At 67.9% G+C, this 114,399-nt stretch carries 101 protein-coding genes, 2 tRNA genes and 3 pseudogenes (2 of these 106 only partly in view); 52 read left to right on the plus strand and 54 right to left on the minus strand.

Annotated features, from left to right (window positions below):
* Together FXO18_RS12840 and FXO18_RS12845 are read right to left on the minus strand one after the other, a co-directional pair.
* Positions 1-550, minus strand: the 5' portion of a protein-coding gene (locus FXO18_RS12840; protein WP_149361517.1) for a carbohydrate ABC transporter permease. 320 nt of this gene lie to the left of the window's left edge; only the first 550 of its 870 coding nucleotides appear in the window; its start codon is at positions 548-550; its stop codon lies beyond the left edge, outside the window.
* Positions 547-1,506, minus strand: coding sequence for a carbohydrate ABC transporter permease (locus tag FXO18_RS12845; protein WP_149361518.1), 960 nt, complete (start codon positions 1,504-1,506; stop codon positions 547-549). Before FXO18_RS12845 ends, FXO18_RS12840 begins: the two co-directional genes overlap by 4 nt.
* Positions 1,507-1,808: 302 nt before the next feature.
* On the opposite strand from FXO18_RS12845, the gene FXO18_RS12850 reads away from it, so the two are divergent.
* Complete coding sequence (locus tag FXO18_RS12850) at positions 1,809-2,261, plus strand: VOC family protein (RefSeq protein ID WP_149361519.1); 453 nt, start codon at positions 1,809-1,811, stop codon at positions 2,259-2,261.
* 404 nt (positions 2,262-2,665) lie between these two features.
* Here FXO18_RS12850 and FXO18_RS12855 read toward each other — a convergent pair whose 3' ends face one another.
* Positions 2,666-3,370 carry an NAD(P)-dependent oxidoreductase gene (locus FXO18_RS12855; RefSeq protein ID WP_149361520.1) on the minus strand — a complete coding sequence of 235 codons (705 nt, stop codon included), beginning with the start codon at positions 3,368-3,370 and terminating at the stop codon, positions 2,666-2,668.
* 107 nt (positions 3,371-3,477) lie between these two features.
* Between FXO18_RS12855 and FXO18_RS12860 the strand changes: the two genes are divergently transcribed.
* The gene (locus FXO18_RS12860) at positions 3,478-4,152 is read left to right on the plus strand and encodes a TetR/AcrR family transcriptional regulator (RefSeq protein WP_149361521.1); all 675 of its coding nucleotides are present in this window, start codon (positions 3,478-3,480) and stop codon (positions 4,150-4,152) included.
* Here the strand turns inward: FXO18_RS12860 and FXO18_RS12865 are convergent.
* The gene (locus tag FXO18_RS12865; protein WP_149361522.1) at positions 4,149-7,688 is read right to left on the minus strand and encodes an indolepyruvate ferredoxin oxidoreductase family protein; all 3,540 of its coding nucleotides are present in this window, start codon (positions 7,686-7,688) and stop codon (positions 4,149-4,151) included. The two genes, FXO18_RS12860 and FXO18_RS12865, sit on opposite strands and share 4 nt — an antisense overlap.
* Before the next feature lie 225 nt (positions 7,689-7,913).
* Here FXO18_RS12865 and FXO18_RS12870 point away from each other — a divergent pair, with 225 nt between their 5' ends.
* Positions 7,914-8,393: an Lrp/AsnC family transcriptional regulator gene (locus FXO18_RS12870; RefSeq protein ID WP_149361523.1), complete on the plus strand. Its 480-nt coding sequence runs from the start codon at positions 7,914-7,916 to the stop codon at positions 8,391-8,393.
* 401 nt (positions 8,394-8,794) lie between these two features.
* Here FXO18_RS12870 and FXO18_RS12875 read toward each other — a convergent pair whose 3' ends face one another.
* From FXO18_RS12875 to FXO18_RS12885, 3 genes are all read right to left on the minus strand, one after another.
* Entirely contained in the window at positions 8,795-9,460 is a 666-nt protein-coding gene (locus FXO18_RS12875; RefSeq protein WP_149361524.1) for a YcnI family protein, read from the minus strand.
* Positions 9,457-11,091 (minus strand): copper resistance CopC/CopD family protein, encoded by a 1,635-nt coding sequence (locus tag FXO18_RS12880; RefSeq protein ID WP_149361525.1) that lies wholly within the window; start codon positions 11,089-11,091, stop codon positions 9,457-9,459. The genes FXO18_RS12875 and FXO18_RS12880 overlap by 4 nt, the downstream gene beginning before the upstream one ends.
* Before the next feature lie 101 nt (positions 11,092-11,192).
* Entirely contained in the window at positions 11,193-11,741 is a 549-nt protein-coding gene (locus FXO18_RS12885; RefSeq protein ID WP_149361526.1) for a sigma-70 family RNA polymerase sigma factor, read from the minus strand.
* Between the two features lie 75 nt (positions 11,742-11,816).
* Between FXO18_RS12885 and FXO18_RS12890 the strand changes: the two genes are divergently transcribed.
* The 5 genes from FXO18_RS12890 (at position 11,817) to FXO18_RS12910 (ending at position 16,430) form a co-directional block, all read left to right on the plus strand.
* Complete coding sequence (locus tag FXO18_RS12890; RefSeq protein WP_149361527.1) at positions 11,817-12,506, plus strand: zf-HC2 domain-containing protein; 690 nt, start codon at positions 11,817-11,819, stop codon at positions 12,504-12,506.
* 24 nt (positions 12,507-12,530) lie between these two features.
* Complete coding sequence (locus tag FXO18_RS12895; protein ID WP_149361528.1) at positions 12,531-13,637, plus strand: alcohol dehydrogenase catalytic domain-containing protein; 1,107 nt, start codon at positions 12,531-12,533, stop codon at positions 13,635-13,637.
* Complete coding sequence (locus tag FXO18_RS12900; protein ID WP_149361529.1) at positions 13,634-14,062, plus strand: acyl-CoA thioesterase; 429 nt, start codon at positions 13,634-13,636, stop codon at positions 14,060-14,062. Before FXO18_RS12895 ends, FXO18_RS12900 begins: the two co-directional genes overlap by 4 nt.
* Positions 14,063-14,120: 58 nt before the next feature.
* Entirely contained in the window at positions 14,121-15,524 is a 1,404-nt protein-coding gene (locus FXO18_RS12905; RefSeq protein ID WP_149361530.1) for a hypothetical protein, read from the plus strand.
* 81 nt (positions 15,525-15,605) lie between these two features.
* A complete protein-coding gene (locus FXO18_RS12910) occupies positions 15,606-16,430 on the plus strand; it encodes an alpha/beta fold hydrolase (RefSeq protein WP_235900650.1) in 825 nt (274 codons plus the stop codon).
* Between the two features lie 5 nt (positions 16,431-16,435).
* On the opposite strand, the gene FXO18_RS12915 is transcribed toward FXO18_RS12910, so the two are convergent.
* Entirely contained in the window at positions 16,436-18,358 is a 1,923-nt protein-coding gene (locus FXO18_RS12915) for an aconitate hydratase (RefSeq protein ID WP_407936481.1), read from the minus strand.
* A 488-nt stretch (positions 18,359-18,846) separates the two neighbouring features.
* Positions 18,847-19,122, minus strand: a complete 276-nt coding sequence (locus FXO18_RS12920; protein WP_149361532.1) for a hypothetical protein — start codon at positions 19,120-19,122, stop codon at positions 18,847-18,849.
* A gap of 173 nt (positions 19,123-19,295) precedes the next feature.
* On the opposite strand from FXO18_RS12920, the gene FXO18_RS12925 reads away from it, so the two are divergent.
* The 3 genes from FXO18_RS12925 to FXO18_RS12935 all read left to right on the plus strand — a co-directional run bounded on the left by FXO18_RS12925 (position 19,296) and on the right by FXO18_RS12935 (position 22,504).
* Positions 19,296-20,966, plus strand: coding sequence for an FAD-binding dehydrogenase (locus FXO18_RS12925; protein ID WP_149361533.1), 1,671 nt, complete (start codon positions 19,296-19,298; stop codon positions 20,964-20,966).
* Entirely contained in the window at positions 20,963-21,769 is an 807-nt protein-coding gene (locus FXO18_RS12930; RefSeq protein ID WP_149361534.1) for an SDR family oxidoreductase, read from the plus strand. Before FXO18_RS12925 ends, FXO18_RS12930 begins: the two co-directional genes overlap by 4 nt.
* A gap of 195 nt (positions 21,770-21,964) precedes the next feature.
* Positions 21,965-22,504 (plus strand): serine/threonine protein kinase, encoded by a 540-nt coding sequence (locus FXO18_RS12935; protein ID WP_149361535.1) that lies wholly within the window; start codon positions 21,965-21,967, stop codon positions 22,502-22,504.
* 95 nt (positions 22,505-22,599) lie between these two features.
* Here FXO18_RS12935 and FXO18_RS12940 read toward each other — a convergent pair whose 3' ends face one another.
* Entirely contained in the window at positions 22,600-24,456 is a 1,857-nt protein-coding gene (locus tag FXO18_RS12940) for a hypothetical protein (RefSeq protein ID WP_149361536.1), read from the minus strand.
* Positions 24,457-24,719: 263 nt separating this feature from the next.
* Here FXO18_RS12940 and FXO18_RS12945 point away from each other — a divergent pair, with 263 nt between their 5' ends.
* Positions 24,720-25,538, plus strand: a complete 819-nt coding sequence (locus tag FXO18_RS12945; RefSeq protein WP_149361537.1) for a siderophore-interacting protein — start codon at positions 24,720-24,722, stop codon at positions 25,536-25,538.
* Positions 25,539-25,710: 172 nt separating this feature from the next.
* On the opposite strand, the gene FXO18_RS12950 is transcribed toward FXO18_RS12945, so the two are convergent.
* The 5 genes from FXO18_RS12950 to FXO18_RS12970 all read right to left on the minus strand — a co-directional run bounded on the left by FXO18_RS12950 (position 25,711) and on the right by FXO18_RS12970 (position 32,658).
* Positions 25,711-26,139 (minus strand): type II toxin-antitoxin system Rv0910 family toxin, encoded by a 429-nt coding sequence (locus FXO18_RS12950; RefSeq protein WP_149361538.1) that lies wholly within the window; start codon positions 26,137-26,139, stop codon positions 25,711-25,713.
* Positions 26,140-26,188: 49 nt separating this feature from the next.
* A complete protein-coding gene (locus FXO18_RS12955; protein ID WP_235900651.1) occupies positions 26,189-27,712 on the minus strand; it encodes a carboxylesterase/lipase family protein in 1,524 nt (507 codons plus the stop codon).
* A 205-nt stretch (positions 27,713-27,917) separates the two neighbouring features.
* On the minus strand, positions 27,918-29,543 hold the full coding sequence (locus FXO18_RS12960; protein WP_149361540.1) for a solute symporter family protein: 1,626 nt from the start codon (positions 29,541-29,543) through the stop codon (positions 27,918-27,920).
* Positions 29,540-29,917, minus strand: coding sequence for a DUF485 domain-containing protein (locus FXO18_RS12965; protein ID WP_235900670.1), 378 nt, complete (start codon positions 29,915-29,917; stop codon positions 29,540-29,542). Before FXO18_RS12965 ends, FXO18_RS12960 begins: the two co-directional genes overlap by 4 nt.
* Before the next feature lie 203 nt (positions 29,918-30,120).
* Positions 30,121-32,658: a molybdopterin-dependent oxidoreductase gene (locus tag FXO18_RS12970; RefSeq protein WP_149361541.1), complete on the minus strand. Its 2,538-nt coding sequence runs from the start codon at positions 32,656-32,658 to the stop codon at positions 30,121-30,123.
* Between the two features lie 148 nt (positions 32,659-32,806).
* On the opposite strand from FXO18_RS12970, the gene FXO18_RS12975 reads away from it, so the two are divergent.
* Positions 32,807-33,352 carry a TetR/AcrR family transcriptional regulator gene (locus FXO18_RS12975; RefSeq protein ID WP_149361542.1) on the plus strand — a complete coding sequence of 182 codons (546 nt, stop codon included), beginning with the start codon at positions 32,807-32,809 and terminating at the stop codon, positions 33,350-33,352.
* Positions 33,353-33,862: 510 nt separating this feature from the next.
* Here FXO18_RS12975 and FXO18_RS12980 read toward each other — a convergent pair.
* Genes FXO18_RS12980 through FXO18_RS12995 form a run of 4 tightly spaced genes read right to left on the minus strand, consistent with a single transcriptional unit; the run spans position 33,863 to position 37,984 of the window.
* Entirely contained in the window at positions 33,863-35,629 is a 1,767-nt protein-coding gene (locus tag FXO18_RS12980) for a sodium/solute symporter (protein WP_187774353.1), read from the minus strand.
* A gap of 2 nt (positions 35,630-35,631) precedes the next feature.
* Positions 35,632-35,997, minus strand: a complete 366-nt coding sequence (locus tag FXO18_RS12985) for a hypothetical protein (protein ID WP_149361543.1) — start codon at positions 35,995-35,997, stop codon at positions 35,632-35,634.
* The gene (locus FXO18_RS12990; RefSeq protein WP_407936482.1) at positions 35,994-36,800 is read right to left on the minus strand and encodes a LytR/AlgR family response regulator transcription factor; all 807 of its coding nucleotides are present in this window, start codon (positions 36,798-36,800) and stop codon (positions 35,994-35,996) included. Before FXO18_RS12990 ends, FXO18_RS12985 begins: the two co-directional genes overlap by 4 nt.
* Entirely contained in the window at positions 36,800-37,984 is a 1,185-nt protein-coding gene (locus tag FXO18_RS12995; protein WP_149361545.1) for a sensor histidine kinase, read from the minus strand. The genes FXO18_RS12990 and FXO18_RS12995 overlap by 1 nt, the downstream gene beginning before the upstream one ends.
* A gap of 124 nt (positions 37,985-38,108) precedes the next feature.
* On the opposite strand from FXO18_RS12995, the gene FXO18_RS13000 reads away from it, so the two are divergent.
* The 6 genes from FXO18_RS13000 (at position 38,109) to FXO18_RS13025 (ending at position 43,587) form a co-directional block, all read left to right on the plus strand.
* Entirely contained in the window at positions 38,109-38,972 is an 864-nt protein-coding gene (locus FXO18_RS13000) for a DUF2189 domain-containing protein (RefSeq protein ID WP_149361546.1), read from the plus strand.
* Positions 38,973-39,132: 160 nt separating this feature from the next.
* Complete coding sequence (locus FXO18_RS13005; RefSeq protein WP_149361547.1) at positions 39,133-40,026, plus strand: DUF2189 domain-containing protein; 894 nt, start codon at positions 39,133-39,135, stop codon at positions 40,024-40,026.
* Positions 40,027-40,247: 221 nt separating this feature from the next.
* Positions 40,248-40,997, plus strand: coding sequence for an amino acid ABC transporter ATP-binding protein (locus FXO18_RS13010; RefSeq protein WP_149361548.1), 750 nt, complete (start codon positions 40,248-40,250; stop codon positions 40,995-40,997).
* Positions 40,998-41,067: 70 nt separating this feature from the next.
* Positions 41,068-41,955 (plus strand): glutamate ABC transporter substrate-binding protein, encoded by an 888-nt coding sequence (locus tag FXO18_RS13015; RefSeq protein ID WP_149361549.1) that lies wholly within the window; start codon positions 41,068-41,070, stop codon positions 41,953-41,955.
* Between the two features lie 46 nt (positions 41,956-42,001).
* Positions 42,002-42,652, plus strand: coding sequence for an amino acid ABC transporter permease (locus FXO18_RS13020; protein WP_149361550.1), 651 nt, complete (start codon positions 42,002-42,004; stop codon positions 42,650-42,652).
* Positions 42,649-43,587, plus strand: coding sequence for an amino acid ABC transporter permease (locus FXO18_RS13025; RefSeq protein WP_149361551.1), 939 nt, complete (start codon positions 42,649-42,651; stop codon positions 43,585-43,587). The genes FXO18_RS13020 and FXO18_RS13025 overlap by 4 nt, the downstream gene beginning before the upstream one ends.
* A 117-nt stretch (positions 43,588-43,704) precedes the next feature.
* Here FXO18_RS13025 and FXO18_RS13030 read toward each other — a convergent pair whose 3' ends face one another.
* The 8 genes from FXO18_RS13030 to FXO18_RS13065 all read right to left on the minus strand — a co-directional run bounded on the left by FXO18_RS13030 (position 43,705) and on the right by FXO18_RS13065 (position 55,099).
* A complete protein-coding gene (locus FXO18_RS13030) occupies positions 43,705-44,961 on the minus strand; it encodes a lipase family protein (protein ID WP_149361552.1) in 1,257 nt (418 codons plus the stop codon).
* The gene (locus tag FXO18_RS13035) at positions 44,962-45,333 is read right to left on the minus strand and encodes a thiol-disulfide oxidoreductase DCC family protein (protein WP_149361553.1); all 372 of its coding nucleotides are present in this window, start codon (positions 45,331-45,333) and stop codon (positions 44,962-44,964) included.
* A 57-nt stretch (positions 45,334-45,390) separates the two neighbouring features.
* On the minus strand, positions 45,391-45,711 hold the full coding sequence (locus tag FXO18_RS13040) for an antitoxin (RefSeq protein WP_149361554.1): 321 nt from the start codon (positions 45,709-45,711) through the stop codon (positions 45,391-45,393).
* Between the two features lie 443 nt (positions 45,712-46,154).
* Positions 46,155-47,198, minus strand: coding sequence for an MBL fold metallo-hydrolase (locus FXO18_RS13045; RefSeq protein ID WP_149361745.1), 1,044 nt, complete (start codon positions 47,196-47,198; stop codon positions 46,155-46,157).
* A 258-nt stretch (positions 47,199-47,456) separates the two neighbouring features.
* On the minus strand, positions 47,457-50,657 hold the full coding sequence (locus FXO18_RS13050) for a type I restriction endonuclease subunit R (protein ID WP_149361555.1): 3,201 nt from the start codon (positions 50,655-50,657) through the stop codon (positions 47,457-47,459).
* Between the two features lie 79 nt (positions 50,658-50,736).
* Positions 50,737-51,954, minus strand: a complete 1,218-nt coding sequence (locus tag FXO18_RS13055; protein WP_149361556.1) for a restriction endonuclease subunit S — start codon at positions 51,952-51,954, stop codon at positions 50,737-50,739.
* Positions 51,954-53,579 carry a class I SAM-dependent DNA methyltransferase gene (locus tag FXO18_RS13060; RefSeq protein ID WP_407936474.1) on the minus strand — a complete coding sequence of 542 codons (1,626 nt, stop codon included), beginning with the start codon at positions 53,577-53,579 and terminating at the stop codon, positions 51,954-51,956. The genes FXO18_RS13055 and FXO18_RS13060 overlap by 1 nt, the downstream gene beginning before the upstream one ends.
* A gap of 113 nt (positions 53,580-53,692) precedes the next feature.
* A complete protein-coding gene (locus FXO18_RS13065; RefSeq protein WP_149361557.1) occupies positions 53,693-55,099 on the minus strand; it encodes an amidase in 1,407 nt (468 codons plus the stop codon).
* A 165-nt stretch (positions 55,100-55,264) separates the two neighbouring features.
* On the opposite strand from FXO18_RS13065, the gene FXO18_RS13070 reads away from it, so the two are divergent.
* The gene (locus FXO18_RS13070; RefSeq protein WP_407936475.1) at positions 55,265-56,533 is read left to right on the plus strand and encodes an IS30 family transposase; all 1,269 of its coding nucleotides are present in this window, start codon (positions 55,265-55,267) and stop codon (positions 56,531-56,533) included.
* A gap of 98 nt (positions 56,534-56,631) precedes the next feature.
* Here the strand turns inward: FXO18_RS13070 and FXO18_RS13075 are convergent, their stop codons facing one another.
* Positions 56,632-58,650, minus strand: coding sequence for a hypothetical protein (locus FXO18_RS13075; protein WP_149361559.1), 2,019 nt, complete (start codon positions 58,648-58,650; stop codon positions 56,632-56,634).
* Positions 58,651-58,815: 165 nt separating this feature from the next.
* On the opposite strand from FXO18_RS13075, the gene FXO18_RS15975 reads away from it, so the two are divergent.
* From FXO18_RS15975 to FXO18_RS13090, 4 genes are all read left to right on the plus strand, one after another.
* The gene (locus FXO18_RS15975) at positions 58,816-58,986 is read left to right on the plus strand and encodes a hypothetical protein (RefSeq protein WP_187774355.1); all 171 of its coding nucleotides are present in this window, start codon (positions 58,816-58,818) and stop codon (positions 58,984-58,986) included.
* 75 nt (positions 58,987-59,061) lie between these two features.
* Complete coding sequence (locus tag FXO18_RS13080; protein ID WP_149361560.1) at positions 59,062-60,054, plus strand: ribonuclease HI; 993 nt, start codon at positions 59,062-59,064, stop codon at positions 60,052-60,054.
* Positions 60,055-60,099: 45 nt separating this feature from the next.
* Entirely contained in the window at positions 60,100-60,765 is a 666-nt protein-coding gene (locus tag FXO18_RS13085) for a vWA domain-containing protein (RefSeq protein ID WP_149361561.1), read from the plus strand.
* 82 nt (positions 60,766-60,847) lie between these two features.
* The gene (locus FXO18_RS13090; protein WP_149361562.1) at positions 60,848-61,474 is read left to right on the plus strand and encodes a hypothetical protein; all 627 of its coding nucleotides are present in this window, start codon (positions 60,848-60,850) and stop codon (positions 61,472-61,474) included.
* Positions 61,475-61,716: 242 nt separating this feature from the next.
* On the opposite strand, the pseudogene FXO18_RS13095 reads toward FXO18_RS13090, so the two are convergent.
* The 3 genes and pseudogenes from FXO18_RS13095 to FXO18_RS13105 form a co-directional block, all read right to left on the minus strand.
* Positions 61,717-62,376 (minus strand): annotated as a pseudogene (locus FXO18_RS13095) (VanW family protein); the annotation flags it as partial.
* A 546-nt stretch (positions 62,377-62,922) separates the two neighbouring features.
* Positions 62,923-63,651, minus strand: coding sequence for an enoyl-CoA hydratase (locus FXO18_RS13100; RefSeq protein WP_149361564.1), 729 nt, complete (start codon positions 63,649-63,651; stop codon positions 62,923-62,925).
* A 150-nt stretch (positions 63,652-63,801) separates the two neighbouring features.
* On the minus strand, positions 63,802-64,662 hold the full coding sequence (locus FXO18_RS13105) for an aldo/keto reductase (RefSeq protein WP_149361565.1): 861 nt from the start codon (positions 64,660-64,662) through the stop codon (positions 63,802-63,804).
* 117 nt (positions 64,663-64,779) lie between these two features.
* Between FXO18_RS13105 and FXO18_RS13110 the strand changes: the two genes are divergently transcribed.
* The 3 genes from FXO18_RS13110 (at position 64,780) to FXO18_RS13120 (ending at position 68,564) form a co-directional block, all read left to right on the plus strand.
* A complete protein-coding gene (locus tag FXO18_RS13110; protein WP_149361566.1) occupies positions 64,780-66,282 on the plus strand; it encodes a carboxyl transferase domain-containing protein in 1,503 nt (500 codons plus the stop codon).
* A gap of 87 nt (positions 66,283-66,369) precedes the next feature.
* A complete protein-coding gene (locus FXO18_RS13115) occupies positions 66,370-67,062 on the plus strand; it encodes a response regulator transcription factor (RefSeq protein WP_149361567.1) in 693 nt (230 codons plus the stop codon).
* Positions 67,063-67,103: 41 nt separating this feature from the next.
* A complete protein-coding gene (locus FXO18_RS13120) occupies positions 67,104-68,564 on the plus strand; it encodes a sensor histidine kinase (protein WP_149361568.1) in 1,461 nt (486 codons plus the stop codon).
* Positions 68,565-68,619: 55 nt separating this feature from the next.
* Here the strand turns inward: FXO18_RS13120 and FXO18_RS13125 are convergent, their stop codons facing one another.
* The gene (locus FXO18_RS13125; RefSeq protein WP_149361569.1) at positions 68,620-70,020 is read right to left on the minus strand and encodes a cryptochrome/photolyase family protein; all 1,401 of its coding nucleotides are present in this window, start codon (positions 70,018-70,020) and stop codon (positions 68,620-68,622) included.
* Positions 70,021-70,210: 190 nt separating this feature from the next.
* On the opposite strand from FXO18_RS13125, the gene FXO18_RS13130 reads away from it, so the two are divergent.
* Positions 70,211-71,254 carry a hypothetical protein gene (locus FXO18_RS13130; protein ID WP_149361570.1) on the plus strand — a complete coding sequence of 348 codons (1,044 nt, stop codon included), beginning with the start codon at positions 70,211-70,213 and terminating at the stop codon, positions 71,252-71,254.
* 145 nt (positions 71,255-71,399) lie between these two features.
* On the opposite strand, the gene FXO18_RS13135 is transcribed toward FXO18_RS13130, so the two are convergent.
* The 3 genes from FXO18_RS13135 to pdxH form a co-directional block, all read right to left on the minus strand.
* Positions 71,400-71,759 carry an FKBP-type peptidyl-prolyl cis-trans isomerase gene (locus FXO18_RS13135; RefSeq protein WP_149361571.1) on the minus strand — a complete coding sequence of 120 codons (360 nt, stop codon included), beginning with the start codon at positions 71,757-71,759 and terminating at the stop codon, positions 71,400-71,402.
* 3 nt (positions 71,760-71,762) lie between these two features.
* The gene (locus tag FXO18_RS13140; protein ID WP_149361572.1) at positions 71,763-73,061 is read right to left on the minus strand and encodes a citrate synthase; all 1,299 of its coding nucleotides are present in this window, start codon (positions 73,059-73,061) and stop codon (positions 71,763-71,765) included.
* Between the two features lie 126 nt (positions 73,062-73,187).
* Positions 73,188-73,904, minus strand: coding sequence for a pyridoxamine 5'-phosphate oxidase (gene pdxH / locus FXO18_RS13145; RefSeq protein ID WP_187774356.1), 717 nt, complete (start codon positions 73,902-73,904; stop codon positions 73,188-73,190).
* Between the two features lie 143 nt (positions 73,905-74,047).
* Here pdxH and FXO18_RS13150 point away from each other — a divergent pair, with 143 nt between their 5' ends.
* The 3 genes from FXO18_RS13150 to sepH all read left to right on the plus strand — a co-directional run bounded on the left by FXO18_RS13150 (position 74,048) and on the right by sepH (position 77,846).
* Entirely contained in the window at positions 74,048-75,211 is a 1,164-nt protein-coding gene (locus FXO18_RS13150; protein WP_149361573.1) for a citrate synthase 2, read from the plus strand.
* A gap of 192 nt (positions 75,212-75,403) precedes the next feature.
* Positions 75,404-76,531, plus strand: a complete 1,128-nt coding sequence (gene serC / locus FXO18_RS13155; RefSeq protein WP_235900653.1) for a phosphoserine transaminase — start codon at positions 75,404-75,406, stop codon at positions 76,529-76,531.
* Between the two features lie 415 nt (positions 76,532-76,946).
* A complete protein-coding gene (gene sepH, locus FXO18_RS13160) occupies positions 76,947-77,846 on the plus strand; it encodes a septation protein SepH (RefSeq protein WP_149361574.1) in 900 nt (299 codons plus the stop codon).
* Positions 77,847-78,246: 400 nt separating this feature from the next.
* Here the strand turns inward: sepH and FXO18_RS13165 are convergent, their stop codons facing one another.
* On the minus strand, positions 78,247-78,516 hold the full coding sequence (locus FXO18_RS13165) for a DUF2537 domain-containing protein (RefSeq protein WP_149361575.1): 270 nt from the start codon (positions 78,514-78,516) through the stop codon (positions 78,247-78,249).
* Positions 78,513-79,343, minus strand: coding sequence for a TrmH family RNA methyltransferase (locus FXO18_RS13170; protein WP_149361576.1), 831 nt, complete (start codon positions 79,341-79,343; stop codon positions 78,513-78,515). The genes FXO18_RS13165 and FXO18_RS13170 overlap by 4 nt, the downstream gene beginning before the upstream one ends.
* 126 nt (positions 79,344-79,469) lie before the next feature.
* Between FXO18_RS13170 and FXO18_RS13175 the strand changes: the two genes are divergently transcribed.
* On the plus strand, positions 79,470-80,687 hold the full coding sequence (locus FXO18_RS13175) for a GNAT family N-acetyltransferase (RefSeq protein WP_187774357.1): 1,218 nt from the start codon (positions 79,470-79,472) through the stop codon (positions 80,685-80,687).
* A gap of 60 nt (positions 80,688-80,747) precedes the next feature.
* Here the strand turns inward: FXO18_RS13175 and FXO18_RS13180 are convergent.
* Positions 80,748-80,966 (minus strand): annotated as a pseudogene (locus FXO18_RS13180) (MarR family transcriptional regulator); the annotation flags it as partial.
* A gap of 136 nt (positions 80,967-81,102) precedes the next feature.
* On the opposite strand from FXO18_RS13180, the gene FXO18_RS13185 reads away from it, so the two are divergent.
* Positions 81,103-81,348, plus strand: a complete 246-nt coding sequence (locus FXO18_RS13185; RefSeq protein ID WP_149361578.1) for a DUF2530 domain-containing protein — start codon at positions 81,103-81,105, stop codon at positions 81,346-81,348.
* A 39-nt stretch (positions 81,349-81,387) separates the two neighbouring features.
* Here FXO18_RS13185 and FXO18_RS13190 read toward each other — a convergent pair whose 3' ends face one another.
* Positions 81,388-81,933 (minus strand): phosphatase PAP2 family protein, encoded by a 546-nt coding sequence (locus tag FXO18_RS13190; RefSeq protein WP_149361579.1) that lies wholly within the window; start codon positions 81,931-81,933, stop codon positions 81,388-81,390.
* A 15-nt stretch (positions 81,934-81,948) separates the two neighbouring features.
* Positions 81,949-82,755, minus strand: coding sequence for a DUF3027 domain-containing protein (locus FXO18_RS13195; protein ID WP_149361580.1), 807 nt, complete (start codon positions 82,753-82,755; stop codon positions 81,949-81,951).
* Between the two features lie 64 nt (positions 82,756-82,819).
* Between FXO18_RS13195 and FXO18_RS13200 the strand changes: the two genes are divergently transcribed.
* The 4 genes from FXO18_RS13200 to FXO18_RS13215 all read left to right on the plus strand — a co-directional run bounded on the left by FXO18_RS13200 (position 82,820) and on the right by FXO18_RS13215 (position 86,748).
* Complete coding sequence (locus FXO18_RS13200; protein WP_149361581.1) at positions 82,820-83,683, plus strand: glutaminyl-peptide cyclotransferase; 864 nt, start codon at positions 82,820-82,822, stop codon at positions 83,681-83,683.
* Between the two features lie 56 nt (positions 83,684-83,739).
* On the plus strand, positions 83,740-85,338 hold the full coding sequence (locus FXO18_RS13205) for an MFS transporter (RefSeq protein WP_235900654.1): 1,599 nt from the start codon (positions 83,740-83,742) through the stop codon (positions 85,336-85,338).
* A 40-nt stretch (positions 85,339-85,378) separates the two neighbouring features.
* Positions 85,379-85,990, plus strand: a complete 612-nt coding sequence (locus tag FXO18_RS13210; protein WP_149361582.1) for a DUF2771 family protein — start codon at positions 85,379-85,381, stop codon at positions 85,988-85,990.
* 107 nt (positions 85,991-86,097) lie between these two features.
* Positions 86,098-86,748: a lysophospholipid acyltransferase family protein gene (locus tag FXO18_RS13215; protein ID WP_235900655.1), complete on the plus strand. Its 651-nt coding sequence runs from the start codon at positions 86,098-86,100 to the stop codon at positions 86,746-86,748.
* A 119-nt stretch (positions 86,749-86,867) separates the two neighbouring features.
* Here FXO18_RS13215 and FXO18_RS13220 read toward each other — a convergent pair whose 3' ends face one another.
* Together FXO18_RS13220 and FXO18_RS13225 are read right to left on the minus strand one after the other, a co-directional pair.
* The gene (locus FXO18_RS13220; RefSeq protein WP_149361584.1) at positions 86,868-87,278 is read right to left on the minus strand and encodes a cold-shock protein; all 411 of its coding nucleotides are present in this window, start codon (positions 87,276-87,278) and stop codon (positions 86,868-86,870) included.
* A gap of 196 nt (positions 87,279-87,474) precedes the next feature.
* A complete protein-coding gene (locus FXO18_RS13225) occupies positions 87,475-88,491 on the minus strand; it encodes a magnesium and cobalt transport protein CorA (RefSeq protein ID WP_149361585.1) in 1,017 nt (338 codons plus the stop codon).
* Positions 88,492-88,648: 157 nt separating this feature from the next.
* Between FXO18_RS13225 and FXO18_RS13230 the strand changes: the two genes are divergently transcribed.
* The 5 genes from FXO18_RS13230 (at position 88,649) to FXO18_RS13250 (ending at position 91,943) form a co-directional block, all read left to right on the plus strand.
* Positions 88,649-88,915, plus strand: a complete 267-nt coding sequence (locus FXO18_RS13230) for a hypothetical protein (RefSeq protein WP_149361586.1) — start codon at positions 88,649-88,651, stop codon at positions 88,913-88,915.
* A gap of 86 nt (positions 88,916-89,001) precedes the next feature.
* Positions 89,002-89,451, plus strand: coding sequence for a YccF domain-containing protein (locus FXO18_RS13235; protein WP_149361587.1), 450 nt, complete (start codon positions 89,002-89,004; stop codon positions 89,449-89,451).
* Positions 89,452-89,536: 85 nt separating this feature from the next.
* Entirely contained in the window at positions 89,537-90,646 is a 1,110-nt protein-coding gene (gene moaA / locus FXO18_RS13240; protein ID WP_149361588.1) for a GTP 3',8-cyclase MoaA, read from the plus strand.
* Position 90,647: 1 nt separating this feature from the next.
* The gene (locus tag FXO18_RS13245) at positions 90,648-90,896 is read left to right on the plus strand and encodes a MoaD/ThiS family protein (RefSeq protein ID WP_149361589.1); all 249 of its coding nucleotides are present in this window, start codon (positions 90,648-90,650) and stop codon (positions 90,894-90,896) included.
* Between the two features lie 528 nt (positions 90,897-91,424).
* The gene (locus FXO18_RS13250; protein WP_149361590.1) at positions 91,425-91,943 is read left to right on the plus strand and encodes a transglycosylase family protein; all 519 of its coding nucleotides are present in this window, start codon (positions 91,425-91,427) and stop codon (positions 91,941-91,943) included.
* A gap of 246 nt (positions 91,944-92,189) precedes the next feature.
* Here the strand turns inward: FXO18_RS13250 and FXO18_RS13255 are convergent, their stop codons facing one another.
* The 4 genes from FXO18_RS13255 to FXO18_RS13270 form a co-directional block, all read right to left on the minus strand.
* Positions 92,190-92,618: a molybdenum cofactor biosynthesis protein MoaE gene (locus FXO18_RS13255; protein WP_235900673.1), complete on the minus strand. Its 429-nt coding sequence runs from the start codon at positions 92,616-92,618 to the stop codon at positions 92,190-92,192.
* A gap of 82 nt (positions 92,619-92,700) precedes the next feature.
* Complete coding sequence (locus tag FXO18_RS13260) at positions 92,701-93,174, minus strand: MogA/MoaB family molybdenum cofactor biosynthesis protein (RefSeq protein ID WP_187774358.1); 474 nt, start codon at positions 93,172-93,174, stop codon at positions 92,701-92,703.
* Positions 93,171-93,668: a cyclic pyranopterin monophosphate synthase MoaC gene (gene moaC / locus FXO18_RS13265; RefSeq protein WP_268884966.1), complete on the minus strand. Its 498-nt coding sequence runs from the start codon at positions 93,666-93,668 to the stop codon at positions 93,171-93,173. Before moaC ends, FXO18_RS13260 begins: the two co-directional genes overlap by 4 nt.
* A gap of 14 nt (positions 93,669-93,682) precedes the next feature.
* Positions 93,683-93,868 carry a hypothetical protein gene (locus FXO18_RS13270; protein ID WP_149361593.1) on the minus strand — a complete coding sequence of 62 codons (186 nt, stop codon included), beginning with the start codon at positions 93,866-93,868 and terminating at the stop codon, positions 93,683-93,685.
* An 81-nt stretch (positions 93,869-93,949) separates the two neighbouring features.
* Here FXO18_RS13270 and FXO18_RS13275 point away from each other — a divergent pair, with 81 nt between their 5' ends.
* The 6 genes from FXO18_RS13275 to FXO18_RS16185 all read left to right on the plus strand — a co-directional run bounded on the left by FXO18_RS13275 (position 93,950) and on the right by FXO18_RS16185 (position 100,792).
* Complete coding sequence (locus FXO18_RS13275) at positions 93,950-96,247, plus strand: helicase-associated domain-containing protein (RefSeq protein ID WP_149361594.1); 2,298 nt, start codon at positions 93,950-93,952, stop codon at positions 96,245-96,247.
* A gap of 49 nt (positions 96,248-96,296) precedes the next feature.
* Complete coding sequence (locus FXO18_RS13280) at positions 96,297-97,967, plus strand: DNA repair helicase XPB (protein WP_149361595.1); 1,671 nt, start codon at positions 96,297-96,299, stop codon at positions 97,965-97,967.
* A 28-nt stretch (positions 97,968-97,995) separates the two neighbouring features.
* Positions 97,996-98,652 (plus strand): DUF3239 domain-containing protein, encoded by a 657-nt coding sequence (locus FXO18_RS13285; protein WP_187774359.1) that lies wholly within the window; start codon positions 97,996-97,998, stop codon positions 98,650-98,652.
* A gap of 523 nt (positions 98,653-99,175) precedes the next feature.
* Positions 99,176-99,397, plus strand: a complete 222-nt coding sequence (locus FXO18_RS13290) for a hypothetical protein (RefSeq protein WP_149361597.1) — start codon at positions 99,176-99,178, stop codon at positions 99,395-99,397.
* Positions 99,398-99,628: 231 nt separating this feature from the next.
* Positions 99,629-100,642 (plus strand): alpha/beta hydrolase, encoded by a 1,014-nt coding sequence (locus tag FXO18_RS13295; protein WP_149361598.1) that lies wholly within the window; start codon positions 99,629-99,631, stop codon positions 100,640-100,642.
* 27 nt (positions 100,643-100,669) lie between these two features.
* Entirely contained in the window at positions 100,670-100,792 is a 123-nt protein-coding gene (locus FXO18_RS16185; protein ID WP_268884967.1) for a hypothetical protein, read from the plus strand.
* 160 nt (positions 100,793-100,952) lie between these two features.
* Here FXO18_RS16185 and FXO18_RS13300 read toward each other — a convergent pair whose 3' ends face one another.
* The gene (locus FXO18_RS13300) at positions 100,953-102,770 is read right to left on the minus strand and encodes a long-chain-acyl-CoA synthetase (protein WP_149361599.1); all 1,818 of its coding nucleotides are present in this window, start codon (positions 102,768-102,770) and stop codon (positions 100,953-100,955) included.
* A gap of 235 nt (positions 102,771-103,005) precedes the next feature.
* Here FXO18_RS13300 and FXO18_RS13305 point away from each other — a divergent pair, with 235 nt between their 5' ends.
* On the plus strand, positions 103,006-103,272 hold the full coding sequence (locus tag FXO18_RS13305) for a hypothetical protein (protein WP_149361600.1): 267 nt from the start codon (positions 103,006-103,008) through the stop codon (positions 103,270-103,272).
* A gap of 197 nt (positions 103,273-103,469) precedes the next feature.
* Complete coding sequence (locus FXO18_RS13310; RefSeq protein ID WP_149361601.1) at positions 103,470-104,303, plus strand: DUF559 domain-containing protein; 834 nt, start codon at positions 103,470-103,472, stop codon at positions 104,301-104,303.
* A 190-nt stretch (positions 104,304-104,493) separates the two neighbouring features.
* On the opposite strand, the gene FXO18_RS13315 is transcribed toward FXO18_RS13310, so the two are convergent.
* Both FXO18_RS13315 and FXO18_RS13320 read right to left on the minus strand, forming a co-directional pair.
* Positions 104,494-106,653 (minus strand): 3-hydroxyacyl-CoA dehydrogenase NAD-binding domain-containing protein, encoded by a 2,160-nt coding sequence (locus FXO18_RS13315; protein WP_187774360.1) that lies wholly within the window; start codon positions 106,651-106,653, stop codon positions 104,494-104,496.
* Positions 106,654-106,685: 32 nt separating this feature from the next.
* Positions 106,686-107,903 carry an acetyl-CoA C-acetyltransferase gene (locus FXO18_RS13320; protein WP_149361602.1) on the minus strand — a complete coding sequence of 406 codons (1,218 nt, stop codon included), beginning with the start codon at positions 107,901-107,903 and terminating at the stop codon, positions 106,686-106,688.
* Between the two features lie 52 nt (positions 107,904-107,955).
* Here FXO18_RS13320 and FXO18_RS13325 point away from each other — a divergent pair, with 52 nt between their 5' ends.
* Positions 107,956-109,140, plus strand: coding sequence for a pyridoxal phosphate-dependent aminotransferase (locus FXO18_RS13325; RefSeq protein ID WP_149361603.1), 1,185 nt, complete (start codon positions 107,956-107,958; stop codon positions 109,138-109,140).
* 23 nt (positions 109,141-109,163) lie between these two features.
* On the opposite strand, the gene FXO18_RS13330 is transcribed toward FXO18_RS13325, so the two are convergent.
* Positions 109,164-110,306: an acyl-CoA dehydrogenase family protein gene (locus FXO18_RS13330; protein WP_149361604.1), complete on the minus strand. Its 1,143-nt coding sequence runs from the start codon at positions 110,304-110,306 to the stop codon at positions 109,164-109,166.
* A 126-nt stretch (positions 110,307-110,432) separates the two neighbouring features.
* On the opposite strand from FXO18_RS13330, the gene FXO18_RS13335 reads away from it, so the two are divergent.
* A complete protein-coding gene (locus tag FXO18_RS13335; RefSeq protein WP_149361605.1) occupies positions 110,433-111,455 on the plus strand; it encodes an AraC family transcriptional regulator in 1,023 nt (340 codons plus the stop codon).
* An 11-nt stretch (positions 111,456-111,466) separates the two neighbouring features.
* Here the strand turns inward: FXO18_RS13335 and mftF are convergent.
* The 4 genes and pseudogenes from mftF to FXO18_RS13355 all read right to left on the minus strand — a co-directional run.
* A pseudogene (mftF, locus tag FXO18_RS16110) lies at positions 111,467-112,786 on the minus strand (mycofactocin biosynthesis glycosyltransferase MftF); the annotation flags it as partial.
* A gap of 166 nt (positions 112,787-112,952) precedes the next feature.
* On the minus strand, positions 112,953-113,855 hold the full coding sequence (locus tag FXO18_RS13345) for an oxidoreductase (protein ID WP_149361607.1): 903 nt from the start codon (positions 113,853-113,855) through the stop codon (positions 112,953-112,955).
* Between the two features lie 391 nt (positions 113,856-114,246).
* Positions 114,247-114,320 (minus strand) — tRNA-Phe (locus FXO18_RS13350).
* Between the two features lie 48 nt (positions 114,321-114,368).
* Positions 114,369-114,399: transfer RNA gene (locus FXO18_RS13355), tRNA-Asp, on the minus strand; it runs 43 nt beyond the window's last position.

Below are 114,399 nucleotides of genomic sequence, written 5' to 3' on the forward strand. Positions count from 1 at the left end.
CAGCCTCGATGATCTCCGCGGGGATCGAGAGGAAGTGGTTGCGCATCAGGAACGTTCCGAACGCCACGCCCGCCAGCGGGATAATGATGCCCTGGAACGTGTTGCGCCAGCCCAGCTCCGCGACGAGCGCATAGTTGGAGATGACGGTGATCTGGTTGGGCACCATCAGCGCCGCGATGACCGTGACGAACACCAGAGTCTTGCCCGGGAAGCGCACGAACACCAGGGCGTACGCGGTGAGGATTCCGAGAGCGAACTTGAGCGTGCCGAGGATCGTGGTGATGAGCAGGGAGTTGCGCAGGAACGTCCAGAACGGGATGAGGCTGGTCGCGTCGGCGTAGTTGTCGAGGTAGAGGCTGCCGGGCCACCACGTGACGGGCTGGGTGTAGACCTCGCCGCGCGTCTTGAACGAGGTGAGCGCGATCCACAGCAGCGGCAGCACGATGATGGCCAGCGCGACGATCATGGCGGTGTAGCCAGCGATGCGGATCCAGCGCTGGCGCCGGGCGTGGGCCGCCGCATCGTGGCCGTCGAGCACGAGCACGGTCATCGGGACTCCCCCTGGTCCATCATGCGCACCTGGACGACGGTGACGATCAGCAGCGCGAGGAACAGCAGGGTCGCGACGGTGGCCCCGTAGCCGGCCCGGAAGTTCACGAACGATTCCTGGTAGACCTGGAAGATCATCGTGGTGGTGCCATTGCCCAGCGGCCCGCCCCGCGTCATCACGTAGATGATGTCGAAGACCTGCAACGTGGAGAGCAGCACCGTGATCGACAGGAAGTACGTGGTGGGCCGAAGCTGCGGCATGAGCACCCGCCAGAAGGTGGTCCACCGGCTCGCCCCATCGATCTCCGCGGCCTCGAGGAGGTCCTGGCGCACGCCCTGCAGCGCCGCGAGGTAGATCACGAAGCTGTAGCCGAGGTACTTCCAGATGAACGTCACCGTGACCATCACCAGCGCCCACCTGGGCTCCTGGTAGAAATCGGGCGCCGGGATCGACGGAATGCCCACCTGGCCGAGCAGCACGTTGGCGCGCCGGATCAGGTCCTGGACAAGCCCGAAGCTGGGGTCGAACACGAACTGGAACGCGATGCCGATGGCCGCGCCGGAGACCACGAACGGGGCGAAGATCGCGCCACGCACGAGGTTGCGGCCCTTGAGCCGCTGGTCGAGCAGCAGGGCGAGCGCGAGACCGAGCACCATGCACCCGCCGACCGCGAAAACGGTGAACAGCACGGTGTTCTGCACGATCGTCCACGAATCGCCGCGGGTGAACCACTCGCGATAGTTGTCGAGGCCGACGAACACCAGATCCGGTGACGCGAGGTTCCAGTCGAACAGCGACAAGCGGAAGTTGTCGATCAGCGGCCGGTAGGTGAACAGCGCGAGCAGCAGCAGGTTGGGCCCGGCCAGGACGACGAAGAGCAGGTAGTCGCGCCACGGCCGTCCCCGGATTCCGCGCTGGCCGGTCGCGGGCAGCACTCGTTCGGTCGTGGAGGTCACCCGGCTGATCGTGGCCCAGCCGCCTCAACGGGGGATGAATGCCGGTGAACGCGTCCATGACCGCATGGTGAAACCGCCTCGCGACGGCAGCGCGCGATGAGTTCCTGGTCCCGGTCGGGTCAGTATTGGTGAGTGGAAGACATCGCGGTGTGTCCCTTGCCACAGCGCGCGCGATGGAATATAGTTCCACTTGTTCGAACATTTGTTCGAGTCCGGGCCACCCCGGAAACAGGCCGCTCCGGAAGCACGCGGCCCCCGCATCACGTCGAGCACCAGGCACGCATCACCGAGAGGACCCCACCATGAGCAGCAACTCCCCCACCGTCACCCCGTACCTGACCATCAAGGGCGCCGATGCCGCGATCGCCTTCTACAAGGACGTCCTCGGCGCCACCGAGGAGCTCCGCCTATCCATGCCCGACGGCTCCGTGGGCCACGCCGAGCTCGCGATCGGCAACGGCAAGATCATGCTCGCCGAGGAGAACCCGGACTGGGGCAACCTCAGCCCCGTGGCGCTCGGCGGCTCCCCCGTGACGATCGCCTTGAGCGTCGAAGACGTCGATGCCGTGGTCGAGAAGGCCGTCGCGAAGGGCTCCACCTTGCAGATGCCGATCCGCGACGAGTTCTACGGCGAGCGCGTCGGCGTGATCACCGATCCGTTCGGCCACGCCTGGCACATCTCCACCCACATCGAGGACGTCAGCGAGGCCGAGCTGCACAAGCGCATGGCCGCGATGTTCGAGAGCGCCGAGTAGCCAGCGCGGCTCCCCGCCCTCCAGCCTGCCGCTGAGCAGCACCCTCCCCCGAACAGCCTGGGGTGCCGCGCCAACCCTTGCTCCGAGCCCCAACCCGGAGCGGCGCGGCACCCCGGGCCCCTTTCCTGCCGGAAACCCCTGGCGTACCGGCACCCTTCGCGGATGACGGGCTGGTGGGCGGACGGGTGCCCAACGGCCCGGCGACAGGTTCGCGCCAGATCTGCTGGTCGCCAAAATCTGCTTCGCGCCAAATCTGCTGGTCAATGTCACGTTCCTAAGCCCGTGTCGCGGCGTGTCGCGTGACAATAGCTAGCAGATTCCACGTCCGCCTCGCGCCCGGTGGATGCGCGTCGGCGACCAACGCAAACCGGCAACCAGCTCGAACCAGCTATCGGGCCGTCGAGCTATCGGGCCGCGGCGTGGGCGAGCGCGGATTCCGTGCGGCATCCCACGATCGCCGGAGCCTCCTGGATCAGGTCGTCGTTGACCAGAGCCTCGACCATGAACAGGGCGAAGTCGATGCGCCGGGTGATGTTGCTCGCGAGGATGGGATCGCCCACATGGCGGCTCCAGGCGGGAAGGCCCTGGCTCTCGCCCTCCTCGAGGTCGCTCCCGCGCACCACTGTCCACAATGCGTCGCTGGCGAAGACGAGGTTGCAGGCTTTCACCTGGTCGCGGATGTCCGCCATGCGAACGAGGCGAATGATGACCGTCGCGGCAGCGAGCATGGCGCGGAAGGTGCGCGAGTACACGTCCTTGCCGTCGCGGGTGATGTGCCAGCCGCACGAGAACACCAGGCGCGCGCCCGGTCCAGCATGGTCGAGCACGGCCCGGGCGGTGCCACTCGCATAGTCGTGCACGCCCCACGGGACCAGCACCACGAGAACACCATCGCATCCGGCGACGGCCTTCTTGATGACGTCCCGATCATCGGTGCGTCCCGGAATGACGGTGATGCAGCCCGCGAACTCATCGAGCTTGCCGACGCTCTCGGGGCGGCACACTCCAACGACCTCGTATCCGCGCTCGAGAGCGTGGCGGATCATGTACTTCCCCAGCTTCCCCGATGCACCGACGATGCATACCTTATGGATCTCTCGTGACGACATTCGTGGCTCCTTCTCCCATGCCCAGCAACCTTTGCCTTACGTCGTAAGATACGCCTTATGGCGTAAGGTAGTCAATGGTTGATCGTCGCCACCCCGAGAGGAGCACCATGCCAGCCACCGGACAGGCAGCCCGCCGGGCCCGGCCCGGCCTCACGCGCGAGCAGATCCTCGCCACAGCAATCCGCCTCGCCGATCACTCCGGCACCACCGGCCTCACCATGCGGGCGCTGGCCAAGGAACTCGGCGTCGAGGCCATGTCGCTCTATCACCACATCGCCAACAAGGACGCGCTGCTCGACGCCATGGTCGACCACGTGTTCAGCGAGATCAGCCTCCCCTGCCCCGAGGCAGGCTGGCGCGAGGGGATGCTCCAGCGCGCCCGCTCGGCCCGCGCCACGCTCCGCGAGCACCCCTGGGCGCTCGGCCTCATGGACTCCCGCTCCACACCCGGCCCCGCCACGCTGCGCCACCACGACGCCGTGCTCGGCTGCCTGCGGCGCAACGGCTTCACCATCCCCCTCGCCGCGCGCGCGGTCTCCCTGCTCGACAGCTACATCTACGGGTTCGTCCTGCAGGAATCCGCGCTGCCGTTCGCCAATGCCGACGAGCTCGCCACCATCGCCGAGGGCATCCTCGCCGCCCCCGCCATCGCCGAGGAATACCCGCACCTCACCGAGCTGATCACCGAGCACGCGCTCAAGCCCGGCTATGCCTACGGCGACGAGTTCGACCGCGGGCTCGACCTCATCCTCGACGGCCTCGAGCGCTGGCCACGGGGCTAGCGAAGGCCTCCCAGCAGCTTCGCCAGCTCCGCGCGGTATGCCGCGACCGTCCGCATCTTGATGTCCTCGTAGCCGCGCACCATGTCCGGCAGGCCGGCGATCGCCACGGCCTCGCCCAAGTTGCTGGCATCCAGCACGGCGATCACCTCGCGGATCGCGGCGACATACTCGTCGATGAGCGCCCGCTCGGTTCGCCGAACCTCGGTGTGACCGAACGGATCCAGACGAGTGCCCCGCACCCGCTTCATCGTCGCCAGGCCCCGGAACGCAGGCGTGAACCACCGGCCCACACCGATCTTGCGGTCCATGCCCAGCGCCCGCAGCATCGGCGGATGCAGCTTGTTGACCACCGTCGCGCCCTCGCCGAACTCGGCCTCGATCGCCGCGCGCACCTGGGGATCGAGCGCGAGCCGGGCCACCTCGTACTCATCCTTGTAAGCCATCAGCTTGTGCAGCCCGCGCCCCACCGCCTCGGTCAGCGCGGTGGAACCCGCATCGACGCGCGCCTCGGCCCGCCGGGCCTCGGCAAGGATGCCGACGTAGCGGCGCGCGTACTTGTCGTCCTGGAAGGCGATGAGCTCATCGATGCGCAGGTCGATCGCATCGGAGGGCTCGGGCAAGCCGATCAGCGCGCCCAGCTGCCGCGCCCGCTCAGAGATGCGGGGCGCGGGCTGCTCGGGCTGCAATAGCTGCGCCAGCGCATCCGGGTCGGCCACGGCCTGCCGACCGCGCCGCAGCGCCTGCACATTGCGGTCGACCGCCACGCCGTTGAGCATGATCGCCTGCTCCATCGCCGACTCGCTCACCGGCAGCACCCCGGTCTGCAAGACAGCGCCGACGAGGATCATGTTCGCGAACTGCTCGTCGCCGAACAGCCGGTGCGCGAGATCCGCTGCATCGAGATAGTGCACCTCGCGGGCCACCTCGTCGATCGCGCCGTGGATCGCCTCATCGCGGGGATAGTCCTCGCTGGTGGTGGTCACCATCTTGCCCGTGGGCACATGGTGGGTGGAGATCACCGCGACGGTGCGGGCGGGATCAGCGACCCGCAGGTTGGCGGGATCGGTGGCGACGAGAGCGTCGCAGCCGAGGTAGAGATCAGCACGCCCCTCGCCCACCTTCGCCGAGACCTGCTCGGGCGCATCGGTCATCGTGATGTCCGAGACCACCGCGCCACCCTTCTGCGCGAGCCCCGTCTGGTCGAGGGTGCGCACGGCATGGCCGTCGATGACGGCAGCGATGGCGAGGACCTGGCTGACGGTGACCACGCCGGTTCCGCCGATGCCCATGATGCGCATGTCGAACTCGTCGCGGCCGGTCGCGTACCGCGGATGGGGCAGCTCATCGAGAGCAAGCGGCGGCAGGTCCTGATGCTTAGGGCGCCCGGGGGTGATCGTCATGAACGACGGGCAATCCCCCTTCAGGCAGGAATAGTCGAGGTTGCAGGAGGACTGGTTGATGCGGGTCTTGCGCCCGAACTCGGTGTCCACCGGCTGCACCGACAAGCAGTTGGACTTCTCGCCGCAATCGCCGCAGCCCTCGCAGATGCGCTCGTTGATCATCACCTTCGTCGCCGGTGTGGGCAGCGTGCCGCGCTTGCGCTTGCGGCGCTTCTGCGCGGCGCATTCCTGGTCATGGATGAGCACCGTCACCCCGGGCACGGCGGCGAGCTCGCGCTCCACGTCGAGCAGCTCGTCGCGCGGCCGCACCTGCACGCCCTTCGGCAGGCGACGACGCTGGATGCGGGATGGGTCCTCGCTGGTGATGACGATCCGGGCGACGCCCTCCTCGTGGAGGAGCCGTGCCATCTGCTCCACCGGCATCTCCCCCACCGGTTGCTGCCCGCCGGTCATGGCGACGGCGCTGTTCGCGAGGAGCTTGTAGGTGATGTTGACGCCCGCGGCGATGGCCGCCCGGATGGCGAGCGAGCCCGAATGCAGGAACGTGCCGTCTCCGATGTTCTGCACCAGGTGGCGCTCGGAGACGTAGGGGGCCATGCCGATCCACTGCGCTCCCTCGCCACCCATCTGGGTGGTGCCCATGACGTTGCCGGTCTGCTTCGGATCCATCAGCAGCACCATCGCGTGGCATCCGATCCCGCCACCGACGAGGGTGCCCTCGTTGACGCGGGTCGAGGAATTGTGCGGGCATCCCGAGCAGTAGTAGGGGCTGCGCACCGCGAGGGGCACGGCGATGCGGTGCGGGCGCGACCGGTGCTGCCAGGCCCGCACGCCCGCGATGTCCCGGCCCCCCAGCGCGCGCGCCAGGCCACGGGTGACGGTGTCGATGTCGAGCTCGCCCGTGGCGGGGAACAAGATACTGCCGTCGGCGGTGCGACGGCCCACGATGCGCGGCGCCGACCGGCGACCGTACAGCACTGAGCGGATGGCGGACTCGAGGAAGTCATGCTTCTCCTCGATGACGATGATCTCGTCGAGCCCGTCGGCGAACTCCTCGACGATGCGGGGCTCGAGCGGCCACAGCATTCCGATCTTCAGCAGCCGGATGCCGTGGCGGGCCAGCTCATCCTCGCCGAGCCCCAGTGCCCGCAGCGCGCTGCACAGATCAAGGTATGTCTTGCCCGCGGCGACGATTCCCACGGTGTCACCAGTACCGCTGCGCGTGATGCGGTTGAGCCCGTTGTTGCGGGCGTACTCGAGCGCGCGCGGCAGGCGGGTCTCGTGGAGGCTGCGCTCGAGCACAGCGAGGCTCGCGCCGAGAACGCGGCCGGTCGGTTCATGCGTGCTCGGTCCCGAGCCGCCGAGGATCGGCAAGGACTGGTGCGGGTGCACGCGCACCGTGCTGGCACCGTCGGCCACCGCGGTGACGATCTTCAATGCAGCCCAGGTGCCGGTGAAGCGGGAGAGGTACTGGGCGTGCAGCCCCATCTCGAGGACTTCCTGGCTATCGCCCGGATACAGCACGGGGATGCGCAGGTCAGCGAGCATCCGCTCGGTGGCGGAGGGAAGGGTCGAGGACTTGGCGCCCGGATCGTCGCCGACGATGGCCACCGCCCCGCCGCGCGGATCGGTGCCCATCATGTTGGCGTGGCGCAACGCATCGGCGGCGCGATCAAGCCCTGGGGCCTTGCCGTACCAGATGCTCGTGATGCCATCAACACCCTCGACGGTGGCGGCCGAGCGGGCGAGCTGCGCGCCCATGCAGGCGGTCGCCCCGAACTCCTCGTTCAGGCCCGGTTGCAGGCGCACATCGAGAGGATCGAGCAGCGCGCGCTGCCGCATCAGCTCGAGGTCATAGCCCGCGAGCGGAGAGCCCTCGTAGCCAGAGACGAACGTCGCGGTGCGCAGCCCGGCGCGGCGATCCTGGCGGGCCCGATCGAGCAGCATCCGCACGAGGCCCTGGATGCCAGTGAGGAAGACGACGCCGTCCTCGCGCTCGTAGCGCTCATCGAGGTAGAACCCGTCCGGGCTGGCCTTGCGCCCTGCACCGGGAACATCGGGGCTGGATTGCTGGGAGCTGGATCGATCGGGGGCGGACTGATCGGGGCGGGGTCGGTCGTGCTGCGGGATCGTCATGGTGGGCACCTCCTGTGGTCGCCGCACCGGGGTGTGGTGGCGGCGGCAAGCACGCATCGGGTGTGATGCAGCTCATAGTTGTCCATGTGACTACCATTCAGCGCCCGAACCACGCCACCGCGCAACCCAGCGGCGATACAGTGGACCAATGGCCCAGCGCGGCCCGCTCAGGCGCTGCCATGGCCGGCCAAGTGACCACTTCGCCCGCGCGCCCGGGAGGCACACATGAGCCCCGCCTTCGACAAGCTAGACCTCACCATCCTGCGGCTGCTGCTCGAGCAACCACGCGCCGGGGTCCGTGAGTACGCCCGGCAGCTCGGCATCGCCCGCGGCACCGCCCAGGCACGCATCGACAAGCTGCAACGCTCCGGCGTCATCGCCAGCTACGCCCCCCGCATCTCTCCCACCGCGCTCGGGTTCGGAGGGCTCGCCTACATCCACATCCACCTCGCCCAGGGCCAGCTCGACACCACCAGCCGCCTGCTCGCCGCCATCCCCGAGATCATCGCCGCGGACTCCATTGCAGGCGAGGGCGACCTCATCTGCCACGTCGTCGCCAAGGACAACCACGAGCTCGAGCGCGTCATCCAGCGCATCATCGCCACTCCCGGCGTCGTGCGCACCCGCACCGAGATCGTGCTCAGCCGCCGCATCGAGAACCGCGTGATTCCGCTGATCGAATCGCTCGCGTCCGAGCTGGGGTGAGGGTAGGGCGGTTGCCTTCTGGCTGCCGCTAGTGGAAACTTTTCCTCCTCTGAGCGGGAAAAGTTTCCACTAGCGGCGGGGACACTAGCGGCGGCGGGAACCAGTGGCGCCGAGCGCAACGAGCGGGTTCCACCAACCTCAGTTGCCACCCCAGGCTCGCAGGTGCCACGGCTAGCCAGAGCTGCCACCGAAATTTCGGTGGCAGCTGTCCACTGATGGTGGGCGCTCCAGCGCAAGGGTGGCTGCAACCGGCATCTGCCGCAGGTCCGGCGGTGGACGCTCAGCCCGTCACCTCCCTGCCAGTGGAAACTTTTCCTCCCCTGAGCGGAGAAAGTTTCCACCAGCCCGCGAACCACCAGCGCCGGGAACCACCAGCCCGCGGCCTCGGTCGCGACTGACCCCTACCGCCTCCCGCTCCGCGCCAGAGCGAACCCGGCGGCTCCGAGCGCGAGAATCGCGACGAAGAGGGCACTGACCGGCAGCACATTGCTATCGTCCGCGCCCTCGGCACCGGTGGCATCGACGTCCGCATCACTGCTATCCGAGCCCATCGCGACGGTGACATACGGGGCGGGCGAATCGAGCTCGCCCCACTGGTCGACGCTGTCGGGGATCTCGATCCAGCGGTTCTCGCCTTCCTCGCATTCCTGGATGACGGGCAGCCACAGCACGTCGGGGGCGTCTTCGGCGAGGGTGAGGCTGAGTCCGAACTCCTGGAACTGATCGTCGGGCAGCGAACTGCCGCTGAAGACGATCTCGGCGACGCGATCGGTGACCGCGCCGTGCGCGCCCTCGATCGGCTCGGGCACGTCCTCGCGGATGACCTCGGCGTTCCATCCCGCGATCTGCTCGGCGCGCGCGTTCTCGACGCCCTCGGGGATCTGGATGCGCACAGCGGTGGTGGGCGAGCTCTCGCAGCCGTGGCCGACGCGCAGCGCGGTGCGGAAGTAGCGGGAGGTGGCCTCGTCGGGGCTGGCGGTGACGTGCGCGAGCGCGGGGGTGGCGAGCGCGGGCGCGAGGAGAAGCCCGGCGAGCGCTGCGGCGGCCATGCGGGTGGTGCTGGTCATGGTGTCCTTCCGTGGATGCGTGCGGTGGTAGTGGCGGTCAGCAGCTCGAAGTCGCTGACGAGGACGCGTATCTCGATGTCCCAGTCACCGGGGATGGCGAGATCTGTTCCCGAGTAGTGGTACTCGCCGCTGCCCGGGGAATGCTCGATGGCGGGGCGCTCGATGTTCTCGATGCCCGATGCGGGGTGGCTGAGGCGCAGGGTCACCGCATCCAGCCCGGTCACCGGCTCGCCCTGCTCGTCGCGGATCAGCAGTTCGATGCTGTTGCTGCCAGCAACGGCCGGGGTGACGGTGATGGTCGCTTCGAGGGTGTCGCTCAGCTCGAGCGTCGCGGTGTGCGGGCCTGCGCCAGGCCGCGGCGGCGAGGTAGCTACCAGCACGGCGGTGAGGGCGAGCACGATGAGCAGGCCGATTGCCTCGATGCGCAGGGCGCGGGCGAGCTGTCGCGGTGCGGCGCTCGAGCGTTGCTGGATGCGCGGGACGAGGCGCCACCGGTTGTAGGCGGCCACCGCGATCACGAGGACGACACCAGCGATCTTGGCGAGGAGAATCCAGCCGTACCGGGTATCGAGGCTGCTCCAGTCGCGGATCTCGGCCCACGCCATCGCGGTTCCGGACAGTGCTAGCAGCGTCACCAGGATCGCGGCGATCGTAGAGAACCGGGCGACGGTGCGTGCCGCGGCCTCCGCAGGCATGGATCCCCGGAGCAGGATGAGGAGCCCGAGGAGACCACCGAGCCACACCGCGGCGGCTCCGACGTGCACCAGGTCGGATGCTAGGACGAGGCTTTGGGGCTGGGCCGTGACGGAGTGCCCGGCGAGCACGAAAGCTGCGGTAGCGAGCACGGCGCCGAGGATGGGGAGCAGTCCGCGGGCCGGGGCGAGCATGAGCGCGAGCCCAAGGATGCCCAGCAGGGCGGAGGAGCCGAACGAGGAACCGAGCACCGTGGCTAGCGCGCTGCCGCTCAGGCCGGGGCCCGCGACAGTGATCGCGTTCACCGGGATCGACACGACGATGGCGAGCAGACCGGCTATCGCAGTGATCCGGGTGGCCCCCAGGAGCTGCCGGGAAACGTGCCGCTGGTCGCGGGGCAGGATGAACCGTCCCAGCACGACGAGGCCCGCTGCGGCCAGGGCACCGGCATAGATGATCCAGCGGAGCACCAGCGCGAGACCGTCCCACACGCTGCTCGCCTCATCCGAGAGATCGGCCTCCGGCACTGCGGAGGCATCAGCCGGGTCGCCGACGGTGAAGGTGAAGGAACCGCGGATGGGGTGGGAGTCCCCGGAGATGACGCGCCAGGCCACCGTGTACACGCCGTCGGGGAGGCCGGGGAGCAGCGCCACGCTCGCCTGCTCGGGGCTTGCATCCTGGCGACTCCCGCCGGTGTCGACGCGCTCGGCATCGCGGTCGAGCACCCGGATCGAATCCTCGACGAGCGTGATGGGCTCGCTGAAGCGCAGGTTCACCGCGCCCGGCGAACCATCGACCTGGCTGCCATCGCTGGGCGTGGTCCCGACCAGCGAGGCGTGCGCGGCCGCGTGGGGTGGTGCAACGAGGAACGCGGGAGCAAGGAGCGCGCTGATCAGCGCGAGCAGGAGCAGCCACGAGCGTGCCCGGGCGCTGCTCATGACAGTCCCCACAACGCCCCCTCGTCCTGATGCGACCCAACCGTTTCCCCGTTAGTCGCAGCAGGGGCGCCAAGAGTTCCCGGAGATTGCCGGGCGCCGGATCATGCGTTCTTCCGTGACGCTCCCGCCGATCGCTGGCCGGGCTCGTTGGTCATCGCGATGAGGTCGCTGCGGGCGCGCGCCACGCGGGACCGGATGGTGCCGACCGCGCACTCGCACACCGTGGCGGCCTCGTCGTAGCTCATGCCGAACACCTGGGTGAGCACGAATGCCTCGCGGCGATCCGCATCGAGCGCGGCGATGAGCACGGTCATCGCGATATGCCCCGACGGGTCGCTTGCCACGCGCGGGGGGCTTTCGGTGCCGGTCTCGTGCCCGCGTCGACGGATGCGTCGGCGCAGCTCATCGTGGCAAGCGTGCCGGGCGATCGACAGCAACCAGGTGAGCACGGTCGAGGCAGCCTGGAACCGGGGCAGCGCGCCCATCATCCGCAGATACGTGTCCTGAACGAGGTCATCGGCGGAGGCCACATCGACAAGATGCGCGCAGAACCGCCACGTATCGGCCTGGGTGCCGCGGACCAGGTCATCGAGCGCGCGCCGGTCGCCATCGCGGGCAGCGAGCGCGAGGGCCAGCAGCGGATCGTGCACGCCGTCACGCTACCGGACGATCCGCGCGACGAATCCGGCGGGAACTCAGCGCCGCGCCGGGTCGACTACTAGAGCATGGTGGAGATCGACTGCTCGATGGCTCGGGAATCCCTGTCCGCCCGGATCGACGGCGAGCATGTGCCCCTCGCTGCCGATCAGGTGGACGCGCACCTCGCTGGATGCCCGGATTGCCAGGCCTGGCACGGCGCGGCGATGGACCTGCGCAGGCGTAGTCGGCTCATGGTCATGCCGGGTATGCCTGGCAGTCCTGTGGACGTCGTCGAGGCCCTTCATGCCGCTCCCCGTCCCCGACGACTCGCGGCATGGTGGCCACGCATCGCCCTGATTGTCCTTGCCCTGGTCCAGGCCGGTCTCGCGCTGTGGGCGGTATCGCATCATCACGGCCACACGTCTCATGAGGTGACCGTGCTCAAGGTCGCGCTCGCGGCTGGTTTCCTCGCGGCGGCGATCCAGCCGTTGCGTGCCCGTGGCATGGTGGCCCTCATGGGCGTGGCATCGCTGGGTCTGCTGGTGTCCGCCGGGATAGGACTGGTCGGCGCCACCACGACTGTCACCGGGGAGCTCGGCCACCTAACAGTGATCGCGGGGTGGGTAGTGCTGATGGTGCTCGCGCGCCGCCACACCCACGATGGACCGCTCCGTCCGCGCAGCGCCCGCACCGCGTTGTCCTCGGCAATCACCGCCACCCAAGGCTTCGACGAACGAGCATCCGGTGCATCGCGCGAATCCGCGCGTGCCGCATAGATCACGCGCCGTAGGGTGGCACGCATGAAGATCAGAGGTGCCGTGCTCGAGACGATCGGTGCGCCGCTACCCTATGCGGACAGCACACCGATCACCGTCAGCGACCTCGACCTCGATCCGCCCGGCGAGGGAGAGATCCTCGTCGAGATCGAGGCGGCGAGCCTGTGCCACTCGGACCTCTCCGTCGTCAACGGCAGCCGCGTGCGCCCCGTGCCGATGCTGCTCGGGCACGAGTCCGCCGGACGGATCCGCGAGCTCGGCCCCGGCGTGGATGATCTCGCCGTGGGCCAGCGGGTCATCATGACGTTCCTCCCCCGCTGCGGCTCCTGCCCGGGCTGTGCCACCGACGGGAAGCTGCCCTGCCAGCCCGGCACCGTCGCGAACAACGCGGGCACCCTGCTCGGCAACGCCATGCGGCTGCACCGTGACGGCGCGGCGGTGCACCACCACCTCGGCGTGTCCGGGTTCGCCACCCACGCCGTCGTCAACCATCGCTCCGTCGTGCCCATCGATGACGATGTGCCGCCCGAGATCGCCGCGCTCCTCGGCTGTGCTGTCCTCACCGGCGGCGGTGCCGTCATCAACGCCGGTCGGCCAGGGCCAGGCGACACCGTCCTCGTCGTCGGCCTCGGAGGCGTCGGGCTCGCCGCCGTGCTCACCGCCCTCGCGCTCGGCCACCACGTCATCGGGGTCGATGCCCTCCCCGGCAAGCTCGACATCGCCCGCCAGCTCGGCGCCCAGGCCGCCTACACCCCGGACGACGCCATCGCGGAAGGGGTGCGCGCCCCCGTCGTGATCGAGGCCGCCGGGCATCCGCGCGCATTCGAGACAGCGATCGCCCTCACCGCCGCGGGAGGAACCACCGTCACCGTCGGCCTGCCCGCCCCTGCCGCTCGCTCCCAGGTCGCACCGTTGCAGATCACCGCGGAGGCCCGCACCATCATCGGCTCCTACCTCGGCTCCGCCGTCCCCGTCCGCGACATCCCCCGCTACGTCGACATGTGGCGAGAGGGACGGCTACCACTCGAGAAGCTCATCTCCGGCACCCTGCCCCTCGACCGCATCAACGACGCCATGGACCAGCTCCACACCGGCCAAGCGCTCCGACAGATCATCAAGGTTGCCCCATGAACACCGACACCTACCCCGTGCTGTGGCCCATCGAGACCCGCTGGGCCGACAACGACCACTACGGGCACGTCAACAACGTCACCTACTACGCCTACTTCGACACCGCCGTCAACGCCTGGCTGATGCGCGAGACTGGTTGCGACATCCGCACGATCGGCGCCATCGGCATCGTCGCCGAGACCTCCTGCACCTACGTGCGCGAGCTCTCCTTCCCCGATTCCCTGCGCGTCGGGCTGTCGGTGAGCAGGCTCGGCAATCGCAGCATCACGTATGCGCTGGCGATCTTCCGCGCCGACGGCGACACCCTCGAGCTCGCCGCCACCGGACGCTTCGTCCACGTCTACATCGACGCCGTCACCCGTGCGCCCGTCGCGATCCCGGACGTGGTGCGCGCGGCCGCCGAGAAGCTCGTGGTGGCGGGCTAAGCAGTTGCGGGCAGCAGATCCTGGCTAGCTTCCTGGGATTCTGTGAGAACCTTGTGCGGTGCGAGCGATGCGTGCGTGTCCCGTTGCCCTTGCGGCAGTCATTGCTCTGGCTGGATGCACGAGCGCTCCGCAATTCAGCTACGACCCAGACCGGCTCCCCGCCGCGTCCGCACCCATCACGCCAGCAGAAGCTATCACCATAGGTGATTACCGATACGTGAATCCCTGCCAGGCATTGCCCGTGCAGGATATTGAGAGACTCTTCGGCCCGATTGAAGAAGGTGCTTTCCACGACCAGCTCGTTCTCGAACAAGCGTTTTCCAACGATCAAGCCGAAACTGTCAATAGCAACGACTATCTAGCGCAACCAACCTTTTGCCGCTACCGCGGCATTGACAGTGAACGACTATCCATCGAGATATCGATAGACCAGTTCGCAAACCCTGAGCACATCGCTGAGCTCTGGCTGCCTCGATCAATCTACCGCTCGCACGACCCACGCCCAGAAATCAACGAGTACGCAGGCTCCATCGAGAGCGCGAAGGACGAGACCCAAGAATCCGATGCCATGAAACTCATCGACGAGCTGCACAGGTCCGTTGCGCTAGTCGAATCCTCGAACGAACTCCGCAGCGAGGAAATCGATGGATCCATTGCATTCGTAGACCTTGGCGACAAGGGATTTCATGCCGCGCACCGGAATACGATCATCGAGGTGAGAGTATGGTGGGGCGAGGAAACGCTCATGAACCCAGCCGGGAATGGGTATTCACGGTCCAACACCGAGATGCTTGCTGCCATCTGGCAGATTTTTCAGATACTGTTCGAAAATATAGACAACCCGGAGCTTGACCAGTCAGTCCTGCCCACGCAGTTTCATGGAAAGTGGAACGAGCCAGTACACGGGGTACACGTGCTCGAGCCGTGCCGCATCCTCGATGGGAATGTAGCTTCTCTGGCCGTCGGAACAGGACCAGACCCTCAAAGAATCCGCGTCCGATCAGTACGGCACAACCTCCGCAATGATCCCGGCGGCAGGTTCTGGAACAAAACACCTGCACACCTCAACTTCAACAGGTGCACGCGACACGCCGCAATGATAGACCCCATTACCTTCAGCTATCCACCACCGGTCACTGCTGAAATCTACTATTTGACCGATGTGGCAGCCTCGGAGGACGATCTCCTTGATCAGATCCAGCGACACCACTACTGGTCGCCGGTAAAGGAAGATGAGTATCTGGATATCAAGGAAGATCGATTGACGAACATCACCTCGACCAACGCCGACGCACTGTATCTGCACGCCGGAGTCAACGGCACCGACGCATACTTCATGGTGGCACCATACATCGTGCGAATCGAGGGAGTAGAGGACTACCTCGGCAACGAGGACGGCGCAATCAATGATCAAATGCTAGTCGATATAGTCAATGCAATGGTGGAGAACATCAAGGAGTAGGCAGACGTGCCCGATCAGCGTTTGCCGGCCCTGCCGCCCGGGTACGCTGCGCCCGCAGGCGTCTACGAGAAGGAGTGCACGATGAGCGGACCCAACCATGAGGCCGGTGCCCGGATGAGCTTCATCCGTACCGGGAAGGGACGCCCGCTCCTGCTCGTGCATGGACTCGGATCGAGCCAGCGCAACTGGGACCCGGTGCTACCCCTGCTGGCGAGCGAGCGCGAGGTCATCGCGGTGGACCTGCCCGGGTTCGGAGACACCCCGCCCCTGCCCGGCGAGGTCACTATCGCGACCCTCACTGATGCCGTCGAGGGATTCATCGACACGCACGGACTGGGCGATGTGGATATCGTCGGCAGTTCGATGGGTGCCCGCATGGTCCTGGAGATGGCGCGGCGCGGATACGCGGGCACAGTGGTGGCCCTCGATCCTGGCGGCTTCTGGACCGATCGGGAGGTCAAGTTTTTCGGCGCATCGATCAAGGCGTCGATCGCGCTGGTGCGCCGCATCCAGCTGCTGCTTCCGGCCCTCGCCCGCAGCAAGGCCGGGCGCACCGCGCTGTTGCTGCAGTTCTCGGCCAAGCCGTGGCGCCTGGCCCCCCAGCTGGTGCTCAACGAATTGCGTGGATTCGCGGCCTCCCCCAGCCTCGACGACGCATTGCATGCCCTGGTGCACGGCCCCAAGCAGGACGGGCCGCCGCCGGGAACGCAGCACGGCGCGGTGACCATCGGGTGGGGGCGCAAGGACCGCGTCACTTTTCCGCGGCAGGCCAAGCGGGCGCAAGACCTGTTCCCCGGTGCCGAACTGCACTGGTTCGAGGATTGCGGTCATTTCCCGCACTGGGACCAGCCCGAGGAAGCAGCGCGCCTGATCCTCGACGCCACGCGGAATGCGCCGGAGGGCTAGGCGAGTCAGCCAGCGAGCTGCGGGATGATGCCGCCGGCGAGGACGGTATCTACCTGTCGCTGCGACATCCGGTGCCGCACCTCGATCTCCGTGCCCTTGGTCGTGTTGCGCATCGTGAAGCTCGGCCTGGTGGCGAGTGCCTCCCGCAGGCCGTCGATGTCGAGCACATCGCCGTCGTCGATGAGGTCATAGTCGGCTGGGTCACCGAACTCGAGGGGAACGACACCAAAGTTGGCGAGGTTCTGCCAATGGATGCGGGCGAACGATTTCGCGATCACGAGGCGCAGGCCCAGATAGCGTGGCGCGATGGCTGCGTGCTCGCGCGAGGATCCTTGGCCGTAGTTCTCGCCGCCGATGATGATGTGCGGATCGGTAGCGCGGCCCGGGTAGGTCTCGTCGATGCGGGTGAAGCTGAACTCCGCGAGCTTGGGGATGTTCGACCGGTAGGGCAGCGCTCGTGCGCCCGCTGGGGAGATGTCGTCGGTGGAGATGTTGTCGCCGACCTTGAGCATCACCGGCGCTTCGAGCTGGTCCGGGAGCGGCACGAGATCGGGCAGGGAGCTGATGTTGGGGCCCCGGACCAGCTCGGTCCTCTCGCCACCATCGGGCGGTGGGGTGAGCATGGCGCGGTTGACGGCGGATCGCTGCGGTAGCCGGATGGCGGGATAGTCGACGTTGTTCTCGCTCGCCCAGTCACGCGGATCGGTGATCCTGCCTGTCAGTGCTGAGGCCGCTGCGGTCTCCGGGCTGCACAGCCATACGGCGTCCTCCTTGGTGCCGGATCGGCCCGGGAAGTTGCGCGGGAACGTGCGCAGCGAATTGTGGCCCGTGGCGGGTGCCTGGCCGATGCCGATGCAGCCCATGCAGCCGGACTGGTGGATCCGCGCCCCGGCCTTGATGAGGTCGATCGTGCCGCCCATGTCGGTGAGGTCGGCGAGGATCTGGCGGGAGGTCGGATTGACGTCGAAGCTGACCGCCGAATCGGTCTGCCGTCCCGCGACCATCGCCGCGACGATGGCGAAATCGCGCAGTCCCGGGTTGGCGGAGGATCCGACGACGACCTGGCTGACCGGTTTCCCGGCGACCTCGCGCACTGGCACGACATTGTCGGGCGCGGAAGGCATCGCGATGAGTGGCTCGATCGTCGAGAGATCGATGTGCTCAGTGACGTCGTAGGTGGCTCCGGGGTCCGCGCGGAGCTCCTCGAAATCATCCTCCCGCTCCTCGGCGCGGAGGAACTCGCGCACCGCATCGTCAGCCGGGAACACCGAGGTGGTGGCACCGAGCTCGGCGCCCATGTTCGCGATCACGTGCCGGTCCATCGCGGAAAGATTCTCCAGGCCAGGACCGTAGTACTCGATGATCCGCCCGACACCGCCCTTGACGCTGTGCCTGCGCAGCATCTCGAGGATCACATCCTTCGCCGAGCACCACGGCGGCAGCTCCCCCGTCAGCTCCACGCCCCAGATCTCCGGCATCCTCAGGTAGACAGGCCGCCCGGCGATGGCGAGGGCTACCTCGAGCCCACCCACCCCGATGGCAAGCATCCCCAGCGAACCAGCCGCGGGCGTGTGCGAGTCCGAGCCCACCATGGTCTTGCCCGGCTTGCCGAACCGTTGCATGTGCGTGGGGTGGGACACCCCGTTGCCGGCCTTGGAGTACCAGATCCCGAATCGCTCGCACGCGCTGCGCAGGAACTCGTGATCCTCGGCGTTGCGCTCATCGGCCTGCAGCAGGTTGTGATCCACGTACTGCACGCTGACCTCGGCGCGGGTGCGGTCAAGGCCGAGCGCCTCGAGCTCCTGCATGACCAATGTCCCTGTCGCGTCCTGGGCCAGCGTCTGGTCCACTCGCAGCGCGACCTCGGCACCGGGCGTCAGATCACCTGATTCGAGATGGGACGCGATGAGCTTCGTCGCGAGATTCATCATCACTCCTTGATCGGATTGGACCTTCCGTCCGGCCCGAGGCACATGTGGCGCGCGCCACACCCGCTCCTTCCAGTGTGGTGCAAGGTCCCGATCACTTCCACCCCTGCCGCGTGGCCGACTGGATGGGATGATGCTTGCCGCGCGGGTGGAGGAGCGCGAATCGTGCGCCCCCTGCTGGTTGGCTTCGCCTTCGCCGATCGTGAAGATCTGGCTAAGGTGGATGTGGCTGGATCTTCACGATCGAGCGAGTAGCGAACAGTTTTTGCACAGCCTGAAGCGAACCGCACGCGCGGGCCTCAATTATCTATGGACATTGCAGTTCGAAATATTGTCGAGCGTAGCGAAAATCGGCGCGAAAGGCCGGACTATCCTCTTCGCAGCAATGCTAGATCGGCACCATTAAATTGGGTTCATGCACCTGTAGCGCGTGCGCCCGCGACTGCGATTTCACTCGGAGCCGCGGGCACCGCTTCGATGATCTTTGCTCAGAAGATGTTTCCAATGGCCCCAATGCCCTGGCCAAGCAGCCCGAACGTTCCCGTGAGCGCGGTTTCGCCGAGGTCGAAGGCAGGCCCCGCCCAGCCGTAGCCGTAGTACGGGTAGTAATAGTTCGGGGTATAGACATCAAGCAGCGAGATCAGTTCCATGCTGCCTATCGACAAGGTGGATGAGAGATCCTGCGCGCTGGCCACGGACGGGGCCCCAGCAATTATCAATGCGCTAGCAGCCGCCGCTACGGTCGCGCGGGTCATGGATTTCATGCCATCTCCTTTTGTTGATCCCAACCCCTGCAATAAAGGCTAGTGATTCACATCACAGTTGTATGTCCCGTTTATGCTCTACATAGGTATTGGGGGCACGCGGCCCCGCTCTGGCCGCGGATAGTCCCGCGCGCCAACGCCCGCGCGGCAGCAGGATGCGGTTTAGTGGAGGCATGGCGTCGCTGCGATCTCCGGATGTGGTCATTGTTGGTGCTGGGCTGGCTGGCCTGGTGGCGGCCCATGAGCTGTCGCGGGCGGGCAAGCGGGTCGTGATCGTCGACCAGGAGAACCGCAGCAACCTGGGCGGGCAGGCGTTCTGGTCGCTGGGCGGGCTGTTCCTGGTGGATTCCCCGGAGCAGCGCCGCATGCGTATCAAGGACTCGGTGGAGCTGGCGTGGCAGGACTGGCGGGGGTCGGCGGGCTTCGACCGGCCGGACGAGGATTCGTGGGCCGAGCGGTGGGCGCGCGCGTACGTGGAGTTCGCGGCGACGACGAAGCGCCAGTACCTGCATGATCTGGGGCTGCGGTTCACGCCACTGGTGGGGTGGGCGGAGCGCGGCGGGGGGCTTGCTGGCGGGCATGGCAACTCGGTGCCGCGCTTCCATCTGGCCTGGGGCACGGGGCCAGCGGTCATGGGCATCTTCGCGGATCGTGTCCTCGATGCCGAGAAGCGGGGGCTGGTGGAGCTGCGGTTCCGGCATCGGGTCGATGAGCTGATCGTCGAGAACGGCGCGGTGGTGGGGATTCGCGGCGCGGTGCTGGAGCCTTCGGATGCAGAGCGCGGGGTGGCGTCGTCGCGGACGGTAATCGATGACTTCGAGGTGCGGGCCCCGGCGGTGATCGTCGCGGCGGGCGGGATCGGCCACAATCATGAGGTGATCCGCCGCAACTGGCCCACCGAGCGGCTCGGGCCGTGCCCGGAGTCGATGATCTCGGGGGTTCCGGCCTATGTGGATGGACGCATGCTGGGCATCTCGGAGGCCGCGGGCGGACGGATCGTCAACCGGGATCGCATGTGGCACTACACCGAGGGCATCAACAACTGGGATCCGATCTGGCCGGATCATGCGATCCGCATCATCCCGGGGCCGTCGTCGATGTGGTTCGACGCGGCGGGCAACCGGTTGCCCGCGCCGAACTTCCCGGGCTTCGATACCAACGCGACGATGAAGGCGATCCTGGCCACGGGCCATGACTACTCGTGGTTCGTGCTGACGCAGACGATCATCGAGAAGGAGTTCGCGCTCTCGGGCTCGGAGCAGAACCCGGACATCACCGGCAAGGACCTGAAGCTGACGCTCACGAGCCGCATCAGCAAGGGCGCGCCCGGCCCGGTGGAGGCGTTCAAGCAGCACGGGGTCGACTTCGTGGTCGCCGATTCGCTTCCCGAGCTGGTGGACGGGATGAACCGCATCGCTCGCGGCCCCGCCATCGAGCTGGCCCGTCTCGAGGAGCAGATAGTGGCGCGCGACCGCGAGGTGACCAACAAGTTCTCGAAGGACGCGCAGATCATGGCGATCCACAATGCGCGCCGCTACCTCGGCGACAAGCTGGCGCGCGCGGTGCCGCCGCATCGCATCCTGGATCCGGAGCATGGCCCGTTGATCGCGGTTCGGTTGAACATCCTCACCCGCAAGACGCTTGGTGGCTTGCAGACCAACCTTGATTCGCAGGTGCTGCGCGCGGATGGCACGCCTATGCCGGGGCTGTACGCGGCGGGCGAGGTCGCCGGCTTCGGCGGTGGCGGCGTGCACGGCTACAACGCGCTGGAGGGCACGTTCCTCGGTGGATGCATCTTCTCCGGCCGCGCGGCCGGGCTCGCTCTCGGAAAGGAACTCGCATGACGGCAGGCAGGACAGCACTGGTCACCGGCGCGTCCTCGGGGATCGGCCTGGCCACCGCGGCGGCGCTGGCGAAGCGGGGCTATCGGGTGATCGGCACGAGCCGCGATCCCGCGTCGATCCCGGACTCGCTGAGGGTTCCGGGTGTGGAGTACCTGCCGCTCGATCTCACCGACGAGCAATCGTTGACAGCGCTCGCGGAACGCGCTGGCGCGGTGGATGTGCTGGTCAACAATGCCGGGGAGAGCCAGTCCGGTCCGCTCGAGGAACTCCCCCGCGACGCCCTGGAGCGGCTGTTCCAGGTCAACGTGCTCGGCGCTGTGCGGCTGACCCAGTTGCTGCTGCCAGGGATGCGGGAGCGCCGCTTCGGCCGGGTGGTGATGGTCGGCTCGATGCTGGCGAGCTTCCCGCTGGCATACCGCTCGTCCTATGTGGCATCGAAGGCCGCGATCAAGGGGTTTGCGGAGGCAGCGCGGCTCGAGCTCGCTCCGTTCGGCGTGGGCATCACCACCGTGGAGCCCGGCTCGATCAACACGGGAATCAGCGAGCGGCGCACCAAGTACTTGCGTGACGGTTCCCCCTACCGCGAGGGCTTCGAGACTGCGATCTCCGCGCTCGATGCGAAGGAAGCTACCGGCATCACCGCCGATAAGGTGGCGGCAACCATCATGACGGCGATCGAGGCTGCCTCGCCCGCGCCGTTCTACGCGGTGGGCTCGAATGCTCCGGTGGTGTTCGCGCTCAAGCGCCTCGCGCCGCGCGGGCTGGTGGAGAGGATCGTCGCCCGGAAGTTCGGGCTGGCCTGAGCGCCTCGATCCCTGGCGCGTGATGCGGGAGCCACCTGAGTGGTTCCCTGGCGCGAGTATGAGCCTCGCCACAATGGTGGCTCGATGCGTCCGCTCCTCACGCGAGCGTCGGAGGCTCCCACTATTATCGGATGCGTACGATAACCGTGCGATGCCGTTGCGCGTCGTGGCCGATCCGAGGGAAGGAATGGTTCTGTGAGTCCGAGCTGGGATGACTCGCCCTATCCGGATCCCGAGTCCTTTCTCGCGCCACTGGTCGAGCCCGCCGCTGGCGAGCGTTCCCCGCGGCGCGCCCCGGTCATCGCGGCCAGCCTTCTCGCGGTGCTCGCTGCCGGAATAGTGGTGCTCGCGCTGTGGCAGCCCGCGCCGCCCGCGGAGGAACCGGCGCAGCGATCCGGGGTGGAGCTCGCGGTGAGCGTGCCCATGACCCGCCCCTCGTGCGGCAGCTCCGACGCCATCGGGATCGTGGTGCTGGGCAACGCCGTCACTCCAGGCCAGTACGACGAGGAGGTCCAGCGCCTGCTCGACGAGAATCCAGGAGCACACTACCTGCGCACGGACCGCGCGTGCCCGTCGCTTCGGCAGTCCGTGGACGGGCATCCGATCTATGCGGTGTTCCAGTTCGCGGGGACGACCAAGGAAGCGATGTGCCAGGCCGTCCGCAACGCCGGCGACGGTGCCTACGGCCGCTGGCTGAGCACCACGCACGACCCGAACGAGCTCGTCACCTGCTGATCCTGGGCATCGAAGCCGGGCGACAAGACCAAGCGAAAGCACCCGGCCGGGGCGAACCCCTCATCGCCCCGGCCAGATTGCTGCGTCGCTGCCCGCTAGCAGACGCCCTCATCGGGATGGCTCGCCCGGAGGGTGAGCGCGAACCCGTCGGGCTGGCGGAGGCGCTGGCCCTCCTGGTCAACGATCGAGCAGGCGGTGTCGCCGCGCGCGATTCCCTGCACGGCGAAGCAGGACCGGCCCGGGACGGTCACCGCCACCTGGCCGTTCGCATCTGTCGGGTCGGTGTAGAACCCGGGACCGCCACCCTCGCAGTAGCCGATGACGATGCGCTCGCCAACGATGGGCGCGCCCGATCCGTCCTCGACGAGGGTGAACGTGCCGGTGGTGGCCTCCTGCCCGGGAGGGGCTGCATTGTCGTAGAAGGTGAAGCGCACGGATTCCTCGTGGCCGGCATGAGTGATCTCGCCGCCATGCATTCCCGCTGGCTCGGGCAGTTGATCATCGGGAACCTCGTTGAGGCTGAACGCGTAGCAGCCCTGCGGCACCTCGATGGTGGCGGTTCCGTCGGCGCCCGTGGTGACCGTTCCCACAACGCGGGAGTCCGTCTCCCCCGGGCCTTCGGAAGCGCAACGCGAGACGCGGGCAATGCCGATGGTCACGCCCGGCACGGGCGCGCCAGACGCCGTGGCCGCCGTGAAGGTGAAACTGCCAGGACCGTCGTCCTCGCTCTCGTCGTCCAGCCAGGCATCGGAGACGGTGAGAGTGACATCGCGCTGCTCGCCGGGCTCATCGAGGTCGGTGAGGGCGTGCTTGATGGGCCCGAGCATGGTGCCGAAGCCGTAGCAGCCGAGCGGCAGCGTCGTAGTGGCGGTGCCGTCCGGACCGGTGACGATGGTGCCGACCCGGCGGCTGAGGTTGTCATCACTGGCAGCGGTGCAGTGGTCGAACTCGCCGATGTTGACGGTGATGCCGGGCACGGGCGTGCCGGCCGCGGTGGCGGTGGTGACGGTGAAGGTGCCCGTGGCGGGCGGATTCTTGCTCACCTCGATCGGGATGTCCGCGAATCCGGTGGCTGCGTCGAAGCTCACGGCCTTGCTCGTCATTGCCCAATCCGTGGATCCCACGATCCCGGTCGCGGCGTAGCAGGCGGGACCGAGCGCGAGCGGGATGCGGCCGTTGTCGAACGAGGGGGGCGTGATGTAGCCGGTGCCGTCGGTTCCGCAGTGCAGGAGTCGCACTTGCAGGCCCGCTCGGGGCTCACTCGTGTCGGCGTCGAGGACGCGCAGGCTGCCGAATTGCCAGTCGTCGCCTAGGCCGGGTGGGCCGTCGAGGAACTGGAGCTCGCCGCTAGCGGTGGCATTGGCCTCGCGGAGCTCGACCCAATGCATGTCCACCGGCGCGGGGTAGGCATCGTCAGGCACTTCATCGATGGCGTAGTGGAAGCAGCCGGGCGCGACGTCGATCGCGGCGTATCCGGCGGCGTCGGTGACGCCCCGATAGGTATCGACGATGGTCGAGTCGGGAGCCGAGACGCATGGCTCCATCCGCATCGCCTGCACAGTGACCCCAGCGATGGGCCTTCCGGCGAGAGTGCGGGCAGCGATGACGAGCGTGGACGTCGGGGCGGAGACGTCTGTCACCTCGGGCTTGCCGGCGTCCGGCTTGGCACCATCGGGCTTCGTCACTGGGGCAGCGTCACCAGGAGCGGCGCCCGACGTGGCTCGGGCGGAGGCTGTCGCGCGGGCGGACGCGAAGCCCGAAGCCTCGCGGGCGCTGCTCCGCTCACCGTCATCCGGGCCTGGATCACCATCGCCGGCCGAGGGGCTACTGCTGGGCATCGTGCGCTGGTCGTACTGGTAGGACAGTGTGCCGGTATCGTTCGCGCACGCTGCCGCGGAGAGAGCGAGAACGAGCAATCCTGCTGCTGCGGCTCGGTGCTGGCGTCGCGCCACTGGAGCTCCTCTGTGCTGGGGATCACGGTTGTACCCGTTAGATCGCGCGGGCAACAGCGGAGCGTTTCATCATTTGTCCTGTTCACCGAGGATCGTTACCGGCTCGTTGCCGGGTGCCCACCATCGGGTGGGCACTTTCTTCGCCATGACGCAGCAGGGCTTTGCGAGGTGCATGGTCCAGTCCGGGCGCTCCCCGCCTGGCCCGCACTAGCGAAGAGAACTATGGTTATGCTTGCCTTACGCAATTGATCCGGGGAGGGGCCATGTCCAAGCGGGGGAAGTACATCAAGCCAGCGCACCGCGAGATCCTGCGGGCCGAGGTCATCGCGTCCAAGCAGACCAGCACCGGGTTCGCGCGCGTCACCCTCGGCGGCGAGGATCTGCGCCGGTTCACGCACACGGGCCAGGACCAATGGTTCCGGCTGTTCCTCCCCGCCCCGGATGGCACGCTGCGGCTGCCCACCCTGACGAGCAACCTCTGGTACGCCCAGTACATGCTCATCCCGCAGCAATCGCGGCCGCTGTGCCGCAACTACACCGTTCGAGCATTCCGGCCTGGCAGCGACGGAGCCGCCGGAGCCAAGGGCCCCGAGCTCGACATCGACTTCGCGCTGCACCGTGACTCGGAAGGCCAGCTTGGCCCCGCAGCCCAGTGGGCGCTCGATGCCCGGCCCGGCGACCAGGCCGCGATCCTCGACGAGGGCTATATCTTCCAGCCGCCCACCGGATCGGAGTGGAACCTGCTCGTCGGCGATGAGACGGCCTTGCCCGGAATCATGGGCATCCTCGACTCCTACCGATCCTCCGCTCCCCTGCGCCTTGCCCCGCTGAGGGTGATCGTCGAGCTCGCGCAGGCCGATGACATCCCCGAGCTACCCGACCTACCTGGCATCGAGGCGAGCTGGGCATGCCGCGACCAGGGCAGGACCGCGCTCGACCTGCTCGCGTCGGCACCTCTGCCGCGCACCCCCGGCTACGCCTGCCTCGCCGGCGGCCACCAGCTCGTCACCCGCGCCCGCCGCGACCTGGTGGCGCGCGGCATGCCGAAGCAGCAGATCGTGTTCACCGGCTACTGGCGGTAGGGATCCTTGGCCTGGTGCAGCTCGCGCCTCGCGGCGGCCCGGCCTCGCGGCAAAAGCACCGGAAACTGCCAAACGCGATAGAAGCCAACCCGGGATTCGGGCAGCTTCTATCGCGTTTGCGGCCAGCGGCCCCGCCAGCCGACCGCGGCGGCCCGCCAACCCAGCCGCGAGATCACGCCATGGCGTCGAACTTCTCCAGCGACTTGCGCAGATCACCCTTGAGCGCCCTGGACACCCCGAACCCGACCGGCCCGGCGACCAGCGGCCCGGAGAAGTCGACGTCGAGCTCGACGCGCGAGCCAGCACCGGCGGGAGCGATCTCGAGAGCGAGAGTGATCTTGGTGCCACCCACGCCGCGGCCGGAGAGTGCCACGCGGCGTGGCTCGTCATACTCCTCGACCGTCCACTCGATGCGGTTGCGCATGCCCTTCACCGAGATCACTGAGGTAGCGGTGGTGCCGGGGCCAAGCTGCTCGGGGAGCTCGCCGCGCCAGCCATCGTGCAGCAGCAGCCAGTCGCCGTACCGGGAGAGGTCGGAGGCCCGCTCCCAGGCTTCCTGCGGGGTGAAGTGCGTATCGAGGGCAACGTTGGTGCTAGCCATGCGGGACTGCCTTCCGAAAGTGGTTCCGGCTCCCGTCGCGAGGCTCGGGTCACCGGTAGGTCTGGTACCCGCTCCAGGCTAGGCGGCGGGCGGCGCGCGGGTCGTGATCGACGCGATCCTCGACATCGAAGATCTTCGTGCGGCGGGCGGAGGTGTCGTAGCGCGGCCAGTCTGGCCCGGGCGTGCCCTCGCGCGCGAAGGAGGTCCAGTGCTGGCGCATGCGCTGGCTGACGGCGGCGAGGTCGCGGCGGCCTCCAACGGAGGTGAGGACTTTCGCCGCACGGCTGTCGAGCGTTCCGAACACCGCTGGCAGATCGGTGGCGTGGGTGGCGCCCATGCGCAGCAGACGCAGCATGCGCGGCGCGTAGTCGTAGCGGTACATGAAGGTCGGTGCCAGGGTGCTGTGCCCGGACGCGGCCTCGATGGAGGGCTGCCAGAACATGACGTCGCCGCCGAGGTCGATCGCTGCGGGGCGGCCGGGGTAGCCGCGGTAGGCGGCGGTGACAGCATCCCGGCGGGCGGGGTCGGTGCGGGCAAGCATGCGCTCGATCGACGGAATCGTGGTGGGGATGACCTCGGGGCCCCGGCCGAACAGCGCGCCTTCCCGGTCCGTGGTGCCAATCAGCAGCGGCACGGTCGCCGCGCGCCCGCTGGACAGCACATCGAGGGGCCGCTCGGGGAGGATGTCGTCGAGCACATGGCCGAAAGCCATTGCGCCCGGGGTGGCCCGCAGCACGCGTTGCTTGAGCTCATCGGCAGCGGCAACGAATTCCGCGGCGGGAATGCCTCGAAGCACCTCGGCAGCGTGGTCCTCGCACACATCGAGGATGTCGAGGAACTCGGCCGCGACGGCGCGCGCCCGCTGCGGCTCGTAGGTGGTGGCGATGGCCGGGCTCTGCGCGATGGCCCGGTGGAACAATCCTCGGGCGCGGGGCGAGGCCAGCAGGGCGGCGACGGCGCTGCCGCCCGCGGATTCGCCGAAGATGGTGACGTTGCCCGGGTCCCCGCCGAACGCGGCGATGTTGTCGCGCACCCATTCGAGGGCGGCGATCTGGTCGCGCAGTCCGAGATTGGTGTCGAAGGCCTGCCGGGCGGTGGTGTAGCCGGAGAAGTCGAGGAACCCGAGCGCGCCGAGCCGATAGTTGAACGAGACGATCACGACGTTGCCGTCCCTGGCGAGGGCGCTGCCGTCATAGAGGTCGAGAGCGGATGATCCGCTGGTGTTGGAGCCGCCGTAGATGTAGACCATCACGGGCAAGCGTCCATCGCGGGCACCGGCGGGCGTGGTGACGTTGATGCTGAGGCAGTCCTCGTCGAGCTGGATTCCGGCACCAGGATCAGCGAGCTTGCGGGACACTTCCTGGGGCGGGATGGGGCCGAACCGGGTGGCGTCGAGGGTGCCGGTCCACGGCTCCGGCGGCTCGGGCGCCCGGAAGCGCAGCTCCCCCACCGGCGGGGCCGCATACGGGATGCCGCGCCACAGCGTCACGCCGCCAACCTGGGTGCCACGCGCGCGCCCCCCGCCGAGGGTGGTCTCGACGGTGGTCCTGGGAAGGTCGAGCTGGCCGGTCACGCCTTCCACTGTGCTGATCCGCAGTGCTCGCTGTCCACGCCGGAGCAGGGTTCGAGACCAGAGAGAGACCCGGCAGTGACCCAATCGTCGCCCTTGCTTGTTATGGCTCACACCGTCGGCTCGAGGGGGCATGGGTCACAGCATGCCGCAACGGGCGCCGGAGCGTGGTGCGGCTCCGGCGCCCGTCGCGGGCGTGGGCGGGATCTCAGTGCGAGATGGCCTTCTCCGCACCGACCCCGGTGAGGGAGCGGACCTCCATCTCGGCGTTCTTGGCGAGATTGCCCTTGTCCGAGGAGAGGACCGAGCCGAGGTAGCCGAGGAGGAATGCCAGCGGGATGGACACGATGCCCGGGTTGGAGAGCGGGAACCACGCGAAGTCCATCGACGGGATCATCGCGGTGGGCGAGCCCGATACGGCCGGGGAGAAGACGATCAGGATCAGCACGGAGCCGAGTCCGCCGTAGATGCTCCACAGGGCACCGGTGGTGTTGAATCCCTTCCAGAACAGCGAGTAGAGGATCGTCGGGAGGTTCGCCGAGGCAGCGACCGCGAAGGCCAGCGCCACGAGGAACGCGATGTTCTGCCCGTTGGCGAGGATGCCCAGCACGATCGCGAGGGCGCCGATCACCACGGCCGTGATGCGCGAGACCCGCACCTGCTGCTTCTCGTCGACGTCGCCGTTCTTGATGACGTTGGCATAGATGTCATGGGCGAACGAGGCCGAGGCGGTGATGGTGAGCCCAGCGACGACCGCGAGGATCGTGGCGAACGCGACGGCGGAGATGATGCCCAGCAGGATCGTGCCACCAAGCTCATAGGCGAGCAGCGGCGCGGCGGAGTTCTGCCCGCCAGCAGCGCCGAGGATGCGCTCCGGGCCAACGATCGCGGCAGCGCCGTAGCCGAGGATGAGGGTGAACAGGTAGAACGCGCCGATCAGGGCGATGGCCCACACCACCGAGCGGCGGGCTTCCTTCGCGGTGGGCACGGTGTAGAAGCGCATCAGCACGTGCGGCAGGCCCGCGGTGCCAAGGATGAGGGCGAGGGCGAGCGAGAGCATGTTGAGCTTGGAGATCTCGCTGCCGCCGAACTGGGCCCCGGGCGCGAGCACGTCCCGGCCGCCCTCGACGGAGCTGTTGACAGTCTCCTGCGCGGAGCCGAGCAGGCTAGAGATGTTGAGGCCGAACTTCCACAGCACGAGGGCCGACATGATGCCTGCGCCGGTGATGAGCAGGATCGCCTTGATGATCTGCACCCAGGTGGTGCCCTTCATGCCGCCGACGAGGACGTAGACGATCATCAGTGCGCCAACGAGCGCGATGATGAGCGACTGGGTGGCGCGATCGTTGATGTCGAGCAGCAGCGCGACGAGGCCACCGGCACCGGCCATCTGGGCGAGCAGGTAGAACAGCGAGACAGTCAGGGTGGACGCGGCCGCGGCGGTGCGCACGGGCTTCTGCTTGAGCCGGAAGCTCAGCACATCGGCCATGGTGAACTTGCCGGTATTGCGCAGCAGTTCGGCGACGAGAAGAAGCGCCACGAGCCAGGCGACGAGGAAGCCGACCGAGTAGAGGAAGCCGTCATAGCCGAAGACCGCGATGGCGCCGGCGATGCCGAGGAACGATGCGGCGGACAGGTAGTCACCGGCGATGGCGATGCCGTTCTGCGGTCCGGTGAAGCCACGGCCACCGGTGTAGAAGTCGGAGGCGGTCTTGTTGGTGCGGCCCGCGCGGATGACGAACGCCATGGTGGCGGCGACGAACAGCGCGAAGATCGAGATATTGATCAGGGGGTTGCCGACTGCCGCGGTAGTGCCCTGGGCGAGGAGGTTCATGCTGCTGTGCCTTCCATCTCGTCACGGATGGCAGCGGCGCGCGGGTCGAGCTCGCGGTTGGCGAACACGATGTACCAGGCGGTGATGCCGAACGTGGTGACGAACTGCGCGAGTCCGAGCAGGATTCCGAGGTTGATGTTGCCGAGCACCGGGGTGCCCATGAAGCCGGTGGCGTAGATGCCGAGCAGCACGTAGAGCAGGTACCAGCCGATGAAGAACGCCGTCATGGGGAAGACGAAGCGGCGCAGCCTGCGGCGCAGGTCCTGGAACTCTGGGCTGGCCTGCATGCGCTCGAAGTCCTCGGCCGACGGGGCCTGGGGCTGCCCGGCATGCGGGGCTGGGGGTGAGTGGACGGCGGGCGGTGCGGGGGGCACTGCGTCCACCGTCCCGGTGCGGGATGCGGGCGGGGTGGTCACTGCGGCTCTCCTCGACGTTGGGATGCGATATCCCGACGGTAATGAGATGCAGGTCACAAGAAATGGGTGTGGTTTGCATCACAGGTCGAGGGGTTGATCCGTGCGACGAGCGGCAGCCCCGCCGCGACGAGCGGCGGGGCCATCACGCCAGTTCCCGATGGCTAGCCGATCGGCTCGAGGCGCGCGGGAACGTGCTTGTGCCAGGGCGTGCCCGCGAAGCTGTCCTTCCATTGGTTCGACGTCAGCTCATTGGGCGACGTCCCCGTCGCCACGGGAGCGCCCGGCTCCGCGTCCGTCCCGCCAGCAGGGAAGTCAACGCCAAGGCCGTTGGGCAAGGCGATGTTGCCCGGTTGCATCATGTCGCTGATCTCGACCTGGACGGCGGCAGCCCCATGGGCGGTGACGAGCCGCGCGCGGTCGCCCGTGGATAGGCCGAGCGCACTAGCATCATGCTCGCTGATCCGCAGCGCCCCGGAACGGTCGCGGCGGCGCCAGTCTGGGTTCCGGAAGATCGTGTTGGCCGTGAACGAACGGCGCTCCCCCGCAGCGAGGACCAGGGGGAACTCTGCCGTGGTCCACGAGTTCCGCGCCGAGGGGAGGCCTCGGACCTCATCGAGCAGTTGATCGATCGCGATGGTGAAGCGCCGGTCGGGGCGACGCACGTAGTCCCAGACGGTGTCCCAGGTGTCCTCCGTGAAGACGACCCCGCTGCCCGACGTCATGATCGCATCGAAGAGCGCATTGCCGGGGGCGAGGCCTGGTCCGTCGAAGCCCGCCCGGGCAACGGCCTCCCTGTTGGCCATCGCGCACATCTGCGCGGCGCCCCACAGCACAGAGGCTCCCCGCTCGTTGGCAGGCATGTCATGGCCGAGCGACTCATGGAGCAGGTAGGGCGCCAGCTTCACGAGCTCGGGGCGCGCGGCCGAGAGAGCCATGAATACCGCGCCGAACGTCTCCCGCCCGGCTTTCGCGGCGGCGCGCAAGCGATCGACCACGTCGGTCTCGACTACTCCGAGGCGCCGGATCAGCCCGGCATAGATCTCGGGCTCGGGCAATGTTCCCGGCAGTGGCTCGAGAAGCGGCTTGCGCAGATGGAACACATTGCGGGGGAACTCGAAGTTGAAGAACGTCGCCTCGGCCTTCTCGTACTGGCTCGCGGCGGGAAGGACATAGTCGGCCATGCGCGCGGTCTCGGTGAAGGCCACGTCAACGACCACGGTGAGGTCGAGCGCGCGCATGGCCTCGCGGAATCGCGCGGAGCCAGGCAACGAGTGCGCGGGATTCACGCTATCCATCCACATGGCGCGAAAGCGGTCCGGATGATCCGTGAGGATCTCATCAGCGATGGAGTTGCAGGGGACGAGCCCGGCGATGATGCGCGCCCCGGTGACGGGCGTGCGCCGTTCACCGCCTGTCGCTGGCCCCATGCCGCCAGACAGCATGCCACCGGCGAGGGGAACGAGCGCCTCGAGCATCGCGCGGGACCCCCGCTCGACCGCCGGGCGCAGGATCTCCTGCCGGGCGAGCGCGGGCAGCGCTAGGGCCGCGCCCGACGCCGCGATCGCCATCGTCCGGGCAGCCGCGCGCGCACGGGCTTTGCGGAACCGGGCACCCGCCCCGCTACGGCGCTGCTTGGGCTTGCCCCCGCCGCTGCTTCCCGCGATCGCGACGAAGCTGGAGTGCAGGAACATGGTGCCCGGCTTGGCGAAGTTGCCCGTCAGGATCCATAGGAGCTTGTTGAGGTAGGAGACGAGCGTGCTGCGCGGGGCTTGCTGGGTGCCGAGGTCCTCATAGACAGTGACCGTTCTGGCGGTCCCGATCCGTCGCGCGGCGGCCCTGATCTGATCCTCCGGCACTCCACAGATCTCGGCGAACGCGGCTATATCGAGCTTGCCGAATACCTGGCGCACTTGGTCGTACCCCGTGGTGTGCTCGGCCAGGAAATCATGATCGACGAGGTCCTCCTGCACCAGCGTCGCCACGAGAGCGGCCACGAGCCAGGCGTCGCGGCCAGGAAGCACCTGCAGGTGATGGTCGGCTAGCGCCGCGGTCTCGCTGCGTCGCGGGTCGACAACGATGATCGAGCGCTGCGGGTCGCTCGCGGCGGCCTTGAGGACGGGCCTGGCGCGCGGGAAGCTATGCGATTGCCAGGGGTTCTTGCCAATGAACACCATCACCTCGGAATGCTCGAAGTCACCCTTGGTGTGGCCGCCGTAGAGCTTGCCATCGACCCACATCTCGCCTGTCTTCTCCTGGGCGAGCGCGTTGGAGTAGTACTTCGAGCCCAGTGCCTCGCGCAAGGCGATCGAGTTGGCCGAGCCCAGGTGGTTCCCCTGGCCCCCGCCACCGTAGAAGAAGATCGACTCGCCGCCGTGCTCGCGCTTGATCTCCGATAGCTTGGCGGCGATCTCGTCGAGCGCGGTTTCCCAGTCGATCTCGGCATAGCTGCCATCGGCCTGGCGCTTGAGCGGCGTGGTCAACCGATGGGGACCGTTCTGGTAGAGATCCAGCCGCATCGCCTTCTCGCAGGTGTATCCCTCGGAAGCGGGGTGGGCCTTGTCGCCCCGGATCTTGGCCAGACTCCGCCCATCAAGCTCGACGGTGATCCCGCAGTTGCACTCGCACAGTATGCACGCGGTGCTCCGGGCGGCATCCGTGCTCGCGGGCCTGCCCGTGCCCTGATCGGTTCGAGCCGTCATGGTCGCGCCTCCTCGATAGCAGCTACGTGATATGCACTATACAATAGTAATTACACACCGGATGCTAGCTATCGCGCACTAGGCTGAGGGGCATTTCAGGACCCAAGGAGGACGACCAGTGGCACCGCAGGGCAACACACGGCAAAGAATGCTCACCAGCGCCGTCGAGCTATTGCAGGAGCGCGGCGCCGCCGGCGTCACCATCGACGCCATCCTCTCCCGCAGCAATGCCCCCCGCGGCTCGGTGTACTACCACTTCCCCAGCGGGCGCAACCAGATCATGAGCGAGAGCCTCGGCATCGCCGGCGACACCATCACCGCCATCATCAATGACTCTGCCGGAAAAGGGCCCCTCGCCACGCTGCACACCTTCGGCAGGTTCTGGAACCACGTCCTCCGCGACAGCAACTACGCCGCCGGCTGCCCCGTCGTCGCGGCCGCGGTCGGCGGTTCCCCCGAGGACCAGCACCTCGCCCCCCAGGTCGCCACGATCTTCACCACCTGGCACGAGGCCCTGGCCCGTGCGCTGGAGAACGAGGGCGTCGCCCCTGCCCGCGCGGCCCGCCTCGCCCGCACCGCCGTCGCCGCCATCGAGGGCGCCGTCATCCTCGCCCGCGCCGCCCGCTCCACCGAGCCGGTGGATGACGTCATCACCGAGCTCGAGGCCCTGCTCGCCAGCGCTATTCAACAATAGGGCCGATATGCGCTGGGCCGCCAGCGAAAATTCCTGGCCGCAATCTTTTTTCTTCATTGAGTAATTAACTTGCTGTGATATTTCACGCCAGCAAGATCGGGCAGCAGGCACGAAATGCATCCACCCTTCCGGCCGTGCCAGCCTGCCGGATCGCATGGCCCGCGAACGGGCCTGGCCCGACCCCAAAGGGAGTCGGGCCAGGTCAACGCTTCGCGATCTACGAGGTGAATCCCCCCTCCGCGCCGCCACCGCCACCCAGGAAGGCGGAGAAGAAGTCCGTGACAAACGAGAACATGGTTTCCGCGCCGCCGCCCAGCAGAAGATCGATCGACATAGCTTTCCTCCATTGCTCGAGATTTTGGTCTTGGAATCAGGCCTGCAGAACCTCTCATGATTAGAGCACATCTGAAGCCCCCAGAAATGGGGGCAAACGCTGGAAACGCGTACAACTTAATTTTTCCTATTAACTGGAATCAGGATTCACTATTTGGGAATCCGTGCCCAGCCCGTTCACCCCCACCGCTCGGCATCGCGATCCCGCACCATGCCGAACCGCTCGGGCACGTGCATCCGCGCGAGAACCGCCGCGACGTCATCGCGCACCGACGCACGCGTAGCGAGGCTGACCCCGACCATGACGAGGAACGCGAGCGGCACCGTCCACGCCGCGGGGTGGGCGAGCAATGCTGCCTCCCAGCCTGTGCCTGCTCCGCCGCGCGCCACCACGATGAGCACCGCCGCGAGGCTCGTGGCGCCTCCCGCGAAAAGTCCCGCAGCGGCCCCGGCGACGGTGAGCCCGCGCCACCAGATGCCGAGCAGCAGCAGCGGCGCGAATGTGGAGGCGGCAACGGCGAAGACCATCCCAACCGATTGGGAGATGTCGAGGCGCGTCCCCGCGAGCGCGAGACCCATGACTACGAGCCCAGCGACCAGCGCGCTGATACGGAAGTCCCGCACGGAGCCCCGCAGCACGTCGGTGGAGATCACGCCCGCGGCACACACGAGCAAGCCCGAGGCGGTGGACAGGAACGCAGCGATCGCGCCCGCAGCAACGAGCGCGGCCAGCAACTGCCCACCGAGCCCGTCGAACACAGCGGTGGGCAGCAGAAGCACGGTGGCATCGGTGGCTCCCGTGAGCAGCACCTGGGGCACGTAGGCGCGGGAGAGCGCGCCGAGCAGCACCGGGAACAGGTAGAAGACGGCAAGCATGGCGATGACGATGAGGCTGGTCCAGCGGGCGAGGCTCCCGGTGCGATTGGTGTAGAAGCGCACCAGCACATGGGGCAGCCCGAGCGTGCCGAGGAAGATCGCGAGGATCACCGAGTACACCTCGTACAAGGCGATCCCGGTCCCTTGTCCATCGCTGGCACCCAGCCCGGAGCCGGGGCGCAGCCAATCATCACCGTCGCGGGGGATGCCAGCAATGGTGGGCATCGCCTCGCCGGCCCGCAAGCGAAGCTCCGTGCCCTCGCCCAGCACATGCTCCCCCGGCGCCAGGGCTACGCGGCCATCAGCACCCGCCCCGTCGACCGTCCCCCTCACGTCCAGCACGGTGGTCGCATCGACCTCCACGACGATCCCGTCCGCGATGGTGACGGTCAGATCCGTGGGCGCGCGCGGCGGCATCGGCTCCCCCACTGGCTGCGGGGCGGCCAGGAAGTGCATGCCGATCGCCAGCGCGGGGATCGCAATTGCGGTGAGCTTGAGCCAGTACTGGAACGCCTGCACGAACGTGATCGACCGCATGCCACCCGCGATGACGTTGGCCATCACGATGCCCGCCACCGCCACCACGCCCACCCAGTCGGGCACGCCGAGCATGATGCGCAGCGCGAGCCCCGCGCCGTGGAACTGCGGCACCATGTATAGGCCCACGATCAGCACGACGAGCAGCATCGCGAGCAGTCGCAGCCGCGCGGAGCCCAGCCGGAACTCCGCGAAGTCCGGCACGGTGTAGGCGCCGGAGCGCCGCAGCGGCGCGGCCACCAGCATCAGCAGGAACAAGTACCCGGCGGTGAAGCCCACCGGGTACCAGAGGGCGTCGGCGCCGTGCTTGGCGATCAGTCCGGCCACGCCGAGGAACGATGCTGCCGAGAGGTACTCGCCAGAGATCGCCGCGGCATTCGTGCGGGGCCCCACGCTGCGCGCCGCGACGAGGAAGTCGGATGTGGTGCGGGCGAGCCGCACCCCGAACGCGCCGATCACCACGGTGGCGAGCGCGGCGAGCAGCACCGCCGCGAGGACGAGCATCGTGCCCGCGGAGCCGTTGCCAGGCATGGTCAGTCGTCGACCAGTTCGCTGAAGCGCTGCTCGTTGCGCTCGGCCTGCCTCAGGTACAGCCAGCCCACCCCCAGCAGCAACGGGTAGACCGCCCCGGCGAGCAGCAGCCACGGCAGCAGCACCCCGCCAACAGTCACCCGGGCTAGCCCCGGGACCAGCACGAACGCCGCGGGCAGCACCAGCACGCACGACAGCACGAGCGCGGCCATGCGTAGCGCGAGGCGCCGCTGCGTGCTCATCAATCCCCGCACGAGCACATCCCCCACCGCCGTGCTCTCGGTGAGCTCCACGCGGGTGCGCACCGGCCGGGCACCGGCGCGGGCGGAGAGCACCACGCGCTCGCGCTGGGGGCGTGGCCGCGTCATCGGTCCTGCCAGGACTGCTTGTGGCTGCGGACAAGGAGATCCTTCAGCGCGCGGGTGTGGCGCCGGCTCACCGGCAGCTCCGCGGGGCGCAGGTCGCGCTCACCGCGCAGCGTGACGACATACCCGCTGCCCACCGATCTCAGCCCGGTGACCAGGCGCAGAGAGACCAGGTACGAGCGGTGCACCCGCACGAACCCGGCAGGCGCCCACCGCTCCTCCAGCGCGCTGATGGGGATGCGCACGAGATGGGATCCACCGGTGGTGTGCAGGCGGGCATAGTCGCCGTCGGCCTCCACCCAGCCGACCGAGGAGCGGCGCACCAGGGTGGTGGTGCCGCCGAGCTCGACGGGGATGACCTCATCGGTCGGCACGGCCTGGCGGGGCGGGGCGGCGTCCTGCCGCGCCCGGCGGGCACGCTGCTCCAGGATCCGCTCGATGGCCTGCACCAGCCGGGGCACCCGGATCGGCTTGAGCAGGTAGTCCACTGCACCGATGTCGAAGGCATCGACGGCACGATCCTCGTGGGCGGTCACGAACACCACGAAGGGCGGCTGCTTGAACTCGCTGATGATGCCGGCGAGCTCCACCCCGTCGAGCCCAGGCATGCGGATATCGCTGAACACCGCATCCACCCGCTCGGACCGCAGCAGGCGCAGCGCGGTGGTGGCATCGCTGGCGGCGTGGACGGCGCCGATATGCGGCTGGGCACTGAGCAGGTAGACGATCTCATCGAGCGCGGGGGCCTCATCGTCCACGGCCAGCACGGTCAGCGGCGCCGCATCGGTGGTCGTCATGCGATCCATCATGCACGCACGCCGGGACGGAATTTGGGAAGTCGCAGAATCACCTTCGTGCCCGCGCCCGGTGCAGTCTCCACCACGATGCCGTACTCGTCGCCGAACACCTGCCGCATGCGCTCATCGACATTGTTGAGGCCCACATGGACATCGGCGGGGTCATGATCGAACTCCCCCGAGCGCAGTAGCTGCGGATCCATGCCCGCGCCATCGTCCTCGATCGTCAGCAAGCATTCCGTGCCAGCATCCGCGGCGGTGATGGTGACGGAGCCGCCGCCCTCCTGCCCCGCGAGGCCATGCCGCACGGCATTCTCCACGAGCGGCTGCAGCACCAGGAACGGGATCACGATGCCCAGCGTCTCCGGCGCGACGTGCAGCCGGGCGCGCAGGCGATCACCGAAGCGTGCCTGCTCGAACGCGAGGTAGCGCTCCACGTTCTGCAGCTCCTCCGCCAGCGTGGTGAACTGCCCCGCCTTGCGGAACGAGTAGCGCGTGAAGTCCGCGAAATCGAGGATCAGCTCGCGCGCCCGGTCGGGATTGGTCCGCACGAACGCCGCGATCGTCGTCAGCGCGTTGTAGATGAAGTGCGGACTGATCTGGGCGCGCAGTGTCATCATCTCGGCGCGGGCGAGCCGCTCGCGGGACGCATCGAGCTCGGCGAGCGCGAGCTGGCTCTCCACATACCGGCCCACCTCGGTGAGGGTACGCAGCAGGCCCGGCGTGGGGCTGGCGCGCAGCACAGCGACGAGCACGCCGATGCAAGCGCGGTCATCGCTGGCGCCCTCGGAGAACAACGGCTGGCACACCACCGCTCGCGCGAGGCCGTCACGATGGTCCGCGAGGTGCTGGCGACCGGTGCGCGCGCTCGCGGTGGCGGCGTCGAGCAGCGCCGGGCGGGACACATCGGCAGCGTCGCCGTTGAGGGCGAGCAGCGTGCCGCGCGCATCGCACAGCGCGACGGCCCGGGCGTCAATGAGCTCCCTCAGGTAGGGCGCGGCCTCGGCGGCACCCTTCTCGGTGAGCCCCCCGGTGAGCGCGCGGGCCGCGGCCCCGGCCGTGGCGAGCGCGGCATGCACCGCCCGCTCGGCCGGGGTGGTGAAGCCAGCTCGGGACCGGAGCCAGGCGGCGATCGCGAGGACCACGACAACAGCAAGCCCGACGGTGACCAGCACCGCCACGATGGAGGACATGGCAACCAGTCTGCCGATCCGGTACCGACTTGTGACGCTTTCCCCGGACCTACGTGTTGCTGACATCCCGTTGATTGACGAGACTCAGTGCAATGCCCGGATTGACCGACGCAAGGAGCACCCCATGACGCAGTATCCGCCGCCCCCTCCCGGGAGCAACCCCTGGGGCAACGACCCCCAGGACAACGACCCCGGGGAGAACAACCCCCAAGGTGCTGGCCCCCAGGGCGACAACCCCTACGCCGGCTATCCCCCGCCGCCCCCGATGGGTGACAGCGGCACCGGCTACCCCCCGCCCCCACCGATGGGCGGACCGGCCTACGGCGCCCAGGGCGGCTACCCCGCCGGTGGAGCCGGAGGCTTCGACGTGATGGAGGCCGGCCGCTGGGCCTGGAGCCGCTTCGCCGACAACGCCCCCGTGTGGCTCGGATTCGTGGGAATCATCGCCGTGCTGCAGATCATCAGCATCGCGGCGGGCGCCGATTCGATCCTCGGCTTCCTCATCAGCGTCGCGGGAACCGTGATCGGCTGGATGCTGCTGCGCGGCGCTCTGCTCACCGCTGACGGCCGCAAGCCCGCTTTCGGCGAGTTCGCTCAGCTCCCCAACATCCTGCACCTGGTCCTGGCATCGGTCCTGCTGTGGGTAGCAATGGCTCTACCGCTCTGGCTTGCGGTGCTGACTGGCCCGGCGATCATAGTTACCCTTCCGCTAGCGTTCGCTGCCGTGCTCGTCGTCGCGTTCCTCACCATGTTCACCATCCACTCGGTGATCGACAACAACATGGATGCCATCAGCGCGATCAAGAACTCGTTCTCGCTGGTGACCGCCAACCTCAGGCACACGCTCCTGCTAATCGTCGCGTTTATCGTTCTAGGCATCCTTACGTTGCTCACCTGCCTCCTCGGCGCGTTCGTCACGATCCCCCTCGGCACGCTGATCTCCGCGTATGCCTTCCGCGCGTTCTCGGGCCGCCAGCCGGTACAGTAATCACTATCCGGGACCTCCATGCTGGCGCGGGATCTTGTCATCCCGCGCCAGTATTCTTTCCGCCATTACGGTGGTGGGAAGACACCATGCGCGCCCTCACGGCCTGCGAGGCGACGCGCGTGCCCGCCCGCCGCAGCGGACGACCGAAGGAACAGGATCGATGACGAATGACTTCCCCGGCGACAGCCCGTCCTCAGGCGGGGAGGGCTTCCCAGCACCCGAGGACATCCCCCAGCCCGGCGCCACCCCCACGCCGGGCGGCTACCCGCACCAGGGCGAGTACCCGCCACCGGGTGGCTATCGCGGCGAGGGCCTGCAACCGCCCCCGGGCTCCTACCCGCCCGCGGACGATGCGCCCGTGCAGTACGGGGTGGCGTCCAACCATCGGCACTTCCCGTCACTGCGGCGCAGCGATGCCGAGACGCCGTTCCGCATCCGCCAGCTGCTGAAGCTCTCGTGGCGGCGCTTCGTCGGCAACGCCGGCGCCTGGCTCGGGTTCGTCGTGCTCGCGATCATCGTGACCGGCCTCGTCGCGTTCCCGCTGTCGCTGGTGTTCTACGCGCCGCTGGAGAGCTCCACCGCTAATCCGATCCTGGCGGTATCGCTCGCTGCGGCAGGCACGGCGCTGTTCGTCCTGCTCGGCATCCTGGTGCAGTCCGCCATGGTCAACGGCGCGCTGGCGGAAAGCTCGGGCCAGCGACCATCCCTGCGTGAATTCGTGCGGGTGCCGAATGTGGCGCAGGTGGTGCTGACGGCGATCCTGGTAGCGGCGATGACCTTCCTGGGCACGCTGCTGTGCATCGTCCCGGGGCTGCTCGCGGCGTTCTTCAGCATGTTCGCGGTGCACTTCGTGATCGATCGGGGCCAGTCGGCGGTGGAAGCGATCCGCTCGAGCTGGCGGGTAGTCGGCGCGAACGTCGGCCCCCTCCTGATCCTCGTTCTCGTGCTCTACGTGGTCACCGTGGCTGGGGCGCTGACGATCATCGGCATGCTGGTGGTGGTGCCATTCTCGATGATCGCGGTGGCGCAGGCCTACCGCACCGTCGCGCGGTAGCACCTAGCCGCGGTGCGGAGCGGCCGCCGGAAGTGTTACCGAATGCACCCTGATCCGCGCCGCGCAGGGTGCAAGAACGCACACAACCGGGGGCCTCTCGACCGGCGTCGCCCGGGCAGCAAAAGGGCGACTTGTTCTTTTTGCCGCATTCCTGTAAACGTTGCGGATCAATTTCCAGAATCCCCGGGCCGCCGCATCACCGCAGGCCTAGAGTTCGGCGCATGACCGATTCTCGCGAACCGCTCGTCGTGCTCGAGAGCGTCAACAAGCACTTCGGCGACCTGCACGTGCTGCAGGACATCAATCTGACCGTCCGTCGCGGCGAGGTCGTTGTGGTCATCGGGCCCTCCGGATCCGGCAAGTCCACGCTGTGCCGCGCCATCAACCGGCTCGAGACGATCGACTCCGGCACCATCACCATCGATGGCAAGGTCCTCCCCGAGGAGGGCAAGGAGCTCGCGCGCCTCCGCTCGGACGTGGGCATGGTGTTCCAGTCGTTCAACCTCTTCGCCCACAAGACCGTGCTCGACAACGTCACCCTCGGCCCCATCAAGGTCCGCAAGATCAACAAGGCCAAGGCGGTCGAGCGGGCCCGCGAGCTGCTCAAGCGGGTGGGGGTGGACGCGCAGGAGCGCAAGTTCCCCGCGCAGATGTCCGGCGGGCAGCAGCAGCGCGTCGCGATCGCCCGCTCGCTGGCGATGGACCCGAAGGTGATGCTGTTCGACGAGCCCACCTCCGCGCTCGACCCGGAGATGATCAACGAAGTCCTCGACGTCATGACCTCCCTCGCCAAAGAGGGCATGACGATGGTGGTGGTGACCCACGAGATGGGATTCGCGCGCCGCGCCGCAGATCGCGTGGTGTTCATGGCCGACGGGCAGATCGTGGAGGAGAACACCCCCGAGGAGTTCTTCACGAATCCGAGCAGCGACCGCGCCAAGGACTTCCTCTCGAAGATCCTCGCCCATTGACCGCCCGGAATTCCTGGCCCAGGAATCCCTGGCCCGAAAGCCCTGTCAACGAGAAGCTGGGACATCGCCAATGAATCGTCGAATAGTCGCCGGCGCGGCGGCACTGATGATGATGCTCACCGCGTGCGGCAGCGTCAGCGGCACCGACATCGAATCCCGCGTGCCCGTCGCGGAGGACCCCGCGTTCCCCGAGGGCACCACCATGGCCCGCATCGCCGAGGACGGAAAGTTCCGCGTGGGCATCAAGTTCGATCAGCCCGGGTTCGGGCTGCTGCGCCTCGAGGGCGGGTTCACCGGCTTCGATGTGGAGATCGCGCAGTTCGTCGCCGCCGGGCTCGGTTTCGAGCCGGAGGACATCGAGTACTACGAGGCACCGTCGCAGCGCCGCGAGGAACTCATCGAGTACGACAACGTCGACATGGTCGTCGCGACCTACACGATCAATGATCGGCGTCGCGAGCGCATCAGCTTCGCCGGCCCCTACTACATGGCTGGCCAGCAGCTCATGGTCGCGGCGGACGATCAGCGCATCACCGGACCCGATGCGTTCCGCGAGCACACTGACGCGAAGGTGTGCTCGGTGACCGGTTCCACGCCCTCCCAGACCATCCAGGAGTACCTCGACAACAGTGGCCAGCTGGTGCTGTTCGACGTGTACTCCAAGTGCGCCGACGCGCTGCGCACCGGCCAGGTCGATGCCGTCACCACCGACAACGTGATCCTGCTCGGCCTCGTCGCGAAGTCGGGCGGCGAGTTCAAGATGGCGGGCGAGCAGTTCACCGATGAGCCGTATGGCATCGGTATCCCCAAGGGTGATGTCGCGTTCTGCGAGTTCATCAACGAGCAGGTCCGCCTCGCCTACGAGTCCGGCGCGTACACCGAGGCGTGGGAAGCCACCGCCGGGTCGGTGGAGGGCGCGCAGACCCCCGAGCTCCCGGAGCCAGACCCATGCACCTGACCTGCTCCCGCCCTGAATCCCGCGCGACGATCGGAGGAACCATTCGATGAGCGCGATCACCGACAACTTCGACCTGTACTGGTCGGGCTTCCTCACCTCGGTGGGGATCTGCTTCTTCGGCCTGGTGGGCTCGCTGCTGCTGGGCACGATCATCGCGACGTTCCGGGTCTCGCCCATCCCGATCCTGCAATGGGTGGGCTCGGCGTACGTGACGATCGTCCGCAACACCCCGCTGACGCTGGTGCTGTTCTTCTTCGCGTTCGGCCTGCCCGAGATCGGCATCAATAGCTCCTTCTACCGGTTCGGCCTTGCTGCGCTGATCATCTACACCTCGGCGTTCGTGTGCGAGGCCATCCGCTCCGGCATCAACTCGGTCGCGTCGGGGCAGGCCGAGGCGGCGCGGTCCATCGGGCTTGGCTTCGGCCAGTCGCTGACGCTGGTCGTGCTGCCGCAGGCGCTGCGCACCGTCGTGCCACCGCTCGGCAGCGTGCTCATCGCGATGTTCAAGAACTCGGCGGTGCTCGGTGCGTTCGGTGTCGGCGGTGACCTATGGAGCACTGGCCTGAACCTGTCGAGCGCCCAGGGCTACGCACCGCTTCCCGTGTTCCTCGGAGTCGCGATCGGCTACCTGTGCATCACCATCCCGGCAGGCATCGCCCTGCAGGTCATCGAGCGGAAGGCGGCGATCGCGCGATGAGCACGCCCACCATCTCACCCGGCCAGCAGCGCCCCCGCGGCAAAGCGCCCGAGCGCAGCGCCACCGTCCTGTTCGATGCTCCTGGTCCACGTGCCCGGCGACGCATCGCGATCTTCACCGTCATCGCGGTCATCGCGGTGCTCGGCATCCTCGGCCTGGCACTGTTCCGCCTCATCGATGGCGGGCAGTTCACCTGGGAGAAGTGGGCGCCGCTGCTCGACCCCAGCAACGACAGCTTCGTGCATGTCTGGGCACGGCTCGGTGATGGGTTCCTGCGCACCCTCATTGCCGCCTCGCTCGCCATCGCGCTGTCGCTGATCCTCGGCGTGGCCATCGGCGTGGCTCGCCTCACCGCGGGCAAGTTCTCCAGGCCTCCGATCGTCGCGGCCATCGAGCTGCTGCGCGGCCTGCCCGTCATCCTCGCGATCTACCTCGTCTCCCGCATCGCGGATGAGATTCGCGTGGGCATTCCCCTGCCAGGTGGCGCGGAGTTCCGGTTCGACCTCGATGTGCTGCCTGGCGGTGGCCTGCTGTGGGTGCTCGTCATCGGTCTCACCGCCTACAACTCGGTGATCATCGCCGAGATCGTGCGCAGCGGCGTCGTCTCGCTCCCCCGCGGTCAGAACGAGGCAGGGCTCGCGCTCGGCCTCACCCGCTGGCAGAGCCTCCGCATGATCCTGCTGCCCCAGGCGTTCCGGGTGATGCTGCCCGCGCTGATCAGCCAGCTCGTGGTCGTGCTGAAGGACACCTCGCTGATCGCGGTGCTCGGTGGCTACATCGAGCTGCTCAAGATGAGCCGCCTCGTCATCGAGAACCTGTCCAACCCCATCCAGGTGTACATCGTGGTCGCCGCGATGTTCATCATCACCAACTACGCGCTGACCAAGCTCGCGCAGTACGTCGAGCGGAAGGTCGCTGCCCGCACCAGCGGCTAGCTACCGTGCTCGAGCCAGATCTGCGAGCGAAAGTCACCGGAAAAGGGAGATTTCGGGCCCATCTGTTGACTTTCGCTCGCAGATTTCCGTCTGGGCGTTGCGCGGGGCCAGGTGGCTTCAGCAGGTGGACGCGGCGGGCTGCCCGGCGAAGCGCTCATCGAGCCAATCGATCATCACATCGGTCTGCCCGATGGAGAAATGATCGGCACCAGCGATGAGCCGGGCGTCCACAGTCATGCCCTCCGCGCACGCCCGCTGGACGGCCTCCTCGGTCCAGGCCGCGGGGATCACGGTGTCGCGATCGCCGTAGAGCACGAGCAGCGGCTCGTCGGTGGGATCGAGCGGCAAGGCATTGCCCTCCAGCCAGTCGCGGATATCCGCTGCCGCCTCCTCGCTGAACGGCCCCACCTCGTCGGGGGTGCTGCCCAGGATGGTGAGCGCTGATGCGAATCCGGTCGTACCGGTGCACCCTTCGAGAGCGCCGAAGCCATCCGCGAGGGAGCCGCGCAGGTAGTCGTCGAAATCGAGGCCGGGGTCCGCCACGCGATAGCCGTCGAGGACGTATGGCAGCAATCCGATCTGGAACGGTCCGAGGCTCCACGGGGGCGGGCCGTCCGTGATGGGAGTCAGATCGGCCGCGGGGGCGATGGCTACCCCGCCGACGAAGTCCAGCCCGTCACCGTAGTGGGGGGCGGCCTCGAGCGCGGACCATGCGGCCTGTCCGCCCTGGGATACCCCGATGCTGGCCCACCGGTCGCTGAGGTCGTCGTTGAGCGCGCGGGCGGCGCGGACGGCATCGATCATGTTGTAGGCAGCAGTGACAGGCTCGAGATAGGGGTGATCGGGTCCGTCCGCTGCGGGGATGCCGTCGAGGCCCTCGTAGTCGGTGGCGGCGACGGCGTAGCCCGCGTCGAGATAGGCAGCGATGCGGTTGCCCTGGCCAAGCAGGTTCGAGGACTGGGAGGGCCCGCACTGCGCGGCGACACCGGTGGTTCCGTGCCCGTAGGCGAGGATGGGCCAGCCTCCCTCGGGCGGGGTGCCTGCGGGGGCAAGGATCGCGGCGGTGACGGTGGTGGCGGAGCCATCAATGCCGGAGGTGGATCGGTAGGTGACGCGCTGGGCGTTCGAGGCTCGTTGTGCGATAGCTGGATCGAGCCCGTCGAGGGGCGCTGATTCGATGATCGCGCCACGCTCGTCCTCTGCGGTGGAGGCAATGGAGTAGGGGCCGCGTGGCGGTTCGCTCGCACTGAGCCCGACGCCTGGTGCAGCAGGGCCGGTCGTGGACGCTGGGTCTTGCTCCGGGGTGGCAGTGCATCCAGCGAGGAGAGCGGTGGCAACGACGAGGAGGGCTGCGCGCGAGGAGAGGTGCTTCACCTATCCCAGTGTGCAGGTTTTCGAGCCACCTGGCATCAGGTGCCTATGGTCGGCGACCCATTGGTAGACGCGGTCCTGCACCTGCCTGATGACGGGGAGGTGGTAGACCCGCAGCGGAAGTCGCGTGCCGAGCGCGGCGGCGAGACCAGCATTGATCGCCCCGGCGCCGCGGTGGCGGGTGCCGTCGGGCTCGAGCGCCCAGGCGGCCGCAGCGGCATCGTCGGTGGTCACATCGAACAGCTCGACCGCGCCCGGCTGCTGGTAGGCGATGGCGGTGACGCGGTGGTGGCGGTCGATGCGGGCGAGCACGTTGAGGCAGGAAACGCAGAAGCCGCAATCCCGGTCATACAGCACTCTCGTGGTGACCGGCATTGCGACTCCTTGGCGTTCATCTCTGGCGCGCGGGGCGCCGGGGTTCACGCGAGTGGATCACTCAGCGGGAACGATCTTCTTGGCCGTGTCCTGCACCTTGGTGACCTGGGCGTTGAACTTGCCCTTGGTCTTGGTGTCAACGAAGGTAGCAGCCTTGTCGACGGCCGAGTCGATCTGGCCCTTCTTGCTGGCGACAGCAGCCTTGGCCTTGCTGGCGTTGGTGTCGAAAGCAGCCTTGGCCTTGGTGCTGTTGGCCTCGAAAGCAGCCTTCGCCTTGGTGCTGTTCGCCTCGAAAGCAGCCTTCGCCTTGGTGGCGTTCGCGTCGACGGTTGCCTTTGCCTTGTTGGCGAAGCCCTTGACCGAATCAATCGTGCTCATGTTGCTCCTAAAAAACTGCGGCACCTTGAGAATCGTGCCGACGGCGGTCGGGGGGATCTCCCCGCTTGGCCTTTAGTGTCGCAGCAAGTTGGACAAAACTCCACTCGGTGTGGCCAGTACCACCATTGGCGCGCCGCGCGACCCGGCTGAGCACGCCCAGAGGGCCGGATTTCCTGATGACCTGGCGGTTAGCGACGCTGGGTCCGCGTCGGCCAGCTTGCCGATCGGAACAAACCGGACGGCCCACGACCACCGCGCAGCGCTGGGAAACCATCGGGGCGGCTATTGTTCTTCCCTTTTTTGCCCGGCGTAACCACGCGTTCACGAACCATTTGTTAATCAAGCGTCAGTAACTTTTTCGGGCGGCCGCGGAGCGCCCATGATTTGCTGTGACAGCGAGTCTCGAACACTTCGGGAAAAGTTGCCCGCCAACGGACTCCCGCCTAGCCGCAGCGCAGCCACCAACGATCCGTCGGCAACGGCTTCACCATGTCCACCCGCTGCCCCGGCTTCGGCACGACCACCCGAGCACCAGCGGCCTCCGCCGCCGCCTGCAACCGCACCATCGGCTCCACCCACGAATGGAACGCCAGGTTGAACGTGCCCCAATGCACCGGCAGCATCACGCCTCCGCGCGGCGCCGTCAGCTGCCCATGCGCCCGCACCGCCTCCTCCGGATTCAGGTGCACATCCGGCCACTGCTCCGCATACGCGCCCACCGGCAGCACCGTCAGGTCGAACGGGCCATGATCCGCACCGATGCGCGCGAACTCCGCCATGAAGCCCGAGTCACCACCAAAGAACACCCGATGCCGCGGACCCGCCAGCACGAACGAGGCCCACAACGTCGCGTTGCGCGTCAGGCCCCGGCCCGAGAAATGCCGCGCTGGCGTGCACGTCACCTCCACCGGGCTCGACTCCCCCACCGTCGTCGACTCGTTCCAGTCCAGCTCCGTGATGCGATGCGACGCCACCCCCCACGACCGCAGGTGCGCCCCCACGCCCAGCGGAACGATGAACCGCACCGGCTGTGCCGCCGCGATCGCCCGCACCGACCACTCATCGAGATGGTCATAATGATCATGCGAGATCAGCACCGCATCGAGCTTCGGCAACTGCCCCACCCGCACCGGCACCGGATGAAAGCGCCGCGGCCCCACCGCCTGCGACGGCGACACACGATCGCTCCACACCGGATCCGTCAAGAACCGATGCCGATCCACCTCCACCAGCGTCGTCGCGTGCCCCAGCCACGTCACCGCCAGATCAGCAGCCATCGCGGGCGCCAGCGGCACCGACACCGGGATCGGCCGGGACGGGGAACCCACCTGGCCCCGCCGCGCCATCGCCATCACCAGGTCGACCATCTGCTCCCGCGAGAACGCGGACACCGGCTCCAGGTTGTGAAAGCGACCATCGCGGAAATGCGGCGACCCAGCAGCATACGGCCGGATCCGCGCCCGAGAGGCACCCGTCGCCCGCGACATCCGCGCCGAAGCCACCGCCCCGGCCGCCGCGCTAGCAGTCAACGCTCCAGCGAGCGCAATCCTTCGAATCACGCTCCCACTCTATGACGCGCAGCGCCCGCACGCTCAACGGCCGAGGGGCGCGCGTCGAGGCTGCGTGGCTTGGCCCGGGGCTCGGCGTTCGGTTGTGCGAGGTTTTGCACCCTTGGACGGCCGCGGGAAGGTGCTTTTTGTAGCACTTCCGGGGCGCGGGGGCGTGGGGGCAGGCCAGAGAACCCGCTACTCGCCCGCCCTGGCGCTGGCGAGGCGGGGCGCCATTGTTTCCATTTGCTGCATGACGAGCTTGATGGCCTCGGGCTGCTTGTCGGGCGGATACTTGTAGATAACGAGCAGCCGCTTGATGGAGGAGCGCAGCTTGGCGCGGACGTCCTCGCGCACGGTCCAGTCGGTGCGCACGTCTCGCTGCATGACCTTGACGAGGTCGCGGGCGATCTTGGCGAGGACGTCGGTGCCTTGGATATCGACCGCGGATTCGTTCTGCGCGACTGCGTCATAGAACGCCAGCTCGTCCTCGGTCAGCTCCGGGTTGAAGTCCTTGCCCCGATTCGCCTCGCCCGCGACTTCCTTGGCCATCTCGATCATCTCGGCGATGACCTCGGCGGCGGTGAGCTGCTGGTTGGTGTAGCGGCGCATCAGCTCGTCGATGCGGTCGGAGAAGGCGCGCTGGCGGACGATGTTGTGGCGGGTGACGTGCCGGGCTTCCTCGGCGATGACCTTGCGCAATGCTTCGATGGCGAGGTGGGGGTGGGAGGCGTTCTTGGTCTTGGTGATGTAGTCGGGGTTAAGGTCGTCGAGGCTGGGTCGGGGGATGCCGGCGGCGTCGTAGATGTCGATGACGCCGTCAGTGTCGGTGGCGGTGGCGATGAGCTCGCCGAGCTGGCGGGCGATCTCCTCGGGGATGGGCTCACCGGCGGCGGCGCGGTCCTCGGCGTCGAACTTGGCCATCCAGACGCGCACTTCCTCGTAGAAGCGCACTTCGCGCTGCACGGCGGAGAGGTTCTGGGAACCGCTGCATAGTGCCCACGCGCGGGAGAGCTGGCGGGCGAGCTGCCGGTAGCGGTCGGCCACCGTGGTCTCGTCACTTGTTGAGCCGCGCGGTTCGCGGAGCCATTCGACGGTGCCCATGACGGCGTTGGTCCAGCATTTGGGGCCTCCGGCGGCGAGGCGGGCTTTCCAGTCGTGGTCCTTGAGCAGCGCGCGGAGCTGGTCGAGGAGCGTTTCGGTGAGCGCGATGGCTTCGTTGATGTCCTTGCCGACGGGCTTCTTGGCGCGGTCGTCGCCAGTGTATTCGGCGAGGGCCTTGTGCAGGTTGTCGACGAGCGGGGCGTACCCGACCATGAGGCCATCCTGCTTGTCGCGGAAGGTGCGGTTGACGCGGGCGAGGGTCTGCATGAGCAGCGCGCCCTTGAGCGGCCGGTCGAGGTAGAGGGTGTGCAGGGGTGGCGAGTCATAGCCGGTGAGCATCATGTCCTTGACGAGGACGATCTCGAGCTCGTCGGCGGGGTCCTTGAGGCGGGCCTTGATGGCTGCGTTCTCGCCGTCGCGGCGCACGTGATCGGAGATGGGTGGCTCGTCGGATGCGGTGCCGGAGTAGACGACCTTGATGCGGCCCTGGTCGAGCGCGTCGGCATGCCAGTCGGGGCGGATCCTGACAATGGCGCTGTACAGGTCGGCGCAGATCTTGCGGGTGGAGCACACGATCATCGCCTTGCCGTGCACTGGCCGCTCGCCTGGTTGGCTGAGGAACTTCCGCATGACGATGCGCCGGTTCTCCCAGTGCGCCACGATGTCCTCGGCTAGGGCGGCAAGCCGCTCGGGGGCACCGTAGACGGCATTGACGACGGCGACGGATTTCTCGATGCGGTCGCGCTCGGCGTCGTCGAGACCGGCGGTGGCCTCGTCGGCGGCGGTGTCGAGCTGCTCCTGGGTGACACCCTCGGCGAGTGTGACCTTGACCAGGCGGGGCTCGAAGTAGACGGGCACGGTGGCGCCGTCCTCGACAGCACGGGTGAGGTCGTAGACGTCGATGTAGTCGCCGAACACCTCGCGGGTGTCGCGCTCGGCGTCGGAGATGGGGGTGCCGGTGAACGCGATGAGGGTGGCGTTGGGCAGGGCGTCCTTGAGGTGGCGGGCGTAGCCGTCCAGATCGTCGTAGTGGCTGCGGTGGGCCTCGTCGACGATGACGATGATGTTGCGCCGATCCGACAGCTGCGGGTGCTCCTGGCCGGAATCACGCTCCTCGAGGGAACGCCCGAACTTCTGCAGGGTGGTGAAGAAGATCCCGCCGGTGGCGATGTCCTGCAACGAGGCACGCAGTTCCGCGCGACGCTTGATCTGCTTCGGCTTCTCGGGCAGCAGCAGGCTCTGGTCGAACGCGGCGAACAACTGGCCGTCAAGCTCGTTGCGGTCGGTGATGACAACAATGGTGGGGTTGAGCAGCTGCGGATGCCTCGCCACGAGATTCGCGTACAGCTCCATCTCCATCGACTTGCCGGACCCCTGGGTATGCCAGACGACACCAGCCTTGCCGTTGGAGCGGACGGCCTGCACCGTGGAACCGACTGCCTTGGTGACGGCGAAGTACTGGTGCGGCTTGGCGATGCGCTTGACCAGCCCGTCCCCGCCCTGATCGAACGCGGTGAAGCTGCGGAGCAGCTGCAGGAACCGTTCCTGGTTGTACAGGCCATCGAGGGCAACATCGAGGCTGGTGGCGGCATCACCGGATTCGGTGAGCGTGCCCGGCTCGACAGGCTGGCCGTTGTCATCAACGTTCCACGGCGAATAGTGGTTCAGCGGCGTGAACGGGGTGCCGTACTTGGTGATGACGCCATCCGAGATGAGCGTGAACACGCAGAACCGGAACACCAGCGGGAACTCACGCACATAGGTGCGGAGCTGGGCGTGCGCGGAAGCGACGGTGGCATTCTCGTTGCTCGCCCGCTTCAGCTCGACAATGCTGACGGGCATGCCGTTGCAGTACAGCACCACATCTAAGCGGCGCTCATGCTCAGCAGTGCGTACGGTGACCTGATTGACGACGAGCCAATCATTATCGCTCGGCTCACTGCTGACCAGCCGGATCGTCGGATTGTGCTCCTGCCCATCCGCATCGAAATACGACACCCCGCGATAGCCATCCACGAGGAACGTGTGGATGCGATGATTCTCCGCGATCGCATCCTGCGACTTCGGCGTCACCACCTCCGCCGCCGCCTGCTTCAAATACTGCGCGGGCACACCCGGATTCAGCCGCTGGATCGCCGCGAGCAGCCGCGACGGAATCACCGCATCCGCCCAATCCTCCCGCTCCCCCGACCCCGGAGCCACCTCATCCGCCCCCGCCGGACGCCAATCCAACCCACCGAGCACATCAAGAACAGACTGCTCCCAATCAGCCTCAGACATTCCGTAGCGTGTCATCGGGATCCTTTCGGGGGTCGGGGCTAGCGGCCAGGGGTGTCGGTGGGGGTAGGGGTGTCGAGGGTGCGGGGGCGACCTGTCACACCACGTCCGACACAGTCCGCTCGGCATCCTTCACCCGGATGCGGCCCGACATCAGAGCTGGGAGGAGGGCGTCGCGGGTGGCGGCGAGGGTTCGGTTCTCATTCGCAACACTCTTGATCGATCGGAACAACGGCCCAGCCTCATCACCAAAGGCTGCCAAGGCTTGTCGCTCAGGCATGGCGACCAAGTAGTCAGCCAACGCGCCAGCCGAGACGCGCTGCCTACCTGATGTACCGATCATGTGCTGGATGGCATACGTTCTAAACCGGTCACTCGTAGCCATGAAGTAGCTCAGTTCTGACGGAAAGCCAGGCTTTGATCTCATGACAATGAACTCCGTGGAACCAACGGCCACGTCACCCTCATCAAGAAAGTTCACGTACCCAGTCTTGCGATTCTGAAGACACGGCGTGATTCTCGCCAGCAACGTGTCACCGTTCTGAAATCGCGCACCACCCTTCGGCGCGCGCCGCTCCCATTCCTCAATGGTTGAGCCTGCCGTCGGAAGCTTCTGCATATCAACGTAGACAGGCTCATCGCCCTGCAGCTTTGGAGTTGCCGGATTGAAGTCGATCAACTCCCCGAGAGGTACTTGGTCAACAGTAGCCTCCGCCTCGACGTCTATCCCCAATGTCACAAACCGCGCTGCAAGCAGACCCTCCGCCGTCTCCGCAAGCTTCCGGTTCGCCGCGATCGTGTCGTCGAGCGCGCCAAGGACCTCAGCTATAGCTTGTTGCTCGGGGAGAGGCGGAACTGGTACTGCCAGACGCTTAAGATCAGAGCCCTTGATTCCGGCCGCTGCAACTTGCTGCACTATCGATTCCATCAATCTTCGCCCAGATGTGGAGCCAAAAAAATAGTAGTAAAAAGCAGGCGCGACGACTTCCATATTCAAGCGCGCGCGTATTATGTGACTCTCCCATGTCATGAGTCGGCCCACAGGCATAACTATCGAACATTTACCGGCCCCTTCGTAAGTCAGGGACTGGCGCGCAAAAAGAAGATCTCCGCCCTCAAGGGAATGCGCCGCCATCTCACGGTCATTTAGGGGCGCAAGCTCACATTCAATGTCACCAATCCGATCGTGCAAGAATATTTCTTTCATATTGACCATTGGCACTCCCGAACCACGAGAGGAGGAAGGATAGCTAACCCCATTCCGCAGCGGCTCTGCAAGTAGGTCTCCGAACTCGCAATAAACCCACTCCCCCATCAAATCCTCCCCAGCTGCTCGCGCACGACCGCTGCCAGCCGCTCGGATTCGTCGAACTGTGCGAACAGTTCTTTCTTCAGCCGTGCGATCTTCTCGTCGATGGGTTCGCCGTCGTCTTCGATCTCGGCGGCGCCGACGTATCGTCCGGGTGTGAGGGCGTAGTCGGCGGCTTTGATGTCGGCGAGGGTGGCGGATTTGCAGAAGCCCGCCACGTCTTCATACGAAAGGCCCTCGGCTAGGGCGGATTCGGATCCGCGCCAGGCGTGGTAAGTGCTGGCGATCTTGGTGATGTCGTCGTCGGAGAGGGCGCGCTCGGCCCGGTCGATCATGTAGCCGAGGTTGCGGGCGTCGATGAACAGCACCTGGCCTGCACGGTCGGTGGCACCGCTGCTCTTGTTCTTGGCGAAGAACCACACGCACACGGGGATGCCGGTGGAGCGGAAGAGCTGAGTGGGCAGGGCGATCATGCAGGAGACGAGGTCGGCCTCGACGATGCGGGCACGAATATCACCTTCGCCGCTGCTGTTGGACGACATGGAGCCGTTGGCCATGACGACGCCCGCGCTGCCAGCGGGCGAGAGCTTGGCGAGGATGTGCTGGATCCACGCATAGTTGGCGTTCTTGATGGGCGGCACGCCGTAGCGCCAGCGAGGGTCGTTCTCGTTGCGCGACCAGTCCTTGATGTTGAACGGCGGGTTGGACATCACGTAGTCGGCGACGAGGTCGGGGTGCAGGTCGCGGGCGAAGGTGTCGCCCCACATCGATCCGAGGTTGCCGTTGAGGCCGTGGATGGCGAGGTTCATCTTCGCCAGGCGCCAGGTGCGCTCGATGCTCTCCTGCCCGTAGACGGAGATGTCGGAGCCTTCTTTGTTGTGCGCTTCGAGGAACTTCTCAGCCTGCACGAACATGCCGCCCGAACCGCAGCAGGGATCGTAGACGCGCCCGCCGGTGGGTTCGAGGACCTCGACGAGGACACGCACCACGCTAGCGGGGGTGTAGAACTCGCCGCCGCGCTTGCCCTCGGCGCGGGCGAACTTCTCGAGGAAGTACTCATACACCTCGCCGAGGAGGTCGCGGGCCTTGGAGGCGCCGCGCCCGGTGAAGCGGGCGTTGTTGAACAGGTCGATGAGCTCGCCGAGGCGGCGCTGGTCGACGTTGTCGCGGTTGTAGATGCGCGGCAGGGTGCCGTCGAGCGACGTGTTGGCGCCCATGAGTTCCGCCATGGCGGTGTCGATGAGCTCGCCTATGGACTTCGGTAGCTCCCCCGCCCCGGCGGGCTTGCCCTTGGCGTGCTGGGCGAGGTATCCCCAGCGTGCTCCGGCGGGAACCCAGAACACCCCGTTGCCGATGTATTCGTCGGCGTCGTCGATGATCGCGTCGATCTGCTCCTCATCGAGGCCGTCTGCTTCGAGCTCGGCGGTGATCTGCGCGCGCCGCTCGGTGAAGGCATCCGAGACGTACTTGAGGAACACCAGGCCAAGGATCACGTCCTTGTACTGGGAGGCTTCCATGGATCCGCGGAGCTTGTCCGCGGCCTTCCACAAGGTCTCCTTGAGCTCCTTCATCGTCGATGCCGCTGCGGGGCTGGTGGTATCGACGGTGGTGGCGCGCTTTCTCGGTGGCACAGGTGGTTCCTCTCGGTGGGGCTTACGCCGCTACCCTAGCGCGATGCCGGTCAGCGCTGCCTGGGTGGCGCGATAACCCGGTTATCAGCGTTGACTTGTGGTGTAGCGCCTGTTCAGAGAGTTGGCGGCTCCCACACGCCGATCTCGCGCGCTACGCGAAGGCAGATGTGATCGTTGCCCGGCGCCCCGACGACCTGCACCCCCACCGGCAGGCCGTCACCATTGAGCCCGAGCGGCACCTGGGTCGCGGGGAGGCCCAGGAAGTTGAAAACCGTTGTGTTGGCAAGCGCCAACGGCCGGAGATAAGTGCTGAAGTGCTTCGGCGCGACCCGGGGAAACGGCGGATATAGCACGACCCCATCACCGATCGTCTCGGCGATATAGTCGGCCTCCCGGTGTGCCGCGCTGATCAATCGGCGAGCACCATTCGTCCGCACCCGTCGCGCCGGTGCGGATTCGGCGAGGTTGAGCACGGCTATCGGCGCGCTAGCAAGGAGATGCACCAGTTTCCGGTCTCGCAAAGCCGGCAGCCCCACGATCTCGGTCAGCGTCGCGGCGAAATCCATCTCTCCGCCGATAGTGGCCGCGGCGAAACCCATCGCCCGACGCATTCGCGGCAGCTCAAGCTCCGAGACATTCGCACCAGCGCTCTCCAGCTTCTCCGCTGCCCGCAGGCGCGCTTGCTCGATGTCGGGCGTCGATGCGACAGCCGAGGAGTTCACGGCGACGAACACATCGAGCCCAGTGATCGACACATCGTCGGGATCACCGAGCTGGATGTCACTCATGCCTGGGTGCGATTCGTGGACCCCCGAGATGGCCTTGAGCGCCGCATACAGATCCTCCGCATGGTGCGCGATGGGCCCGAGCTGGAGCGCATCACGAATCCCAGCAGTCATAGGGAAATGCCCCGTGTTCGGCACCAGCCCAGCCGTCGGAAGGTGCGCGAAAACGCCATTGAACATCGCCGGGATGCGGAGCGAGCCACCCAGATCCGAACCCAGCGCGAACGACGCGCCCCCGATCGACACGGCAACCCCATCACCGCCCGACGAGCCACCCGCCGTGCGCCGCGGATCATAGGGATTGCGGGCGATGCCATACAACGGGTTGTGCGTCTCCACCCAGAACAGCGGCCCCGCCGAGTTCGTCACCGCGAGGATGATCGCCCCGGCTTCCTTGATCCGCGCGACGATCGGTGCGTCCGCCTCCGCGCGAAACTCCCTGCGATGGTAGAAACCGCCCGCCTGAGGCATCCCAGCTACCGCGATCAGCTCCTTCACCGTGATCGGCACACCGAGCAACGGAGGCAGCTCGCCCGGCTCGGCCGAAGCGATGCGGGCATCCACGGCATCGGCCTCAGCGCGCGCGGCATCAAAACGGGGCTTCGCCACCCCACCGAGGCTCCGGCCACGCTTCAACTGGTCGATATGTGCCTCCACCGCATCACGAGCGCTGACCTGCCCGTCCTTGATCGCGGCGGCCAGCGCTACGCCCGAGACTCGCGTGGGATCCATCATCCTTCCGAACCTACGCACCCCCCTCGTCGAAGGCACGCGCTTCCGGCTAGATGTCGCGGGCTAGGTGGCGGGCGGCTCCCCCGGTTGTGTGCAGTTTTGCACCCCCGCGCGGCCCTTGGGTTCAAGGGGTGGATGCAACACCAGTCGATTCAGATGGGTGTTGTCATGGCTCTTCCTCCGCGTCGTGTTGTGCTTCGAGAGTTCTGGGACGAGGTGGTCGGACGCGGCACGTCGCCGGGCGCCGCGGGACACGCCGCTGGTGCCACGAGGTGGACTGGCCAGCGGTGGTTCCGAGACGCTGGCGGGGTGAAACCACGTCTCGTTGCCGCGTGCCGGACTGGTCCACGGCCGCGGCTCACGCTCCATGATCGCATCGAGATCCAGGCCGGGACGCGCTGCAACGAGTCGATCCGGTCCATCGCGGCCCGGCTCGGACGTGCCCCGTCGACGATCAAGCGGGAGATCGATAGCAACGGCGCGCCGGAGTGGTGGGCCAGGGCGGGCCGCAAGTCCGGGTATCGCCGCAAGGAAGCGTTCGGCGCATGGCAGGGCTCCACGGCCGCGCGGGCCACCTACGCCGCGACACTGGCCCAGGCGCGGTCCGACCAGCGCGCGGGCCGCCCGAAGCCGGGCAAGCTGGCCCGCCGCCCGCGCTTGCTCGCCGAGGTGCAGCAGCGGCTCGGCGACAGGCACAGCCCGGAACAGATCTCGGGTGCCCTGGCCGTGGAGCATCCCAGTGATAGGGAGATGCGTGTGTCCCACGAAACGATCTACAAAGCGATCTACCTGCAAGGACGCGGAGCGCTGCGGAAGGAGCTCCATGCGTGCCTGCGCACCGGCAGGGCCCTGCGCAAGCCCCGCCGCGGCGCGCGGCCCGGCACGCGGGGCCGGATCCCCGGCATGGTCAACATCAGTGAACGCCCGCCCGAGGCCAGCGACCGCGCTGTCCCTGGGCACTGGGAGGGTGATCTCATCGTCGGCCCGGAGAGCAGGTCCGCGATCGGCACCCTTGTCGAGCGCCGGTCCGGGCTCGTGCTCCTTGTGCACCTGCCCGACGATCACACCGCCGCGTCGGTGGCCGCTAGGACCATCGAGAAGATGCAGGCCCTTCCCCGGATCGCGCGCCGCACCCTGACCTGGGACCAGGGCACGGAGATGTCGTTGCATGCGAAGGTCGCCATGGGCACCGGGATGCAGGTCTATTTCTGCGATCCCCACTCGCCATGGCAGCGGCCGACCAACGAGAACACCAACGGCCTGCTGCGCCAGTACTTCCCCAAAGGCAGCGACCTGTCGGTCTACCCGCCGGACTACCTCGACTACGTCGCGATGCAGCTCAACACCCGGCCCCGCAAGCGGCACGGCTTCCGCAAGCCCATCGACGTCTTCAACGAGATACTCTCAGAACCGTCATCTGTTGCATCGACCGCGTGAATCCGCCGGCCAGATGAGGGTGCAAAAGGTAACACTTCCGGGGCCACATCGCGGGGCCCAGGGCGACCGGGGCAACTACGGCACCGGCAAGCCCACATTTACTCCGTGGCGAGCTCGATGCTGCGGCGGGTCACGCCGTCGTAGGTGGTGCGGGCGAGCTGCGCGAGGAGGCTGATTTGCTGCCGGAGCGAGTGCTGCTCGGTGTCGATGCGGCGCAGGTGGCGGGCTAGCTCGTCGGCCTGGTCGGTGGGCGTGTAGCGAATGGGCCAGCCGCGAACGTTCTTGGCGTGGTCGGGCTGGGTGTTGATGTCGGCGGCGATAACGCCGGGCAGCAGCACTCCCCGCTGGTCGGCGGGCTGTTTCGAGGCGAGGCGTAGCACGCGGGCAGGGGCCTCGACGACGCTGGTGCCGTCGTAGTCCACGATGGCGGTGATGCGCGGGCTGGTGGCGTAGACGATGTCGCCGGGCTCGGTGTAGCGCGCGTAGGGGTGCTCGAGGGCGAACCGGGCGGCGTCGATGGTGCGTTCGCCGAGCGGGTGGCGTCCGATGAGCTCGTCGCACCCGATGACGCGAACGCCCGCGCCACTGCCGATGTGAGCGGGGTCGAGGCGGGTGCCGGGTACGGTCCGCAGGATCTTCTCGGTGATGAGCCAGCCGATGGTGGCGGTGTGTGGTCGCTGCCCCGTCGTGGCGCGACCCACGGGGATGTCGATCGCTACGGGTTGGCTGCTCTGCTCGGCGATCGTGCGGGTGAGGGTGTTGATGCGCTGGGCAAGCTCAGCGCCGGCGATGGGATCGCGCGGGGTGGGGGCACCGGTGTCGGTGAGGTCGCCGCGATAGGTGAGCAGCGACGGCAGTGGGACGAGGCGGCTGAAGCGGAACGCGTGGGTGTGCGCGAGGGCGGGAGTGCGCAGGCCTGCTTCGAGATCGGTGAGCAGATTCTCGAGGTCAGTCTGGTCGAGGCGCGCGTTGGCCATGTCAGCGGTGAGGACGTAGCGCTGGTCGGGGGTCGTTCCCCGAGGAGCGGGCGCGAGGATCCACAGGGCGAGGCTTTCCTGCGGGGTGGTGCGCACCCATCCCTTGGGCAGGGCGACGATGGCGCGGACGCAGCCTGAGCGGAGCAGTCCCGACCGGATGTCGTCGCTGGCTCCGCTGAGCTGTTTGGCGAGGACGCTGGCGGGCGCGGCGACGAGCGCCACGTGGCCTTCGGTGAGCTGCAGCGCGATCTCGTCGATGGCCCGGAGCATCGCGTCGCGATCCATCGTGGGCGTGGACGGGGCCGGGAGGTGGGTGACGATGAGCGCGTCGGCGGGGGGCAGGAACGCGCCGCCCTCGTCGATGCGCAGTGGCTGGCAGTGGATGTCATGCGCCCTCAGCCGGCGCCGGGCTAGCCGGGACGCCGGATCCTGGCGATGCACGGTGCGCGCGGTGATGCCCGCATCGGGCGCCGCGGCGTTGCAGGCGACGAGCAGGTCCGATCCGCCCGGCGCGGGGTCCACGATGGTGGCCGCTCCCCCGCTCACGGAGAGCGCGATGCGGGACAGGATCTCGGCGGCGTGGTCGGTGAGCGCCACGGCCGGGTCGCGCGGTGTCGCCAGATCGATGCGCCGCCCGATGAACCGCTCCATCGCCGCGACGGGACTGTAGGCGGCGCTCGCGGCCTGATCGGCCCAGGCTGCGAGGACGGGGGCAAGGTCGCCGACGGCCGCGATCTCGCGATACAGGCAGCTGTCATCCGGGTCGGCATCGTCGGCGAGATCCACGAGTTCCTCGGTGCCGAGGTCGCCGATCTGCTCGCCCGTCGCCACCTTGAGGCAGAGCAGCGCGGTGAGCGCTGCGAACATCTGCTGGTCCTCGACGCCTCCGCTGCCCGCGAGCTCCGCGAACGCGACCGCATCCTCGGGCGCTGTGGGGTTGTTGCCCTTGCCCGTCGCGCGCAGCCATTCGCTGACCTCGCGGGCATCGAACCGCTCGCCCTGCCCCTCGGCGCGCACCGGCGAGGGGAACGGGGTGCTGGTCCCAGCGCTGCGGGTGCGCCATACCGAGACCACGGGCCGTTGCACCTCCGCGAGGGCGGCGATGCGGGACAGCGACAGGGTTGGCCTCTCGAGCGGCACAGCGGGTTCTCCTCGGTGGGATGTCGTCGGCGGGGCTGGTGTTCTCAGCCTACCGCCGCTTGCGATGTTGTTTCTCAATTTAGTGATAACCCAGTTATCAGTCGATAGCTATTTTTTGTCAGACGTATGCGTCAGTCTAGGTCGGCACCAGATGAAGGAGCCGCCATGAACCACTCGCCCCCGCGACCACCGCCCGTATGCGGCAGCAAGGTCCGCTACCAGACCCGCACCGACGCCCTGAGCACCACTGAGGCGCTCGCCAACGCCGACGAGTACGACGCCCACTTCTGCCCCCGCTGCCGCGGCTATCACCTCTCCTCGACCCGCGACGTATAGCACCCGCACCCACGCCGCCTAACCGCCCATCCCCCGAGAAGCCCCGTCCTCTCGTCCCGAGCAAAGGAAACTGCCATGCCCGTTCGCTGGTCCGTCCTCGCCCACACCGTCCGCCGTGGCCTCACCGGCCGGACCACGCCCGCCCCGTTGCTGCCTGCCGCGCCCCGCTGGCGCGCCGTCATCCGCACCTTTCAGGCGCCCTGCTTCACCGGCGATGCACTGTCCCCCACCGCGTGGGCCGTCGCCGCCGTCACCGATGGCACGCACCTGACCACCCACGTGGCCAGCGCGCCGTTGCCGACAACGGTAGGCCGGGCCACCGACAACGCCATCGCGCTCGCCGGGCTGGAGTGCTTCGGCGGGCTGTACGAGGCGGTCGAATCAGCGGGCGGCGAGCTTTCCCTCCACATCCACGATGCCGTGCTGCGGAGGCTCGTGCGCGACGCCGCCGCATCGTTCCCCCTCGTGACGATGACAGGCGCCTTCCCCCGTAGCGCCGAGCGCGCGAAGCTCAGCGACGCCACCGCCCGGGCGATGCGCTCGATCACTGCCCACCACGAGGCTCTCCTGCGCGAGCACCAGGCACGGCAGCCCGTCCTGCTGATCGGCACCGACGCCTCGATCGACAGGCTGCGCCCCGGCGCGGGGATCGCCGCCATCGACGCCGACGGCCGCACCACCACGCGATTCCTGCGCTCCATCTCCGATACCTTCCACGCCGAGCTCGCCGCCATCGAGCTCGCCATCGACGCCACGCCCGGCACTCGTCCGCTGCGGATCCTCAGCGACAACCAGCACGCGGTCCTCGCCCTCGGGAAGAAGGCGGACCTGCAACGCATCCGCAACAGCTCCACCCGCGCCCTGGTGCAGCGGATCAGGAGCAAGCGCAACGGACGACGCATCGAGATCACCTGGGTGCGCGGGCACAACGGCAACAGCCTCAACGAGGCGGCGCACCGGCTTGCCGTTGCCACCCGCCGCTGCCGCATCGCCAACGCCACCCCAGGTGCCCTGCGCGCCATCAGCCACACCATCGCCAGCGACCTGCGCGCGGCCCAGCCCGCCTGAACCCTCCCACCTGATCGCAGTCCGCCCCTCGACCAAGGAGGCTCCATGCCCCACTCCGCCACCACCCTCATCGCTGTCCTGCTCGACCGCTCCGGATCGATGGCCTCGATCAAGAAGGACATGGAAGCCGGGTTCGCCGCGCTCATCGCCAAGCAGGACGCGCTGCCCGGCACCGCCCTCGTCACCCTGTCCCAGTTCGACACCCACTACGAGGACGTCTTCCCGCCCATCCCCGCCCGCGAGGTCACCGGCCTGCATCTCCAGCCCCGCGGGCTCACCGCCCTCCTCGATGCCGTGGGCCGCTTCGTCACCGAGATCCGCGATGAGCTCCACCGCGCCGAGGACCTCGAGCCCCAGGACGTCGAGCCCGGCCCCGCCCCGGACAAGGTGATCGTCGTCGTCATCACCGACGGCCACGAGAACGCCAGCAAGACCTGGACCGTCGAAGGCGTCCGCGACCTCGTCACCGGGCAGCAGGACGAGCACGGCTGGGAGTTCGTCTTCCTCGGCGCCAACCTCGATGCCGTCGAGGTAGGCCACGACCTCGGCTTCCGCGCCGATCGCTCCCTCACCTACAGCGCTGACTCCGACGGCGTAGGCGACGCCATGGAGGTGCTGTCCGACTACGTCGAGCGCTCCCGCAGCACCCCCGGCACTCCTGCTGGATTCAGCGCGGACGATCGCCGCCGCGCGATCGGCGACCAGGGCTGAGCACTCCTGGCGCACCCGCCCCGGGGCCCTCCCCCCCCCCGCTGCTCGACCCATACGAATACCCAGAAGAAAGAAGGACACCATGAAGAACTCCCTCCCCGCCGCCTCCGCGGCCCTCGTGCTCGCCGTGCTCCTCACCGGCTGCGCCACCAACCCGGCCGATGGCTCCGGCACCCGCGCTATCGAGGAGGCATCCTCTTCGGACGCCGGTGCCGCCGATGCTGCAGGTGCGCCCACTAGCGAGCAGGACAACAGCGGCCCCGCTTTCGGCACGCGCGGCAATCCTGTCCCGACCGGCACCACCGTCGAGCTCGGCCCCGACTGGCAGGTCAACGTCGTATCCATCACCGCGGACGCGACACCCATCGTGCTTGCCGAGAACCAGTTCAACGATGAGCCTGTCCCCGGTCGGGAGTTCGTGATGGCCCGGATCTCTCTCACCTACATCGGCGAGGAATCCGGCACCCCGTGGCTCGACCTGACCACCAAGTACGTGGGCGCGGACGGCAACGCCTACGCCACTGGCTCCGACGACTACTGCGGCGTGTTCCCCGAGCCGTTCAACGACATCAACGAGCAGTTCCCCGGCGCCACGCGCGAGGCGAACCAGTGCTGGTCCGTGCCGTCCGGTGCCGTTGCGGGCGGGGTGATCCTCGTGGAGGAGAGCTTCAGCCTCGACGACACCCGCGTGTTCTTCCAGGGCGGGTAGTCGCCCGGCTGCGGTGGGGCTGGCTCCGCGCCCCCGGTTGTGTGCCCAAGCTCCCCGGTTGTGCGAGGTATTGCACCCTCGCGCAGCCGTTCGAGGGTGCGAAACGTAACACTTCCGAGCAGGGGGCGGGGCCGAGCGGGGATGTGGGCCCGAGCTGGAGGCGGGCCGGGTCCACCCAGCCCCCGCCGCGCAAACGAAACTGGCCTGCTTCCCGAGGGGATGCAGGCCAGTTCGCGCTGGTATCAGCGGCAGTACACGGTGGGCAGCGGGTCGTAGACGACGGTGTGGGAGTTGCGGGAGATCTCGGCGCCGGTGCTGGCGCTGCGGATGATGCGAGTGTCCCTGGTGGTGAAGCCCTGCTGCCCGCTGGTGGGGATGCAGTTCGGTCCGGCGGCCAGCGTGATGGTGCCGGGCTGGGTGTAGTTCCAGCGGCCAGCGTTGACGGATTCGACGTTGACGGTCTTGGTGCCGATGATGCGGACGGTGACGGTGCTGGCGTTGGCGAATGCCTCGATGCGCACGCTGTTGGGCGAGGTGTTGCGGAACTTCACGTCGAGCACGCCCTCCCATACGGTGGCTTCGCGCCCGGCCGGGTAGCGGGAGATGTAGTAGGAGTGCTCGTGGTGCTCCACGTCCTGCATTCCCGCGAAGTACGACGCGTTGAACAGGGTGGTGGCGAACTGGCTGATTCCTCCGCCGATGGCCTTGCCGGGGCGTCCGTTGATGATGACGCCAGCCTCGATGTAGCCCTGCGCTGATCCGCGCGGGCCGGTGTAGCCGTTGAGGGAGAACACAGCGCCCGGCGCGATGACAGCACCGTTGACCTCCTCGGCGACGCGGCGGATGTTCACGCCGGAATCGGCTGCGAAGCCTCCGGTGGTGAACTCACCGATGACCTGGTTGCCCTGCGGGGCGGAGGGAGCAACGGGCGCGGCAGGCGCGACCGGTGCCGGGGGCGCCTGGGGCGCGGGCGGCAGGAGACCCTCGGAGCCATTGGGTGGCATGGGGATCTCTGGCAGCTCAAGCACGGGCGCCGGGCCTGGCAGGTTCAGCGAGTCCCACAGGTCACCCAGTGGGTCCGCTGCGGCCGGGGCAGCCCCAGCGAGAACGAGCGCGACACCGGCACCCGCTGCGGACAACTTTCCCAACAACCGCATTTCCACTCCTCAAACGAATCGTGTACCTACTCAAGATAGTGCATCCCCGACCAAAGCCGCATGTCGAGGGGTTGTGGCGCAGTGCTGGGCCAATGGTGCCCATCGGCAATACTCATTCCTGCGCGCTCGAATCCGGCAATTCGGGTGCAAAACCGCGCAACTCCGACTTGGAGCCTTCCCCGCTCCGCCGCAGTGGAAACTATTCCCGCGTGGATCGGGAAAAGTTTCCACCCGCGCGGACCCAGCGCTGAGACCACCAGCACGGAGACCACCAGCGCCGCCGCGCCCCAACTAGTCGCCGGTGAAGCTGGGGCGGCGGCCTTCCTTGCGGGCCTGCCGGGCCTCGGCGACGTCGGAGCTGGCCCACGCGGCACGGTGGGCGGCTTGCTGCTCTGCGGTGGGCTCGCTCTGGGCGGCGTGGTTGAACACGAGCTTGAGGTGGCGGATGGTCAGCGGCGCGAGCTGGGCGATCTCCGCGGCCCATTGCTGGGCGGCGGCGAGGTCGCCGTGGCGGTTGGCGAGCCCGCACTGCAGGGCGCGGTCGGCGGCGAGCGGTTCGGCGGCCATGAGCATGGCGCGGGCGGTGGATCCGCCGGCGAGTTCGCTGAGGCGGTTGATGGTCCAGTTGTCCATGGCGAGGCCGAGCTTGGCGATGGGCACCATGAAGTAGGCGTCTTCGGCGACCACGCGCAGGTCAGCGGCAACGGTGAGCTGCACCCCGGCGCCGATGGCCGGGCCGTTGACGGCAGCGATGACGGGCAGCGGGGTGTGCTGGACGGCGTGGAGCATGGCGTAGAGGGAGCCGATGAAGTCACGGTCGTAGGCGGCGCTGCCGAGATCGGCTCCGGCGCAGAAGGCAGCTCCGCGGCCGGTGAGGACGATGGCGCGGGCGCTGGTCTCCTCGGCCTCGCGCACCATCTCGGTGATGCCGGTGCAGATGCTGGTGTTGAGCGCGTTGCGGCGGTCCTCGCGCTGCAGCTCAATGGTCACGACGTCCTGGTCACGGCTGTACCCGAGCATTCCTACCTCGTTCGATCGTGGTTCGCGGTCCTCGTTGCGCGAAAGCTTCGCGGGCCCTGTTCCTTGAACCCTACTGTGGGCGCCTGCCCGGGATGCGAGGAAGCCCCCGGCGCTATTGGCGCCGGGGGCTGCTGACGGATTGGTGAAGGGCTAGAAAGTATCGGGATCGGGTCCGATGCGCCCGTCGGTGACGTCGAGCGCGGTGATGCGGTCGACCTGCTCATCGGTGAGCTCGAAGCCGAAGATGTCGAAGTTCTCCTTGATGCGTCCTGGCGTGACGGACTTCGGGATGACGACGTTGCCGAGCTGGAGGTGCCAGCGCAGGATGACCTGCGCGACTGTGGCGCCGGTCTCGGTGGCGATCTCGGCGAGCACGGGATCCTGAAGGATCTGTCCCTGGCCGAGCGGGCTCCATGCCTCGGTGGCAATGCCGTGGCGGGCGTGGAACTCGCGCAGCGCGGGCTGGGAGAAGCGGGGGTGCAGCTCGATCTGGTTGATGGCAGGCACCTCGCCAGTGGCCTCGATGAGCTGCTCGAGGTGGGGTACCTGGAAGTTGGAGACGCCGATGGAGCGGACCTTGCCGTCTGCCTTGAGCTGCTGGAGCGCGGCGAACGTCTCGGTGTAGAGCCCTTCGGCGGGCTTGGGCCAGTGGATGAGGTAGAGGTCGATGTGGTCGAGGCCGAGCCGCGTGAGGCTGTCGTCGAAGGCGCGGAGCGCGCGGTCGCGGCCCTGGTCGTCATTCCACAGCTTGGTGGTGACGTAGATCTGGTCGCGGGGGATGCCGGATTCGCGGATCGCGGCGCCGGTGCCGGCCTCGTTGTCGTAGATGCGGGCGGTGTCGATGTGGCGGTAGCCGGTCTCGAGTGCCGTTGCCACTGCCTCGTGGGCCTGGTCGTCGGGAATCTGCCAGACGCCGTATCCGAGCTGGGGGATGGTGTTGCCGTCGTGGAGTCGAATGCTGGGAACAGTCACGTCAGCTCTAACGCCTTCCTGACGCAGAGGATTCCGCATCGCGCGGCATTCGCGACGATGTGTCCGAAGGATCCAGTTTCTCATCCTCGCCCGCGCGGATTGGCGGTAGCGTTGCGGCCAAGTACCGATGCCCACTGGCCCCGGGAGCGTATCGCCATGCCCACAGTGACAACGTCCGCGCAGTTGTGCGACAACGTCCTCGACCTCGGATCCTTCATGTCGTGGGACACCGAGCCGATCCGGGTCGCGATGTCCGAGCAGTACCGGGCTGATCTCGAGGCGGCCCGCGAGAAGTCCGGCCTCGATGAGTCGGTGGTGACGGGCGAGGGGCGCATCCGCGGGCGCCGGGTCGCGGTGATCGCGTGCGATTTCGGGTTCCTCGCCGGCTCGGTGGGCGTGGCCGCGGCGGAACGGATCGTCTCGGCCATCGAGCGCGCCACCGCGGAACGACTGCCGCTGCTGGCCTCCCCCACCTCGGGCGGTACTCGCATGCAGGAGGGCACGGTCGCGTTCCTGCAGATGGTGAAGATCGCCGCGGCCATCAAGATCCACAAGGAAGCGCACCTGCCCTACCTGGTCTACCTGCGGCATCCCACTACCGGCGGGGTGTTCGCCTCGTGGGGCTCCCTCGGCCATGTGACTGTCGCCGAGCCGGGCGCGCTGGTGGGCTTCCTCGGCCCGCGCGTGTATGAATCGCTGCACGGGGCGAGCTTCCCGGAGGGCGTGCAGACCTCGGAGAACCTGTACCAGCGTGGCGTGATCGACGGCGTGGTGCCGGTGCGGTGGCTGCGCCCCATCCTCGACCGGGTGCTGCGCGTGCTCGGTGGCACGCCGAAGCTGCCGGAGCGGTTCGAGCCTGCCCCGTTGATCGAGGACCTGCCCGACATTCCCGCGTGGGATTCCGTGCTGGCGTCCCGCAGCCCCATCCGGCCTGGCTCGCGCAGCGTGCTCCGCCACGGCGCCACCACCCTGACCCCGTTGAGCGGCACCGGGCAGGGCGAGTCGGATCGCTCGATGCTGCTGTACCTGGCCCGCTTGTCGGGCACTCCTTGCGTGGTGCTGGCGCAGGATCGCGCAGTCTCCGCCGACAGCGATGCGTTCGGTCCCGCAGCGCTGCGCGAGGCCCGCCGGGGCATGCGGCTCGCCGAGGAGCTGCACCTGCCGCTGGTGCTGATCATCGACACGATGGGCGCAGCGTTGTCCAAGGACGCCGAGGAACGTGGCCTGGCCGGGGAGATCGCCCGCTGCCTCGCGGAGCTCGTCACGCTGCGCTGCCCCACCGTGTCGGTGCTGCTCGGCCAGGGCACCGGCGGTGGCGCGCTGGCGATGCTGCCGGCCGACCGGGTGCTGTGCGCGCTCAATGGCTGGCTCGCGCCGCTACCGCCGGAGGGCGCCAGCGCGATCGTCTACCGCTCCACGGGCCGCGCCGCGGACATCGCCGCGCAGCAGGGCATCCGCTCGCGCGACCTGCTGCACGCGGGCATCGTTGATGCCATCATCCCCGAGGAGCCTGACGCCGCGCAGGAACCCATTCCGTTCAGCCAGCGCGTCGCCGCTGCCATCGCCCGCGAGATCCGCGACCTCTCGCTGAAGCCCTCGCAGCAGCGCCATGCCGCGCGCTTGCGCCGCTACCGCGAGTTCGGACTGCCGTCCCGGTGAACCGGCCCGATCGACCCTGTCGGCCAGTCGGCCCCCGCCAGAACCAACGCACTGTGAGAATCGTGAGAAAACTGGCACTATGACGACATGCCCGAGTCCGCGCTGGTGCTGATCGTCGATGACGACGCCGAGATCCTCGCTTCCCTCGAACGCGGCCTGCGCCTATCCGGGTTCAACACCACCACCGCCGAGGATGGCGAGGTGGCGCTGCGCCGCATCCGGGAGTACCAGCCGGATGCCGTGATCCTCGACGTGACGATGCCCCGGCTCGACGGGGTCAGCGTGGTCACCGCGCTGCGCGCGATGGGCAGCGACGTGCCGATCTGCGTCCTCAGTGCCCGCAGCTCCGTCGATGATCGCATCGCCGGCCTCGAGGCCGGTGCCGACGACTACCTGACCAAGCCGTTCGCGCTCGGCGAGCTCGTCGCCCGCGTGCGCGCGATGCTGCGCCGCCGCACCGATACGCCTGCCGCCCCGCGCGAGACTCTCATCGCTGGCCCCATCACTATCGATGTCACGGCCCGGCGCGCCACATGCAATGACCGCGAGCTCGATCTGACCAAGCGGGAGTTCGAGCTGCTCACCACCCTCGTCCAGCACAAGGATGCGGTACTGTCGCGCAAGCAGCTGCTCGAGATCGTGTGGGGATACGACTTCACCGCGGATACCAACGTCGTCGATGTGTTCGTGGGCTATCTCCGCAAGAAGCTCGAGGCCGACTGCTCGCCACGCATGCTGCACACCGTGCGCGGAATCGGATTCATCCTCCGCACCGAATGAGCACCTTCTCGATGACCACCGATCCCTAGGGCCCCGCATCCATGACCAGGACCGCGCTGCAACGCCTCTCCCGCCAGCTAGCGCGCTGGTTCGGTACGACCCGGTTGCCGTCGCTCTCCCTCGCCACCCGGGTCGCGATCGCCTCCGCGCTCGGTGCCACCATCATCGTCGCCACCGTCGGTTCGTTCATGTGGTACCGCATCGGCACTGATAAGCACGCCACGCTCGACCAGCAGCTCAGCGCCGTGACATCCATCGCCGCGAGCCTCTCGGCCAACTCGCTTTTCGCCGCCCGCACCCAGCTGCCAGAGGGCTTCGAGGCGACGTATCACGCCGACCGGATCCTCATCGCGGCCCGCAGCGTCAAGATCCCCCGGCTGCCCGATGGCCTCGCCACCCGTACCATCGAGGGCGAGGAGTACCGCATTCTCACCGTCACGCTGGTCGAGGAGCCGCGCGCCTTCCTCTCCGTGGCCGTGCCCACCCGCGACACCGTCGATCAGATCAACTCCGAGCGCCGGCTCACTGTCATCGTGTCCATGCTGGCCATCGCGGCCGCCGCCGCGCTCGGCTGGCTGTTCGCCGGGTTCGCTGTCCGCCCCCTGCGCCAGCTCACCGATCAGACGCGCCGCATCACCGCTGATGACCTGCGCCCCATCCCGATCGTCACGGGCGCCATCGAGGCCGAGGAGCTATCGCGCGCCATCTCCTCGATGCTCGCCCGGATCACCCGCGAGCAGCGCCGCAAGAATCACGCGCTCGAGACTGCCCGCGACTTCTCGGCGGTCTCCGCCCACGAGCTGCGCACCCCGCTCACCGCGCTGCGCACCAACCTCGAGGTGCTCGATACTCTCGACCCCCCGCCGGAGGATCGTCGCACCATCATCACCGAGACCTTGCAGTCCATCACGCGGATCGAGCAGACCCTCAAGGCGCTCGAGCGGCTCGCTGCTGGTGATCTCGCCCGCCGGGCCGACTACGAGGACGTCAACATCCCGGACCTGCTCGACCGTGTCGTCCACGAGTCCAGCCGCGTACACCCCACCGCCTCCATCGAGCTCGGCGACGTCGACAACGTCACCATGCGCGGCCTGCCCGCCGGGCTGCGCCTCAGCCTTGACAACGCCATCACCAACGCCATCAAGCACGGCAGGGCCACCGTCGTGCAGCTCGCCACCAAGCCGCAGCGCAACAACTACTTCGACATCACCGTCGATGACAATGGCTGCGGCATCCCCATGAAGGAGTGGGAGTCGGTCTTCCAGCGGTTCAGCCGCGGCTCCAACACCACAAGCTCGGGCTCTGGCCTCGGGCTGTCCCTCGTTGCCCAGCAGGCCGAGCTGCACGGTGGGCGGGCGTTCATCACCACCAGTCCGCTCGGTGGCACCCGGCTCACGCTGCGCATCCGCATCCCGCGCAGCGACCGTCTCCCGGCCGCAGCGGGAGCGCCGGCCAGTGGCGACGGTTCCAGCTCGCACGAATCCAGCCCGGGCGAATCGTGAACGACCAGCCACACCGCACGTGGCCAGATGCTCACGATCCGGCACGGCACTAGCCTCAGCGGGCCTGCTTGACGTGCTCGTAGCGGGCCAGGGCCTCGCGGCGCTCCACAGCATGATCGACGATGGGCGCGGGGTAGCCGGGCACCTCGATGCCCCGCTCCCCCACCGTGTGGACGCCCTTGCCGGGGATGTCGCGCAGCTCGGGGACCCAGCGCCGCACGTAGTCGCCGTCGGGGTCGTAGCGCTGCCCCTGGGTGATGGGGTTGAAGATGCGGAAGTACGGGGCGGCATCCGTGCCGGAGCCAGCGACCCACTGCCAGCCGTGCTGGTTGGCGGGCAGGTCACCGTCCACGAGATGCCGCATGAAGAACCGGGCACCCCACCACCACGGCAGGTGCAGGTCCTTGACGAGGAAGGAGGCGACGATCATGCGGACCCGGTTGTGCATCCAGCCCTCGTGGAGGAGCTGGCGCATCCCCGCATCGACGATCGGGTATCCGGTTCGCCCGGCCTTCCATGCGGCGAGCAGTTCCTGCGCCTCGGCGGTGTCGGCGCTGAGCGGCATGCGGTCGAAGTCGGGGTTGAGGTTGTGGCGCGCCGAGCGGGGCTCGCGAGCGAGGACATCCGCGTAGAAGTCCCGCCAGGCGAGCTGGCGACGCAGCTCGCGCGCGCTGTCGCTGTCGTGGTCGCGCAGGTCGGCGAGCATCGTGCGGGGGTGGATGGCGCCCCACTTGAGGTGGACGGACATGCGGGTGGTGTCGTCGAGGTCGGGGCGGTCGCGGTGCTCCTTGTACTGATCGACACTGTTGGCCAGGTATTCCTGCCACTGCTCGTGGGCCGCCTGCTCGCCGACCGGGCAGACAGGCTTGATGTTGGCGGGCAGCTCCGCGCGCTCGACGCCCGCGACGGCAGCGGGATCGATCCAGGTGTTGGTGCTGGCACTGGTGCTCGCGGGCGCGCGCCAGCCGTGATCGAGCCAACGCTTGTAGTAGGGGGTGAACACCCGGTACGCGGTGCCGTCGTCCTTGACGATGCGGCCGGGCGCCACGGCGAACGGCGAGCCGGTCCGCACGAGCGGGATGTGCTGCTCCACGGCGGCGTCGCGGCGGGTGCCGTAGGGGCCGTGATCGGAGCTGATGTGCACCTGGGTCGCCTCGATGCGGCGCGCGAGATCCGGGATGATCTCGACGGGGTTGCCGCGCACCACGAGGAGGCGCCCGTCGAGTGCTTCATCGAGCTTGTTGAGGCAGGCGATGAGGGCGGTGCGGCGGCGCACTCCCGAGGGCTTGATCAGTGCCGGGTCGAGGACAAACACAGCGAGCGCATTGCGGGCGGAATCCGCGGCGGCGAGCAGCGTCGGGAGATCGTTGAGCCGAAGATCGCGGCGGAACCAGACGATTGTGTTCTCGGTCGCACTATTAGTCGTGATTGTCCTTTTCCTTTCGCTGCTACCCATACTGGGAACATATGGCGCTCGCGCCACGCGGCGATTCGCAGCTACCTGTGCCCGCCGCAATTGCGATGCCGGTCACAGCCACCAATACTGCCCGCTCGCCGCGCCGAATACACACGGACCGCCTCGGGCCGCGACCACCGGTTCGCCTCGCTCGGCGCCGCCCCGCACCAAACAGCTTAGGGAGTTCTGCATGGCAAGCACACGGCCGAAGTCAACGATCCGACGGTACCGCTTCCCCGCCGCGCTAGCGATCACCGCGACCGCTCTCGCCGCGGGCGGGTCCGCCACGCTGGCTTCCACTCCCCCCGCGGAACCGGCCACCAGCACCCAGGTCGTGGGCACCAGCGGCCCCGACCTGACGCGGCTCGAGGATGCGTTGCGCCAGTTGCAGCGCGACAAGCTCGCCGCGACATTCCTCGCCGCCGGATCCGGGCAGGCACTGGACGGATCGCGGCAGCTCGCAGCGGGCGCCGACGAGCTCGCCGCAGGCATCGGCCAGGCTCGCGCTGGCTCCGAGCAGCTAGCCACCGGCACCGGCGAGCTTGCGGCCGGCGCCGGGCAGCTCAAGGACGGCACCAGCCAGCTCAGCACTGGCATGAGCGAGTTTCAGGGCGGCATCGGCCAGCTGGGCGACGGCGCATCGCAGATCAGCGGTGGCGTGGACGAGCTCGTGGCGCAGTTGCTTCCCCTCAAGTCCGCCGCCGCGCCCTTCGCTCCCGAGCTAGCCGCCGCGCTGGTCCAGCTCGAGCAGCTCCGCGCTGGCGCCCGCCAGCTCGCGTTCCAGCTCGACGATCCCTCCAGCGACTTCCGCGTGGGCGCGGCCCAGCTCGCCGATGGCGCCAACCAGGTGGATTCCGGCGCGGGCCAGCTCGCTACCGGTTCCGCCGAGCTGCGTGACGGCGCCGGGCAGCTGCGCGACGGCCTCGTCCAGCTCGATGACGGATCCGGCCAGTTCACCGGTGGCTTCGAGCAGCTCCTCGCAGGCCTGGACCAGCTCAGCGGCACCGCCGAGCAGGTGAGCACCAGTGTCAACGGGGTGGTCAGCGTGACCCCGCGTGCGAGCTTGACGGCAGATCCGGTCGAGGTGGCCGTAGCCCAGCCGCTCGGCGAGGGCCGGGTGCTCGATGTGCCCACCATGGTGGCGCTGCTCGGGCTCGGCGCTGGCGGAATGCTGCTGCTGGTAGCGCTCGGGCTCGCTGGCTACCGGTGGCGGGCAGCGCGCCAGGCTGCATAGCGCGGGCCCAGCCCGTCGCCTCGCACTGCAAAAGCACCCGAAACGACCAAACGCGATAGAAACTTCGCCGGTTTCCCGGTGGTTTCTATCGCGTTTGCGGCTTGTCCGGGCCCCGTTCAGAAGCCCCGTTTGATGCTTGCTACGTCTACTGCACGTCAAGCAGGTCGATGACGAACACGAGGGTGCGTCCGGCGAGGCGGTGCCCCGATCCGCTCGGGCCGTAGGCCAGCGCGGGCGGGATGGTGAGCTGGCGGCGGCCGCCGACCTTCATGCCGGGGATGCCGTCCTGCCAGCCCTTGATGAGGCCGCGCAGCGGGAAGCTGATCGACTCGCCACGGTTCCAGGAGGAGTCGAACTCCTCGCCGGTCTCGTAGTCAACGCCGACGTAGTGCACCTCGACGGTGGCGCCGGGCACTGCTTCGGCGCCGTCGCCTTCCACGAGGTCCTTGGTGACTAGCTCGGTGGGAGGGGGGCCTGGCTGGAACTCAACTTCTGGTTTTGTCATGGTTTATCGCGCCGAAACCTCTGTGTAGTCGCGTTCGGTGTATCCGGTGTAGATCTGGCGGGGACGCCCGATCTTGGTTGTGGGGTCCGCATGCATTTCCCGCCAGTGCGCGATCCAGCCGGGCAGCCGGCCGAGCGCGAACATGACGGTGAACATGCGCGTGGGGAACCCCATGGCCCGATAGATCAGGCCAGTATAGAAATCCACGTTGGGGTAGAGCTTGCGCTCGACGAAGTAGTCGTCAGTGAGGGCAGCTTCCTCGAGCTTCATGGCGATCTCGAGCAGTTCGTCGCGCGCACCGAGCTTCTCGAGGATGTCGTGCGCGGTCTTCTTGACGATGGCGGCGCGCGGGTCATAGTTGCGGTAGACGCGGTGCCCGAAGCCCATGAGCTTGACACCCTCTTCCTTGTCCTTGACCTTGCGGATGAAGTCGCTGACATCGAGGCCCTGGCCCTTGATGTCGTCGAGCATCTCGAGCACGGCCTGGTTGGCCCCACCGTGCAGCGGGCCCCACAAGGCGTTGATCCCGCCGGAGATCGAGGTGAACAGGTTCGCGTTCGACGAGCCGACGAGGCGCACCGTGGAGGTGGAGCAGTTCTGCTCGTGGTCGGCATGCAGGATGAGCAGCATGTCGAGGGCCTTGACCACCTCGGGGTCGACCTCGTACGGCTCGGCGGGGAAGCCGAACGTCATGCGGAGGAAGTTCTCCACGAGCGTCATCGAGTTGTCCGGGTACAGGAACGGCTGGCCCACGGACTTCTTGTAGGCGTAGGCGGCGATCGTCGGCAGCTTGGCGAGCAGCCGGATCGTCGAGACCTCGACCTGCTCGGGATCGTTCGGGTCGAGCGAGTCCTGGTAGTAGGCGGACAGCGCGTTCGCCGCGGACGACAGCACCGGCATGGGGTGCGCGTTGCGCGGGAAGCCGTCGAAGAATCGCTTCAGGTCCTCGTGCAGCATGGTGTGCCGCTCGATGCGATACGTGAAATCGGAGAGCTGGTCCGCGGTGGGGAGCTCGCCGTAGATCAACAGGTAGGAGACCTCGAGGAAGGTGGAGTTCTGCGCTAGCTGCTCGATCGGGTAGCCGCGGTAGCGCAGGATGCCCTTCTCGCCGTCGATGTATGTGATCGCCGATGACGTCGAGGCAGTGTTGACGAAGCCGCCGTCGAGGGTGGTGTAGCCCGTCTCGCTGAGCAGCTTGCCGAGGTTGAAACCATCATTGCCCTCGGTCGCCCGAGTGATCGGCATCTCGTAGTTACCACCGGGGTAACTGAGTACCACTTTGTCTTCATTCTCAGCGGGCACGAGGGCTCCTTCTCAGACTCAACTGGTCAGTAGCGTATCGGCACATGCGCGACCACTCAACGCACAACCATATCCACGAACCTAGTCGAAACCCACCTCACCGGGCGAACCCGGGCCGGCGTGCGGTCATGGTTGCACGCGCGAAACCTGGCAGGACCCCTCACCAAGCTCGCAACGGATCCGATTATGCAATCTGTCCTGTCCACCCTGCCAGAACTCGACCATGAATGGGTGGATTCGATACCCGCCCCAGAATGGGGGCACGGGCAGCTCGTCCAGATCGTGGAACCGTTGCCGCACTTCGTCGGCCGAGGCGAGCAGGTCCTCCCGCGATGCGAGGGGCCGGGACTGCCGCGATGCCCACGCCCCTACCTGCGAGCCCCGGGAGCGGGTGCGCCAGTAGGCCAGCGTCTCCTCCGATGAGATCTTCTCCACAGCTCCGCGGAAGTGAACCTGCCTGGCCAGCGGGATCCACGGGAACGTCGCCGATGCCGCCGGATTGACCGAAAGGTGCTGCGCCTTGGCGGATTCGTAGTTGGTGAAGAACACGATCCCCCGCTCATCGACGCCCTTGCACAGCACCGTCCGCGTCGCTGGCACGCCCGCCCCGTCCACCGTGCCGAGCACCATTGCGTTGGGTTCGGTGATGCGTCCTCCATCCGATGCGACATACTCAGTAGCGTCGAGCAGCCATCGGGCGAACAACGGCAACCAGCCGTCCGTGAGCCACGCCTCATCGAGATCAGCATGTTCGCCCGACATGCTCGGCGCTGTTCTGTCCCCATAACTGACCCGCATGCGCGCGAGATCGAGAGAATCGGAAGGGTTACGCACCACACCCATACGCTACGCCCGAGCAGCGTCCCCGGAGCATGAGCCCCATCGCGCTCCTTCCGGATCGCACCATTACGGAACCCGCCCACCAGGCACCGGTTCCGCTGGGCGCGCGCCGCATACGACCCAGAACGACAACAGGAGCGTCATACATGGCAGTCGAACTTCCCGAAGGCTTCTCCCCCGGGCTCGAAGGAGTCCTCGCCTTCACCACCGAGATCGCGGAGCCGGACAAGGATGGCGGCGCGCTGCGCTACCGGGGCGTTGATATCGAGGACCTCGTCAGCAATGACGTCACCTTTGGCGATGCCTGGGCCCTCCTCGTCGACGGCAAGTTCGGCGACGCCCTGCCACCGGCGGAGCCCTTCCCCATCCCCGTCCACACCGGCGACGTGCGCGTGGACGTGCAGGCCGGCCTGGCCATGCTCGCCCCGATCTGGGGATACCAGCCCCTGCTCGACATCGACGACGCGACCGCCCGCGACAACCTCGCCCGGGGCTCCGTCATGGCGCTGTCCTACGTCGCGCAGTCCGCTCGTGGCCTCCACCAGCCGGCCGTGCCGCAGAAGATCATCGACGAGTGCCCGACCGTCACCGCGCGATTCATGACGCGCTGGCAGGGCGAGCCCGATCCCGATCACATCCGCGCCATCGACGCCTACTGGGTCTCTGCCGCGGAGCACGGCCTCAACGCCTCCACCTTCACCGCCCGCGTCATCGCCTCCACTGGCGCTGACGTCGCCGCGAGCCTGTCGGGCGCCATCGGCGCGATGTCCGGGCCGCTGCACGGCGGAGCACCCGCCCGCGTGCTGCCCATGATCGAGGAGGCCGAGCGCAACGGGGATCCCCGCGGCATGGTCAAGGGCATCCTCGACCGCAAGGAGCGCCTCATGGGCTTCGGGCACCGCGTCTACCGCGCCGAGGACCCCCGCGCCCGCGTGCTCCGCGACACCTGCAAGAAGCTCGACGCGCCCCGCTACGAGGTTGCTGCCGCGCTCGAGCAGGCCGCCCTCGCCGAGCTGCGCGAGCGCCGCCCCGATCGTGCCATCGAGACCAACGTCGAGTTCTGGGCCGCGGTCATCCTCGACTTCGCTGGCGTGCCGCCGCACATGATGCCGGCCATGTTCACCTGTGCCCGCACCGCTGGCTGGTGCGCGCACATCATGGAGCAGAAGCGGCTCGGCAAGCTCGTCCGGCCCGCTGCCCTCTACACCGGTCCTGCTCCCCGCCTCGCTAGCGAGGTCGAGGGCTGGTCGTCCATCCGTGGCGAGGGCGGGCAATCGCAGCAGGGCCTGCTGCGCCGCATCCTGCGCTAGGTCCCCCGCGAGCAACACCCGTTGGTGGCTCTGGCCATGGTCGGCCGGAGCCACCGGACGGGATCGATGCGCCCCGCAGCGGGGCCGGGAGCCTCATGCAGCACTGAGACCCGTGCCACCTCGATCGACTATCCTGGACGCGCGATAACGTCCAGAACGAAGCCTCCAGACCAAGTAAGGAATGCATCGACCGTGACTGGAACCACCGACATCACCATTCCCGGCGACCTCAAGCCCGCGGATGGCCGTTTCGGCTGCGGGCCCTCGAAGGTCCGCCCCGAGCAGCTCCAGTCGCTCGTCGACACTGGCGCCTCCGTCTTCGGCACCAGCCACCGGCAGCCTCCTGTCAAGAATGTGGTCGGACGGGTCCGCGACGGCCTCGCCACCCTGTTCAACGTGCCGGAGGGCTACGAGGTCATCCTCGGCAACGGTGGCACTACCGCATTCTGGGACGCTGCCGCGTTCGGGCTCATCCGCGAGCGGTCGCTGCACCTGACCTACGGCGAGTTCAGCAACAAGTTCGCCTCCGTCGCCAAGAAGGCACCGCACCTCGGCGATCCCATCGTCATCAGCGCCGAGCCTGGCAGCGCGCCCGAGCCCACGACCGACCCTTCGGTCGACCTCATCGGCTGGGCCCACAACGAGACCTCCACCGGTGTCGCGGTGCCCGTCACCCGCCCCGCGGGCTCCGAGAACGCGCTCATCGCCATCGACGCCACCTCTGGCGCTGGCGGCCTGCCCGTGGACATCGCCGACACCGACGTCTACTACTTCGCGCCGCAGAAGTGCTTCGCCGCCGACGGTGGCCTCTGGGTCGCCATCATGAGCCCAGCAGCGCTTGCCCGCGTCGAGGAGATCAAGGCCAGTGGCCGCTGGACGCCGGACTTCCTGTCGCTGCCCATCGCCGTCGAGAACAGCCTCAAGAACCAGACGTACAACACGCCCGCGCTGGCCACCCTGCTGCTGTTCGCCGACCAGATCGAGTGGATGAACAAGAACGGCGGCCTCGACTGGGCCGTGCAGCGCACCGCCGACTCGTCCTCGCGTCTCTACGCCTGGGCCGAAAAGACGTCCTACACCTCGCCGTTCGTCACCGACCCCGCGCACCGCTCGCAGGTCGTCGGCACCATCGACTTCAGCGATGACGTGGATGCCGCGGCCGTCGCGAAGGTGCTGCGCGCCAACGGCATCGTCGACACCGAGCCGTACCGCAAGCTGGGTCGCAACCAGCTTCGCATCGGCATGTTCCCGGCCATCGACCCCGAGGACATCACCAAGCTCACCGAGTGCATCGACTACGTCGTCAGCAAGCTCGGCTAGCAACTGTCGCTCCGCGAGGGGCAAGGTCGAAAGGGGCTGGACCGCGCTGCGGTGCAGCCCCTTTCGCATGCGCGTTGGATCCTGAGGCTCGGTGCGGCCCGAGGCGTCCTCGGCTGGGCGAGTTCCCGCCGCTAGTGGAAGCTCTTCCTGCTCTGAGCGGGAAAAGTTTCCACTCCCGGCGTGGCTGGAACGGCCACCGAAGCCAGCCAGCACCCAGGGTTGCGGCAATGCGCCGCGCAGCCACCTACCACACAGCGCGGCTTTTTCATGAAACCTGGCCCTGCGCAATGACTCTCCGCGTGTCGCGCCGGTGATTCTTGTCACGACACCATTACAGTGCAATAAAGAAGCTGAAGTTCGCTGAGCTGCACCGCGGCACGGCAACGCAAAGGCACAGCGGCACAAGGAGGTCAGGGTGCGGGAACTCAAGGTCGTCGGTATCGAGCCGGGCGGCAACGCTATCGTTTGCGCCGATATCAACACGGGAGCCAAGTTCAGGATCCCCGCCGATGATCGCCTCCGCGCCGCCGCCAATGGCGACGTGAGCCGCCTCGGCCAGGCAGAGATCGCGATGGAGGCGAAGCTGCGGCCGCGCGAGATCCAGGAGCGCATCCGCGCCGGTGCGAGCGTGCAGCAGATCGTCGAGGCATCGGGCATCCACAAGGCTCGGGTGGAGACGTTCGCGCATCCCGTGCTGCTGGAGCGGGCGCGCATCGCGACCCTTGCCCAGAGCGCGTACCCGCTGGGCGAGGACGGTCCGGCACAGCATCCGTTGTCGACCGTGGTGGCGATCGCCTTCGGCTCGCGTGGCCACAAGCTCGACGACGCTTCGTGGGATGCGTGGCGCAACGAGCAGGGCCGCTGGGTCGTGCAGCTGCGCTGGATGGCTGGCCGCACCGAGAACAAGGCGCTGTGGCGCTTCAACGCTGGCGCTGATGGCGGCACCGCTGCCCCGCTGAACGATCTCGCTCGCGAGCTGATCGTCCCGGACGCGCCGCGCTCGCGGCCGTCGCTGAGCCCCGTCACGCCCATCGCCACCGCCAAGGCGCAGGCGTCGCAGCAGGCGCCGCGCAACCAGGCACCACAGCAGGCCAGCCCTCAGCACCAGTCGGCCCAGCACCAGTCGGCGAAGGCAACCTCGTCGTCCGCCTCGGCGGATGCGGGGAACCGGGGCCAGCAGGAACGCGCAGCGACTGTTTCGCCCCAGTCCACCACCGAGTATGAGTCCGAGCCGAAGCGGGATCGCAAGCCAGCCAAGCCCGCGATGCCGTCGTGGGAGGACGTACTGCTCGGGGTCCGCGCGGGCGCCCAGTAGGGCCGGCAATACCGACGCATCAGAATGCCCCGGGGAGATCCCTGGGGCATTCGTCGTTTCTCGTTCCTCCATCGCGCCTGGCGGTTCTCCGCGTGGACCTAGCCGCGGCCGGGGCTCAGTCCGCTGCCGGTGGGTGACCGGCGGCAGACCTGCCACCGATGACACATCCGTGCCACCGTTGCGCGGATGTGCCACCGAAATATGGGTGTGGGCTGAGCCATTTCCGTGGCAGCACGGCCACAAGGGTGGCCGATCTGGCCTGAGACGGAGAGTCCCAGCGATCAAGGGGACCGCTGCGCTAGGGCAAAGCACCGCCCGGGGCTAGTGGAAACTTTTCCCGCTCACAGCGGGAAAAGTTTCCACTAGCGGCGCCCAGCCCCGCCTGGCCAGGCCAGGCCACTCACCCTCCGACGGCGATGCCGATGAGCGCGATCCAGGCGGCCACCGTGCCCACCGCGAGGCCGAGAGCAGCCCAGCGCTGCACGGGCTCGAAGCGGCGCTCCCACAGCGCGGGCGCGGCACCGGCGGCGATCAGCGCGTTGAGGGCGAGCGCAAGGGCGGGATGAATGGCGACCAGGCCCCAGCCGATGATGCCGACGAGCAATCCGGTGGTGAGCGCGACGAAGCCAGCGAACGCCAGTCCGGTGCCCCACGGGGTTGGTGGAGTCATGCCGTCCCGATCGCGGCGCGGGCAGCATCCTCGCGGCTGCGCTCGTAGAACGCGATAGCACCAGCGGTGGCGACATTGAGGGAGTCGACACCGGGGGTCATGGGAATGCATGCGCGGACGTCCGCGAGCCGCAGCGCGTGGTCGCTGAGCCCCGGGCCCTCCGCGCCGAGGAGGAACGCGATGCGCGGCGCATCGATGGCGGCGGACAGCGCGATCGCTGGCGGTTGGGGAGTCAGGGCCACCGTGCGGAAGCCGTGTCGGCCGAGCGCACCGGCAAGCGCATCCCAGTCATCGACGGTGGTGTGGGGCACCCGCAGGACGTGACCCATCGAGACACGGATCGCGCGGCGGTAGAGCGGATCGGAGCAGCGGGGACCCACGACGACGGCATCGACCTGGAGCGCCGCCGCATGCCGGAAGATCGCCCCGAGGTTCTCGTGATCGCCGATCCCCTCGAGGACAGCGATGGTGCGCGCATCACGGAGCACGTCGTCGAGATCGAGGGGCCGTGGCTTGGGCGCGATGGCCAGAACGCCCCGGTTGAGATGGAAGCCAACGACCTCGGCCATGGTTTCGGCGCTGGCCCGGTAGTACGGGGCATCGATCGTTGCGAGGGCGTCGCGGAGCTCGTCGTAGCGGCGCGGCACACCGAGGAGCGCGGTGGGCGCGTACCGGCTCTGGCTCATGCGCTCGACAACGATGGTTCCCTCGCCGATGGCGAGTCCACGTCCACCGGGCCGGTCCGGGCGGCGATCCGCGGTCGTGAGGTCGCGGAAATCGTCGACGCGGGGGTCATCGGGGTCGGTGATGTCTACGGGATGGGCCACTCCCCCATCTTGCCGGTTCCCAGCAGGCCCCCGCGAGTTCCCAGCAGGCCCCCGCGAGGCTGGTGGTACCGCTCGCCGCGAGGCTGGTGGTACCGCTCGCCGCGAGGCTGTGCCAAGGTTGGAAGAGTGACGAGTGAGAATGCTTCCGTGGTCGAGGTCCGCACTGCCACCGAGGAGGATTGGCCCCGCATCCTCCAGCTGGATAACTTTGCGTTCGGCGCGCATATCGCCGACCTGAAGACGGGGATCACGCGGGATCTGGCACCGGAGGAGAACGTGCTGGTGGCCATGATCGACGATGAGATCGTGGGCGTGACGATGCACTACGAGCTGCAGATCACCGTTCCCGGTGGGGCTCTGGTGGATGCCCCGGGCGTGACGTGGGTGTCGGTGGCGCCGACGCACCGGCGCAAGGGCATCCTGCGGTCGATGCTGACCGAGCAGCACAAGCGGTTCCGTGCCTCGGGCGCGCCCATGTCCATCCTGACGGCATCCGAGGGCGGGATCTACGGCCGCTTCGGGTATGGACCGATCACGGTGGAGTACACGCGCACGCTGGATCGGCGCTTCGCGCGGTTCCGGGACACGACGGCTGATCCGGGCGGGGTCCGGCTCGCGAGGGTCGATGAGGCGCGGGAAGTCGTTCCGGCGATCTATGACCGCTGGCGGCGGACGTGCGCGGGCGCGGTGCGGCGACCGGATGCGTTCTGGCGGGGCGTGTTCGCTGATCCCGAGTCGGACCGTGGTGGCGCTTCGGCATTGTTCTACATGGTGCATGCGGACGGTTTCGTGTCCTACCGGGTGCGGGATCAGGGCAAGCGCATGGCCGTGGAGGTGTCGGATCTGTTCGCGGTGACACCGGAGGCGTATATCGCGTTGTGGCGGGCATTGTGCGCGCTGGACCTGATGGAGACGATCACGGTCTCGGAGCCGCGCACGTCGCTGCTGCCCTACTTGCTGGATAATCCCCGGCTCCCGGCGATCACGGGATCCTTCGACCTGTTGTGGGCGCGGATCCTGGATGTTCCCGCGGTGCTGTCGGCGCGGGCCTACTTCTCGGATTGCGATCTGCCGTTCGAGGTGGTGGACGATTTCCTCGATCAGGGCGGGGTGTATCGGTTGCGCGCGGCCGGTGGCGGCGAGACCGGCGAGTGCGTGCGCGTCGACGAGGAGCCGCGGGTGCGGATCACGGCGGGCGATCTGGCGTCGATCTACTTCGGTGAGCATCGGGCCGATACGCTGGCGCAGGCTGGCCGCGTGTGGGCGTCGGACGAGGAATCGCTCGATGTGTTCGATCGGGCTTTCGCCACGGCAGCCACCCCGCAGGGCGGCATGTTCTTCTGAGGCCTGGGCCTAGCGGGAAGGCTGCTGGCCGGATCGGCTGGGGCTGCTCTGCGCGCCGATGAGGCTGGAGATGGTCCGGGTCATCGAGGGCGGCTGGACGCTTTCGCGCTGGGCGAGCTCGGTAGGGGTCATGGGTCCGTCGTGGCCGATGACGGTCAGCACGGAGAGCTGCGACAGCGATAGCACGGCGGAATGGCCCTGGCGCCCGCGGAGATGGCGCGCGAGGCGCACGACAACGAGCGCAAGGTCACCCGCGAGTCGTTCCTCATCGTCCACCACGAAATCGGACAATACGGCAACGAAACGGTTGACGTACGCGTTTCACGCGTGTAATTCGATCGCGAGTCTTGTTGCGCGCCATGAGGGTTATCCCACTCGCTGGCGGTAATCGCTGGCGACACGCTAAGTTGGCGCTGTGGGTACACATCCCGAACCGCCTCCGCTGCCGCCGCGCCTCGCCGATCCGCGCCCTGTGATCATCGTTGGCCTGCTCAGCTGGATCATCGCGACGATCGTTGTGGTGGCCTCGGGTGATTCGCTCGAGCAGTACGTGCCGTTGTGCATCGCCGGCCTCGGTGTCGCCGCGTTCGGCGGAATCATCTTCCTGCTGCAGCGCCGCGCCGTCCGCAGGGGCGACCGCTCCGCGCAGAGCGGCCTGTGACGGCAGCACTCCCCCTAGTGCGCCACGGGAGCCGGGCAGCTAGCGCCGTAGCTGCTGCTGGGTCGGCACAGTTGGCCTGAGCGCCGCGCAGAGCATGAGGCAAGCGCAGGCCCAGAGGATGCCGATGAACCATCCCGCGAGGACATCGGTGGCCCAATGCACTCCCAGATAGACGCGGGACGCTCCCACGACCACGGGCAGCAGGGCGAGCAGGGGCCAGGCCATGCGCGACTGGATCACGGTCGCGGCGAGCACGAGGGCCAGCATGCTGCTCATCATCGCGTGGCCGGACGGGAACGCGAAGCTCGTGGCCTCGACGATAGCAACGTCGGGATCGGGACGCTCGCGCCGCAGGATGACTTTGAGGACCCACATCAGGATCCATCCGCTGGCAAGCACTCCCAGGATCATCGCGGCGTCATGCGTTCGACGCCGCGCCAGCGACCACGCAATGGCGACGCCACCCATGAGGAATACGCTGATCGCGCTCCCGAGGACCGTGATGGTGGTGAAGAAGGTGTCCCATGCTGGGTCGCGCGCGCGGAGGATCCACTCCAGCACTGCGGCATCAAGTTCGATGACCATTTGATCTGGGGTCAGCTATGCATCGACGTCAAGGATGCCGTCGTCGTAGGGCTGGTACAGGGGCGAGCCCGCACCGGTGGGCAGGGCGCTATCGGAATGCGCGCCACAGCCGAAGCGGGCATGAACGACATGCCCATCGGCGGAGTACTCGTTGCCGCACACGCCGAACGAGTGACCGAGCGGCCCGGCGATAGGCAGGTAGAAGCCGCAATCATGGCACGCGCCGGGAGCGGCCTTGGCCATGCGTGAATCCGGTCCGAAATCGCTGGTGAGCCAGCGCTCCGCGGCGGCCGCGCGACCCTCCACGCTGAGCACCTGCTTGCGGCCCAGCCCGAGACCGGTAGCAATGTCCTCGACATCCGGCACGTCCGCCTCGACGCTGCCGGGAACGAGCCGCTCGTCGTGCTCCTTCGGCGGAAGAATGTCACCGGGCGAGAGGTCCCCGGCATCGATGCGGTCCTCCCACGGCACCCACGGTGGCGCGAGCAGCGCGCCCCGGCCTGGCAGGAGCGCGAACTCGCTGATGGTGGCGGAACCAGCGCCGGGGCATCCCGCCACGACGACGTTCCATTCCCAGCCACGGTAGCCGGGCAGGTGCGCGGCGAAGCGGTGGGAGGCGGCCCACTCGTCCTCGGCGACCATGCCGAGGTGCTCCCCGACCGAGGCGGGGTCAGCGACCTCGCACACTGCCGCGCGCGCTAGATCAATGGCTTGCGCCAGCACTGCGGGAACATCCGCTGCGGCACTCGGGCCCACGGGATCGGCGGGGTCCGCAGCAGAGCTGTGCGGGCGCGACACGACGGATGCGTTCACGTCGTCCATCTTGCCTCATTCCGTTGCAAAATCTCGACTCCGTGCCGCAGCGATGTGAGGCAATCTTGATCACATGCATGCAATCGCCCGCCCTGCCCGCCCGCTCGCCGCCGTGGCCCTGCTCCTCCCGCTGCTCGGCGCCGCCTGCGTGGATCCCAGCCTGCCTGGCACCGGCTCGCAGGCACCGTCCCCCGCCAGCCCCGAGGCAGTGACCCCCGGCCCCCGCGACGCGACATCGACCGTGGAGGTGGTGCAGCGCCATCCGCACGGGCGTGATTCCTTCACCCAGGGGCTCGAGCTCACCGATGGCGTCCTCTACGAATCGACCGGCCTGGTGGGCTCGTCGTGGATCGAGGCGCGCGCCTTCCCCGGTGGCGAGGTACTGGCGCGGGCAGACATCACCGATCCCTTCTTCGGCGAGGGACTGACCGTCACCGAGGACATCGCCTGGCAAGTGACGTGGCAGGACGGCGTGGCCATCGCCCGCGATCCCGCCACGCTCGAGGAGGAGTTCCGCACCACCTACGAGGGCGAGGGCTGGGGGCTCTGCTCGTACGACGACGATGCCGAGCGCGGCGACCACCTCGTGATGAGCGACGGCACGAGCACCCTTACGGTGCGGGATCCAGCGACGTTCGAGGCCCTCGAGACGATCCCCGTCACCCTTGATGGCGCGCCCGTCGAGCTGCTCAATGAGCTCGAGTGCACCCCCGACGGGGTATATGCCAACGTGTGGACGACGAGCATGATCGTGCGCATCGATCCGCGCACCGGCGCCATCGATGACGTGATCGACGCGTCGGGCCTGCTCTCGAGCACCGAGCGGCGGGGCGCCGATGTTCTCAACGGGATCGCCGCGATCCCCGGCACGGACCGCTTCCTCATCACGGGCAAGCTATGGCCGGTGATGCTCGAGGCCCGGTTCGTCCCCCGCTAGGCGACCCGCCGGCACCCGCGGGGCGCAGCGCGGCACGGATGCGGGAGAATTGAGCGGTGAACCATTCCGCGACGCCACCAGGTGATGACGCCGAGGCACGGTTCGGGGAGCACCCTGGCTTCTACAACTACCCGCCGCCGGGCCTCGGCTCCCCCGCCTCCGGCCCTGCCCCGGCACCAGCAGCGACAGGACCGGAAGCCACAGGACCGGAAGCCACGGAACCGTCCCGCCTGCCACGCAAGATCACGGTGACCCGCGTAGCGGCGATGCGATCCCGCCAGCTGACGATGCAGGGCGTCGACGCGTTCCGCCGCGCCGCCACCGCCGATGGTGCCGACAAGTCCGGCCTCACTGCCCTGACGTACGCGACCATCGCGAACTTCGCCGCCGACGCCGCCCTCGCAGTGGCACTGGCCAACACCCTGTTCTTCTCCGCCACCACCGGGGAGAGCCGTGGCATGGTGGCGCTGTACCTGCTGGTGACGATCGCGCCGTTCGCGGTGATCGCGCCGCTGATCGGGCCGGCGCTCGACCGGTTGCAGCGGGGCCGCCGGCTCGCGCTGGCACTGTCGTTCGTGCTGCGCGGCGTGCTCGTGCTCGTGCTGATCGGCAGCTACGACACCGCGACCGGGAGCTTCATCCCGTGGTTGCTCTACCCGGCGGCGCTGGGAATGCTGGTGCTGTCGAAATCCTTCGGCGTGCTCAAGGCCGCCGTCACCCCGCGCGTGCTGCCACCGGGCATCGACCTGGTGCGGACCAATTCGCGGCTCACGGTCTTCGGGCTCGTGGTCGGCACCATCACGGTGGGCGCGCTGGCGGCGATCGCGGAGATGGTGTTCTCGGCGATCTCCGGCTGGCCCGGGGCACTGCTCCTGCTGCTGCTCATCACTGCGGCCGGGGCCTGGCTGAGCATCCGCATCCCCGCATGGGTGGAGGTCACCGAGGGCGAGGTGCCCGCGTCGATCACCTACCGCGAGCATCCGCGGCCAGGCTCGTTGTCCTCCTGGCGGGCGCGGATCACCGGAGGGAGGCGGCAACCGCTCGGGCGCCTGGTCATCGTGGGCCTCTGGGGCACCTGCACCATCCGCCTGGTCACCGGTTTCCTCACGTTGTTCGTGGCGTTCGTGGCGAAGTCCCGCACCGAGCACGAGCCCGCGATGCAGGTAGCGATGCTGGCTGTCATCGGCATTGCCGCGGGCCTCGGCAACTTCGGCGGCAACGCGGTGGGAGCGCGGATCCGCCTGGCCCGGCCCGCGACGGTCGTGGTGCGCTGCACCATCGTGGTCGCGGCGATGGTGGTGGTCGTGGCGGTGACGAACGCGTTCGCGGTGGTGGCGCTGCTCGCCGCGGTGCTCGCTGCCTCCAGCGCCCTCGCGAAGGTGTCGCTGGACGCGCTCATCCAGGACGATGTGCCCGATGCGTCGCGCGCGTCCGCGTTCGGGCGCTCGGAGACCGCGCTGCAACTGAGCTGGGTGTTCGGCGGCGCGCTGGGCATCCTCATGCCCACCGAGCTGTGGATCGGGTTCACCGCGGTGGGCGTGTGCGTGGCCGCAGGACTGGCACAGGCTATCCTGACGCAGCGGGGACGATCACTGGTCCCGGGCCTGGGCGGGCACCGCCCCGAGCACACGGGCGACGAACCCACGCAGCCCTGAACCGCACCATTTTCGCGACACGCCTTGGGAGAGCTCCTCGATGTCAATCATTCCCCGCAAGTTCCTGATGATCGCCATCGCGGTGGTAGTGGTGTCCACGCTGGCGGTGGCGGCGATCGTGGGGCTCCAGGTGCGGCTCGGTCGCGATGACGTGCATCGTCCCCACCTCGCGGTGTTCGCGAGCGGCGAGACCCACGAGATCGGCCCCATCCAGTACTGCGACCCCGACGGCATCCGCGAGACCGTGAACGAGTTCGCGGACCAGCCGATGGACACCCCCCAGCAGCAGAACGCGTTCAACAATGCCCTGTCCGAGGTGTGCGACGAGCCGCAGATGCCCACCATCATCGAGGCCGACGCGGGCGATACGGTGCAGATCTCGCTGCCCAAGGAGATGACGCGCAACTCGCTGCGCGTGCAGGCCCTCTACGAGCCCGCTGAGTCCGAGGACGCGTTCTTCGACCAGACCTACGCCCCCGGTGATCGGCACTCCATCTCGCTGCCCGTCACCGACGAGGAAGGCCGGACGCTCGGCGGCATCCAGTTCGACATGCCCACGGTGTTCGTGGACAACACCGGCGCCGAGCAGCTCGGCACCTTCGCCACCTGGGTCATGTTCGTCGACATCGCGCCGCAGCCCGCGTCCTCCTAGGCCACCGGGCGCGCCACGCGCCGGGGTAGGCGCGCGCCGCGGTCGCGGAACTGGAATGCTGGGGACTTGTGAACAACTCTGATGTTTCGCCCGTCTATCGGGCCGTAATGCGCGTGTCCTCCCCCGTCGTCAAGCATTGGGGCAGGCTCGAGGTCATCGGGGAGGAACTCCTTCCGGCTGACGGCCCCGTGCTGCTCGTCGCCAACCACGACAGCTACTGGGATCCGGTGACGTTCGGAACCGGCTTGATCGGACGGCGCCAGGTGCGTGCCCTCGCCAAGTCCACCCTCTGGAAGTACCGCCCCGTCGCCTGGGTGGTCGATCGCATGGGCCAGATCCCCATCGAGCGAGGCAAGGGCGATGCCACCGCGCTCACATCAGCGATCACCGAGCTGCGGGGCGGCGCATGCATCGGCATCTTCCCCGAGGGCACCATCTCGCGGGGCGCCCCGATGCGCGCGCGCAGTGGCGTCGGGCGGCTGGCGCAGGCCGTTCCCGAGGCGAAGGTCGTGCTCGCAACGATCACCGGCAGCGTGGACATCGTCCGCTTCCCCAAGCGTCCCGTCATCCGCATCGAGCTCTTCGAGCCCGAGCAGGGTCAGATGCGGCCCGAGGAATCACCGTCCGAGTTCTCCGATCGAGTGATGGCCGACATCCGGCGCCGCGCGCCGTACGCGCTGCCTGGCCGGAAGAAGACCTCCGAGCGGTACCGCTCCCGCATCGAGGCGGGGCTGCCGCCGAAGGAGGGCCGCGGCTAGCTGGTCAGTTGGCTGGCGGGCCAGCCTTCCCAGCGATACGGATGACGAATACAGTCCGGGCGCCAGCCACGGTGCATGGCTGGCGCCCGGACTAGTGTCCTGCGCTGGTGCGTCGAGGATTACGCGTCGAGCTCCCGCGCGACAGCCCGCATGACCTCAGCGAGGCGCTGGGCGGTCTTGCGCTCGGGATAGCGTCCCTTGCCGAGGGTGTCCTGCGCGGAGACCTCGAGCAGCTTGATCATGTCCTCGATCATTCCGTGGAGCTCCTCGGGCTCGCGACGCTTGACCGGGGCTTCCTTCTTCGGGGCGCTGCCACGAACGGACGGGATCGGGTCGAGCACCTTGACGCTCAACGCCTGCGGGCCCCGTCGACCAACGGCCATGCCGAACTCGACGCGCTGCCCCGCCTTGAGCGTCTCCACGCCAGCAGGCAGCGCGGAGGCACGCACGTGCACGTCCTCGCCGTCGTCTTGGGAGAGGAAGCCGAAGCCCTTCTCCGCATCGAACCACTTCACCTTGCCGCTAGGCACTGTGTCACCCGCTCATCACTCGAATGCTTCATCGATGCTGGTCGCGAGATCGCGCCAGCCGCGCCGCCCGCTGGTGGGCGGGGCGCGCCTGCAATGGTAGCGCTTTCGCGGAGGTTAGGGCATTTCCCTTGTTCCCGGCCCTCCCGGGCGCCCGTCCCGGCCTGACCTGGGCCCTCTCGCGGACTGGATGCAGCGGCTAGAGCCACTTGTTGTGCTTGAACACAGCGAAGAGGGTGAGCCCGGTGAGCAGCATCATCGAGATCGCCATCGGGTAGCCGAATGACCAGTGCAGCTCGGGGATGTGCTCGAAGTTCATGCCGTACACGGTGCCGACGAGGGTGGGCGCGAACAGGATCGCCGCCCACGAGGAGATGCTCTTGACCTGCTCGTTCTGGGCGAGGCTCGCGGCAGTCATATTGCGCATCTCCTCGTTCTGCTGCTGCGCGACGAGCGTGAAGTGCACGGTGAGCGCGGTCTGCAGGGTGGCGCGGAACTGGTCGACGTGCTCGGCGAGGCGCAGGGCGTGGTCGAGGACGTCGCGGAGATAGCGTTGCAGCTCGACGTCCACCTGGTACTTGCCGAAGCCCCGCTGCAGCGCCTCGATGATAGTGGGGATGGGCCGGATCGCGCGCTGGAACTCGATGACGGTCTCGGAGAGCGCGTAGATGCGCCGGGCCACCTGGGTGTCACCGGTGAAGATCTGGTCCTCGATCTCGTCGATGTCATTCTCGAGTCCGCGTGCCACGGGCTCGTACTCGTCGACGATGCGGTCGAGGATGGCGTAGAGGATGGCCTCGGGGCCCATGCGCAGCAGGTCTGGCGCCTTCTCGAGCCGGGCCCGGACCCCGCCGACCTGGGTTGATTCGGCGTGGCGGATGGTGATGACGAAGTCGGGGCCAACGAAGATGTGCAGCTCGCCGAACTCGACGCGTTCCTCGGCGTCGATGTAGCGGGCCGGGCGCAGCACGGTGAACAGGACGTTGTCGTAACGCTCGATCTTGGGTCGCTGGTGCGCCGAGATCGCGTCCTCGACCGCGAGGTGGTGCAGGCCGAACTCCGTGGCGAGCGAGTCGATGTCGTCGGTGGTGGGGCGATAGAGGCCGATCCAGGCGATGCCGTTGTGCTCGCGGATCAGCCCATAGGTCTGCGCGAGGGTACCGGGCTCGGCCACCCGCACGCCGTCGACGTAGATCGCGTTGTCGATGATCGTCATGGATCCCCCTGCCCGCTTCATGTCGCTGCCCGCTCGGGTGTCGCCGCCCTCTTGCGTGTCCCCCGAGTTATATCCGACGGTTGCTGGATTCGGCGGAGCGACCCGAGGCACGAGCTTGCCATAGGTGTTGTCGGTGCGGACCGGTAACCTGGTGGGCGTGGGAAACGAGTATGGACGCTGGGCGCGGACGCGCGAGCCACAGGCACGGGCCGAGACCCTGGCGCTCCGGGTGGGCGTAGTGATGTTCGTGGTGGGTGCTCTGGCACTGGCCACGATCTTCGTGCTGCATGCCACCGGGGGCGCGCCGGTCCTCGCGCTCTACCTGACGAGCGTGTTGTGCCCGCTCGGGTTCACCCTGGCGGTGCTGGTGCCGGTGTTCAGCACGGCCCGGGCGCGCGCCGCCCGCGAACGATCCGGCCAGTAGCAGCGCCGGTGGGCCGGTGAGCGTGGCCGGTCTGGCACACGGAGCAGGCTCGCACGAGCCGGGGCACACTAGGAGGGGGAGGAAGAATGCTACGCATCATCCTGAACATCATCTGGCTCGTCTTCGGCGGCCTGTGGCTGGCACTGCTGTATGTGCTAGCGGGGATCATCTGCTTCGTGCTGATCATCACGATCCCGTTCGGCATCGCGTCGTTCCGCATAGCCCTGTATGCCTTGTGGCCGTTCGGCAGCACCACGGTGGATCGCCCGACGTCGGGGTCGTTCACGCTGATCGGCAATGTCATCTGGTTGCTCGTGGCGGGCATCTGGATCGCGTTCGGCCATATCGTGACGGCGTTCGCGCAGGCCCTCACCATCATTGGCATCCCGCTGGCGATCGCGAACCTGAAGATGATCCCGATCTCGCTGATGCCGCTGGGCAAGCGCATCGTTCCGGTCGATCAAGCCAGCGACTACCGGTACGGATATGGGCCTGGCCCCGATCCCTACCAGGGAGCGCAGCGCTACCCACGCTGAGCACGCCCCCTCACGACGGCCCCGCGCATGCGGTGAGATTACGGGAATACGGGCATAACCCGGCAAAGGTACGCTGGTAGACACTATGGCAACTGTCCGACTGGGAATCCCGATGCCCTCGCGCTCGTCCTCCGCGACGGGCGCGGCGGCGAGCAGCGCGGCCATGGCAGGAGCGCCCACCTCGGGCGGCCTTCTCGATCAGCACGGCCGCACTGCCAAGGACCTGCGCGTCTCCCTCACGGATCGCTGCAACCTGCGCTGCACCTACTGCATGCCCGCGGAGGGCCTCGACTGGATGGACCGCGACGAGGCGCTGGGGCTGGCCGAGCTGCAACGCCTCCTGCGCATCGCAGTGACGCTCCTCGGCATCGAGGAGATCCGCTTCACCGGTGGCGAGCCACTGCTCTACAGTCGGCTCACCGAGCTCATCAGCTACACATCCAGCCTCTCCCCCAGGCCCGAGATCTCCCTGACGACGAACGCGCTCGGGCTCTCCCGCAAGGCCGCGGACCTGAAAGCTGCCGGGCTCGATAGGGTCAACGTCTCCCTCGACACCATCGACCCCGACCACTTCCATGCGATCACGCGCCGCGACCGCCTCAACGATGTGCTCGCCGGGCTCGACGCGGCCCACCAAGCTGGATTGCGGCCCGTGAAGGTCAACGCGGTCATCCAGCCCGGCATCAACGAGACCGATGCCGCCGAGCTGCTGCAGTTCTGCCTCGACCACGGCTACGAGCTGCGCTTCATCGAGCAGATGCCGCTCGACGCGGGGCACGAGTGGCAGCGGGATACCTTCATCACCGCCGAGCGCATCCTCGAGCTGCTTTCGGCACGATTCGACCTCGCTCCGCATCCCGAGCATCGCGGGGCAGCGCCCGCCGAGCGGTTCGTCGTCAACGGCGGCCCCGCCACGGTCGGCATCATCGCCTCAGTGACCCGGCCCTTCTGCGGAGACTGCGACCGAACCCGCCTCACCGCCGATGGCCAGATTCGCAACTGCCTTTTCTCCCACGGCGAGATGGACCTGCGCGCCCTGCTCCGCGGGCCCAGTGCCGTCACTGATGACGATGCCGGGGACAGCACGATCGCGCAGGCATGGCGGGACGCGACCTGGGGCAAGCTGCCCGGGCATGCGATCAATGACCCGTCATTCCTGCAGCCCGCACGCTCCATGAGCGCGATCGGAGGCTGACATGACCGTGACCATGCGCTACTTCGCCGCAGCAGGCCGGGCAGCGGGCAAGGACGAGGAGCGGCTCGATGTCGCTAGCGGCACGACGCTGTCCGAGCTAGTGGGGAGCTTGTCCGAGCGGGGCCCCGAGCTGGCCCGGGTCCTGGGCCGCTGCCAGTTCCTCGTCGATGAGCAGGCCGTATCCGATCACTCGGTCACTCTCGATCCGGGTTGCACCATTGACGCGCTGCCCCCGTTCGCGGGCGGCTGACCGGCTCTCCCTGCCTCGCCCGTGCTGGCTTTCCCCCTCGCTGACAGGCGTGGCGCTGGCGGTGACCACACGACGCTCGCGATGGCCGCTTTCCCTGCTCGCTGGCGGACCCCAAGAACGGGCTATTCGCCCAATTTGCTATCTAGCGGCAAATGGCGTCTCAAATAATGAGATCTCACCACGCGCCAACCCTGTGACGCCGGTTACATAACGAACGAGTAACAAGAGCGCAACGAATCGTGACTTTCACTATTTCACCTGCGGTTATGAACCACTTCTACGCATACGTGATTGAAAGTGGCATCTGAGAGCCACGTCACCAGAACCCTTTACGACCCCCACGACCCTCCGTAGCGTCACTGCCAGTCAAGCGGAATACCCCGCACGGCGCCCCACCTGCTAGCTACAGCGATCACCCGACGATCACCGCTAGCAAGCACCACCCGGGCACCACGGGCCGCATGCCACAGACACCACCAGGCACACCGACACGCACGCAGTAGCGCAACCGAGAGGACCACCGTAACCATGAACGCACAGCCCACCAAGACCGCCCGCCGCAGCTTCTCCAAGAAGGCCCTGCTGACCGGTGCAGCGATCTCCGCAGCTGGCGTCCTCTTCGCCGCTCCCGCCAACGCCGCTCCCGACTCCGACTGGGACCGCCTCGCGCAGTGCGAGTCCGGCGGCAACTGGAACATCAACACCGGCAACGGCTACTACGGTGGCCTCCAGTTCTCCCAGAGCACCTGGTCCGGCTACGGCGGCACCGAGTTCGCGCCCCGCGCCGACCTCGCCACCCGCCAGCAGCAGATCGCCGTCGCCGAGCGCACCCTCGCCGGCCAGGGCTGGGGCGCATGGCCCGCCTGCTCGAGCAAGCTCGGCCTGAACAGCGCACCCACCCAGCGCTCCGCACCCACCAACATCTCCGCGCCCGTGCAGGCAGAGGCCAGCCCCATTCGTGCTGAGCTGCTCCGCCTCATCGGCGAGGCCCGCAACGCCGGCCTGCCCATCGCGCCCGAGCTGCTCGACTGGGTCAACAGCCTCTGAGCCTCACAGCATGTCATCGCGGTTGAAACCGTGAAGCACTGACCGAAAGGCCCGCCCGCAAGGGTGGGCCTTTCGCGTTGCGCGTCACCTCGCGGGTGTGCCCCTCGATGGCGCGGCCTTCCCGCGGCTGCGCGCCCGCCTCCCCGGAAGTGTTACAAAATACACCCTCGACGGCGCGAGACCGGGTGCAAAACCTCACACAACCGAGGAGGAGCCACCGTCACCGAGGACGGCCGTCAGGCGCGACTAGGCGCTGTTGACCCATTCATCGGTGCCGTCGGTGAATACCTGACGCTTCCAGACGGGCAGCTCGGCCTTGATCTGGTCGACGAGCTCGGCGCAGGTGGCGAAGGCTTCGGCGCGGTGGTCAGCCGCGACGGCGCAGACGAGAGCGGCGTCGCCGATGGCGAGGGGTCCGATGCGGTGGCTGACGGCGATGGCGCGAACGCCGCGGGCGTGCTGGGCGATGTCGGCCACGACTCGCTCGACGATGCGTCCGGCGGTGGGGTGGGCTGTGTAGTCGAGGGCGGTGACGCCGCGCCCGCTGTCGTGATCGCGGACGACTCCGGCGAAGCTCACGATGGCACCAGCCGCGGGATGCTCGACGAGCCGCTCGTGCTCGGTGGTGCCGATCGGCTCCGTGGTGACGGCGGCGAGGCGCACCTCAGCTCCCACGACCGCGGCTGAACCCCCAGCGCCTGGACCACCAGCGCCCCCGTCGGCCTCGGTGTTGTCCGGCTCGGGCGTGGTAGGTCCGCTAGTCATGGTTGCCGTGTCCTTGGATCTGGTCGAGGGCGTGCTCGAGGATGCCGTCGAGGATGGCGAGGCCGTCCTTGACGCCCCCGCGCGAGCCGGGCAGGTTGACGATGAGCGTCTTCCCTGCGATGCCTGCGATGCCGCGGGAAAGCATGGCGGTAGGGATGCGGGCGACGGCGCTCTGGCGGAGGGTCTCGGCGATGCCGGGGATCTGGTAGTCGAGCAGCGCGGCGGTGTGCTGGGGGGTGGTGTCGGTGGGGCTGAGCCCGGTGCCACCGGTGGTGAGGATGACCCCGCAGCCACGGTCGAGGGCGTCGCGGAGGGCTTGGGCGACGGGGTCCCCATCCGCGACGACGGTGGGCTCGCTGACGGCGAACCCGCGGCCCTGGAGCCATTCGGCGATGAGTGGCCCGGTGCGGTCGGTGTAGGTCCCGGCGGCGGCGCGGGTGGAGGCGACGATGACGGCGGCTCTCATGGTTGCTGCCAGTCCCCGGACTTGCCACCGTGCTTGCTGGTGACGCGGATGTTGTTCATGGTTGCTGCGGGGTCCACTGCTTTGACCATGTCGTGGAGGGTGAGCCCGGTGACGGCGACGGCGGTGAGTGCTTCCATCTCGGCGCCGGTCTTGCCGGTGGTGGTGATGCGCGCGGTGATTCCGACGGTGGTGTCGGCGAGGTCGAGGTCGACGGTGACTCCGGTCAGCGCGAGGGGGTGGCAGAGCGGGATCAGGTCGGGGGTGCGCTTGGCGGCCATGATCCCGGCGATGCGGGCGGTGGCGAGCGCGTCGCCCTTGGGGAGCCCGTCTCCGGCGAGGAGCGCGATGACCTCGGCGGTGGTGTGGAACGTTCCTTGCGCGATGGCGACGCGGGCGGTGATGCTCTTGTCGCTGATGTCGACCATGCGCGCGGCGCCCCGATTGTCGACGTGTGTCAATCGGGGCTGGTGCTGCGGTTCGCTTGTGTCGTCCACGGCGGGTGCTGTGGTCAGCGGTTCACCACGGTGTAGGGGTGGATGTAGGGAAGCTGGTCGGCGGGCACCGGGAAGGTGGTCTCGCCGAACGGCGAGAGCGCGCCTGCCACATCGGAGGCGAGCTCGGTGACGGCGTGGGCGCCCTCGGGGAGCGCGGGCCAGCCGGAGTCAACGTATTGGTCCTTCTTCTTGTCAGCCACGGTTCTATTTTGACAGGTCTTGGTCCGTGGCGCGCGGGCGCGGTCCCTTTTAGGGGTGCGGAGTCTCTACCCTGGTAGTCGATGACGCGAACAAGCTCGGACGATGCTGCATTCGATGCATGGCTGCTAGGGCGTGGCGAGGAGTGGCTCGTGACGCTGCTCTCGGTGCGCCCGGACTTGGCCGTGCCCCCTCCATTGAATGGCCGGGTGCTGTGCGAGCGGGTGCGGTTGCGGGCATCTGTGCAGCGCGCGATGGATGAGGCGGACTATTTCACGTTGTCCGTGGTGGAGGCGTTCGTGGTGGCGGGCGCGGCGCGCGAACGGGTGCCAGCGACCGCGGCGGCCGAGGTGCTGCGTGCTGCCGGGCTGGAGTTCGCGGAGGCGGAGGTCTCCGAGCGGGTGATGTGGTTGCGCGAGCGGGCCTTGTTGTGGGGCGATGATCCCGAGGGCGCGGGTGGCGGCGCCGGGCAGCCAGTGCGGTTGCTGGCGAGCGTGGCGGAGTGCGTGCCGTGGCGGGCTGGGAGGCTGGGCTCATTGCGCGATGTTGCTTCCGTCGGAGCCGTTCCGGATCTCGTGGCGGGGGCGGACGAGGCGCAGCGGTCAATCCTGGAGACGCTGGCGCATGGCTCTCCAGTGGGCTCGACGCGCGATGCGGAGCCGGGCGCGGACCCGGAGCGCCCGGTGCCACGGTTGATCGAGGCTGGACTGCTGGTGCGGGTGGATGAGCGCACGGTGGAGCTGCCGCATCATGTGGGCCAGTGGTTGCGGGGCGATGCGATGGTGGATCCGCATTCGGTGGCCGAGCCTGCGGGTGGCGCGGGCCGCGCGCCTGGCCAGAAGCAGGTGGATGGTGCCGCTGCGGGCGAGGTGGCGGATTTGCTGCGGGAGTGCGATGCGCTGGTGACGGCGCTCGGCGATGCCCCGTTGCAGGGGTTGCGCGCGGGCGGTGTCGGGGTGCGGGAGCTGCGTCGGCTCGCCAAGCAATCGGGGGTGGCGGAGGAGCGGTCGGCCCTGCTGCTGGAGGTGCTGGTGGAGGCCGGGCTGGTGGGCAGCCAGCCAGCGACGAGCGGCTTGGTGCTGGAGTGGGCGCCGACGGATGCGTCGGATGCGTGGGGCCGGGCGGATATGGCGCACCGCTGGTCGGTGCTGGCGCGGGCGTGGTGGTTGATGCCACGCCGGCCGTGGCTGGTGGGCGCGCGGGATCGTGATGGCAAGCCGGTGGTGGTGCTGTCGGACGAGGTGGGGCAGGTCTCCGCGCCGGCGGATCGGCGGGTGATCGTGGAGGCGGTCGCGGCGGGCCGGGGTGCTGATGCGCTCGCGGTGCAGCGGTGGTTGCTGTGGCGGTGGCCGCGCTTGTCCCGGCGCTTCGGTGGCGTGGTGGTGCGCTCGGTGCTGGCGGAGGCCCGGCAGCTGGGCGTGGTGGCGAGCGGGGTCCTGTCGGGGCTGGGCGTCTCGGCACCGGGCCAGGTACTGCTGGAGGAGGGGGACCTGACGGCGCTGGCCCGCGCGGTCGATGGGATCCTGCCGGAGCCCCTCGATCATGTGCTGGTGCAGGCGGACTTGACGGTGGTGGCGCCAGGGCCATTGCTGCCGGAGCTGCAGCAGCAGGTGGCGCTGGTGGCGGACGTGGAGTCGGCGGGCGCGGCGACGGTGTTCCGGGTGACGGAGCGCAGCGTGCTGCGAGCGCTGGACGCGGGCTGGTCGGCGGCGCAGGTGCATCAGTTGTTCGAGCGTCGTTCGCGCACTCCGGTGCCGCAGGCGTTGTCGTACCTGGTCGATGACATGGCGCGGCGGCATGGCCGGTTGCGCGTGGGGGTGGGGTCGGCGTTCGTGCGGTGCGAGGATCCGGCGTTGTTGTCGGAGATCCTGGCTTCCTCGGTGGCCGATGTGCTGGGGCTGCGGGCGCTGGCGCCGACGGTGGCGGTGTCGCAGGCGCCGTTGACGGAGGTCCTGGAGCGGCTGCGGGCGGCCGGGTTCTCCCCCGCTGGCGAGGGCGTCGATGGGGCCATCGTCGATATGCGGCCACGGGGCACGCGGGTGCCACCGCATCGGATGCCACGGCGCGCGGCCGCGGGGATCCTGCATGCGCCACCGCGGGAGCAGCTCGAGCAGGTGGTGCGCAACGTGCGGGCGGCAGCAGCGGAGCCGGGCCGGGTGGGGGCGTCGATGTCGGAGACCCTGGCGATGCTGCAGCTGGCGCTGGCGAGCCGGTCGCGGGTGACGATCGGGTATGTCGATGCGCAGGGCGTGGCGGGCGTCCGGACTGTGGTGCCGGTGTCCGTGGCGGGCGGGCAGCTGGAGGCCGTGGATGCGTCGGCGGGCGTGGCGCGGCGGTTCCCGATGCATCGGATCAGTGCGGTGACAGTGCACGACGCTTGATTTTCTGCACAATGGAGGGTCTGTTGCCAAGAGCGTGAGGAGCGTGTGCGTGTCGGGTGGTCCGCTGATCGTGCAGTCTGACAAGACGCTGCTGCTGGAGATCGACCATGAGTCGTCGGCGGCGGCGAGGTCGGCCATCGCGCCGTTCGCGGAGCTCGAGCGCGCGCCTGAGCATGTGCACACCTATCGGGTGACGCCGCTGGCGCTGTGGAACGCGCGCGCGGCGGGCCACGATGCCGAGCAGGTGGTGGATGCGCTGGTGCGGTTCTCGCGGTATCCGGTGCCGCAGGCGCTGCTGGTGGACATCGTGGACACGATGGGCCGCTACGGCCGCTTGCAGCTGGTGAAGCATCCGGTGCATGGGTTGACGCTGGTGAGCCTGGACCGGGCGGTGCTGACAGAGGTGCTGCGGCACAAGAAGATCGCGCCGATGCTGGGCGCGCGCATCGATGAGGACACCGTCGCGGTGCATCCCTCGGAGCGGGGCCGGTTGAAGCAGGTGCTGCTGAAGGTGGGCTGGCCGGCGGAGGATTTCGCGGGCTATGTCGATGGCGAGGCGCATGAGATCACGCTCGATACCAGCGGCGGCTGGCAGCTGCGCGACTATCAGCAGATGGCGGCGGACTCGTTCTGGGATGGCGGCTCCGGCGTGGTGGTGCTGCCGTGCGGCTCGGGCAAGACGATCGTGGGGGCGGCGGCGATGGCGCGGGCCTCGGCGACGACGCTGATCCTGGTGACCAACACCGTCTCGGGCCGGCAGTGGAAGCGGGAGCTGCTGGCGCGGACATCGCTGACGGAGGATGAGATCGGCGAGTACTCGGGCGAGCGCAAGGAAGTCCGCCCGGTGACGATCGCCACGTACCAGGTAATAACGCGCCGCTCGAAGGGCGAGTACAAGCACCTGGAGCTGTTCGACTCGCGCGATTGGGGCCTGGTGATCTACGACGAGGTGCATCTGTTGCCGGCGCCGGTGTTCCGCATGACCGCGGACCTGCAATCGCGCCGCCGCCTGGGCTTGACGGCGACGCTGGTGCGCGAGGACGGCCGCGAGGGCGATGTGTTCTCGCTGATCGGGCCCAAGCGGTATGACGCGCCGTGGAAGGACATCGAGGCGCAGGGCTGGATCGCCCCGGCGGACTGCGTGGAGGTGCGGGTGACGCTCACTGAGGCGGAGCGCATGGCCTACGCGGTGGCCGAGCCGGAGGAGCGGTACAAGCTGTGCTCGACGGCGCGCACGAAGATCGCGGTGGTCAAGTCGATCCTGGCGCGGCACGAGGGCGCGCAGACCCTGGTGATCGGCGCCTACCTCGATCAGCTGGAGGAGCTGGGCGCGGAGCTCGGCGCCCCGGTGATCCAGGGGTCGACGCGCAACAAGGAGCGCGAGGAGCTGTTCGATGCGTTCCGGCGCGGCGAGGTCAGCACCCTGGTGGTGAGCAAGGTGGCGAACTTCTCGATCGATCTGCCGGAGGCGACGGTGGCGGTGCAGGTGTCCGGCACGTTCGGCTCGCGGCAGGAGGAGGCGCAGCGGCTCGGTCGGTTGCTGCGGCCCAAGAAGGACGGGCACCAGGCGCACTTCTACTCGGTGGTCTCCCGCGACACCCTCGATACGGAGTACGCGGCGCACCGGCAGCGCTTCCTCGCCGAGCAGGGCTATGCGTACCGGATCGTCGATGCGGACGACCTGCTCGGTCCCGCGGTGGGGGACGCTGCATCCGAGTAGGCGGGGCCGCCGACGTAGGCTGGTAGGCGTGCGTACCTTGGATTTCCTTGTTGATGTGCCCCATGCCCGCCGTGTGAACGAGATGCTCGCGGACCTGCGCCGGGTGCAGTTCTCGGCGTTGATCGTGATCGCGCTGCTGATCGGTGGCGCGGTCGGGCTGTTCATGGTCGGCCAGCCGTGGGCCTTCGTGGTGGCGGGCGCATTGCTCGTGGCGGCGGTCGGCATGGGATACGCGGGCATCTACGCCCCGCGGCAGGCCTCGGACTTGCAGAAGCTGTACAACGAGTACGAGCTGGTGCCTGCGGTGGTGACGGCGGTGCGGCCGCGCGGGGTGACGCTGCTCGCGCTGGTCAATGTGGTGCGGGACCGCTCGAGGCCGCCGGTGTGGGCGCTGGTGCCGCGGCGCGTGCAGAACCTGCCGGGGCATGAGCGCCGCGAGGGCGAGCGCGTGGCGTGCGTGGCGGTGACGTCGGGCGCTCCGGGCTCGAAGGTGTGGCAGCAGGTGCGTCCGGTGCCGATCGCGTGGGGCGCGCGGGATGTCGATGTGCTCGCTCGCGCCGTGCGGGCGATCCCCCATGTCGAGTGGGAGGTGCTGCGCAAGAACATGGTCCGCACCGAGGAGGCGGAGAAGTCGCGCACCTATCCGATCCTCAAGGACAAGGAACTGCCGCCCGAGCTGCGCTGAATAGCGCGCGCGGCACACGCCCCCTGCTTCCTATTCGATTTCGCATATCCTTATGTCACCAATGTGAACTGAGATACGCATCACATTACATTTCTAGAAATCGGTCGGTGTTTCACGCGACCGATCAGCGAAGTTCGCCTAGATTGCTGATGTGGCTAGCCCGCCACGAGTCCCGGATGGTCCGGTTTGCCGGATACCACTGAGGCAAACGCCCAGGGCACGTGAAGCGTCCCACTCCCTGGGACGTTGGTAAACCGCCGGTTAACTGAACGGGAAAGCCACCCGTGACGTCGCTCACAAGACGCTTCATGGCTACTTAGTGAACGCTCAGTAAACTCACAGCATATCCGCGTACGAATCTGCGTGTGCCCGGTTTGTGATAGCGGCGATATCCGCGTCGATCGCGTTAACAACGCCAGACGTAGGCTCCCGATCGCTGGTGCGGTGCGGTAGAAATCTTTCCGAGCGCCAAACCGGCGCAGCACCATTCACGAAGCACGACCCGAACCAAGGAGCTAGCCCCATGGACGCACTTGCCCAGATCTTCGCTGACGCCGAGTACTTCCTCGAGTTCCTCCCCGCCGCGGGTGACTTCTTCTCCGGCGCTGGTGACTACAACTCCGGCACCGGCGACCTGCTCTCCGGCATCGCCGCCATCCTCGACTCGAGCAGCGGCTCCATCGAGACCCTCAACGGCCTCGAGGGCACCACCGAGGTCGTCGAAGAGGTTGCCGAAGAGAGCTGATCTCTCTCTTTCTGAGTGATCCCCGCACCCCCGAGCGCTCGCCGCGCCCGGGGGTGCGGTGCATCCAGGGCCCCATGCACCACGGTCACCGGCCGGGCAAGCACCGGGAGAGCACAACACGATCGCGGTCGTGCACCAATCCCCTGTAACGCCCGGTATGCCCTGAAGCGATCGTTTAATGTTCCCCGCGAACCACTTCCGTTCCGCATTCAATAAGGTGAGGTCACATACATGCGCCGAGCAACGTTCCGACGCAGGCTGGTCACCGCGGCCGCTGCCACTGCCCTGCTGGTCGCCCCCGTCGCGGCCACGAGCACCACCGCCCTCGGCCAGGCATCCGGCGCGTACGTGGTGTCCACCGAGATCACCGACTCGCAGAAGATGACGGTCAACGTCTACTCCCCCTCGATGGACCGGGTCATCCCCATCGAGGTGCTGCGCCCCGCCGACACCTCGGTGCCGCGCCCCACCCTGTACCTGCTCAACGGTGCCGGCGGTGGCGAGGATTCCGCAACCTGGTCCGCGCGCACCGACGCTGACGAGTTCTTCTCCGACAAGAACGTCAACGTCATCACCCCCATCGGGGGCCGCTTGTCGTACTACACCGACTGGGAGCGCGAAGACCCGACGCTCGGTCTCCACAAGTGGGAGACCTTCCTCACCGAGGAGCTTCCCCCCGTCATCGACAACGCGCTGGGCGCCAATGGCGTGAACGCGGTCGCCGGCATCTCCACCTCCGCGACGAGCGTGTTCAACCTCGCCATCACCCGGCCGGGGCTGTTCAACGCCGTCGCCGCCTACAGCGGCTGCGCGCAGACCGCCGATCCGCTCGGCCAGGAATACATCCGCACCGTCGTCGAGGGCCGCGGCAACGCGGACGCCACCAACATGTGGGGCCCCTACGGCGGGCCGAACTGGGTGGCGCATGATCCGGTCATCAACGCGGAGAAGCTGCGCGGCACCACGATCTACGTCTCCAACGGCACTGGCATCGCTGGTGAGCACGACACCATCGCCGATTCCCGCATCAATGGCGACCAGACGACGCTCGCCAATCAGGTCATCGTCGGTGGCGCCATCGAGCTCGCCACCATCCCCTGCACGATCAACCTGCAGTCGCGACTCGCGCAGCTAAACATCCCCGCCACGTTCAACTGGCGTCCCACCGGCACCCACTCGTGGGGCTACTGGGAGGACGACCTGCACGATTCATGGCCCGTCATCGCCGACGCCATCGGCGCCTGACCCGCACCTGACCCCGAAAGGACCACCATGGGTTCGATCACTGACATCGCTGACTTCTTCTACTCGCTCGCCGAGGTGTCCTACAGCATCGAGGGCTTCTTCGACGGGGCGGCGTTCATCGCGGACCTGATCGTCCAGATCCAGGGCTGAGCCAGCAGCACGAGGGCCCCGGCAGTGGAAAACTCCACCGCCGGGGCCCTTTTTTCGTGCTCAAAGCCGCCACGAGTGTGCGATCAACAACAGCTCCAGCGCGAAATCGTGTCGTTTTTCGCACACTCAAGGGGCGGGCTTGGGGCCGCACGCCCCGCCGCTAGAAGCGGATCTTGCCGCCCGCAACGTCCGCCGGATAGTCCTCGTAGAACTCGATGTAGCCGCGCTCGGCGTCCGCGAGCACATACAGCGGATCAGTGACCTGCTCGGGGTCGTAGCCAGCGTTGCGCAGCTCGACCTTCTGCGACTTGAACGTCGAGGTCTGCTCCACTTCCTCGATGAGCCGCACGAACAGCGGCACCGCGTACGAGGGCAACGTATCGATCAAGTGATCCGCGAACTTCTTGCCATCGAACGACGCCCCATCATGCAGCTGGATCGCCGCCATGCCGGCCTTGCCGTCGGCACCCGGCACCGCCACCCCGTACACCACGGCCTGATCGACCTCCGGCAGCGAGCCGAGCGCGCCCTCCACCTCGGTGGTGGCGACGTTCTCGCCCTTCCAGCGGAACGTATCCCCCAGCCGGTCGGCGAACGCGATGTGCCGGAAACCCTGGTTGTAGACCAGGTCGCCGGTGTTGAAGTAGGCGTCGCCGTCCTTGAACGCGTCGCGCAGCACCTTCTTCTCGGTGGCCTTCGGATCGGTGTAGCCATCGAACGGGGCACGGCTGGTGATCTTCGTGATCAGCAGGCCCTTGCCACCCTTCTTGACCTTGCGGAGCTTGCCATCGGCACCGCGGCGCGGCTCCTCGTTCTCCTCGTCGTACTCGACGATCGAGAACGGGAGCGGGCAGATCCCGGCAGTGCGGTCGACGTTCAGGGCGTTGACGAACGCGAGGTTGCACTCGCTCGCCCCGTAGAACTCGGCGATCCGCTCGATGCCGAACCGCTCCTGGAACTCCTCCCAGATCTCCGGGCGCAGTCCATTGCCCACCACCACGCGCACCCGATGATGCCGCTCGATGGGCTTGGGGTCCTGGTTCAGCAAGTACCGGCACAGCTCACCGATGTAGCAGAACGACGTCGCCTCCGACTGCACCACCTCGTCCCAGAACCGCGACACCGAGAACGACCGGCCGATCGCCAGCGTCGCGCCCGACCCCAGCACCGAGGACAGCGACACCGTCAGAGCATTGTTGTGATACAGCGGCAGGCACGAGTACAGCACGTCATCGCCGTCGAGGCGCACCCCGAGGCCACCGAGACCGGCCATGCTCTTCAACCAGCGCATGTTCGACATCGTCGACGCCTTCGGCAGGCCCGTCGTGCCCGAGGTGAAGATGTAGAACGCCTTGTCCTTCGCGCGCAGGTCCGCCGTCACCGCCAGATCAGCCGAAGGCTGCCCCTCCGCGAGCTCATCGAGATCCGGGAAGCCCTCGAGCTTCGCGTCCCCATCACGAAGCCCCAGCACAGTGCCCTTGAGCTGGCCCGCCGGCAGCGAATCAAAAGCCTCGCGGGCGGCCGCGCTCACCACGATCACCGTCGCATCGAGCAGCTTCAGGCTATGCTCGAGCACCTCGCCACGCTGGTTGTAGTTCAGCATCCCGGCCACCGCACCGAGCTTCACCGCCGCCAATGCCGCGAGCAGAGTGGACGGGCGGTTCGGCGCGAGAACGCCCACCACCGAGCCACGCTTGACGCCCTGGCTCGCGAACACGGCCGCATACTGGTTCACCAGCGCGTTCGCGTCGCCGTACGAGATGTCAGTGCCCTCGAACCGCAGGAACGGCCGCTCCGGATGCTTCGCGGCAGCATCCTGGAAGACCTTGCCCACCGAGTTGCGAGTAGTCGCGCGGATCGATAGCAGCTGCACCGCATCGACCAGCATGCCCGGCGCGTCCGGGATCAACGCGGGCAATGCCTTCACGGCATCGAGCAGGCTAACGGGCTGGATCGGGGAACGAGTCGATTGCTCCATGGCCCTAGCCTACGGCGCCCCACCGCCACGTTGGAGCGACACCCCCGCAGGCGCCACGAGTACTGCCGACCAGCAGCCAAACCGGCAAATGGGATGTTCCACGCAACCGCGGCTTGGTCGATGTGACCAGGATGACCCCCCTTGGTGTGACCAAGCTCCTAACCGAACAGGGAACCTATCCACCACCCTTGGATACAGCGACATGCACCGAGGACAGCGGAGGAACCCCAGCACCATGAACACGCCCAGCGAGAAGTTCGAGACCATCCTCAGTATCGTGTTTGTTGGCTACTCCGCCGTGATGCTCATGCTCTACACGGTGCTCCTCGTGCAAGGCATCAACGCCTGGTGGCTCATCGCCTCCGTCGGCCTCTTCGGCCTCATCATCATCGGATTCCTCGTCATGCCCAAGGTCAATGGCCGCCACCGCGGTGGGCTCGACGCCGAGGTCCGCCTCCACACCCGCAAGCTGCAGGCCTGCAAGACCGCTACGCACGACTGAGCGCTCTCACCTCGCTCCTTCGCCCCCTTCGGCCCCTTAGCCCCTTAGCCTCTTAGCCCCGGAAGTGTTACCTTTTGCACCCTCGCAAGCCGCTGGCAGGGTGCAAGACCTCGCACAACCGAGGGGGCTCCGAGCTGCTTCTATGATCTCCGTCTCACCGGTGAACCTCCGCGCGCCCGCCCGCGTCGAACCTTGGCGTGGATCCTTTCAAGCCCCGCCGCGCGGGAATCACCCGCTGCCAGCTCCGCCAGTACCAGCGCGTCCTCAGCGGTGTCTACGTCGAGCGAGGCGCGAAGCTGACTCCCTTGGTGAGAGCCCGGGCCGCATGGGTGTGGGCAGACGGCGATTGCGTGCTGTCCGGGATCTCCGCGGCCGCGCTGCACGGTGCCCGATGGCTGCCCGATAGCCCTCCCGAGATCGTGTACCCGCGCGGGGTGCGCAATGCCGGTGTGATCGCGCACCGCGACGCGCTACGAGACAGCGAAGTCATCACCCTGCACGGATTGCGGGTGACAACTCCTGTGCGCACCGCGTTCGATCTCGCCCGTCGCCGACCGCTCGACGAGGCCGTGGTGCTCGTTGATGCGCTGTACCAGTCGACGCGGCTCGCGCCCGCCCAGCTGCGCCGCTTCGCCGAGGGCAGGAACGGATCATGGGGCATCCAGGCCCTCCGCGCGGTGCTCGAACTCGCCGACCCGGGCGCGGAATCACCGCAGGAGACCCGGCTGCGCCTGCTCATCGTGCGGGCGGGCCTGCCTCGGCCGCGGACCCAGCGCGTCATCCGCGACGAGCACGGGCTGTTCATCGCGCGCGCCGACCTCGCCTGGCCGGAGTGGAAGGTAGCCGTCGAGTATGACGGGGCGCATCACTTCACCGATCCGGGGCAGGCACGCCGCGACGCGCACCGGGCCAATGATTGCCAGCGCGCGGGGTGGCGGGTGATCCGCGTGCTGCCCGAGTCGTTGCGCGCCCCAGAGGTGCTGCTCGCGCACATCCGCGAGGCCCTCGCCGCGGCCGGGCACCGGGGGTAGGCACCGCTCCCCCAGCCCGATCCCCGCTCCCCCAGCTCGGAAGTGTCACCTTTTGCACCCGCGCAGGCGCTGGGAAGGGTGCAGAACCTCGCACAACCGGGCGGCGAGGAACCGAAGCACCGGCCCACGAAAGCAAGCCAGCCCGGCCCCCGCGCGAACGGGAACCGGGCTGGCGAGAGAACCAGGAGTGCTAGCCGCGCGCGAGCACGTCCTTGATGGACGCGGGCGGTGCGAACCGCTCGCCGTGCTTGGCGGCGAGCTCCTCGGCGCGGGCGATGAAGGCATCGACGCCGCCGGGGTAGCCCTTGATGAACTGGATGACGCCACCGCTCCAGGCGGGGAAGCCGATTCCGAAGATGGAGCCGATGTTGGCATCCGCGTGGGTCATGAGGACGCCTTCATCGAAGCATCGGATGGTGTCGATGGCCTCGGCGAACATCATGCGGTCGCTGAGCTCCTCGATGGAGACACCGGCGTCGGGGCTCGAGTTGAACGTCTCGCGCAGCCCGGGCCACAGTCCGGCGCGCTTGCCGTCGCTGTAGTCGTAGAACCCGGCGCCGCCGGCCTTGCCGGTGCGGTCGAACTCGGCGACCATGCGGTCGACGATGGCTCCGGCCTTGATGGCGGCGTCGTCGATCTTCTTGCCCTCGGCCTCGAGCGCCTCGCGGGTCTCCTTGAAGATCTTCTGCATGGTGAGGAAGTTCAGCTCATCGCACAGCTGCAGCGGCGCCGCGGGGTAGCCCGCCTGGAGCCCGGCCTGCTCGATGGTGGACGGCTCCACGCCCTCGGCGAGGGCCACGATGGCCTCGTTGAGGAAGGTGCTGATGACGCGGGAGGTGAAGAATCCGCGGCTGTCGTTGACCACGATGGGCGTCTTCTTGATGGCGAGGACGTAGTCGAAGACGCGGGCCAGCGCCTCGGCGGAGGTCTTCTCACCCTTCACGATCTCCACGAGGGGCATCTTGTCCACGGGCGAGAAGAAGTGGATGCCGATGAAGTCCTCTTGCCGCTTGACGCCCTGCGCGAGGCCGGTGATGGGCAGCGTGGAGGTGTTGGAGCCGAGCAGCGCGTCGGGCTCGACGATGTCCTCGATCTCCTGGAAGACCTTGTTCTTCAGCTCGGGGTTCTCGAAGACTGCCTCGATGACGAAGTCCACTCCGGCGAAGTCGGCAGCATCAGCGGTGGGGGTGATGCGTCCGAGCAGCTCGGCGGACTTCTCCTCGGTGGTCTTGCCACGCGAGAGTGCCTTGGCCTCGATGGCCTCGGAGTAGGCCTTGCCCTTGTTGGCGGCCTCGATGCTGACATCCTTGAGGACAACCTCCATGCCCGCCTTGGCGGAGACGTAGGCGATGCCCGCGCCCATCATGCCGGCACCGAGCACGCCGACCTTCTTGGCCTGGCGCTGCGGGATGCCGTCGGGGCGCGAGGCGCCCTTGTTGATGGCTTGCAGGTCGAAGAAGAACGCCTGCGTCATGTTCTTCGCGGTCTGCCCGGTGGCGAGCTGCACGAAGTAGCGGGACTCGATGGTCGAGGCGTTGTCGAAGTCCACCTGGGAGCCCTCGACGGCGGCGGCCATGATGGCGCGCGGCGCGGGCATGGGGGCGCCCTTGATCTGCTTGCGGAGGTTCGCGGGGAACGCGGGCAGCATCTGCGCGAGCTTGGGGCTCGACGGGGTGCCGCCGGGGATGCGGTAGCCCTTGACGTCCCACGGCTGCTGCGCCTCGGGGTTGGCCTTGATCCATGCCTTCGCGGCGGGGATCAGCTCGTCGACGGAGCCGACAACCTCGTTGACGAGGCCGATCTCGAGCGCCTTGGCGGGCTTGAGCCGCTGGCCCTGCAGCAGCACCTGCATCAGCGCGCCCTGCAGTCCGAGCATGCGGACGGTGCGGGTGACGCCACCGCCGCCGGGGAGCAGGCCGAGCTGTACCTCGGGGAGGCCGAGCTGGGCGCCGCGCACGTCGGCGACGATGCGGTGGTGGGTGGCGAGGGCGAGCTCGAGGCCGCCGCCGAGGGCCGCGCCGTTGATGGCGGCGACGACGGGCTTGCCGAGGGTCTCGAGGGTGCGCATCGCGGCCTTGAGCGTCTGCACCTGGTCGAAGAGCTGCTGCGCGTCCTCGGGCTGCACGGCGATCAGGGAGTCGAGGTCGCCGCCGGCGAAGAAGGTCTTCTTCGCGGAGGCGAGGATGACGCCGCTGATGCTGTCCTTCTCGGCGACGACGCGGTCGACGGTCGCCTGGAACGACGAGCCGAAGAGGTCGTTCATGGTGTTGGCGCCCTGGTTGGGGTCGTCCATGGTGAGCGTGACGATGCCGTCGCCGTCCTGCTCCCACGCGATCATGTTGTCAGTCACGATTGTTGCCTTTCGAGAAGTTTCGGAGGTGGTCAGACGCGCTCGATGATGGTGGCGACGCCCATGCCGCCGCCGATGCACAGGGTGACGAGCGCGCGGCGCGCGTTGCGGCGCTCGAGCTCGTCGACCATGGTGCCGAGGATCATGGCGCCGGTAGCGCCGAGCGGGTGGCCCATGGCGATGGCGCCGCCGTTGACGTTGAGCTTCTCGTCGGGGATGTTGAGGTCCCGCTGGAACTTCAGCACCACGGAGGCGAAGGCCTCGTTGAGCTCGAACAGGTCGATGTCATCGACGGTGAGCCCGGCGGTGGCGAGCGCCTTCTGCGCGGCCGGGGTGGGCCCGGTGAGCATGATGGTGGAGTCCGCACCGCTGGTGGCGGTGGAGACGACGCGGGCACGCGGGGTGAGGCCGAGGTCCTGGCCGGCCTTCTCGGTGCCGAGCAGCACGATGGCGGCGCCATCGACGATGCCGGAGCTGTTGCCGCCGTGGTGGACGTGGTTGATCTTCTCCACCTGGTGGAACTTCTGCAGCGCCACGGCGTCGAAGCCGCCCATCTCGCCCATCGCGGCGAAGGACGGGTTGAGCTTGGCGAGGTTGTCGGTGGTGGTGCCGGGCCGCATGTGCTCGTCGTGGTCGAGGATCAGCAGGCCGTTCTGGTCCGTGACGGGCACGACGGACTTGGCGAAGTAGCCGCCGGTCCAGGCCTTCGCGGCGAGATCCTGCGAGCGCACGGCGTAGGCGTCGACATCATCGCGAGTGAAGCCTTCGATGGTGGCGATGAGGTCCGCGCTGATGCCCTGCGGCACGAAGTAGGTGTCGAACGAGGTAGCGGGGTCCATCGCCCAGGCGCCGCCGTCGGAGGCCATGGGCACGCGGGACATGGATTCGACGCCACCGGCGATGACCATCTCGTCCCATCCGGAGCGGACCTTCTGCGCCGCCATGTTGACGGCCTCGAGGCCGGAGGCGCAGAAGCGGTTGATCTGCACGCCACCGACGGTGTCGGGCATGCCCGCGAGGAGGGTGACGGTGCGGGCGATATCAGCGCCCTGGTCGCCGACGGGGGTGACGCAGCCGAGGATGAGGTCGGAGATGCGGTTCTCGTCGAGGTCGGGGAAGCGGCGGCGCAGCTCCTCGACGAGCCCGACGAGCAGGGAGACGGGCTTGACGCCGTGCAGCGATCCGTTGGCCTTGCCGCGTCCGCGCGGGGTGCGGATCGCTTCGTAGATGAATGCCTCGTTAGTGGTCACGAGTGCTTTCCTTTCCTCAGTGGTTGATGCTGGTGGTGGCTACAGTGGCGGGATGCTCGTACCTCGTCTCGAACCGTTCCGCTCCACCGTATTCGCCGAGATGACTGAATTGGCGGTGCGGCACGGGGCGATCAACCTCGGCCAGGGGTTCCCGGACGAGGACGGGCCGCGAGCGATGCTCGATGCCGCGCGGGAGGCGATCGCGAGCGGGGCGAACCAGTACCCGCCGGGGGCTGGCCGCGTGGAGCTGCGGGAGGCCATCGCGGCGGACCGCGCTGCCCGCTATGGCACCGTCTACGATCCCGCGGACGAGGTGCTCGTGACGGTCGGCGCGACGGAGGGCATTACCGCGTCGATCATCGCGCTGGCCGACCGGGGCGACGAGGTGGTGCTGGTGGCGCCCTACTTCGACTCGTACCCGGCGGCCGTGGCGATGGCTGGTGCGCGGCATCGCTGCGCGCGGCTGGTCGAGGACGGCGATCGCTTCGTCCTGGATGTGGATTCGCTGCGGGCGGCGATCACGCCCGCCACGCGGCTGCTGGTGATCAACTCGCCGCACAATCCGACAGGCAGCGTGCTCGACGGGGCCGAGCTGGCGCAGGTCGCGGAGCTTGCCATCGCTCACGACCTCATCGTGATCACCGACGAGGTGTACGAGCGCCTGGTGTTCGACGGCGCGGAGCATCGTCCGCTCGCCGCGCTGCCCGGGATGCGCGAGCGCACCCTGTGCGTGTCGAGCGCGGGCAAGACGTTCAACTGCACCGGCTGGAAGATCGGCTGGGTGTGCGGTCCGCGCGAGCTCGTCGCGGCGGTGCGGGCGGCGAAGCAGTTCATGAGCTTCGTTTCCGGCGGGCCGCTGCAGCCCGCCGTGGCGACGGCCCTGCGCGACGAGCAGCCGTGGGTGCAAGGACTGCGGGAGGGATTGCAGGACAAGCGCGACGCCCTCGCAGCGGCGCTCTCCGAGGCCGGGTTCGGGGTACGCGCCAGTGCTGGCACGTACTTCGTGATCGCTGATCCGCGACCCTTGGGCCACACCGATGCGCGTGCCCTGTGCCGGGCCATGCCTTCTAGCCTGGGCGTGGCCGCGGTGCCCGTCAGCGCGTTCGTCGATGCCCGTGACCAGGCGGACTGGCGGCACCTCGTGCGCTTCGCGTTCTGCAAGCGGCACGAGGTGCTCGCCGAGGCCGGGCACCGGCTGGCCGGGGCGTCCCGGCTGTCCACCGATCATGAGGGATGATCCCCTGCTGAACGTTGCCGTTCTCAGAGGTTCAGCCCCCGGCCGATGATCTCCTTCATGATCTCGGTGGTGCCGCCGTAGATGGTCTGCACGCGCGAGTCGAGGTACGCCTTGGCGATGGGGTACTCCCGCATGTAGCCGTAGCCGCCGTGCAGCTGGAGGCAGCGGTCGATCAGCTTGACCTGGTTCTCGGTGGACCACCACTTGATCATCGCGGCGTCCTGCACGGTGAGCTTCTTCTCGTTGAGCTGCTCGATGCACTTGTCCACGGCGAGGCGCACCATCTGGGTCTCGGTGGCAAGCTCGGCGAGCACGAAGCGGGTGTTCTGGAACTTGCCGATGCCACGGCCGAAGGCCTTGCGGTCCCGGCAGTAGTCGATGGTCATGTCGAGGCAGGCCTCCATGGCTGCTGCCGCGACGACGGCGATGGAGAGGCGCTCCTGCGGGAGGCCCTGCATGAGATAGATGAAGCCCATGCCTTCCTCGCCGAGGAGGTTGGCGGCGGGCACGCGCACGTTGTCGAAGTGCAGCTCGGCGGTGTCCTGGGCCTTCATGCCGATCTTGTCGAGGTTGCGTCCCCGCTCGAAGCCCTCCATGCCGCGCTCGACGACAAAGAGGCTGAAGCCCTGCGCGCCCGCGTCCGGATTGGTCTTGGCGACCACGATGACGAGATCGGCATTGATGCCATTGGTGATGAACGTCTTGGACCCGTTGAGGATCCAGTCGTCGCCGTCCTTCTTGGCGTTGGTCTTGATGCCCTGCAGGTCCGACCCGGTGCCGGGCTCGGTCATCGCGATGGCGGTGATGATCTCGCCGGAGACGAAGCCGGGCAGCCAGCGCTTCTTCTGCTCGTCGTTGCACAGCTCGGTCAGGTAGGGCTGCACCACGTCGTTATGGAGGGTGAAGCCGATGCCGCTGAAGCCGCCGCGGGCGGTCTCCTCGGAGACGATGGCGTTGAAGCGGAAGTCAGGATCGCCGCCGCCACCGTACTGCTCCTCCACGGCGGTGCCGAGGAAGCCGAGCTTGCCTGCCTCCGCCCACACCTCGCGGGGCACGATCTCGTCCTTCTCCCACTGCTCGTGGTGGGGGGCAACGTGCTCCTTGAGGAATCCACGGTAGGAATCGCGGAACATGATCTGCTCGGGGGTGTAGATGGTGCGTTCCACGCTGGGTGGCTCCTTCTCGAAAGTAGACACGATCGTTGGTGTCACAGTACGCCCCACGTAAATGCTTGGCGATGACCAAACCGCCCAATGTCCATGACCGAAACGATCACATAGGGTGGGGGGACCATGCCGCACCGCATCCCCACTGAATACGTCCGGCGCACCGTGCATGCCGCCGACACCCGTGGCATCGACCTGCGGCCCGCCCTCGACGCCGCGCGCCTGCCCCTCACCGTCCTCGACGCGAGCGGCCCCGCCATCACGCCCAGCGAGGCCTCCGCGTTCACCCGCGCCGTCTGGGCGCTCACCAACGATGAGCTCGGCGGGCTCGGCGCCGCCCCCGTCCCCCGCGGCACGTTCCGCCTCGTCACCCTCGCGCTCATCCACTCCCCCGACCTCGGTCACGCGCTGTCCCGGATGATCTCGTCCTTGCCCGCGCTGCCCGCGATGACCCCCATCACCTTCAGCTTCGACACCGCCACCGGCGCGATCACCCTCGACCTGCGCGGACACCGCCCCGATGAGGCCACCCAGCTGCTCATCGAGCTCGCGTTCCTGCTGATCCACCGCTTCGCCGCCTGGCTGATCGATCATCCCCTCGCGCCGTCCCGCGTCGCGCTGCCGTATCCCGCCCGCGACGACTACGCGCCGACCTTCTACCGCGCGCTGTTCGGCGTGACGCCCACCCTCGGCGCTCCCACCGCCGCCATCGTCTTCGAGCCCCGCGCGCTGCACGCTCCCATCGTGCAGACCGAGCACAGCCTCCTCGACTTCCTCCGCGCCGCGCCCGCCCGGCTGTTCACCGAACCAGCCGGCACCACGCCCCGCACCACGCAGGTGCTCCGCATGCTGCAACGCTCGCCCCTGCACGCGCTGCCCACCAACGCGCAGATAGCCACCAAGCTCGCGCTGAGCGAATCACACCTGCGCCGCCTGCTGGGCCGCGAGGGCACCAGCGCCAACCGCATCCGAGACGAGGTACTGCGCGAGGCCGCGCTCGCCCGCCTGCGCCGCGGCGACACGACCGATCAGATCGCCACGGCGCTCGGGTTCTCCGAGCCCAGCGCGTTCCGCCGCGCGTTCAGGAGATGGACCGGCGCCACGCCACGAGCCTTCCGGCCTGCGCCGCCCAGCGACGAATCCCCGTAGCGGACCTCCAGCAGGCCGCGCCACAAGCCCCAGCCGAACGCCACATCATCGAGCCGCCGAAGCACCACGAACCGGGCCATATCGATCCGGTCCGGCACATCACGGCGCGCCGCCCAATCGGCAACGCCCTCCGCCAGCATCACCGCCAGCACCACCCGCCGGGCCCGCGGGAACAACACCGTCGCCAGCATCGTCACCGGCCACACGTTGCGCAGCATCAGCACCGCGCAGCGCTGCGCCAGTCCGCTGAGCCCCAGCGCGCTCATCGACAGCGCCGTCCACAAGGGACGCTCGTCCACCGGGATCGACCGCGCCAGCCGGAACGCATGCACCAAGCTCACCACCGCCGAGACCAGCGCGGCCCGCCGCGCCCCCGCCAGCAGCAGCGTCAGCCCCAGCACGAACCAGGAGCGCGACACCGCCGCGATGCGCTCCGGGCTCGACTTCGTCACGTACAACCGCGCCGAGCCGTAGCCAGTGGCCGCCCGCATGTGCAACCACGGGACCATAGACCGCGGGGGCGAGGCCCGCACGACCGCCACCGGATCGAACCGCGACCGCCAGCCCGCCCGACCAAGCCGCACGCACAGGTCCGTCGCGTTGAACGCCGGGAAAGCCCCATCGAAGCCGCCCACCTTCACCGCCGCGTCGCGCCGCACCATCAGGGCCGTCGTCGGCACGCTGTAGTCCCACCGACGGGTATTCAAGTCGCACTCGCGCCGTCCCGGATCCATCGCCGGACGCATCGACTCGTACTGCTCGATCCAGCGCTTGTGGCCCGGCAGCGGCAGCACCCGCGGCACCACCATCGCCACATCCGGATCCGCGAAGTGCGCCAGCGTCGCCTCGATCCACAGCACATCCGGCACCACGCCCGGATCGAGGAACGCCACGTACGGCGTGCGCGCCGCCCGCAACCCGGTGTTGCGTGCCTCGGCCAGCCCGAACGCGCGGTCATGCCGGATCACCGTGGCGCGCGCGCACTCGATCGGAGCGTCCGAGCAATCATCGACCACGATCACCGCCACCCCGCCTAGGCCAGCCACCACATCGCGCACGGCATCGGCATCGCCGCGCGCCGGGATCACCACGGTCAGATCGTCCCGCCCTGGCCCCTTCAGCGGGCGCGGATGCGCGAACTGCTCGTCGAGCAGCAGCCGCGCGAGCTTGGAGGAAGCGTCATCGACGACCTCGACCACGCCATCATCGAGGCACGCGGCCTGCGCGACCGATAAGCGCAGCACCGTGCCCCACGGAGCGAGCAGCACGCAACCATCCTCGACGACGCGGACCTTGCCATCGAGTCGCACCGAGAAGCCTGTGGGAAGCATGCGTGCTGCCGCGCTCAGGATGCCCACCCCCAGTCTTCTGCCGAACCCAGTCTCGTGCCGTGCCTATCCTGCCCTTGCTTGCCTTTGATGGGCCTTCACTGGCTAGGCCGGCGCATCGCGGCGCGACTGTTCCCATGCAGCTAGCTAGCCCACAGCCCCCACCGCGTCAACGGCGCTGACGGATGTCATACACCACACCGGTGAGTGCTTCGGATTCTTCCCAAAGCCGGCCAGCAACCGCAACATCGCGCGAATGACGATTCGATCTCGCCAGCACAGGAGCCCCTCGCATGCCCCGGAAGCCGCCCGGCCCCACGAAGCTGCCACCGGGGATCGAGGGGGCCGTCGCGGCGTACAAGCTCGGCTGGGCGCCGGCGTAGGCACTCTGCGCCAGGACAAGATTGGTGATGCCCATGAGCTTGTCCTGCACCGACTGGGTGTGCGATTGCAGGTTCGTCGACGCATATCCCGGATGCGCGGCCACCGACCGTACCGGCGAGCCAGCATCCGCGAGACGACGCTGCAGCTCATAGGTGAACAGCAGGTTGGCCAGCTTCGACTGCCCGTACGCGCGCCACCGCTGATAGTTGCGCTTCTCCCAGTTCAGGTCATCGAAATCAATGGAGCCGAGGGTGTGCGCCATGCTCGAGACCGTCACCACCCGATCGCGGATGCGGCCGAGCAGCAGGCCCGTCAGCGCGAAATGACCAAGATGGTTCGTGCCGAACTGCATCTCGAAGCCATCCTTGGTGCGCGACTTCGGCACCGCCATCACGCCAGCATTGTTGATCAGCACATCGAACGTCGAGACGTCCTTGGCGAACTCGTAGATCGAGCTCAGGTCCGCGAGATCGAGCGCGCGCACCTCGAGGTCCGCGCCAGGGTGCTCCTCGAGGATGGCTTCCCGGGCCTGCTCGCCCTTCGCCGTATCGCGGCACGCCATCACCACCGAAGCGCCCTTCGCCGCGAGCTCGCGAGCAGTCACCGCGCCCAGGCCACTATTGGCACCCGTCACGATCACCGTGCGACCCGCCTGGCCACCCATCTCCGCCGAAGACCATCCACTCATGCACCAAACACTACGATCTGGGGCCCTGAATCACCAGACGCCCACCGGGATGCGGGGCGCTCGGCGGTCGGTCAAGGCGGGAGCTGCCACCCTTGGCAGACACCAGCCACCTGTGCGCGGAGCAGCCACCCAAGTATCCGTGGCAGGAAGGCAGCATCCGTGGCAGGAGCACGGCAAAGGTGGCAGCTGGCGGGGAGCCGTGGACGCCGCGGTCCCCTGCTCTGGCCGCGATGCCTCCAGGCGGCCGGCATCGCCAGGCGAGTGGAAACCTATCCCGGCTGGAGCGGGAAAAGTCTCCATTCCCAGCGCGGCCTGGGCAGCAGCGCGGCGATCCGGGGCCCTAAGCCCTGGGATACAAAAAGTCCCCCAGGTAATCCTGGGGGACTTGATGTGGCCAAGGCCGGGATCGAACCGGCGACCTTCCGCTTTTCAGGCGGACGCTCGTACCAACTGAGCTACCTGGCCGGATCAACGCCGTTCCCGGCGATGAAAACATGCCCATTGCTGGACTTGCGACCCTGACGGGACTCGAACCCGCGACCTC

Origin of the sequence: Lolliginicoccus suaedae (assembly GCF_008312885.1) — a bacterium.
GTDB lineage: Bacteria > Actinomycetota > Actinomycetes > Mycobacteriales > Mycobacteriaceae > Lolliginicoccus > Lolliginicoccus suaedae.

Bases quoted from the DNA above. Each gene is read 5' to 3' on its own strand.
- FXO18_RS12880 (WP_149361525.1), bottom strand. From the start codon at position 11,091: ATGAGCAGCGCCCGGGCACGCTCGTGGCTGCTCCTGCTCGCGCTGATC.
- FXO18_RS13190 (WP_149361579.1), bottom strand. From the start codon at position 81,933: ATGGTCATCGAACTTGATGCCGCAGTGCTGGAGTGGATCCTCCGCGCG.
- moaA (WP_149361588.1), top strand. From the start codon at position 89,537: ATGGCAACTGTCCGACTGGGAATCCCGATGCCCTCGCGCTCGTCCTCC.
- FXO18_RS12990 (WP_407936482.1), bottom strand. From the start codon at position 36,800: ATGGATCGCATGACGACCACCGATGCGGCGCCGCTGACCGTGCTGGCC.
- FXO18_RS13275 (WP_149361594.1), top strand. From the start codon at position 93,950: ATGACGCGAACAAGCTCGGACGATGCTGCATTCGATGCATGGCTGCTA.
- FXO18_RS13210 (WP_149361582.1), top strand. From the start codon at position 85,379: ATGTCAATCATTCCCCGCAAGTTCCTGATGATCGCCATCGCGGTGGTA.
- FXO18_RS12980 (WP_187774353.1), bottom strand. From the start codon at position 35,629: ATGCCTGGCAACGGCTCCGCGGGCACGATGCTCGTCCTCGCGGCGGTG.
- FXO18_RS12855 (WP_149361520.1), bottom strand. From the start codon at position 3,370: ATGTCGTCACGAGAGATCCATAAGGTATGCATCGTCGGTGCATCGGGG.
- FXO18_RS12950 (WP_149361538.1), bottom strand. From the start codon at position 26,139: ATGGCTAGCACCAACGTTGCCCTCGATACGCACTTCACCCCGCAGGAA.
- FXO18_RS13015 (WP_149361549.1), top strand. From the start codon at position 41,068: ATGAATCGTCGAATAGTCGCCGGCGCGGCGGCACTGATGATGATGCTC.
- FXO18_RS13195 (WP_149361580.1), bottom strand. From the start codon at position 82,755: ATGGACGACGTGAACGCATCCGTCGTGTCGCGCCCGCACAGCTCTGCT.
- FXO18_RS13290 (WP_149361597.1), top strand. From the start codon at position 99,176: ATGGACGCACTTGCCCAGATCTTCGCTGACGCCGAGTACTTCCTCGAG.
- FXO18_RS12910 (WP_235900650.1), top strand. From the start codon at position 15,606: ATGAGCGGACCCAACCATGAGGCCGGTGCCCGGATGAGCTTCATCCGT.
- FXO18_RS13000 (WP_149361546.1), top strand. From the start codon at position 38,109: ATGACGCAGTATCCGCCGCCCCCTCCCGGGAGCAACCCCTGGGGCAAC.
- FXO18_RS12875 (WP_149361524.1), bottom strand. From the start codon at position 9,460: ATGACCAGCACCACCCGCATGGCCGCCGCAGCGCTCGCCGGGCTTCTC.
- FXO18_RS13135 (WP_149361571.1), bottom strand. From the start codon at position 71,759: ATGACAAAACCAGAAGTTGAGTTCCAGCCAGGCCCCCCTCCCACCGAG.
- FXO18_RS13305 (WP_149361600.1), top strand. From the start codon at position 103,006: ATGAACACGCCCAGCGAGAAGTTCGAGACCATCCTCAGTATCGTGTTT.
- FXO18_RS13225 (WP_149361585.1), bottom strand. From the start codon at position 88,491: ATGACGATCATCGACAACGCGATCTACGTCGACGGCGTGCGGGTGGCC.
- FXO18_RS12995 (WP_149361545.1), bottom strand. From the start codon at position 37,984: ATGTCCTCCATCGTGGCGGTGCTGGTCACCGTCGGGCTTGCTGTTGTC.
- FXO18_RS13245 (WP_149361589.1), top strand. From the start codon at position 90,648: ATGACCGTGACCATGCGCTACTTCGCCGCAGCAGGCCGGGCAGCGGGC.
- FXO18_RS13020 (WP_149361550.1), top strand. From the start codon at position 42,002: ATGAGCGCGATCACCGACAACTTCGACCTGTACTGGTCGGGCTTCCTC.
- FXO18_RS12970 (WP_149361541.1), bottom strand. From the start codon at position 32,658: ATGACGGCTCGAACCGATCAGGGCACGGGCAGGCCCGCGAGCACGGAT.
- FXO18_RS12960 (WP_149361540.1), bottom strand. From the start codon at position 29,543: ATGAACCTCCTCGCCCAGGGCACTACCGCGGCAGTCGGCAACCCCCTG.
- FXO18_RS12890 (WP_149361527.1), top strand. From the start codon at position 11,817: ATGGTGGAGATCGACTGCTCGATGGCTCGGGAATCCCTGTCCGCCCGG.
- FXO18_RS13105 (WP_149361565.1), bottom strand. From the start codon at position 64,662: ATGCGGAATCCTCTGCGTCAGGAAGGCGTTAGAGCTGACGTGACTGTT.
- FXO18_RS13010 (WP_149361548.1), top strand. From the start codon at position 40,248: ATGACCGATTCTCGCGAACCGCTCGTCGTGCTCGAGAGCGTCAACAAG.
- FXO18_RS13055 (WP_149361556.1), bottom strand. From the start codon at position 51,954: ATGGGGGAGTGGGTTTATTGCGAGTTCGGAGACCTACTTGCAGAGCCG.
- FXO18_RS13235 (WP_149361587.1), top strand. From the start codon at position 89,002: ATGCTACGCATCATCCTGAACATCATCTGGCTCGTCTTCGGCGGCCTG.
- FXO18_RS12920 (WP_149361532.1), bottom strand. From the start codon at position 19,122: ATGAAATCCATGACCCGCGCGACCGTAGCGGCGGCTGCTAGCGCATTG.
- FXO18_RS13130 (WP_149361570.1), top strand. From the start codon at position 70,211: ATGGCAAGCACACGGCCGAAGTCAACGATCCGACGGTACCGCTTCCCC.
- FXO18_RS13005 (WP_149361547.1), top strand. From the start codon at position 39,133: ATGACGAATGACTTCCCCGGCGACAGCCCGTCCTCAGGCGGGGAGGGC.
- FXO18_RS12985 (WP_149361543.1), bottom strand. From the start codon at position 35,997: ATGACGCGGCCACGCCCCCAGCGCGAGCGCGTGGTGCTCTCCGCCCGC.
- FXO18_RS13300 (WP_149361599.1), bottom strand. From the start codon at position 102,770: ATGGAGCAATCGACTCGTTCCCCGATCCAGCCCGTTAGCCTGCTCGAT.
- FXO18_RS13110 (WP_149361566.1), top strand. From the start codon at position 64,780: ATGCCCACAGTGACAACGTCCGCGCAGTTGTGCGACAACGTCCTCGAC.
- FXO18_RS13325 (WP_149361603.1), top strand. From the start codon at position 107,956: ATGCTCGTACCTCGTCTCGAACCGTTCCGCTCCACCGTATTCGCCGAG.
- FXO18_RS16185 (WP_268884967.1), top strand. From the start codon at position 100,670: ATGGGTTCGATCACTGACATCGCTGACTTCTTCTACTCGCTCGCCGAG.
- FXO18_RS13125 (WP_149361569.1), bottom strand. From the start codon at position 70,020: ATGGGTAGCAGCGAAAGGAAAAGGACAATCACGACTAATAGTGCGACC.
- FXO18_RS15975 (WP_187774355.1), top strand. From the start codon at position 58,816: ATGAACCACTCGCCCCCGCGACCACCGCCCGTATGCGGCAGCAAGGTC.
- FXO18_RS13025 (WP_149361551.1), top strand. From the start codon at position 42,649: ATGAGCACGCCCACCATCTCACCCGGCCAGCAGCGCCCCCGCGGCAAA.
- FXO18_RS12915 (WP_407936481.1), bottom strand. From the start codon at position 18,358: ATGAATCTCGCGACGAAGCTCATCGCGTCCCATCTCGAATCAGGTGAT.
- FXO18_RS12900 (WP_149361529.1), top strand. From the start codon at position 13,634: ATGAACACCGACACCTACCCCGTGCTGTGGCCCATCGAGACCCGCTGG.
- FXO18_RS12975 (WP_149361542.1), top strand. From the start codon at position 32,807: ATGCTCACCAGCGCCGTCGAGCTATTGCAGGAGCGCGGCGCCGCCGGC.
- FXO18_RS13050 (WP_149361555.1), bottom strand. From the start codon at position 50,657: ATGACACGCTACGGAATGTCTGAGGCTGATTGGGAGCAGTCTGTTCTT.
- FXO18_RS12865 (WP_149361522.1), bottom strand. From the start codon at position 7,688: ATGACGATCCCGCAGCACGACCGACCCCGCCCCGATCAGTCCGCCCCC.
- FXO18_RS13085 (WP_149361561.1), top strand. From the start codon at position 60,100: ATGCCCCACTCCGCCACCACCCTCATCGCTGTCCTGCTCGACCGCTCC.
- FXO18_RS13250 (WP_149361590.1), top strand. From the start codon at position 91,425: ATGAACGCACAGCCCACCAAGACCGCCCGCCGCAGCTTCTCCAAGAAG.
- FXO18_RS13165 (WP_149361575.1), bottom strand. From the start codon at position 78,516: ATGACTCCACCAACCCCGTGGGGCACCGGACTGGCGTTCGCTGGCTTC.
- FXO18_RS13345 (WP_149361607.1), bottom strand. From the start codon at position 113,855: ATGAGTGGATGGTCTTCGGCGGAGATGGGTGGCCAGGCGGGTCGCACG.
- FXO18_RS13150 (WP_149361573.1), top strand. From the start codon at position 74,048: ATGGCAGTCGAACTTCCCGAAGGCTTCTCCCCCGGGCTCGAAGGAGTC.
- FXO18_RS13215 (WP_235900655.1), top strand. From the start codon at position 86,098: ATGCGCGTGTCCTCCCCCGTCGTCAAGCATTGGGGCAGGCTCGAGGTC.
- pdxH (WP_187774356.1), bottom strand. From the start codon at position 73,904: ATGGGTGTGGTGCGTAACCCTTCCGATTCTCTCGATCTCGCGCGCATG.
- FXO18_RS13065 (WP_149361557.1), bottom strand. From the start codon at position 55,099: ATGATGGATCCCACGCGAGTCTCGGGCGTAGCGCTGGCCGCCGCGATC.
- FXO18_RS13335 (WP_149361605.1), top strand. From the start codon at position 110,433: ATGCCGCACCGCATCCCCACTGAATACGTCCGGCGCACCGTGCATGCC.
- FXO18_RS12945 (WP_149361537.1), top strand. From the start codon at position 24,720: ATGTCCAAGCGGGGGAAGTACATCAAGCCAGCGCACCGCGAGATCCTG.
- FXO18_RS13260 (WP_187774358.1), bottom strand. From the start codon at position 93,174: ATGAGAGCCGCCGTCATCGTCGCCTCCACCCGCGCCGCCGCCGGGACC.
- FXO18_RS13035 (WP_149361553.1), bottom strand. From the start codon at position 45,333: ATGCCGGTCACCACGAGAGTGCTGTATGACCGGGATTGCGGCTTCTGC.
- FXO18_RS13295 (WP_149361598.1), top strand. From the start codon at position 99,629: ATGCGCCGAGCAACGTTCCGACGCAGGCTGGTCACCGCGGCCGCTGCC.
- FXO18_RS12860 (WP_149361521.1), top strand. From the start codon at position 3,478: ATGCCAGCCACCGGACAGGCAGCCCGCCGGGCCCGGCCCGGCCTCACG.
- FXO18_RS13080 (WP_149361560.1), top strand. From the start codon at position 59,062: ATGCCCGTTCGCTGGTCCGTCCTCGCCCACACCGTCCGCCGTGGCCTC.
- FXO18_RS13070 (WP_407936475.1), top strand. From the start codon at position 55,265: ATGGCTCTTCCTCCGCGTCGTGTTGTGCTTCGAGAGTTCTGGGACGAG.
- FXO18_RS12850 (WP_149361519.1), top strand. From the start codon at position 1,809: ATGAGCAGCAACTCCCCCACCGTCACCCCGTACCTGACCATCAAGGGC.
- FXO18_RS13045 (WP_149361745.1), bottom strand. From the start codon at position 47,198: ATGTCGCGGGCGACGGGTGCCTCTCGGGCGCGGATCCGGCCGTATGCT.
- FXO18_RS13090 (WP_149361562.1), top strand. From the start codon at position 60,848: ATGAAGAACTCCCTCCCCGCCGCCTCCGCGGCCCTCGTGCTCGCCGTG.
- FXO18_RS13100 (WP_149361564.1), bottom strand. From the start codon at position 63,651: ATGCTCGGGTACAGCCGTGACCAGGACGTCGTGACCATTGAGCTGCAG.
- FXO18_RS13200 (WP_149361581.1), top strand. From the start codon at position 82,820: ATGCATGCAATCGCCCGCCCTGCCCGCCCGCTCGCCGCCGTGGCCCTG.
- FXO18_RS12895 (WP_149361528.1), top strand. From the start codon at position 12,531: ATGAAGATCAGAGGTGCCGTGCTCGAGACGATCGGTGCGCCGCTACCC.
- FXO18_RS13120 (WP_149361568.1), top strand. From the start codon at position 67,104: ATGACCAGGACCGCGCTGCAACGCCTCTCCCGCCAGCTAGCGCGCTGG.
- FXO18_RS13115 (WP_149361567.1), top strand. From the start codon at position 66,370: ATGCCCGAGTCCGCGCTGGTGCTGATCGTCGATGACGACGCCGAGATC.
- FXO18_RS12930 (WP_149361534.1), top strand. From the start codon at position 20,963: ATGACGGCAGGCAGGACAGCACTGGTCACCGGCGCGTCCTCGGGGATC.
- FXO18_RS13040 (WP_149361554.1), bottom strand. From the start codon at position 45,711: ATGAGCACGATTGATTCGGTCAAGGGCTTCGCCAACAAGGCAAAGGCA.
- FXO18_RS12870 (WP_149361523.1), top strand. From the start codon at position 7,914: ATGAGCCCCGCCTTCGACAAGCTAGACCTCACCATCCTGCGGCTGCTG.
- FXO18_RS12925 (WP_149361533.1), top strand. From the start codon at position 19,296: ATGGCGTCGCTGCGATCTCCGGATGTGGTCATTGTTGGTGCTGGGCTG.